General features: G+C 68.2%; 96 protein-coding genes and 2 tRNA genes (1 of these 98 running past the window's edge). 34 read left to right on the top strand and 64 right to left on the bottom strand.

Translation table 11 applies throughout. From position 1 onward, the window contains the following. Positions 1-435, bottom strand: the 5' end (the start) of a protein-coding gene (locus M2351_RS37800) for a Ppx/GppA phosphatase family protein (RefSeq protein WP_264661121.1). 594 nt of this gene lie to the left of the window's left edge; 435 of the gene's 1,029 nt are visible here — the first part of the coding sequence; it begins with the start codon at positions 433-435; the stop codon falls past the left edge of the window. A 187-nt stretch (positions 436-622) separates the two neighbouring features. Between M2351_RS37800 and M2351_RS37795 the strand changes: the two genes are divergently transcribed. Continuing rightward, positions 623-696: transfer RNA gene (locus M2351_RS37795), tRNA-Gln, on the top strand. Between the two features lie 187 nt (positions 697-883). Here the strand turns inward: M2351_RS37795 and M2351_RS37790 are convergent. Then, complete coding sequence (locus M2351_RS37790; RefSeq protein WP_264661120.1) at positions 884-1,618, bottom strand: SDR family NAD(P)-dependent oxidoreductase; 735 nt, start codon at positions 1,616-1,618, stop codon at positions 884-886. A 96-nt stretch (positions 1,619-1,714) separates the two neighbouring features. Between M2351_RS37790 and M2351_RS37785 the strand changes: the two genes are divergently transcribed. Further along, positions 1,715-2,149 (top strand): winged helix-turn-helix transcriptional regulator, encoded by a 435-nt coding sequence (locus tag M2351_RS37785; protein ID WP_264661119.1) that lies wholly within the window; start codon positions 1,715-1,717, stop codon positions 2,147-2,149. Between the two features lie 618 nt (positions 2,150-2,767). Here the strand turns inward: M2351_RS37785 and M2351_RS37780 are convergent. Continuing rightward, the gene (locus tag M2351_RS37780) at positions 2,768-3,052 is read right to left on the bottom strand and encodes a hypothetical protein (RefSeq protein WP_264661118.1); all 285 of its coding nucleotides are present in this window, start codon (positions 3,050-3,052) and stop codon (positions 2,768-2,770) included. A 349-nt stretch (positions 3,053-3,401) separates the two neighbouring features. On the opposite strand from M2351_RS37780, the gene M2351_RS37775 reads away from it, so the two are divergent. The 4 genes from M2351_RS37775 (at position 3,402) to M2351_RS37760 (ending at position 6,990) form a co-directional block, all read left to right on the top strand. Next, positions 3,402-4,067, top strand: a complete 666-nt coding sequence (locus tag M2351_RS37775; protein ID WP_264661117.1) for a LuxR C-terminal-related transcriptional regulator — start codon at positions 3,402-3,404, stop codon at positions 4,065-4,067. A 226-nt stretch (positions 4,068-4,293) separates the two neighbouring features. Next, a complete protein-coding gene (locus M2351_RS37770) occupies positions 4,294-5,001 on the top strand; it encodes an aspartate/glutamate racemase family protein (protein ID WP_264661116.1) in 708 nt (235 codons plus the stop codon). Between the two features lie 323 nt (positions 5,002-5,324). Beyond that, positions 5,325-5,558 (top strand): hypothetical protein, encoded by a 234-nt coding sequence (locus M2351_RS37765; RefSeq protein WP_264661115.1) that lies wholly within the window; start codon positions 5,325-5,327, stop codon positions 5,556-5,558. Next, complete coding sequence (locus M2351_RS37760) at positions 5,551-6,990, top strand: DEAD/DEAH box helicase (protein ID WP_264661114.1); 1,440 nt, start codon at positions 5,551-5,553, stop codon at positions 6,988-6,990. Before M2351_RS37765 ends, M2351_RS37760 begins: the two co-directional genes overlap by 8 nt. Positions 6,991-6,997: 7 nt before the next feature. Here the strand turns inward: M2351_RS37760 and M2351_RS37755 are convergent, their stop codons facing one another. Continuing rightward, on the bottom strand, positions 6,998-7,486 hold the full coding sequence (locus M2351_RS37755) for an acyl-CoA thioesterase (RefSeq protein ID WP_264661113.1): 489 nt from the start codon (positions 7,484-7,486) through the stop codon (positions 6,998-7,000). Positions 7,487-7,723: 237 nt separating this feature from the next. Here M2351_RS37755 and M2351_RS37750 point away from each other — a divergent pair, with 237 nt between their 5' ends. After that, complete coding sequence (locus tag M2351_RS37750) at positions 7,724-7,954, top strand: hypothetical protein (RefSeq protein ID WP_209762169.1); 231 nt, start codon at positions 7,724-7,726, stop codon at positions 7,952-7,954. On the opposite strand, the gene M2351_RS37745 is transcribed toward M2351_RS37750, so the two are convergent. From M2351_RS37745 to M2351_RS37730, 4 genes are all read right to left on the bottom strand, one after another. Further along, the gene (locus M2351_RS37745) at positions 7,924-8,910 is read right to left on the bottom strand and encodes a response regulator transcription factor (RefSeq protein ID WP_264661112.1); all 987 of its coding nucleotides are present in this window, start codon (positions 8,908-8,910) and stop codon (positions 7,924-7,926) included. The two genes, M2351_RS37750 and M2351_RS37745, sit on opposite strands and share 31 nt — an antisense overlap. Positions 8,911-9,141: 231 nt before the next feature. Beyond that, the gene (locus tag M2351_RS37740; RefSeq protein WP_264661111.1) at positions 9,142-9,960 is read right to left on the bottom strand and encodes a response regulator transcription factor; all 819 of its coding nucleotides are present in this window, start codon (positions 9,958-9,960) and stop codon (positions 9,142-9,144) included. Next, positions 9,920-12,751: a response regulator gene (locus tag M2351_RS37735; protein WP_264661110.1), complete on the bottom strand. Its 2,832-nt coding sequence runs from the start codon at positions 12,749-12,751 to the stop codon at positions 9,920-9,922. The genes M2351_RS37740 and M2351_RS37735 overlap by 41 nt, the downstream gene beginning before the upstream one ends. Positions 12,752-13,125: 374 nt before the next feature. Then, entirely contained in the window at positions 13,126-14,052 is a 927-nt protein-coding gene (locus M2351_RS37730) for a LysR family transcriptional regulator (RefSeq protein ID WP_264661109.1), read from the bottom strand. 106 nt (positions 14,053-14,158) lie between these two features. Between M2351_RS37730 and M2351_RS37725 the strand changes: the two genes are divergently transcribed. Continuing rightward, positions 14,159-14,989, top strand: coding sequence for an oxidoreductase (locus tag M2351_RS37725; protein ID WP_264661108.1), 831 nt, complete (start codon positions 14,159-14,161; stop codon positions 14,987-14,989). Positions 14,990-15,039: 50 nt separating this feature from the next. Here the strand turns inward: M2351_RS37725 and M2351_RS37720 are convergent, their stop codons facing one another. Genes M2351_RS37720 through M2351_RS37695 form a run of 6 tightly spaced genes read right to left on the bottom strand, consistent with a single transcriptional unit; the run spans position 15,040 to position 21,697 of the window. Further along, on the bottom strand, positions 15,040-15,837 hold the full coding sequence (locus M2351_RS37720; RefSeq protein WP_264661107.1) for a hypothetical protein: 798 nt from the start codon (positions 15,835-15,837) through the stop codon (positions 15,040-15,042). A gap of 54 nt (positions 15,838-15,891) precedes the next feature. Next, positions 15,892-17,148, bottom strand: coding sequence for an ATP-grasp domain-containing protein (locus tag M2351_RS37715; protein ID WP_264661106.1), 1,257 nt, complete (start codon positions 17,146-17,148; stop codon positions 15,892-15,894). Continuing rightward, entirely contained in the window at positions 17,145-17,921 is a 777-nt protein-coding gene (locus tag M2351_RS37710) for a GNAT family N-acetyltransferase (RefSeq protein ID WP_264661105.1), read from the bottom strand. The genes M2351_RS37715 and M2351_RS37710 overlap by 4 nt, the downstream gene beginning before the upstream one ends. Position 17,922: 1 nt before the next feature. Continuing rightward, positions 17,923-18,954 (bottom strand): ABC transporter substrate binding protein, encoded by a 1,032-nt coding sequence (locus M2351_RS37705; protein WP_264661104.1) that lies wholly within the window; start codon positions 18,952-18,954, stop codon positions 17,923-17,925. Next, complete coding sequence (locus tag M2351_RS37700) at positions 18,951-20,927, bottom strand: MFS transporter (RefSeq protein ID WP_264661103.1); 1,977 nt, start codon at positions 20,925-20,927, stop codon at positions 18,951-18,953. The genes M2351_RS37705 and M2351_RS37700 overlap by 4 nt, the downstream gene beginning before the upstream one ends. Continuing rightward, positions 20,924-21,697 carry a hypothetical protein gene (locus tag M2351_RS37695; RefSeq protein WP_264661102.1) on the bottom strand — a complete coding sequence of 258 codons (774 nt, stop codon included), beginning with the start codon at positions 21,695-21,697 and terminating at the stop codon, positions 20,924-20,926. Before M2351_RS37695 ends, M2351_RS37700 begins: the two co-directional genes overlap by 4 nt. A gap of 401 nt (positions 21,698-22,098) precedes the next feature. Between M2351_RS37695 and M2351_RS37690 the strand changes: the two genes are divergently transcribed. After that, the gene (locus M2351_RS37690; RefSeq protein ID WP_264661101.1) at positions 22,099-23,070 is read left to right on the top strand and encodes a response regulator; all 972 of its coding nucleotides are present in this window, start codon (positions 22,099-22,101) and stop codon (positions 23,068-23,070) included. 109 nt (positions 23,071-23,179) lie between these two features. After that, positions 23,180-24,307, top strand: a complete 1,128-nt coding sequence (locus M2351_RS37685; protein ID WP_264661100.1) for a helix-turn-helix domain-containing protein — start codon at positions 23,180-23,182, stop codon at positions 24,305-24,307. 74 nt (positions 24,308-24,381) lie between these two features. On the opposite strand, the gene M2351_RS37680 is transcribed toward M2351_RS37685, so the two are convergent. The 14 genes from M2351_RS37680 to M2351_RS37615 all read right to left on the bottom strand — a co-directional run bounded on the left by M2351_RS37680 (position 24,382) and on the right by M2351_RS37615 (position 41,431). Further along, complete coding sequence (locus M2351_RS37680) at positions 24,382-25,323, bottom strand: ligand-gated ion channel (RefSeq protein ID WP_264661099.1); 942 nt, start codon at positions 25,321-25,323, stop codon at positions 24,382-24,384. A 43-nt stretch (positions 25,324-25,366) separates the two neighbouring features. Continuing rightward, complete coding sequence (locus tag M2351_RS37675) at positions 25,367-25,951, bottom strand: TIGR00645 family protein (RefSeq protein WP_264661098.1); 585 nt, start codon at positions 25,949-25,951, stop codon at positions 25,367-25,369. A gap of 3 nt (positions 25,952-25,954) precedes the next feature. Then, positions 25,955-26,506, bottom strand: a complete 552-nt coding sequence (locus M2351_RS37670) for a type VI secretion system tube protein Hcp (RefSeq protein ID WP_264661097.1) — start codon at positions 26,504-26,506, stop codon at positions 25,955-25,957. A gap of 3 nt (positions 26,507-26,509) precedes the next feature. Beyond that, on the bottom strand, positions 26,510-27,616 hold the full coding sequence (gene tssA, locus M2351_RS37665) for a type VI secretion system protein TssA (protein WP_264661096.1): 1,107 nt from the start codon (positions 27,614-27,616) through the stop codon (positions 26,510-26,512). A gap of 16 nt (positions 27,617-27,632) precedes the next feature. Then, positions 27,633-31,793, bottom strand: a complete 4,161-nt coding sequence (locus tag M2351_RS37660; RefSeq protein WP_264661095.1) for a type VI secretion system protein — start codon at positions 31,791-31,793, stop codon at positions 27,633-27,635. Between the two features lie 13 nt (positions 31,794-31,806). Next, a complete protein-coding gene (locus M2351_RS37655; RefSeq protein ID WP_264661094.1) occupies positions 31,807-32,682 on the bottom strand; it encodes a DotU family type IV/VI secretion system protein in 876 nt (291 codons plus the stop codon). Positions 32,683-32,698: 16 nt separating this feature from the next. Continuing rightward, on the bottom strand, positions 32,699-34,042 hold the full coding sequence (gene tssK / locus M2351_RS37650) for a type VI secretion system baseplate subunit TssK (RefSeq protein WP_264661093.1): 1,344 nt from the start codon (positions 34,040-34,042) through the stop codon (positions 32,699-32,701). A 42-nt stretch (positions 34,043-34,084) separates the two neighbouring features. Beyond that, a complete protein-coding gene (locus M2351_RS37645; RefSeq protein ID WP_264661092.1) occupies positions 34,085-34,534 on the bottom strand; it encodes a hypothetical protein in 450 nt (149 codons plus the stop codon). After that, the gene (locus tag M2351_RS37640) at positions 34,531-35,286 is read right to left on the bottom strand and encodes an SPOR domain-containing protein (RefSeq protein WP_264661091.1); all 756 of its coding nucleotides are present in this window, start codon (positions 35,284-35,286) and stop codon (positions 34,531-34,533) included. The genes M2351_RS37645 and M2351_RS37640 overlap by 4 nt, the downstream gene beginning before the upstream one ends. 195 nt (positions 35,287-35,481) lie before the next feature. After that, positions 35,482-36,063 carry an SPOR domain-containing protein gene (locus tag M2351_RS37635; RefSeq protein ID WP_264661090.1) on the bottom strand — a complete coding sequence of 194 codons (582 nt, stop codon included), beginning with the start codon at positions 36,061-36,063 and terminating at the stop codon, positions 35,482-35,484. Between the two features lie 10 nt (positions 36,064-36,073). After that, positions 36,074-36,670 (bottom strand): transglycosylase SLT domain-containing protein, encoded by a 597-nt coding sequence (locus M2351_RS37630; RefSeq protein ID WP_264661089.1) that lies wholly within the window; start codon positions 36,668-36,670, stop codon positions 36,074-36,076. Further along, on the bottom strand, positions 36,667-38,718 hold the full coding sequence (locus M2351_RS37625) for a PP2C family protein-serine/threonine phosphatase (RefSeq protein WP_264661088.1): 2,052 nt from the start codon (positions 38,716-38,718) through the stop codon (positions 36,667-36,669). The genes M2351_RS37630 and M2351_RS37625 overlap by 4 nt, the downstream gene beginning before the upstream one ends. Next, positions 38,718-40,658, bottom strand: a complete 1,941-nt coding sequence (locus tag M2351_RS37620) for a hypothetical protein (RefSeq protein WP_264661087.1) — start codon at positions 40,656-40,658, stop codon at positions 38,718-38,720. The genes M2351_RS37625 and M2351_RS37620 overlap by 1 nt, the downstream gene beginning before the upstream one ends. A 2-nt stretch (positions 40,659-40,660) precedes the next feature. Continuing rightward, positions 40,661-41,431, bottom strand: a complete 771-nt coding sequence (locus M2351_RS37615; RefSeq protein ID WP_264661086.1) for a hypothetical protein — start codon at positions 41,429-41,431, stop codon at positions 40,661-40,663. 139 nt (positions 41,432-41,570) lie between these two features. On the opposite strand from M2351_RS37615, the gene M2351_RS37610 reads away from it, so the two are divergent. From M2351_RS37610 to M2351_RS37560, 11 genes are all read left to right on the top strand, one after another. Next, positions 41,571-41,903 (top strand): hypothetical protein, encoded by a 333-nt coding sequence (locus tag M2351_RS37610; RefSeq protein WP_264661085.1) that lies wholly within the window; start codon positions 41,571-41,573, stop codon positions 41,901-41,903. A gap of 126 nt (positions 41,904-42,029) precedes the next feature. Beyond that, positions 42,030-42,665: a hypothetical protein gene (locus M2351_RS37605; RefSeq protein ID WP_264661084.1), complete on the top strand. Its 636-nt coding sequence runs from the start codon at positions 42,030-42,032 to the stop codon at positions 42,663-42,665. Between the two features lie 182 nt (positions 42,666-42,847). Beyond that, positions 42,848-43,396 (top strand): type VI secretion system contractile sheath small subunit, encoded by a 549-nt coding sequence (gene tssB / locus M2351_RS37600; protein WP_264661083.1) that lies wholly within the window; start codon positions 42,848-42,850, stop codon positions 43,394-43,396. Positions 43,397-43,436: 40 nt separating this feature from the next. Further along, positions 43,437-44,906: a type VI secretion system contractile sheath large subunit gene (tssC, locus tag M2351_RS37595; protein ID WP_264661082.1), complete on the top strand. Its 1,470-nt coding sequence runs from the start codon at positions 43,437-43,439 to the stop codon at positions 44,904-44,906. Between the two features lie 89 nt (positions 44,907-44,995). Continuing rightward, complete coding sequence (locus M2351_RS37590) at positions 44,996-45,493, top strand: type VI secretion system tube protein Hcp (RefSeq protein WP_264661081.1); 498 nt, start codon at positions 44,996-44,998, stop codon at positions 45,491-45,493. 121 nt (positions 45,494-45,614) lie between these two features. Next, a complete protein-coding gene (tssE, locus tag M2351_RS37585; RefSeq protein ID WP_264661080.1) occupies positions 45,615-46,088 on the top strand; it encodes a type VI secretion system baseplate subunit TssE in 474 nt (157 codons plus the stop codon). 1 nt (position 46,089) lies between these two features. Further along, on the top strand, positions 46,090-47,886 hold the full coding sequence (gene tssF / locus M2351_RS37580) for a type VI secretion system baseplate subunit TssF (protein ID WP_264661079.1): 1,797 nt from the start codon (positions 46,090-46,092) through the stop codon (positions 47,884-47,886). An 11-nt stretch (positions 47,887-47,897) separates the two neighbouring features. Then, positions 47,898-48,914, top strand: coding sequence for a type VI secretion system baseplate subunit TssG (gene tssG / locus M2351_RS37575; protein WP_264661078.1), 1,017 nt, complete (start codon positions 47,898-47,900; stop codon positions 48,912-48,914). Beyond that, a complete protein-coding gene (tssH, locus tag M2351_RS37570) occupies positions 48,911-51,502 on the top strand; it encodes a type VI secretion system ATPase TssH (protein WP_264661077.1) in 2,592 nt (863 codons plus the stop codon). The genes tssG and tssH overlap by 4 nt, the downstream gene beginning before the upstream one ends. Continuing rightward, entirely contained in the window at positions 51,499-53,598 is a 2,100-nt protein-coding gene (locus M2351_RS37565) for a type VI secretion system Vgr family protein (RefSeq protein WP_264661076.1), read from the top strand. Before tssH ends, M2351_RS37565 begins: the two co-directional genes overlap by 4 nt. Position 53,599: 1 nt before the next feature. Further along, positions 53,600-54,274: a toxin-antitoxin system YwqK family antitoxin gene (locus tag M2351_RS37560; RefSeq protein WP_264661075.1), complete on the top strand. Its 675-nt coding sequence runs from the start codon at positions 53,600-53,602 to the stop codon at positions 54,272-54,274. Between the two features lie 38 nt (positions 54,275-54,312). Here M2351_RS37560 and M2351_RS37555 read toward each other — a convergent pair whose 3' ends face one another. The 4 genes from M2351_RS37555 to M2351_RS37540 all read right to left on the bottom strand — a co-directional run bounded on the left by M2351_RS37555 (position 54,313) and on the right by M2351_RS37540 (position 57,345). After that, positions 54,313-54,705 (bottom strand): DUF4280 domain-containing protein, encoded by a 393-nt coding sequence (locus tag M2351_RS37555; RefSeq protein ID WP_264661074.1) that lies wholly within the window; start codon positions 54,703-54,705, stop codon positions 54,313-54,315. Positions 54,706-54,821: 116 nt separating this feature from the next. Further along, on the bottom strand, positions 54,822-56,033 hold the full coding sequence (locus M2351_RS37550; RefSeq protein ID WP_264661073.1) for a DNA polymerase IV: 1,212 nt from the start codon (positions 56,031-56,033) through the stop codon (positions 54,822-54,824). A 77-nt stretch (positions 56,034-56,110) separates the two neighbouring features. Next, positions 56,111-56,767, bottom strand: coding sequence for a ChrR family anti-sigma-E factor (locus M2351_RS37545; RefSeq protein ID WP_264662417.1), 657 nt, complete (start codon positions 56,765-56,767; stop codon positions 56,111-56,113). A 2-nt stretch (positions 56,768-56,769) separates the two neighbouring features. After that, positions 56,770-57,345, bottom strand: coding sequence for a sigma-70 family RNA polymerase sigma factor (locus tag M2351_RS37540; RefSeq protein WP_264661072.1), 576 nt, complete (start codon positions 57,343-57,345; stop codon positions 56,770-56,772). A gap of 346 nt (positions 57,346-57,691) precedes the next feature. Between M2351_RS37540 and M2351_RS37535 the strand changes: the two genes are divergently transcribed. Continuing rightward, complete coding sequence (locus M2351_RS37535) at positions 57,692-59,143, top strand: sigma-54 interaction domain-containing protein (protein WP_264661071.1); 1,452 nt, start codon at positions 57,692-57,694, stop codon at positions 59,141-59,143. Between the two features lie 45 nt (positions 59,144-59,188). Here the strand turns inward: M2351_RS37535 and pflB are convergent, their stop codons facing one another. The 8 genes from pflB to M2351_RS37495 all read right to left on the bottom strand — a co-directional run bounded on the left by pflB (position 59,189) and on the right by M2351_RS37495 (position 72,220). Next, on the bottom strand, positions 59,189-61,471 hold the full coding sequence (gene pflB, locus M2351_RS37530; protein ID WP_264661070.1) for a formate C-acetyltransferase: 2,283 nt from the start codon (positions 61,469-61,471) through the stop codon (positions 59,189-59,191). Between the two features lie 292 nt (positions 61,472-61,763). After that, on the bottom strand, positions 61,764-62,348 hold the full coding sequence (locus M2351_RS37525) for a PqiC family protein (RefSeq protein WP_406567490.1): 585 nt from the start codon (positions 62,346-62,348) through the stop codon (positions 61,764-61,766). Further along, on the bottom strand, positions 62,345-64,045 hold the full coding sequence (locus tag M2351_RS37520; protein ID WP_264661068.1) for a PqiB family protein: 1,701 nt from the start codon (positions 64,043-64,045) through the stop codon (positions 62,345-62,347). Before M2351_RS37520 ends, M2351_RS37525 begins: the two co-directional genes overlap by 4 nt. Next, the gene (locus M2351_RS37515) at positions 64,038-65,294 is read right to left on the bottom strand and encodes a paraquat-inducible protein A (protein WP_264661067.1); all 1,257 of its coding nucleotides are present in this window, start codon (positions 65,292-65,294) and stop codon (positions 64,038-64,040) included. The genes M2351_RS37520 and M2351_RS37515 overlap by 8 nt, the downstream gene beginning before the upstream one ends. A gap of 176 nt (positions 65,295-65,470) precedes the next feature. Continuing rightward, positions 65,471-66,172: a hypothetical protein gene (locus M2351_RS37510; protein WP_264661066.1), complete on the bottom strand. Its 702-nt coding sequence runs from the start codon at positions 66,170-66,172 to the stop codon at positions 65,471-65,473. 81 nt (positions 66,173-66,253) lie between these two features. Further along, positions 66,254-68,350, bottom strand: a complete 2,097-nt coding sequence (locus M2351_RS37505; RefSeq protein WP_264661065.1) for a tetratricopeptide repeat protein — start codon at positions 68,348-68,350, stop codon at positions 66,254-66,256. 69 nt (positions 68,351-68,419) lie between these two features. Then, on the bottom strand, positions 68,420-70,738 hold the full coding sequence (locus M2351_RS37500; RefSeq protein ID WP_264661064.1) for an NADP-dependent malic enzyme: 2,319 nt from the start codon (positions 70,736-70,738) through the stop codon (positions 68,420-68,422). A gap of 180 nt (positions 70,739-70,918) precedes the next feature. Beyond that, on the bottom strand, positions 70,919-72,220 hold the full coding sequence (locus M2351_RS37495; RefSeq protein ID WP_264661063.1) for a dicarboxylate/amino acid:cation symporter: 1,302 nt from the start codon (positions 72,218-72,220) through the stop codon (positions 70,919-70,921). A gap of 372 nt (positions 72,221-72,592) precedes the next feature. Here M2351_RS37495 and M2351_RS37490 point away from each other — a divergent pair, with 372 nt between their 5' ends. Both M2351_RS37490 and M2351_RS37485 read left to right on the top strand, forming a co-directional pair. Then, positions 72,593-74,314 (top strand): sensor histidine kinase, encoded by a 1,722-nt coding sequence (locus tag M2351_RS37490; RefSeq protein WP_264661062.1) that lies wholly within the window; start codon positions 72,593-72,595, stop codon positions 74,312-74,314. Then, entirely contained in the window at positions 74,311-75,660 is a 1,350-nt protein-coding gene (locus M2351_RS37485; protein WP_264661061.1) for a sigma-54-dependent transcriptional regulator, read from the top strand. The genes M2351_RS37490 and M2351_RS37485 overlap by 4 nt, the downstream gene beginning before the upstream one ends. Positions 75,661-75,688: 28 nt before the next feature. On the opposite strand, the gene M2351_RS37480 is transcribed toward M2351_RS37485, so the two are convergent. The 6 genes from M2351_RS37480 to M2351_RS37455 form a co-directional block, all read right to left on the bottom strand. Next, positions 75,689-77,974: an HWE histidine kinase domain-containing protein gene (locus tag M2351_RS37480; protein ID WP_264661060.1), complete on the bottom strand. Its 2,286-nt coding sequence runs from the start codon at positions 77,972-77,974 to the stop codon at positions 75,689-75,691. A 354-nt stretch (positions 77,975-78,328) separates the two neighbouring features. Beyond that, complete coding sequence (locus M2351_RS37475) at positions 78,329-79,021, bottom strand: DUF2161 domain-containing phosphodiesterase (RefSeq protein WP_264661059.1); 693 nt, start codon at positions 79,019-79,021, stop codon at positions 78,329-78,331. A 79-nt stretch (positions 79,022-79,100) separates the two neighbouring features. Next, positions 79,101-81,254 carry a methylmalonyl-CoA mutase gene (gene scpA, locus M2351_RS37470; protein WP_264661058.1) on the bottom strand — a complete coding sequence of 718 codons (2,154 nt, stop codon included), beginning with the start codon at positions 81,252-81,254 and terminating at the stop codon, positions 79,101-79,103. Between the two features lie 155 nt (positions 81,255-81,409). Then, on the bottom strand, positions 81,410-82,003 hold the full coding sequence (locus tag M2351_RS37465) for a biotin transporter BioY (protein WP_264661057.1): 594 nt from the start codon (positions 82,001-82,003) through the stop codon (positions 81,410-81,412). Between the two features lie 53 nt (positions 82,004-82,056). Next, the gene (locus tag M2351_RS37460) at positions 82,057-84,057 is read right to left on the bottom strand and encodes an acetyl-CoA carboxylase biotin carboxylase subunit (protein WP_264662416.1); all 2,001 of its coding nucleotides are present in this window, start codon (positions 84,055-84,057) and stop codon (positions 82,057-82,059) included. A gap of 21 nt (positions 84,058-84,078) precedes the next feature. Continuing rightward, positions 84,079-85,611: an acyl-CoA carboxylase subunit beta gene (locus M2351_RS37455; RefSeq protein WP_264661056.1), complete on the bottom strand. Its 1,533-nt coding sequence runs from the start codon at positions 85,609-85,611 to the stop codon at positions 84,079-84,081. A 216-nt stretch (positions 85,612-85,827) separates the two neighbouring features. On the opposite strand from M2351_RS37455, the gene M2351_RS37450 reads away from it, so the two are divergent. Further along, the gene (locus tag M2351_RS37450) at positions 85,828-87,276 is read left to right on the top strand and encodes a helix-turn-helix domain-containing protein (protein WP_264661055.1); all 1,449 of its coding nucleotides are present in this window, start codon (positions 85,828-85,830) and stop codon (positions 87,274-87,276) included. A gap of 97 nt (positions 87,277-87,373) precedes the next feature. Here M2351_RS37450 and M2351_RS37445 read toward each other — a convergent pair whose 3' ends face one another. The 7 genes from M2351_RS37445 to M2351_RS37415 form a co-directional block, all read right to left on the bottom strand. After that, the gene (locus M2351_RS37445; RefSeq protein WP_264661054.1) at positions 87,374-88,117 is read right to left on the bottom strand and encodes a TlyA family RNA methyltransferase; all 744 of its coding nucleotides are present in this window, start codon (positions 88,115-88,117) and stop codon (positions 87,374-87,376) included. A gap of 70 nt (positions 88,118-88,187) precedes the next feature. Then, a complete protein-coding gene (locus tag M2351_RS37440) occupies positions 88,188-89,171 on the bottom strand; it encodes a sensor histidine kinase (protein WP_264661053.1) in 984 nt (327 codons plus the stop codon). 261 nt (positions 89,172-89,432) lie between these two features. Further along, the gene (gene dxs, locus M2351_RS37435) at positions 89,433-91,349 is read right to left on the bottom strand and encodes a 1-deoxy-D-xylulose-5-phosphate synthase (RefSeq protein ID WP_264661052.1); all 1,917 of its coding nucleotides are present in this window, start codon (positions 91,347-91,349) and stop codon (positions 89,433-89,435) included. 18 nt (positions 91,350-91,367) lie between these two features. Continuing rightward, the gene (locus M2351_RS37430) at positions 91,368-92,234 is read right to left on the bottom strand and encodes a polyprenyl synthetase family protein (protein WP_264662415.1); all 867 of its coding nucleotides are present in this window, start codon (positions 92,232-92,234) and stop codon (positions 91,368-91,370) included. Between the two features lie 25 nt (positions 92,235-92,259). Then, complete coding sequence (locus M2351_RS37425) at positions 92,260-92,514, bottom strand: exodeoxyribonuclease VII small subunit (RefSeq protein ID WP_264661051.1); 255 nt, start codon at positions 92,512-92,514, stop codon at positions 92,260-92,262. A 137-nt stretch (positions 92,515-92,651) separates the two neighbouring features. Further along, on the bottom strand, positions 92,652-93,581 hold the full coding sequence (locus M2351_RS37420) for a histone deacetylase family protein (RefSeq protein WP_264661050.1): 930 nt from the start codon (positions 93,579-93,581) through the stop codon (positions 92,652-92,654). Positions 93,582-93,734: 153 nt separating this feature from the next. Beyond that, positions 93,735-93,974, bottom strand: coding sequence for a sulfurtransferase TusA family protein (locus M2351_RS37415; RefSeq protein WP_264661049.1), 240 nt, complete (start codon positions 93,972-93,974; stop codon positions 93,735-93,737). 365 nt (positions 93,975-94,339) lie between these two features. Between M2351_RS37415 and M2351_RS37410 the strand changes: the two genes are divergently transcribed. Beyond that, positions 94,340-94,720, top strand: a complete 381-nt coding sequence (locus M2351_RS37410; RefSeq protein ID WP_264661048.1) for an ArsR/SmtB family transcription factor — start codon at positions 94,340-94,342, stop codon at positions 94,718-94,720. A 7-nt stretch (positions 94,721-94,727) separates the two neighbouring features. Here the strand turns inward: M2351_RS37410 and M2351_RS37405 are convergent, their stop codons facing one another. The 5 genes from M2351_RS37405 to petA form a co-directional block, all read right to left on the bottom strand. After that, positions 94,728-95,132 (bottom strand): DUF423 domain-containing protein, encoded by a 405-nt coding sequence (locus M2351_RS37405; protein WP_264661047.1) that lies wholly within the window; start codon positions 95,130-95,132, stop codon positions 94,728-94,730. An 80-nt stretch (positions 95,133-95,212) separates the two neighbouring features. Continuing rightward, positions 95,213-95,764, bottom strand: coding sequence for a DUF924 family protein (locus tag M2351_RS37400; protein ID WP_264661046.1), 552 nt, complete (start codon positions 95,762-95,764; stop codon positions 95,213-95,215). Between the two features lie 89 nt (positions 95,765-95,853). After that, positions 95,854-96,618 (bottom strand): cytochrome c1, encoded by a 765-nt coding sequence (locus tag M2351_RS37395; RefSeq protein WP_264661045.1) that lies wholly within the window; start codon positions 96,616-96,618, stop codon positions 95,854-95,856. Further along, positions 96,618-97,886 (bottom strand): cytochrome b, encoded by a 1,269-nt coding sequence (locus tag M2351_RS37390; RefSeq protein WP_264661044.1) that lies wholly within the window; start codon positions 97,884-97,886, stop codon positions 96,618-96,620. Before M2351_RS37390 ends, M2351_RS37395 begins: the two co-directional genes overlap by 1 nt. A gap of 29 nt (positions 97,887-97,915) precedes the next feature. Beyond that, a complete protein-coding gene (gene petA, locus M2351_RS37385) occupies positions 97,916-98,485 on the bottom strand; it encodes a ubiquinol-cytochrome c reductase iron-sulfur subunit (protein WP_264661043.1) in 570 nt (189 codons plus the stop codon). Between the two features lie 257 nt (positions 98,486-98,742). On the opposite strand from petA, the gene M2351_RS37380 reads away from it, so the two are divergent. Further along, positions 98,743-99,195, top strand: coding sequence for a tRNA (cytidine(34)-2'-O)-methyltransferase (locus M2351_RS37380; RefSeq protein ID WP_264661042.1), 453 nt, complete (start codon positions 98,743-98,745; stop codon positions 99,193-99,195). 18 nt (positions 99,196-99,213) lie between these two features. After that, a complete protein-coding gene (hemF, locus tag M2351_RS37375; protein WP_264661041.1) occupies positions 99,214-100,098 on the top strand; it encodes an oxygen-dependent coproporphyrinogen oxidase in 885 nt (294 codons plus the stop codon). Between the two features lie 21 nt (positions 100,099-100,119). Here the strand turns inward: hemF and M2351_RS37370 are convergent, their stop codons facing one another. Genes M2351_RS37370 through M2351_RS37355 form a run of 4 tightly spaced genes read right to left on the bottom strand, consistent with a single transcriptional unit; the run spans position 100,120 to position 102,994 of the window. Next, positions 100,120-101,364, bottom strand: a complete 1,245-nt coding sequence (locus M2351_RS37370) for a CCA tRNA nucleotidyltransferase (protein WP_264661040.1) — start codon at positions 101,362-101,364, stop codon at positions 100,120-100,122. A 25-nt stretch (positions 101,365-101,389) separates the two neighbouring features. Beyond that, positions 101,390-101,710 carry a DUF6111 family protein gene (locus M2351_RS37365; protein ID WP_264662414.1) on the bottom strand — a complete coding sequence of 107 codons (321 nt, stop codon included), beginning with the start codon at positions 101,708-101,710 and terminating at the stop codon, positions 101,390-101,392. A 22-nt stretch (positions 101,711-101,732) separates the two neighbouring features. Then, complete coding sequence (locus M2351_RS37360) at positions 101,733-102,437, bottom strand: CoA pyrophosphatase (RefSeq protein ID WP_264661039.1); 705 nt, start codon at positions 102,435-102,437, stop codon at positions 101,733-101,735. Further along, complete coding sequence (locus tag M2351_RS37355) at positions 102,434-102,994, bottom strand: DUF1285 domain-containing protein (RefSeq protein ID WP_264661038.1); 561 nt, start codon at positions 102,992-102,994, stop codon at positions 102,434-102,436. Before M2351_RS37355 ends, M2351_RS37360 begins: the two co-directional genes overlap by 4 nt. A gap of 118 nt (positions 102,995-103,112) precedes the next feature. Between M2351_RS37355 and M2351_RS37350 the strand changes: the two genes are divergently transcribed. The 5 genes from M2351_RS37350 (at position 103,113) to M2351_RS37330 (ending at position 110,222) form a co-directional block, all read left to right on the top strand. Further along, positions 103,113-104,141, top strand: coding sequence for an AAA family ATPase (locus M2351_RS37350; RefSeq protein WP_406567489.1), 1,029 nt, complete (start codon positions 103,113-103,115; stop codon positions 104,139-104,141). Positions 104,142-104,181: 40 nt separating this feature from the next. Next, positions 104,182-105,081: a DUF58 domain-containing protein gene (locus M2351_RS37345; RefSeq protein ID WP_264661037.1), complete on the top strand. Its 900-nt coding sequence runs from the start codon at positions 104,182-104,184 to the stop codon at positions 105,079-105,081. Positions 105,082-105,243: 162 nt separating this feature from the next. Next, on the top strand, positions 105,244-107,961 hold the full coding sequence (locus tag M2351_RS37340) for a DUF4159 domain-containing protein (protein ID WP_264661036.1): 2,718 nt from the start codon (positions 105,244-105,246) through the stop codon (positions 107,959-107,961). Then, entirely contained in the window at positions 107,958-110,057 is a 2,100-nt protein-coding gene (locus tag M2351_RS37335; protein ID WP_264661035.1) for a hypothetical protein, read from the top strand. Before M2351_RS37340 ends, M2351_RS37335 begins: the two co-directional genes overlap by 4 nt. 90 nt (positions 110,058-110,147) lie before the next feature. Beyond that, a tRNA-Gln gene (locus M2351_RS37330) sits at positions 110,148-110,222 on the top strand. Between the two features lie 829 nt (positions 110,223-111,051). Here M2351_RS37330 and M2351_RS37325 read toward each other — a convergent pair. Then, the gene (locus M2351_RS37325) at positions 111,052-112,482 is read right to left on the bottom strand and encodes a hypothetical protein (RefSeq protein ID WP_264661034.1); all 1,431 of its coding nucleotides are present in this window, start codon (positions 112,480-112,482) and stop codon (positions 111,052-111,054) included. A gap of 463 nt (positions 112,483-112,945) precedes the next feature. Further along, complete coding sequence (locus tag M2351_RS37320) at positions 112,946-113,458, bottom strand: hypothetical protein (protein WP_264661033.1); 513 nt, start codon at positions 113,456-113,458, stop codon at positions 112,946-112,948. A gap of 359 nt (positions 113,459-113,817) precedes the next feature. Between M2351_RS37320 and M2351_RS37315 the strand changes: the two genes are divergently transcribed. Next, complete coding sequence (locus M2351_RS37315) at positions 113,818-115,017, top strand: IS256 family transposase (protein WP_264654291.1); 1,200 nt, start codon at positions 113,818-113,820, stop codon at positions 115,015-115,017. Positions 115,018-115,343: the final 326 nt, after the last annotated feature.

Raw genomic sequence — 115,343 nt, 5'->3', positions numbered from 1 at the left:
CAGCGACGCGCAACCGGCAAGCGCCAGGCGCCCTTCCTCCTGGCTGGAGATGATCTCGATGGCGATGCCGGTTTCCCGTTCCACCGCGTCGATGAACTCGTTGCAGTTGCGGGCGCGCCGGCAGGCCTCCGTCGCGACGGCGCGGGCGGCGGTGACGCCGCGCCGTTCGATCTTGGACCCGCACACCTTCAGGGCGGCGATGGTGCGTTCCATCGCCAGGTCCGACAGCTGGTCGTGGCGGGTCAGCCCCTCCCCCAGCCGGACGATTCGCGAGAAGGCGTCGATGACGCGAAAACCGCCGGGAGCGGCCCGCGCGATCAGCAGGCGGCAATTGTTGGTGCCGAGGTCGAGGGCCGCGAACACAGGGCGCGAGGGAACCGTCGAACGCAACCGTCCGGTGTCGTTCTGCCGCCCGCTGTGCACCTGTAGGTCCACGAATCCTCCCCGCCACGCTGAAGAGCGGCATCTTAACCCGGTTTCATTCCCGGTTGGAACCCCACGAATGGTAAAGGCCGGCTTGCCGAAGGTGCCGACCGCAAAAAAAGTCTATACAAGCGCGGGACCCTTTGCTAAAAGGGCGGCCCACGACGGGACGCGGCCATGACCGCTCCCGACGACGGTCTGGGGGATCGTCTAGCGGTAGGACAGCGGACTCTGACTCCGCCAGCCTAGGTTCGAATCCTAGTCCCCCAACCAACCTTTCCCAAGCGGCCTACAGCTTCAGCATTTGAACGTACTGCGCGTGCCGGGCGCCGGCCCCGCCACGGTCCACGCTCCCCGTCCTGCGGCGACCATCGAACACCACACGACCGCTGCACGGCGGCGCTTTGAGAGCTTCGACCCCGGTTACCGAAGCCCCCACGTTCAAAAGGCGTTCTATGCCTCAGACTTGAGCAAGCCCTCCGTCGACGAAAACCTCGCCGCCGGTCATGAAGCTGCTGTCGGAGGATGCCAGGAACGCGGCCACCGCCCCCGTCTCGGACGGGTCGCCCATCCGCCCGATGGGCGTCGTGCTGCCGAGCGCATCCAACCCTTCCTCGCCCACCACCTCCAGCGCCAGTTCCGTCTTGGTCGGTCCCGGAGACAGCACATTGACGCGGATGCCCGTGCCGCGCAGGTCCAGCGCCCAACTGCGCGCCAGGTTCCGGACCGCGGCCTTGGTCGCGCTGTAAATGCTGAACTGCGGCGTCCCCATCACTCCCGTGCTCGAACCGGTCAGGATGATCGACGCCCCGTCCCCCATCAGCGGCAGGGCTTTCTGCACCGTGAAGACCAGCCCTTTCACATTGACGTCGAAAATCTGGTCGTAATGCTCGGGCGTGATGTCACCGAGCGGCGCGAACGCCCCGGTCCCGGCGTTGGCGAACAGAATGTCGAGCCCGCCCCGTTCGGCCTTGACGGTGTCGTACAACCGGTCGAGGTCGGACAGATCGGTGACCGAGCCCCTGACGGCCCGCGCCGAGGATCCGAGCTTCGCGACGGCCGCATCGAGCGCCTCTTGCCGCCGCCCGAAGAGGTACACGAACGCTCCTTCGTCGACAAACCGTTTAGCAGCGCCGAATCCGATGCCGCTTCCGCCGCCGGTCACCACCGCCGTCTTGCCCTGTAGCCTGCTCATGTTGCGCTCCTTCAGTGAGGTTGCACAGAGCTGGCGACCTACCCACCTATCGACAAGTATGCACCATTTGGTAAGTGCCCCAAAATGACGCCCGACATGAAGAATGACCGTTCGGACCCGACCCAGCCGTCGGCGCCGGCTCCCCAGCCGGATCCGGGCTGCACCCCGACTTTGCCTGGCTTCACCTGCGGCCTCGATGCGACGTTGCGGATCATCGCCGGGAAGTGGAAGCCGCTGATTCTGTACTTCCTCGCCCAAGGTGGCCCGTATCGTTACGGCGAACTCCGGCGAGCGGTGCGCGACGTCAGCGACAAGATGCTGATCCAGCAGCTGAAGGAACTGGAGGCCGATGGTTTGGTGAAGCGGACCGACTACAAGGAGGTTCCTCCGCGGGTCGACTACAGCCTCACCCCCTTGGGCCGCAGCTTGGCGGAAGCCCTCGTGCCGCTCTGCTCCTGGGGCACAGAGCACATGGCGGAGGTCAGCCGGGTTTTCGCCCAACGGGATGGCTGGACCACCAAAGGACGGTGAACCGCCCCTTCCAGCCCGTTCCCCGGTGATCACGGACTCCCTCGGGAGAGCGCCTTACCTCAAAAGAGGAGCGTGCCTGAAGCAATACCGAAGACGCGCGCCCAGTGTGTCTATCCGGATTTGAGCAGGAAACCATGATCGCACAGCGTTAGCATGGGCACCGGTTCACGGGACAGCGGGGTGTGATGATGCACATAAGAAACCGGGGAAGCGGAATGATCGCTGCTCTGCTGGTTCTCTTTATGATTGCCGCCGCTCTGATTGGCGTAATTTTGGCGTCCTGGGGAAGGGACGCGCCAAGCCATGCATCAATACACGGGAGAGCAACGCGCTCGCTCCTGCTGCCCGTGCTTCCCAGATGGTGACTCGACCGCCGCGAAGCGCCCTCCGGAGTGCCGATTGATCCACCAGAACAGCAGGCGTCCATAGCCGACGCTTGTCCGCGTGCGCAGGCAGAAAGAAGTCCGGCCCGGATCGAAGGAAAATCGGCCCATCGGTTGACGCGGGCCGATCGAGAGCCTCTGCGTCTGGACCTCTGCGTCTGGTCGGCTAGGAGGAAATGACCCGGCACCCACGCCGGGTCATCACCCCCGGTCGCAATCACTCGCGACGGTGGCGTCAGCGCTTGACGCCGTTGCCGTACCGCGAGCAGTCATAGTCATCGGTGCCGGCTTCGGCGCGGCCGCCGTTGGACGTGTTGTAGCGCGGATCGTCGCACTGCCCATTGCGGGCATACTGGTTCGAACCGCCCGAGCCGAACAGCCCGCCGCTTCCGTTGCTCCCACTTCCGCCGAAAATCCCGCCACCGCTGTCGCCGAACAAGCCACCATTGCTGGTTTGGTTGCAGGCCCCCAGCGCAAGCGTGGTTGCCAGCAGCATCGCAGCACCGAACGCGCGTTTCATGAGCGGTATCCTCCATGGAAGGCGTGAATGTGTCCCTTTGACCACCTCAACAACGAAACCATAAGGAGAATTCCCGCTCGGCTTACCGCTGGGCGTCCTCTGAAGCGGATGCGCGGCAGAGCCGCCGACCTGCGAAGCACCGTCGCGTTCGGCCCGGGGAAGCTTATGCTCACCCGCGGGTACGCACCCAAATTTTGGGATGGGGTCCCGTCGCGACCCCGCCTATAGCCCAAAGTACAGGTTTTGCTCGGCTCATATGGTTAATTTTTTACTAACGTTAGGGTTGGCCAGCACACGAATGATCGGGTAGCGTCCGGTCAACGTGATCGCTTTCGAGAGTGACTGAACGATGCACCCTGTTTCCATCTTTCTGATTGACGCCAACAAGTTGTTCCGCGAAGGCATGAAGGCCCTGTTCTCCGACGGGGAGTTCCGCGTCACGAACGAGGCTGCGAACGCGGAAGGAATGCTGTCGGGCGCAGAAGGCGAAGCGCCCCAACTCATCATGCTCGATCCGGCTTCGACGCGGGACACGGTGCAGGCGGTGACGGCGCTGAAGGGCCGGTTTCCGGAAGCGCGCCTGGTTCTGCTCGCCACCGAACTGGACACCACGGAGATGGCCAACGCCATCCAGGCGGGCGCCGATGCCTTCCTGATGAAGGACATCTCGCCGGCAGCGCTCGCCCAGTCGCTGCGCTTGGTGATGATGGGAGAAAAGGTGTTCCCCACCCATCTGGCCGCCCTTCTGATCACGGGCAAGGTGAACGCCAACGCGAACGCGCCGTCCGCGCCGAAGGGCCTGTCGGGGCGCGAGGTGCAGCTCGTGCAGCGTCTCCTCTTGGGCGACAGCAACAAGATGATCGCCATTCACTTGAACATCACCGAGGCGACGGTGAAGGTCCATCTCAAAAGCCTGCTGCGCAAGATCAACGTCTCGAACCGCACCCAGGCGGCGATCTGGGCGCTGGAGAACGGCTTCGGCGGCAAGGTGGAAGGGTCTTTGGAAGTCGCCTGACCCTCGGGACGACGCCCTCCGCACCGGCCGGCCGGAATTGCCGCCGGGACTGTTGTCGAGCGTGATCCTCGTCATGGAGGCCCACATCGGCGGGGCTTGGCCTGCCCCGCCTGCACGAGTTCGCTCTGGCCCTGCGCCGTAGGCGGCGGCATGCTGGCGCCGAACGGTCGGCGATGGCGCAGGATTGCCGTCGAAGCCAAGCAACGCGCGCAATGTGGGAGAGATCATGAAGACGCTCGGTCTGATCGGTGGCATGAGCTGGGAAAGCACCGCGATCTACTATCGCCACCTCAACGAGATCGCGCGCAACCGGCTCGGCGGGCTGCATTCGGCAAAGCTGCTGTTGTGGTCCGTTGATTTCGCCGAGATCGCGGAGCGCCAGCACGCCGGGGATTGGGACGGGGCGGCCACGATCCTGGTCGACGTCGCCCGCCGGCTGGAGGGTGCCGGGGCCGAAGCGCTGGTCATCTGCACCAACACCATGCACAAGCTGGCCGGGGCCGTGGAATTGGCCATCGGCATCCCGCTCGTCCACATCGCCGACGCGACCGCCGGGCGGTTGAAGGCGGCGGGCGCCAAGCGCCCCGCCCTGCTGGCCACCCGCTTCACCATGGAACAGGACTTCTACACCGGGCGTCTGCGCGACCGGCATGGGCTGGATGTTCTGGTTCCGGACGAGGCGGGCCGGGCGCTGGTCCACCGGGTCATCTACGACGAACTCTGCCGCGGCGAGGTGAAGGGGGATTCCAAGGCCGCCTACCTCGCGGAGATCGAGCGCCTTCGCGCGGCCGGCGCCGACAGCGTCATCCTCGGCTGCACCGAGATCACCATGCTGATCGGGGCCGGCGACACCGACCTCCCCGTCTTCGACACCACGCGCATCCACGCCGAAGCGGCCATGGACGTGGCGTTGGGCGACGGCGCGGTTGGCTGAAGGCGATTCACCACAGAGGCACAGAGACACGGAGTTTACCGATCTCCGTGTCTCCGTGCCTCTGTGGTTTTCCTGCGTTCCTTGCGCCCCCGCACGAAACAATATAGGATCGAAGTCATAAACGGGAACGACTCCGCCCATGCGACATCACCGCGTTTCGTGTTTCACAGCGTTTCATTCCGTCGCACGGGGAAATGCGGGTCACCCAGGTCGGCGTACCCACCGCTCTCGCGTGCAGGCGGCGGGATGCGCTACCATATGGAAAGATCCGGGCCGCTCAACCGGCCTGGGCCACTCTTGGACGGACGGCTGGTGACACAGCGATGCAGGTTGACGAGTATCTGGGCTTCCGCAAAGGCGACGAAGTCCTCGACGCGGCGGAACTGACCGCGGGCACGGCGCGGATCAAGGAGATCCACATCGTTCCCGACGACATGGGTCTGGCCGCCATCGCGGTGATGGAGAACGGCGCGGAGCGCTACATCACGCAACTGAAGAAGGTCAGTCGGCGGTCGGCGGAGGACCGGCCCAACAACGTGACCGTGCTGCATGGCTGACGCGCCCGGTGCTGCGGAGGCGTTCGTCCCGCGCGCGCACCAGGTCGAGGCGCGCGACGCGATCCTGACGCGCCGCGCCGCCGGCTGGCCCGGCTTCCTGCTGGGCGACCGCACCGGCCTGGGCAAGACGCTGTCGGTCTGGCTGGCCGTGGCCGCCATGCCGGAGGACGAGGTGCTGGTCGTCGGACCGAAAAGCGCGCTGGCCCATTGGCGCCGGACCATCGCCCGGTCGGGCTGCCGGCCGAAGCGCGTCACGCTCATCAACTACGAGCGGACCAAGTCGCTGCTGAAGCCGGTGCCGGCCAGCAGCAAGCGCTCGACCCGCGCCAAGAACAACGAACTCGCCAAGTTCGGGGAGCCGAAGCGGACCTGGCCCATCGTCGTCTTCGACGAGAGCCACCGCCTGCGCAACCCGCACTCCCAGCAGACCATGGCCTGCCGCACCATCGCCGACGCGGCGGCCTTCACCATCTACATGAGCGCCACCGCCGGGCAGGCGCCGCACGAGCTGGCCTACCTCGGCGCCCTGCTCGGCCGCGCCGCCGGGACGGACACCGCCGACATTGGCGGCTTCCGGAACCTCATGAAGCGGCTCGGCATCGGCAAGGCCAAGGGGCGCTGGAAGAACTGGTCGTGGGAGCCGAACGAGCGGGACTGCCGCCTGATGGCGGACCTGCTCTACCAGGGCCCCAACGCCGCAGGACTGCGCCGCACGCCGGAGGACATCGCCGGCTGGCCGGAGATCGAACGGGCGCTGGAGCCGACCGAGTTCGACCGCGAGGAACGCCGCCTCTACGACGCGACCTGGCGGGAGTTCCGGCGGGAGTTCGGCCTTGCCGGCGGCAGCACGCGCCGGCCCCAGGGCTGGGCCGCCGACCTGCGCTTCCGCCAGAAGGGCTCGCTGCTGCGGGTGCGCGGCACGGCGGATTTCGTGGAGGAATTGCTCGGCAACGGCCACGCCGTCGCCGTGTCGGTCGCCTTCCTGGAAACGGCGGCCCTGCTGGAGGACACGCTGCGCGGCCGGGGCTGGCGCGTCGGGCGGATCACGGGGGAGCAGGACGGCGACGCCAACGAGGCGACGCGTACCGATTTCCAGACCGGCCAACTGGACGTCGTCGTGTTCACCGTGACGGAGTCGATCTCCCTTCATCAGGGGGAGATGCCGGGTGGCGAGGCGCCCCGCGCGCTCGTCGTCCACGACCTGCGCTACTCTGCGATCCAGATGCAGCAGATCGAGGGACGCTGCCACCGCGACGGCCGCAAGGCGACCGTCTGGTACACCTACGCCGAAGACACCGTAGAGGAGCGCGTCGCGGAGGCCGTGGTCGCCCGCATGGCCTCCATGGACGCCATGGCCGGCGACGACACCAGCCTGCTGGATGACATCGGGACGATCCTGCGCGCGTCCCTGGAGGAGCGGTCGGCCGCGTGACGGCTGGTCAACGCTCGCACGCGACGCGGTATTCCTCCATGGACCGGCGCAGGTCCTCCGGCAACGGGACGGACTCGAAGCTGTCCAGCGAGGTGGCCACGACGACCAGCTGGCCGGATAGGCGCACCTTCCCGTCGGCCTCCGCCGTGATGCGCAGCGTGATGGAACTACGGCCGAGCCGCTCGATCACGACGCCCAGCGTCAGCGTCTCGCCCATGCGGCCGGGGATGAGGAAGTCGCACTCCGCGTGCACGATCGGCAGGCCCAGCCGCCGGTCCAGGATCATGCTGGCGTAGTTGTACCCGAGCCCCAGGGTGAACCAGTCCTCGATCACGCCGTTGAACATGTCGAAATAGACCGGGAAATAGACGATCCCGGCCGGGTCGGTGTGGGAGAATCGGATCGGCCTCTGCACCCGGAACGCGCCCTCGGGCAGCAGCGGGTGGCGCGTCGCGTGATCGTTCGCGGAGGGCTTGCCCAGCGGGACGACGGTCATGCGGGAATCCTTTTTTGTTCATCGGGTCGGGCTTTTATATTGCCCTGCAGCACGAACAGTCTATAGCACGAATTGTTGAGAAATCACTTCTTGCCGGAACGGGAGACCGAGCCCAGAGCACGCGCAGCGGTTCCCCGAAGGAAGTCCTTCGGAAGCGCTGCAAGCCGATCGCCGGGTTTTGCGCGTTCCTCATCCGGACGCGATGCGGAAGGGAGCCCTCAGCGGGATGATGCCGGCATGATGAAGGACCCGAAACAGATCGCGCGGGTGGCCCTGCAGTCCGCCCGCGTCAACGTGGAGGTCTACGAGGCCTGCGGCCTGATCACCTCCGACTCCGCCAACGGCCTGCGCTACAAGATCGCGGTGCAGGCGGGGGACGTGAACGGCGACAATTGCCGCTTTCCCGCCTGTGACTGCCCCTGGCCAGATTGCTCGCGTCAGCCCGCCACGCCGACGCTGTCCACATAGCGCTTCATCGCCGCCGCACCGGCCTCCGTCAGCTCGATGAAGACGCGGCGGCCGTCCTTGTCGTCGGCGATGCGGCGCACCAGCCCGCGGTCGTGCAGGTCGGCGATCCGCCGCAGCGCGGTGGTCTGCGCCACGCCCGAGGCGATGCACAGCGACGACACGGAGATGCGCCGCCCCTGGAGGTGGTTGATCATCAGGTCCAGCAGCATGTCCCAGCAGGGGTCCTCGAACAGGCCTTTGGGAAAGAACTTGCCGCGGGCGGCGCGCTTGCGCTGGATGGCCTGAAGGATTGACAGATGATCGCTCGCCGCCTCGGCAACGGCAGACAGGACTGGCGCCAGGACAGGCGCAACCGGGACCGGAACCACCCGCGGGCCCGACGCGAAAGGCATGACGCGGACCGGCACGCTTTCCTCCCGCAGAGTCCGCACCGTTTCGATGAGGGCAAGGCTGTGGCGGTAGGCCTGCTCCAGCGCGTCCGCGTTGAAGCCTTCCGGCGACGTCGGCGCCACGTCGGCGCCGGCATCCTCGCGGGCGGCGAGTGCCCGGCCGAGCGCCCGGTCAAGTTGGACGCCGTCCTCCGGACCGGTGACGACGTCGGCGACCTGCAGGCGCATCGCCCGCACGACCTCGTCGGCCGACGGGTTGCGCGCGACCAGGATGCAGGCGACGCCCCGATGGGTGCGGCGCAGCCGCTCGATCAGAGCCAAGCTGTCGAAGCCGGGCGAACCGCCGTCGACGAAGACGACGCCGATGTCCGGCGTCGCGTCCAGGACACCGAGCGCGGTGATGACGTCCCGCGCTTCCTGCACGCGATGGCCGGCGCGCAGCCCACAATCGCGGATGCGCTCGGCGGCGCCGTGGTCGTTTCCGATGATCAGGATCGAGGGTACGACCGCCGAAAGCCCGGCCGGCGCACCGAATTCCGCCCCCCGCGAAGCCAGAGTCCCCTGCATGCCCCACCCCCTGCCGCTCGTCCGCCGGTGTCGCCCGGCAGCCCGTGGCAGCCCCTGCGCCGTTGCGACGCCCAAGCATCGGGCGCCGCAACGTTGTCTCTTACGCGATAGGCCGCCGAACAATTGTTGGTAGTTTCATAGCATTACTCCGTTCGTTCGCGTATCAACGGCCGTTGATGCTTTCCACGCCACCATTGCGACACAAATCACTTGCGTGCCGGTAATTATCGATCACGGCCTGTCCGTATCGAGGGCATAACCGACCCCACGCACGGTCACGATGGGCGACGGACTGCCGTCCTCCAACCGCATCTTCCGCCGCAGCCGCGTGATCAGCGTGTCCACCGTATGCTCGCTGATCGACCTTGGGTCGCGGTTGCTGATGACGTCCAGAAGATACTCCCGGCTGACCGGGTTGGGGCGCATCGCGGCCAGCGCGGCCAGGATGTTGAACTCACCCGTCGTGAGCGCGAGGTAGGAGCCGTCGGGCCGGAACAGCGCGCGGCGCACAAGGTCGAGCCGCCACCCGCTGAAGACGAGCGGCGCGTCCGCCGGCGCGGACGGTGCCGCGGGCGCGGCTGCCGACGACCGCGCGGCATGGCGCAGCAGGTTCCGGATGCGGATCAGCAGTTCCAGAAGGTCGACCGGCTTGGTCACGTAGTCGCCGCCCTGCGACAGCCCGGCGATGCGGTCGGTCGGGCTGTCGCGGCCGGTCACGAAGATCAGCGGGATCTCCTGCCCCAGCTTCAGCCGCTCGGCCAGCGCCAATCCGTCGCCGTCCGGCAAGTTGATGTCCAGCAAGACAAGGTCCGGGCGCTGGTCGGCCAGCATCCCGGCCACTGCGGCGCAGCTGGAGGCCCGCAGCACGCTCAAGCCCTGTCGCTCCAGGTAGGATGCGATCAGGTCCTGGGTCTCAAGCGCGTCCTCGACCAGAAGGACCGTGCGGCCCGCCAATTCCGCCCCGACGCTCATGGCGGGATACGCTCCCGTGACCTCGCTGTTGGCGGCATCATGGAAGCTCCCCTCCCCCTTCTCCGGTTTCAATCGCACGGAGCACGTCCGCGACGCGGCGCTCCAAAACCAGAATCGCGTCGCTGAATGCCTCATTCTCCCCAGGCCCGCACACCGGCCCCGCCTGAACAAGGGTCAAAGCAGCACGCTCCAGCACACGCGCCTCCTCGCTCAGTTCGGGAAAGCCATAGGTGGCCCCGCTGCCCTTCAGGCGGTGCGCCAACTCCGCCAGCCGTTCCGGCGATGCCGAGCGGTCCGCCAGCGCCGTCCTGGCCTCGCGGCACGCCTGCGCGAAATGCCCCCGCAGCCGCGCCCGGTCGGACGGCGAGAGACTGGCCGGCGCGAAAGCGGCGGGCTGCAGGGCGTCGGTCGGCGCGTGCCGGGCCAGCGCGTCGTGCAGCACGTCCGGATCGACCGGCTTGGACACCACCTCATCCACCCCGGCGTCGAGGTACTGGGCGCAGTCCTCCGGCGAGCTGTTGGCGGTGACCGCGATAATCGGGGTTAGGGCACGGTCGGGATCGGACAGCGCCCGGATGCGGCGGGCGACCTCAACGCCGTCCATCCCCGGCAGCCGCATGTCGAGCAGCACGACGTCGACGGGCGCCTCGAAAAGGCGGGCCAGCGCGTCTTCTCCGGTTTCCACGCAGACGACCCTATGGCGTCCCGGAGCGAGATACTCGCGCATGATCGCCTGGTTCTCCGGCGCATCCTCGACCACAAGGATGTCAAGCAGCCCCGGCTCCGGCAACGGCGCCGTCCGCTCCCGCTCGGGAACCGGCACCGGCCGTGTCTGCACCGTGACCGAAAACACCGATCCGCCGCCGGGCCGGTTGTGCAGGTCCACGGCCCCGCCCATCAGCCCGGCCAGTCGCTTGACGATGGCGAGGCCGAGCCCCGTGCCGTCGCGCCACCCGCCAACGCCGCGCTGGAAGGGTTCGAAGATGATCGCCTTTGCCGCCATGGGCACGCCCGGCCCCGTGTCGGCGACGGTCAGCACCAGCGTCATGCCCCCGAACATCGCGCTTGCTCCGGCCGGACGGGCGGACAGGCTGACCATGACACCGCCTTGCTCCGTGAACTTGACGGCGTTGCTCAGCAGATTGAGGACGATCTGGCGGAACCGCACCGGGTCGATCCAGAACCGGGTGGCCCCGATCCCCGCAACCTCCAGGGTCAGACGCAGCCCCTTCTCCTCGGCGGAGGGCTGCATCAGGGCAACCGCGTCCTCCACCAGTCCGGCGACGTCGGTCGGCTCCGGTTCCAGCTCTGTCCGGCCCGCGTCCAGCCGCGCCAGTTCCAGCACGCTGTCCAGCATGGTCACCAGATGGCGCCCGGCATCGTCGGCCACGCGCAGCCTCTCGTCCAGGCGCTCCGTCGCGCCTTCCCGCCGGATCACCCGCACCATGCCGAGCAGGGCGTTCAGCGGCGTGCGGACCTCGTGGCTGAGGTTGGCGAGGAAGCGCTCCAGCATCGTCGACTTGTCCGACAGCGCCCGCGTGCGTTCGGCGATCTGCCGCTCCAGCCCCTCGTTGAGGGCGGCAAGTTCCTGCGACAGGTCGCGAACGTTGTCGAGCGCCTTGACCACCCGGCGGCCGAGCACCAGCGCGTGCGAGAACATGAACAGCAGTGCGCCGTAGGGCACGAGGTCGATGCTCTGGAACAGGTGCGCGTACATCAGCGCGTCGTGCACCACCGACGCCAGGAAGGCCAGGGCGCCTGCGCCCAGCAGCAGCGCGCCGAAATGCCGCCGCCACGCCGCCGCACCCAGGCACCATGCGAAGTACAGCGCGGAGAGGACCAGCAGCAGGCTGGCCACGTCGCGGAAGCGCGTGAAGAAGGCCGGCTGGGTGAACAGCACCATCAGGACACCGGCAACCGACACACCGAGCATAACCTGGCCCACCCAACGGTGCAGGCATCCGGGAAACAGCGACCGCAGCAGGTGGAAGTAGATCGGGTAGAACATGTAGATCGGCAGGTATTCCAGCCGATAAGCCCAAGCCTCGGACACCTCGGGGAAGAACAGGCGCAGCAGGCCGCTGGTGCAGACCAGCCGCATCGTGCAGGCGAACAGCAGCAGCACCAGATAGACCGCCGCGGCCGACACCCCACGGCGAACGAAGGCAGCGATGAACAGGGCCATCAGCGCCAGCGACATCAGCGCGCCGGCGTTGGTCATCAACTGGCGCTGCCACACCCGGGACAGCTCTCCGTTCCCATCCAGGTGCAGGGTGCGGCCGATGCCGCCTTCGACGTGGAAGTGGTTGGAGATCTCCAGCGCCAGTTCCATCACCCGGCGCCCGCCCGGCAGCGTGGTGAAGCGCGTGGCGGAGACCGGCTCCTCCGTCGCGGCGTCGAGCGCCGGCTTGCCCGCAGCCACCACGACCTGCCCGTCCACCCACAGCCGCGTGGCCGAATAGGCGGCCGGAATTTGCAGCGTCAGCGGTGGCGTTCCGGGCGGCAGCAGAAGTTGCAACCGGAAGGTTGCCGCGCCCTGCCCGTCCATGCGCCCGCCATCGGGGCGTACGACCCCGTTCCAGATCAGGGGAAGCGTGACCGGCACCCAGACCTTGCCATCCGGCAGGGGCAGCCGCTGCCAGCTTTCCTCACCCGCCAAACGGCCCCAGGAGACGAGCCACTCGCCGTCCAGTTCCACCACCCCGTCCTTGCCGGGGTTCCACGACCGCAAGTCGAGGACACCGTGTTCCGCCTTGATGCCATCCCGCTTGATGCCATCCTGGGCGCTGGCTGGATCGGACGACAGAATCAGGACGGCCGCGGCCAGCCAGAACCAAATCAACGACCCAACGACGGCGGGCATCGTCATGCGGCAGATCCGGAGCGGGTATCGACGGGACCGATGCACCGGACCGCATGTCCTTAGGCTGTGGCAGGCACGAGACCAGGGCCGGCACGAACGACTCTTGGTTGTTCGACCGCACCGATCCCTTGTTGGGTAGCGCAAAACGTCAGGCAAGGAAACAGCGACGCTCAGGAACGATTAAAGCATGGTTTCCAATCCAAGTCTCCCGAATTTCATCCTATACGCGAGCGCCCTCGGAACCCGCGGTGTGGTCATAAGTCACAATCAGCCTATGGGCTTCCAATCGTGGGAGCGCCGCTGGATATTTCTCAAGGGCGTCCGCGTTCGATTATGGTCGTATGAGACTGTATTGCAGTGTGCCCCTGGTGACTGGATCATCAGTCGACGGAGACACCGTCCGGCGGCCCGGCCCGCACCGCGTCGATGAAAGCGCGCAGCGTCGGGGCCATCTGGCGCTGCTGCGGGTAGCAGAGGAAGTGCCCGGGAAAGCGCGCGGACCAGGGCTCCAGCAGCGGAACAAGCCGTTCCGACGCGATGTGCTCCCTCACCGCGTCTTCGACGACGAAGCCGATGCCGATCCCTTGCAACGCGGCCCGCAGTGCCATCGGCTTGTCGTCGACGATCAACGGCCCGTTCACCACGACCTCGAACCACGCCCCGTTCTCGAAGAACTCCCAGGCGTAGGGCATGGAGCGTCCCGGCCAACGCCAGCGGATGCAACGGTGCCGGACGAGGTCGCGGGGATGCGTGGGGGCTCCATGAACGGCCAGATAGTCGGGCGACGCCACCGCGAGCTGGCGCATGTCGGCCCCCAGCCGCACCGCCACCATGTCGCGCTCGATCACCTCCCCGATCCGGATCGCCGCGTCGAAGCCGCCGGCCACCACATCGCCCACCGCATCGTCCAGCGTGATGTCCAGGACGATGTCCGGATAGTCCCGCGCAAAGCTGGGAAGGATCGGTTCAATGTACATCTCTGCCGCGGATCGGAAGCTGTGGATCCGGACCGTCCCGGCCGGCCGTTCCCGCTGCTGGCGGGCGTGGCCGATGGCGTCGCCGAGTTGCGCCACGGCCGGGTGCACGCGCTCGAACAGGCGCTCCCCCGCCTCCGTCAGCACGACGCTGCGCGTGGTGCGGTTGAAGAGCCGCACGCCGAGCCGCTCCTCGAAACCGCGGACCATCTGGCTCAAGGCGGATGGCGACACGCCCAGCCGCTCCGCCGCCCGGCTGAAGCTCAGCGTTTCCGCGACCGCCAGGAATGCGCGCAGTTGGTTGTAGTCCGCGCTGGAGAGAAGGGCATCCATCGCTGCAGGATGAAATTTTTAAGCGGAGCTTACAAGCCCTGTCAGTTTTGCACCCATTCTGAACCTGAAGCGTCCGGCGTATCTCCGACTGGAAAGGAGACACCGCATGACGACATGGTTCATCACCGGCATTTCACGGGGACTGGGATACGCGCTGGCCAAGGCGGCGCTGGCGGAGGGCGACACGGTCTACGGCACCGTCCGCAGCGGAACGCCCGATTTCCCGGCGGGCCGCGGCACGCTCCACGTCGCGACTCTCGACGTAGCCGACGGTGACGCGGCGGAAGCGGCGGTCCAGGACGCCTTCGCCCGGATGGGACGCATCGACATCCTCGTCAACAACGCCGGCTATGGCCTGCTCGGCGCGATCGAGAAGGCCAGCGACGCGGAGGTCGCGCGCCTGTTCGCGGTCGACCTGTTCAGCCCCTTCCGCATCATCCGGGCCGCATTGCCTCACCTGCGCACCCAGGGATCGGGACACATCGTCAACATCACGTCCATCGCCGGACGCGCGCCGGGCGTCGGCTCCGGCCTGTATTGCGCGGTGAAATTCGCGCTGGAGGGGCTGTCGGCGAGCCTTGCGCTGGAGGTCGCTCCGCTCGGCATCAAAGTGACGGCGGTGGCGCCGGGATCCTTCCGCACCAACTTCCTGTCGGCTTCCTCGGTTCGCTGGAGCGAGTCCGAGGATCCGGCCTACGCCGCCAGCGTCGGGAGCAGCTCGGCCGCCTTCAACGCCGCGGACGGCCGCCAGCTCGGCGATCCCGACCGCGCCGCACGGGCGATCCTCACGGCCGTGCGGTCGGACAACCCGCCCCTGCACCTCCTCCTCGGGTCGGACGCCTTGCGCCGCGCCCGCACCAAACTCGACGCCGTGATCGCCGAGATGGACGCGTGGAAGGAGCTGACGCTCAGCACCGATTTCCCCGACGGGAAGTAACCGGCCCAGCATGCCCCTCTCCCGAGGCGGGAGAGGGGCACGCTTTCCAGTCAGCGGGTGTTGACCAGCTGGACCACGCCCTTGCAGACCGTGGAGAACTCCTTCATCAGATCCATGATCTGCTTGGCGGTGTAGTCCTCCGGCACCTTGACCGGCAGGCCGGTGCCGCTCTGGTTCGCCCAGGGGTCGAGCTTCTTCTTGAAGAAGTCCGGCTCGGCCTTCAGGTTGTCGATCTTGCGCGCGAAGACCAGCTGCATGGTGATGTCGCGCGCCAGCGTCGGGAACAGCTCGTTGTAGGTTTCCGGAACCGGCTTGGCCTTCACCTTCGCCACACCCGCGGCGGCGCGGGCGAGCGCGCCGTTGATGTTCTTCTCCCAGTTCTTCAGCATCTTCTCTTCAGTCGACTGGTCCTTGGCGGCCTGGTCGAACTTGGTGGTGTACATGCCCACCGACGCCTCAATGGTCGACTCCAGCGCGTCCAGTTCCTTCATCAGGAACTTCAGCGCGCGCTCGTAGGCCGACTTGGCGTCCTTCTCCTCGCGCTTCACGAACTCGTCGTAGATGGCCTTTTCCAGCACGGTGACGTAGGACTTCTTGGCCTTGGCAAAGTCCTTGAAGGCGGCGCCGTAGGCCTTGACCGCGCTCTGGCCGGCCTTGGCGTCCGTGCTGTTGGTGGTGTCGCATTGCTGATAGGCGGTTTCGCACGACTTCAGCGACTTCGACAGGCCGGTGTAGCTGCCGAAGGCGTTGAAGATGCCCTTGCTTTCCTTCGGCTTGTGCTTGCCGGTGATGGCCTCGAATTCCTTCTTGACCTTGTCCCAGCGCTGATCGAAGGCGATGTGCGCCATGGTCCTTGTCCTTTCCTGTGCGGGTGTGATGACGACGGTCGGTGTGTATGGGCCTCAGGACAGACGGGGCTGGAGCATGTCCTCCATCGCCCGGATCGCCGCCCAGTCGCGTTCGAACACGGCCCGGTCGGGGTGGGCGAGGTAGACCTTCGCGAGGATCTGCGTGAGGTCGAGCGTCGGCTCGACCACATCCCCGAGCCGCGGAACCAGCGTATGGCCGCGCACGCTCTCCAGCCGATCGAGCACGCTCAAATCCGGCAACGCCTCCACCCGGCCCGAGCCGAGGACCGGGAGGTAGAGCACCATCGCCTCGGCCTCGAAACGATAGTGGCCGTCCAGCAGCGGGCCGACCGTGGCGGCACCGTCGAAGGCGTCCACGAGCAGATCGACCTGGTCGTGTCCGGTGCCCGCGGCGATTCCGGTGGTCGACCCGGCCGGCCCCATGGCGCGCGCCGCGATCTCCACCAGCGCCGGGCCGCGGCTGGTCATGCGCACCTCGGCGTGCCCAGCGCCGTCGGTGATTTCCAGCGCGTCGAGCACGCGCCGGATGTAGGCCATCAGCGCCTGTGCGGTCACGTCGTCGGGCGGCAGCAGCCGGTAATAGTCGTAGACGAAGGGCGACCCGTTCAGCGTCCGCTTGGCCGAATGCAGGACGTCGCACACGTAATGGCGCCCGCCCCGGCTCACCGTGTTGACGACATACTCCTCACCGTCCAGGTAGGTCTGCACCAGCAGCCGGTCGTTCGCCGTGCCGCAAAAGTCCCGGCTGCCCAGGATGCTGTCCGCCGCCGCCCGCAGCTCGGCCGGGCGGGAGCAGAAATAGACATGGTCGGTGGAGGCGCTGGCCAACGGCTTCGCCACAACCGGCCAGCCGGCCTGCGCGGCCCACTCCGCCGCCTCCGCGGCGCTGCCGGCCATGGTCTGGCGCGCGGTCAGCAGGCCGGCGGCGGCCAGCCGCTCGATCATCATGAACTTGTTGCGCCGCGCCGCGGTCAGCTTCGGGCTGTTGCCCGGCGTGCCCAGCGCCTCGCTCAGCGCGTCGGTCAGTTCGACCGCGGACTCGTTGCCGGGCAGCACGAAGGCCGGGTCCAACGGACGCAGCCTTTCCACCAGGGCGGCAAGGTCGCCGTCGTGGGCAATGTGGCCGGCGAAATCCTCCGACCGATAGCTGCGCAGCAGCGAGGGCGCGAGGTCCGGGCGACTCTGCACCGCGACCACTTGGTACCCACGCGCGCGCAGACGCGGCGCGAGAAGGATTCCGGTCGAGTAGGGATCGACGATGACGGCAGTCTTTTGTAAGGCGGTCTTCACGACACCGCCTCCATGCGGGATTCAGCGGCAACCGCCGCGACCGCCGGCCGCGTGTAGGTCACCAGCGGGACGGGGCCGGAGAGGTCGACAGCGGCGCCGATCCAGCCGGCCTCGATCACCAACCGCTGCTCCTCGACCTCGGGGATGGCGAAGACGCGTTCGCTTCCGGGGATCCAGGCCGGCGGCGGCGCGCCCATGTCACGATGAAGCAGGTAGCGCAGCCGGCCGCTGTGCATGGTCAGCACGCGACGCACGACGAAGCCGCCGGCCAGCAGGTTGGACAGGCTGAGCGGATTGGACAGCGCCACCCGCGAGAACAGCTGTGTCCGCCCCGCCCCTAGAGCGTGGAGCGTGCGCATGGCGACCAGCAGCCGCTGCAACCCGTTGCCCCGAAAGTCGGGATGGATCATGCAGCTCGCCATATGGGCCGTGGCGGTGACGGCCGGTCGCGGCTGCGGCAGGTCCTCCACGAAGGCCGGCATGCCGGGCTGCGGCAGGCCGAGGATGGCGCAGCCGATCAGGCGCCCTTCCGCCTCCAGCCCCAGGATCACGCCGCGCTCGCCCAGGTGGAGCCCGGCGAACTCCGGCGTTTCCGGGAAATAGGCGTCGATGTCCGGCAGTTGGTCGAAGATGAAGCTGCGGAAGGCCTCCAGCGCCGGCAGGTCGTCGGTACCGAGGAAACGCAGCCGGTACGGGATGGAGACCGCCGCGCCGCGGCGGACGCGCAGGACGCCGGCGTGGACCGTCTGGTCGGGGGATAAGGGGACCGTCATGTCAGGCGTCCTGCACGATTTCGGCAATGTTCAGAAGGCGCATCGGCGGGTAGAGGTCGAGCCGCTTGGCCGCCCCGATGCGCAGCAGCAGGGAGAAGCGGTTCAGCGTCTCCACCGCGATGCCGTCGGCGGGCTTGGCACCGGACAGGATCTCCACCGCCTTCAGCCCGGCGAAGCGCCCGACGTTCACGGCCGGGCTGACCAGCCCCATCAGCAGGTTCGCCCGGCGGATCGGCAGCTCGGTCGAGCAGAAGGTGGCGAGCTTCTGGGCCAGCGCCTGCTCCGCCACCAGCGCGTTGTTGTTCGACGCCACCAGCGTGTCCGGCCCGATGTAGACCAGGTCCGCCCCGGCGCGCGCCGCGTCGGCGATCAGATCCGGGATGGCGGCGGGGTTGGGCGCGCCGGCGGCGTCGCGCGGCAGGGCGCTGTCCAGCACCTCCACCCCCTGGCGCTGCGCCTCCTCCTTCAGGTCGCGCACGGCGACGACCATGTTGTCCTCGCCGGGGTTGTAGAGGGCGGCGATCTTCTTCCAGCGCCGGTAGGACAGCATCGTCTTCAGCTGCACCGCCACCGGCGCGATGTGCCGCGTCCCGGTCACTGCGCGTCCCGTGCGGTCGAGCCCGCGGACGATGCGCGAGGCGACCGGGTCGGTGACCGAGGTGAAGACCACGGGAATGTCCGTCAGGTAGCGAGACGGGTCCGGATCGTCGTAGCGCCCGACCGCCGCCAGCGTCAGCGGCGTGAAGACCGTCACGACGAGGTCGGGCTTGGCTGCCCGGATCTCCGGCAGCATCCCGGTCAGGGCCGAGGCCTGGGGAACCTCCCGCACATCCACCGTGGCGGCCAGGCCGCTCGACCCGATGAAGTCGCGGAAGCCCAGCACGTCGCCCACGTCCTTGCGCGGGGTCAGCACCAGGATGCGCGCAGTTTTGCCAGCCGCGATGGGCTTGATGGATTGGGCGAAGCCAGGCGACACGGAGGCCAGCACAGCGCCGGAGGCGCCGGCCAGGACGGAGCGGCGGGACAGGCTCATGCGGGGGTCCTCTGCGGAAGGTCGGCCGGCGGCGGCCGGAAGGCCATGCCGAGAACGAGCTGGACGGCGACGCACAACGCCAAGACGATGCCGATTCCCCTCAGCGCGCCGGCATAGCCGTAGTGGGCCAGGAACAGCCCGGCGAGGAAGGGGGCGACGACGGAGCCCAGCCGCTCGATCAGACGGAACATGCCGATGACCGTTGTCTCGCCGAGGGCGGCGCGCTCCTTCTCGCAAACGTCGGCCAGCATGGCGAGTTGCGGCGCGTTCAGCAGGGCGTGCGCGATGCCCAGCGTCGCCACCCCGCCCAGCGCCGTGGCGAGTGAGCCCGGCAGCGACAGCACATAGGCCGCCGCCGCGGCGAGCAGCCCGCCCGCCACCAGGAAGGCCGCGCGCTGGCCCGACCGGTCCGACAACTTGGCGGCCATCGGCGACACGAAGATCATCAGCAGCCAGTAGAGAAGCAGCACGCGCCCGATCCAGGACTGGCTGACGCCCTGGTCATCCAGCGCCAGCGGCAGCAGGAAGAACAGCAGCGCGGTCAGGCCCAGCTTCGCCGGCACCGCGCTGAACACGGCCAGCCCGACGAAGCGCGGGTTGCGCAGGCACAGCATCGCATCGGCAAAGCGCAGGCCGCGGCCCAGCCGCTCCTTCGGAACCTGCACGCGCGGCAGCACGCGCCACGCCATGAAGGCAGCGAGCAGAGCCAAGCCGGCGGAGATCAGGAAGGTGGTGCGGAAGCCGAGCTGCCCGGCGATGACGCCGCCGATGGCCGGGCCGCAGACACCGGCACTGAGGATGCCGCCGGCGTACATCGCCACGGCCTGGGCGCGCTGCTTCGGGTCGGTAGCGTCGATGACGAAGCCCTGAGCCGAGATGAACACGCTGGCGTAGCCGATGGCGGTCAGGCAGCGCGCGGCGATCAGTTGGACCAGGTCGGTGGCGAGACCGGAGCCGACCAGCCCAGCGAAGGACATCAGCGCGCCGGCCAGGAACACGGCGCGGCGCCCCCGCCGCTCCGACACGCTGCCGGCGATTGGCTGGCTGACCGCCCACAGCAGCATGAACAGCGCGATTGGCGCGCCGATGACCATCTCCATGGTCAGGCCGGGCACCGGCTCGAACAGCGACTTGATGTAGACGGACAGGAAGGTGCGCGTCAGCTCCTCCGCCAGGGAGAAGATGAAGATCGCGAAGCGCAGCTCCACCACCCGCTGCATCATGCCGATCTTCGCCATGACCGGCTCGGTCCCGGACAGGTCGGCGCGGTGGCGGACGCTGTCGAGCGCCCAGTCGATGGCGCGGGCCAACTCGCCGACCTCGTCGCGGTTGCGCAGGTCGACGCGCACGCCGAGATGCCCCTCGCCCACCCGGCGGATCACCGCCGACACGCGGCGCAGGGGGGCGGCGACGGAACTGCCGACGACCAGCAGCAGGATCTCGACGTTCAGCAGGATGGCGACGATCAGCACCGAACCCAGGTCGTAGACGACCTCGTTCAGGGCGGATTGCACGAAGCCGGCGCCCATCCCCACATGCAGCCGCGCAACCGTTACTCCATCGCTTTCCAGTGGCAGCACCGTGTCGATGAAGGACGGCCGGTCGGCCTCCGGAGCGGCCTCCGCCGTCAGGCGCTCGCCCGACCGAGCCCCGTCGACACCGGCGTAGGCCGTGAGGCGCCCACCGATCTCCAGGCCGATGTACTTCACGTCGGGATTGGCGGCCAGCGTGTCGGCCAGCAGCTCGTCCATCCCGACGAGCTTGTCCACGGCGATGCCCAGGTCGATCGCGCGGTCGATCTGAGCCACCACATAGGCGCCGACCACCTCCGCCTTGCGCGCCAGCTCCGGTTCGATCAAGGGGCGGAACAGGCTGTTGAAGTGGGTGGTCTGGACGGCGAGGCTGACGAGCATGAGGACGGACACCACGCCCGTCAGCATCCAGTTCAGGCGCCGGACGAAGGACAGTTTCATCGCACGCTCTCCGCCGGGGATTGGGCCGGGCAGTGGGCAGGGCGGTGGGCGGCCCCGTCCGTTTCCAGTTGCTGCAAGTGAAGGATGCGGTCCGCGAATTGCGGAAGGTCGGGGGCGAAGTCCGCCATCTCCGGCGTGATCTCCGGCGGCTCGCCATGGCCGAGCGCCTTGACGGCCGAGGTCAGCTCCCGCAGCAGACGCTGGATTGGGCGCAGCAGCAGCCAGACCGCGATCATCGTGATCAGCAGCCCGGTGATCAGGTTGATCCCGCTGGACAGCGCCAGTTCCGGAATCGTGCCGCGGATGCCCGCGTGCACCTCGTTCAACGAGTAGGTCAGGCCGATGCCGCCGGCCACGCCGCCGAAGGCGTTGCGGATGCCGAGCAGAAGGGCCTGGGAGTCACCGCTGGTCACCTTGGCGCCACGCTCCGACCGGCCGTCGCGCGCGAAGGCGGCCTTCCAGTCGGCGGGCATCGTCCCGGTCGGCGCGTTGCGGCCGGCCGACGCCAGGATCTCGCCGGCGTCGTTAAAGAGGACGAGGCCGGTGATGCGGTCGTCACGCGACAGCGCACGCTGGATCAGCGCGTCGAGATTGCGCAACGCGTTCAACGACACGCCGAGGCTCACCGCCCCCTCCACCTCTCCCGCCAGCCCGCGCAGGGCCACGGTGAAGCGGGAAGCCACGGTGTCCTCCACCATGCGCTCCATCTTCAGGTAGGACAGCGCCGCGGTCGAAATCAGCGCGAAGCACAGCGCAACCTGCAGCAGCAAGATGATCTTTGTCGTTAGGGTCAGGCGCATTGGTCTGTGGCCGGGATGAGACCAGCACACCTTACGCGCATCCCGGCGGGCACCGGTTCCGAGACGGGTCCAGACTGGACGGGAACCGGCGGACATGGCTCCGCCCCGGCACAACCCCGGAATCAGAATTATGTTCGAATTTCGTTACAACTTTTTCTTTATTTCGCAGCAAAATCGGCGCAACCGACAGCGCTCGATGTCATCGCCGCAATATACACGTATGACTTTCATCATATAGCTGCGAATTTGCCGCAACGCGCACATGGTTATTCGATGCATCTAATTTGGACCATGATTGCATCCACCTCAGTTTGCTTTGTGTGTTAATCCATTTGGATCAGCGAACACGAAATTGGGTGGGGAGGGTTTCGATGCGGATCGAAATGGAGCGACCCTTGGCGTGGCCCGTCCGCCCCGTGCCGACGAGCGCCGACCTCAACGTCACCGGAACCTCCATCCTGATCGCTTGTGCCAACCGCGACCTGGGCGACGGCATGCGCGACGCCTTCGAGCGCAACGGCCACCGCATCCACGTCACGCACAACGCGATCGCGGCGCTCGACACGCTTGAGTCGGACGGCAGCATCGGCATCGTTGCCGTCGAACTCGCCCGCCCCCATTTCGACGGGCTCGCCCTGGTCGAACGGATGCGGCGCAGCGTCGCCCGTTCGCTCCAGTTCGTCATCGTCTCAGGCGAAGCTACGGCGCAGGATGTCGTCCGCGCCATCCACCTCGGCGTCGCGGACTTCGTCAGCGACCCGTCGGACGGCAGCCAACTCCACGGCGCCCTGGCCCGCGCCCTGACCCTCCACCAGGGCGCCGCCAACGACGCGGGAAGCCCTCCGGCGCCCGAGCATCGACGTGTCGACGCGCTGGAGGAGGCTTACCGCCACGGCCTCGCCCTGATCGCAGCGGTCCGGTCGTTGCGCGAGGGGCAGCCGGTGGCCCTGCCGCAGCCGCCCGCTCCCATCCCGCTGGCGGAGGCGGTCAGCCGCCAGGCGAACGCCAAGAGCGGGCTGGACATCCTGCGCGGCCTTCAGCAATCCCGCGTCGCCCGCGACAAGTTCTTTCCCAAGGGCCTGTTCGAGGACCCCTGCTGGGACATGCTGCTGGACCTGATGGCCAACCACCTCCGCGGTCGGCGCATCTCCGTGTCGTCGCTGTGCGTGGCGTCGGGCGTCGCCCAGACCACGGCGCTCCGCCGCATCACGGAGTTGAACGAACGCGGCCTCGTGCGGCGGATCGCCGACGAGCGGGACGGCCGCCGCGTGTTCGTGGAGTTGACCGACGAGGGGATTGCCGCCCTGACCGGCTACGTGGATCACATCCAGTCCCTGGCGTGATTCAACCGCAACCCGCACCAACGGGGACACGTCCCGGATCGACAGCGCTTAACCAAAGCGGCAACCATCTTTGCGGACAGGACTCTGTCCGAAGGACGGCGGAGATCCGATGACCGACCAGAAGTACAAGGACGTGATCGTCCTCTCCTCCCACACCGAAGGGAGCGAACCCGGCACGGCCATGCCCTCCCGCCCTGCGATGCCGAGTGAGGAACTGGACCGCCAGCGCCTTGCCGAAAAGCTTCGTTCGCAGGGCTGGAGCTACCGCCGCATCGCCGAGGAGCTTCAGGTCTCCTACATCCTCGTCTCTCGCTGGTTGGGCGGCGATGGCGTCACGGGCGGTTCCCGGTCGACGCCAGCCACCGCGACCAAGACGGCGACCGTCCCGGCACCACAAACCCCGCCCCCTGCGAAATCCGGCAAGATGTCCAAGGCGGCCAAGGCCGCGGCCGCCGTCGTGGCGGCAGGCGCCGTGGCCGAGGACGACGTCCTGGCGCTCCAGCTCCGCGCCGTCGAACAGTATGTCCGCGAGGTGATTGCCAGCCTGGAGGAGCGGCACGAAACCCTGCTTCAGCGGCAGGATGATCTGATCCAGGCCTTGGACCGCGAACGCACCGCCGCCCGCGCCCGCGAGGAGGAACTCCTCGCCACGCTGGAGGAAGAGCGCCGCCTCTTCCGCGAGGAGATGGAGCGCTTCAAGGAAGAGCTTCGCCAGAATCCGGGCACCAACGCATCGCGCGGGTCGGACGACGACGAGGAAGAGGACGAGGACGACGACGCGCTGGCCGCCTTCAGCTTCGACGACGACTCCTCCAATTCGGACCAGGAGGACGACGAGGACACGGTGGCCGCGAGCGCCTTCTCGTTCGATGACGACGACGAGGATACGTCGTCCGTCGCCGAAAAAGCCTTTTCCTTCGATGATGAGGATGAGTCCACAGAGGAGGAGACCGTCGCCGAAAACGCGTTCTCCTTCGACGATGACGACACGTCCACCGACGAACCCAACAGCGTGGCGGAAAGCGCCTTCTCCTTTGACGACGAAGACGAGACGGAGAAGGACGCCGAAGCGGTCTCGGAAAGCGCCTTCTCGTTCGACGATGACGAGGATGACAAGGCCGAGTCCGACGACGCGCCGAAGGTCACCGAAGACGCCTTCTCCTTCGACGACGACGAACCGGAGCCGGAACCGGAACCGAAGCCCAAGAAGAAGGGCCTGTTCTTCTGGCGCCGCTGACGCCACCCCGACAAAGCAAAAGGCCCATTCCCCGCGGCGGGGAATGGGCCTTTTTCGTGGGCCGGCGACGTGCCTTACCGGACCGTCAGCCAGTAGCAGACGATCGCGTACACCAGCGGGAAAACCACCAGCGACACGCGGTCGAGCGTCAGCGACCGGGCGGCGTTGCGCTCGTAGATCATCAGCGACACCGCACTCTGCATCAGGCTCAGGAAGATCATCGCCATGGACGCCAGGTTGACGCTGTCCGACAGGGTGAAGCCGCTGCTGCGCGGCAGGTCGCCGGAAATCACAAAGTAGCTCGCCACCACCGCGAACAGCGCCCCGATGCCGAGCCCAAAGCGCGGGTCGAGGTCCACCGGCTTCACCATGAAGGCCAGGAAGGCGACCAGCGAGGAAATGAAGATCGTCGAGAAGGTCTTCAGGTAATAGACCGAATCCGGCCGCTCCAGCGTGATCGACTGGGTGTAGCGGGAATAGACGGATTCATGGTTCTTCGGCAGTGTGATGTCGCCGTAGTTCGTCCGGTACAGGTGCTCGCTCACCGACGCCTTCGTCCCGCCCAGCGCGTAGCCGGACACCGACACGTCGGGATCGACGGTGCTGTTCTCCGTGTCCGGAACGTAGACGATCTTGTCGGACGTCTGGTCGCTGTCCTCGATCTGAAGCCGGATGGTCTGGCGGTCGAGCGGAAAGTGCGTCACGTCCCAGGGCTGGTTCAGCGTGGCCTGGACGCGCACCTGGCCGTAGTTGGTGTCCTTCAGCTTGCGAACCGGCGTGGGCGTCTTGGAGTCGACCTTGCCGTTCATCAGCTCGAAGGTGTCGAGCGGGTTGACGCTGTCGTCGTCCCAGCGGAACCAGACGTAGAAGTCGACGCTCACCTGGTTCTCGCGCAGGTTCACCCCGGTGATCTGGTTGACGTAGGTGCCCACCGTCACCTTCACCGGCTCCGCCGCCGCAAGCGTTGGAAGCCCGGCCACAAGCGCCACCAGGAACGCCAGCACGATCCGCATCATTCGAAAATCCCTTCCCTTTCCCCGGTGCCCGCGAGCGTTCCGCTCAGTGCGCGTGCGCTTTCTTGACCAGCACGTCCATGGTCGCCAGCAGCACGCCGGAGATCACGAAGGCGATGTGGATGCCGATCAGCCAAGCCAGGTCGCGGTCGGACATGTCCTTGACGTGCATGAAGGTCTTCAGGATCTGGATGGAGGAGATTGCGACGATGGAGGCGATCAGCTTCACCTTCAGGCCGCTGAAGTCCAGCTTGCCCATCCATTCCGGACGGTCGGCGTGGCCGTGCACGTCGATCTTCGAGACGAAGTTCTCGTAGCCGCTGAAGATCACCATCAGCACGAGGTTGCCGACCATCGTCAGGTCGACCAGCCCGAGCACGACCAGGATGATGTCGCCCTCGTCGCCGCTCAGCAGGTGCGGCAGCGCGTGCCACAGTTCCTGCGCGAAGCGCCAGCCGATCATGGCGAGTGCAGCGACCAGCCCGACGTAGAGCGGGGCCAGCAGCCAGCGGCTCTGGAACATCAGGGTTTCCAGGAAATGCTCGGCCTTGCGGGCCGCCCGCCAGCCATCATTGGTGGGGACCACTATGTCCGTCGCGTCGGCCGCGGCCGAAATGTTCGTCTGTGTCATGGATTAGCTCGCCATTGTGATGTCGCCGCGGATCTGCCCGATCTTCCGGCCGTCGACGTATTGGACGAAGGTCATGCTCAGCTCGTCGAAGGCCAGCGCGATGGTTTCGTCGCTGCCGTCCGAGATGCTCAGGTCGTATTGGGTGATCTGCGTCTTCTTCAGTGTGATGGTCAGGTACGGTTGCAGGAAGTCGTTGCCCGACGCGCCGCCCTGGAGGTCCGGAACCGCCAGGAAGAAGTAGAGCGTTGCCGTAACCTCCTTCACTGGGTCGGTGAAGGCCGCCTGCATCAGCTTCGGCGAGGCGATGTCGAGCCGCCGCGTCAGCTTCAGGCTATCCACGCCGAGGTTGCGCTTGTCGACCGGCTCCGCGGCTTCGCCGTACAGTGTGCGGACATACTTGACCGGATCGTCGTCCTGGCTGTCCCCGTATTCGAAGCCGCCGACCTCGCGCTTGCCGGAGACCATTTCGAAGGTCTCGCAAACGATCATGTCCTTGTAGTTGGTGAACAGGCTGTCACCCTTGATGCCCGGATAGTCCAGCAGGATGCAGGGCATGGCTCAGCGCTCCTCAAGGCGAAGCAGGGAGAAGATTCGGCCGACCTCGCCGCTGTCGCCCAGCAGCTCCGCGTACAGCTCCGGCAGCGACAGGGAGCCCCAGCCGGCAGCCCGCCGCACGAGGTAGGAGGTCGGGCTGTGCGGCTCCTCCCGCGCCAGGAAGTCGGCGATCTGGTGCAGCATGGCGTAGGCCTCCTGCCGCGTGCGCGGTCCGCCGGGCCGCGCGAAGGCCGAATGCGACGTCGTCCCTTCCACCGGAACATCCTCTTGTTCCACGTCCTCGGCCGCGGCAGCCCCGTCCGGGTCGATGCCGCGCTTGCCCAAGGCCTCGCGGTGGAACTGCATCAGGCTTTCCAGCGCGCGCAGCAGGTTGGTGAAGCCGGGCGCCGAGCGGCCGGCGACGCCGTCCAGCTCCGACACCAGGGCGCGCACGGCCATGACCGCGTCGCGCAGGTGGCCGTACTGGGTCTGGTAGAAGTCGGGAGAGGTGCGATCCTGGTCGGCGGCGATCTGCTCGACCGTCACCTCGCCGTCGGACACGGCGGCCTGATAGGCGCGGTGGTCGCGCGAGGCCAGCTTGTGCAGGCGTTGCGCGTTCTGCCAGTCCTGGAAGCGGAAGGTCTCGCGGCCGCGTTGCTCCGGCATGGTGATTTGCGTCGCCATAAGGTCACGCGCCAGCCGGTCGTCGAGCCAGACCAGCGGCGACAGCCGCGGCTCCACGTCGTCGTCCTCGATGCGGGGGTAGAGGCCGTCCCAGAAATTCTCGACCAGCCCGTGGACCAGCAGCAACCCCGGCGCCAGCCCGGCCAGCCCGTGCAGTTGGCCGAGCCCCTGAACCATCCAGGCCGCGACCTGAAGGTCCTTGGTCCGCGTCTCCAGCAGTTCCGTCGCCAGCTGGACGAGTCCCTTCCAGTCGGCCTTCTTGACGGCGGTCTGCCAGATGCCCTGGTCAAGCTCGTCGTCCATCCGACGCGCCTCGTTCAGCGCGTCGAACTCCGGGCCGTGGCGCAGGTCCTCGCCGGCGGGGTCGTCGCCGGGGATGGGTTGCAGCAGCGCGTCGATGTCGATCAGCGCGGCGGCGGGTCGGTGGGTGAGCAACGTGTCGGTCATGGTCTCGCCACCGGGGTCAATAGGTGCGCAGGGCGGCCGGCCGCGGCATCGGCGCATCCGCGGCCGGCCGCGGCATCGGCGCATCCGCGGCCGGGGCGCCCAGGTCGAAGAAGGCGCGGTCGGCCGGGGCCACCCCGCCGGACTGGCCCGGCCAGTTGGCGAGGCTCGGCCGGCGCGGCACGCCAACGGGGGCGAGCGGCGGGGCCTGGACCGGCAGCGCCGGAACGGCCACCTTTTCCTCCCGCGTCGGCTTGCCGTCGACGCTGACGGTGCGCTTCACGGTGAGCGCCATGAACACTCGGACGTTGGGCTTCTGGACCGCCACCTGGGCCGCAGCCGCCGGGACCAGGGCCGTCGGTGTGGTGGCCTTCTCACCCGCCTTCTCGGTCTGCGCCGTCGCCTCAAACATCAGCAGAGGCTCGTCGCCGCTGCCCGGCCGGCGGTCGCGCTGGGCGGCGGCGTGCTGGCGGGCCAGCGCGAACAGCGACCACGGCCCCTCAAAGTCGTAGCGCAGGGACGGGCCGTCCACCGACGCGCCGACCCCGACCCCCGCGGTCGGCAGCACCGTGCCATCCTTGGCCCAGCGCAGCGTCACAGAGAGCTTGTCGCCCGGGTACCAGCGCACCGGCTTGCGCGGCGGCATGCTGGAGACCGCGCCGTTGGGCGTGGACAGCCGCCACTCGATGATGTCGCTGCCGCCGGCCTCGCGGTCGCGGTTGACGCGGAAGGCCGGGTCGATGGACAGGCCGCCGCTCTGGTCCGTGGTGATGGCCGCGGTCAGCAGAGGCCGGGCCTGGGCCATGGTCTCCACGAAGCGCAGCGCGTCGCGCCCCGTCGCGCCGAAGCGCTCGCCGCGGCGCAGGCCATTCAGCAGGAACTCGCCCTGCGCCTCGAACCGGTCGTAGAAGACACGCACCGCCGCCGGGTCGGCCGCGTCGGCGTTCAGCGCGGTCGCGAAGGGGAAGCGGTTCGCCAGCGTCTCGTTGAACTGCCCGGCCAACTCCACATAGGCGTCGTAGACGCGGGCGTCGGCGGCAAGGCGGCAGCGGTTGGCGATCCACTGCTTCAGTTCGACCAGACGCCCCTGGAAGAAGTCGCCCGAGGGCCCGTCGATGCCGCCCAGCCCCTGGCAGCCGTTGGCGTCGATGGCGGCGGACTCCACCGTCACGAATTTTTCCAACTGGGACAGCGAGCTGTTGGGCCGGCCGCCGTCGTACTTGTCCAGCTCCGCGATGATGCGCGACCACTTCGCGGCGACGCCCGTTCCCTTGTTGGCGCCCATCACCGGGCGCTCCAGGATCTCCACCACCGGGGCGGCGATGTCGTGGGCGAGCGTCGCGACCTCCTGCCGCGCGTTGCCGAGGTAGAGCGCCAGCCCGCCGGGGTTCGCCTGCCCGAACAGCGTGTAGGGCACCAGCGGGCCGTCCACCCAAACGTCCAGCGCGTGGGAGTCGGGCTTGTAGAGCTGATCGCCCTCCAGCAGCCGGTCGGCCTGCGCCAGCACCGCGTTGGCCTGCCGCGCAACGATGTCGCGGATGGTGTCGGCCGAGGCGCCGAGCCCGATCTGGCGGAAGGACTGCATGGTCTCGGCCAGCACCGGGAAGGCCACGCGCAGGGCGCGCGCCGATTCCCGCAACTGTGCCAGCCCGCCGGCCCGGTCCACGCCGTTGCCGGCCGGGCTGCCGACCAGCGCGCGGGCCAGGATCTGCTCCACCGCGCGGCGAAGCTGGTGCTGCGCCGCCGCCTTCATGGAAGCGCGCAGCACCGCCGGGGCCTGCGGCAGGTCCTTGGCGTCGAACAGCAGGTAGTCCTCGACCAGCGGCGGGATGGTGTCGAGCGCCGCCCGGTCCCAACCGCCGGCGCCGGACGTGATCGGCGCAACGGCGCCACCATCGGCAGTGCGCGCGAAGCGGCGGCCCATCCACACCGACAGGGTCCGACGCAGCTGCTCCGCGGCCGGGGCGAGGCGGGCGCCACCGTTCGGTGCCTGCACCAGCAGTCGGCCGATCACCGAATCCAGGGTCCGCGAGCCCACCCCGGCCTCGTCATAGCGGCGCTGCGCCAAGTCCATCACGTCGGCGCGCAGGTTGGGGCCGAGCAGATCGGACTTCTCAAGCTGGCCGAGCAGCGTGTCGAACTCCGGCGGCAGCACGGGGCCGTTGGCACCGACCCAGGCCCCGCGCTCGGCGCTCAAGCCGCGGGAGGCGTCCTCCAGGCTCGACAGCACCTCCGTGTAAGAGGCGGCAGCATCGGCACCGATGCGCGCGCCACCGGCCAGCAGCTCAAGCTCGTTGGCGGCGACCGACAGGCGAGCCGCGGCAAGCCCGCCGATGGCGAGGTCGCGCAGGTAGGCGTCGGCGAACTGGCGGAAGCGGCGGTTCACCTCGGCGCGATAGCCGGCGAGGTCGATCGGCCGCTGCGCCCCCGGCCCGGGTGCGGGAATGCCGCTGCCATTCGAAGGCTGGTCGAAGCCCCAGCCGCGCATCCGCGCCGTGAAGCCGCGCGCGACGCCGGAACCGAGCGCGAACTCCAGCAGCTCGTCCAGCGGCATGTTCGGGTCGCGGGCGTCGACGTTGTTGTAGGCGCGAGCCAGCCCCTCCGCAATGCCGACCTCGCCCGCGAAGGCGCGCAGCCGCTCGAACTCGCTGACGCCCACCGGGCCGGTGCCGGCGTCGCGCGTCAGGCGGCGCAGCCGGTCCTCCGCCACGTCGCGCACCGTGGACAGCGCCAGGCGACGGTAGCCGACCGCCAGCGCGCCGGACACCCCGCCCGGCACGCCGCTGATCCAGGAAGCCGGCAACGGGTTGAAGCTCCAGTCCACGGACAGCGTGGAGACGCCCTGCACGAAACGCGCGGCGGGGTCGCTGTAAGCTGCGGTCAGCGGCGATCCGGCCTCGACCGCCGGACGCTGGTCGGCCAGTTGCTGGAGGCTGCCGGGAATGTCCGCCAGGATCGGCACCAGCCGATCCGACAGGGTGGAGGCGCGCTGCACCCCCATCCACAGCAGGAGCAGCGCCGTCGCCGCGGCAAGCCCGGTGCCCACCGGCCAGGCATACCGGCGCCACGCCCGCGAGGCGGCCAGCGCACGCGTCGCTTTGGGCAGCCCGGCTTCGGGGAAGATCTTGCGGTTCAGCAGGTCGCGGCCGAACAGGGCCGGCGCGTCCGGGTCGGGGCGGCCGGTGAAGTAGAGGCCGCGGACGTAGAGCGTTTCCTGGTAGGCGGTGCGCTTGAAGGCGGTGCCGAGCATGGCCCGCAGCGCGGCCTCGGTCCCGGTCAGCCGCTCGGTCAGCGCGAACAGCGGGCCGCCGTCCGGCGCGGCGGAGGCGCCGAACACCTCCAGCTCCACGGCCAGCATGCCGTCGGCCACCGTCTGCATCGCCTCACCAACGAAGTCGGGAGAGAAAGCGGTCTCAAGCGCGTAGGGGCTGGACCAGCCCAGCATGCCGCCGGTCATCGCGTCGGGAAGCACATCCGCCAGCGTGTCAAAGCCGGGGACCGCCTCACAGCCTGTGACGACAACATAGACCGGCAGGGCGAAGCCCAGCGTGCGCTGGATTTCCCACAGCCGCGCGTACAGCTCCGTCCCGCGCGCAGTGGCGCGGCGAACGTCGTCCAGCTCGGCCAGCGGAACGGTCAGGATCAGCCCGTCGGCCGGCAGCATCGGCCGGCGCCGGCCCAGCTGGTCGAGCACGCCGCCCCAGGCGGCGCGCGGGTCGTCCACGTCGATGACCACCGCCCGGTCGTAGAAGCGCCAGGAGAAGCCGGCGTGACGGTCGGCCACCACCGGCGGCCGGACCTCCTCTGCGCAGCCCAGCAGGCCGGCGTCGTCGGAGGCGACCACGCCCGTGCGCAGATACCAGGGCACCAGATAGACGTTGCGCGACAGCGTCTCGCGGTAGGCGGCGAGGCCGGCGCGGAACAGGCGCCGGATGTCGCGCATGGTGACGTCCGGCAGAGCCGGTACCGGCACCGACGGCGACGCGCCCTCCTCCGCCACGGCGTCCGGCGGCGGCAGGGCCGCGGGTTCGGCCGGGGCCGGAGCGGACGCGGCGGCGCGCCCACGCATCAGGATCACCGCCATGACGACGATGATCAGGACGACGAGGACCAGCAACCCGGCGAAGAACCACAGCTGGTGGCCAGCGATGCCGGAGAGGACGGATGCGAGGATGTCCATGGCCGTCCCCTCCTCAGCGCGTCACGCGGAGCGATGCTTGCAGCACCGCATCCGCCGCGCTCGACAGCTGGGCGGTGGACATCCACCACAGCGCCTGCCCCAGAACCAGCCACACCCCGGCGATCGCCCCCAGCACGACCGGCCAGCGCGGCCCGCGCGCCAGCGTGCGCGCCTTGCTGTCGGTCAGCGTGTGGGCGTAGGCGGCGGGGATCAGCGTCCGTCCGGCCGGCAGCAGGCCCGCACCCAACTCCGACTCCCGCCCCGCGATGAACTCGAACAGCCGGGCGCTGTAGTTGCGCAGCGTGGATTCGCCGCCCGGCACCCGGTACCGCCCCTTGAAGCCCATGCCGAGAACGCAGAGATAGACCGCGGCCAACTGCACCAGCCGGCGGTCGTTGCTGGCCAGCAGGGCCTCCATCCGGTCGAACACCCGCTCGCCGGCCAGCCGCGTGCGGAACAGCGCCTGCTCCAGCAGGACGCCGCGCCAGATCTCCCGCCCGGTCCACTCCACGTCGTGGATGAACAGGTCGTCGGCCAGCGCCGCCATGGCGTATTGCGCCTCGCGGTGTTGGCTAATCATCAGGTCCGTGGCGGTCCGCCCGACCTGGACCGCCTGTGCCTCCAAGAAGTCCTGAAGGCGGCGGATGACGATCTCCGCGTCGGGTTCCAGCGCCAGTGAAGGAACACCGATGGCAGACGGCCCGGCGCCAAGCGCCGGCAGCGCCAGCACGTCTTCCGTCAGGAAAGCCGGCAAGGCCTCGGCCGGCTCCGCGCCACCCTCAGGCTTGCGCGCGGGTTTGGCGCGGCCGTTCTCGATCGCGGCGCGGTGCTGCTGGAGTTCCCGCGCGAAGGCGAGGAAATGGTCGACCAGGTCTCGGCGGTGGAGCATGCGGTCAGGTCCTTCCTCAGGCGGTCACGAACAGCGTGATCTCGACGGGGCGGAAGCGGCTGCCCAGCGAGTCCGGGTTCCAGATTTCCAGCCGCTCGCCGGGGGCGATGTAGCGGGGATCGACCTTCACCTCGAAGGGCACCACCCCACGCGGGGCGGCCACCCCGCCCTCCCCGCTGTCGTCCAGCGCGATGCGGTCGGCGCCTTTCACGCGCAGGCCGGACAGCGCCTCCAGCTTCGACCGCGAGGCGACGATGCAGTTCTCCATCCAGGCCGCGACCTCGCTGACCGACGCAGCGGCCGGGCCACGCACACCGACGACGAGCCGGCCCTTCAGCCAAGCCTCCTCCATGGGCAGCCCGAACATGCCGTCCTCGAAGGTGAAGGGGATGCGGGCGACGCCTTCCTTCACGCGGTCGATCATGCGCAGGATGAAGTCGCGCACCTCGCCGAAGCTGGCCATCGGGTCGTCGTGGTCGTAGCGCGACAGCTTGGCCGGCACCGCGCCGCTGGCGAAGGCCGACAGGTGGCCGGCGAGCGTGCAGAGCGACAGGTAGACGTCGAAGGGGTGGCAAACGCCGACGCCCAGCTGCGCCTCCAGCGGCGGCAGGCCGGTGACGAGGCTGCGGATCTCCACGCGCGCCGCCTCCGCCAGCTCCGTCGTCGCGTTGCCGCTGCCGACGCCGGAGCGTTCGGCCAGGAACAGCGCCTTCTCGCGCACGCGCCGCACCACCTCCGCCCCCAGCCGGCCGAGCGAGGAGTTGGCGGTGACGGCCAGCGCCGGCGGCACGAAGTCGGTCAGCACGAAGGCGTCGTTGCGGAAGGTCGCCTGCGCGATGGGCATGGACACGAACTTCTGCGGCGGCTTCTGGTTCGGCCCGGTGGTGGCGAACAGGGCCAGCCGCGGGCGCAGGCGGGCGATCTGCACCTCCTCCCCGCCGTGCAGGTCGGGCACCGGCGCGCCCTCCACCGAGACGTAGCGCGGCGTTTCGCCCGGACCCGGCGCGCGGTCGCCGCGCGCGGTCGGCACGATCAGGTAAATGGTGATCTGCGTCTGCCCGACCGGGTCGGCGTAGGCGGAGATGTCCACCTCCAGCGGCTCGTCCGCACCGGCGTGATAGTCCACGACCAAGCCATCGGGCATGACCGCCTCCAGCTCCCGCACCTGGACGAGGCCGGAGACGAGCTGCACGCGGTCGACCTGAAGGTGCGAGACGCCCCAGTGGAAGGGCCGCGCGTGGCGCAGGTGGTAGGTCAGCTGCCGCTCGTGCCGCAGGGCCTGCTGCTGGAAATGCTGGGGCGCCAGCAGCATGCCGTCGTGCCACGCGATCGCGTCGGGAATGTCGCGCGCGTCGGTCATGCGGTCCTCGTTTCGGTGCGGTGGCAGGCGGTGGTGCTTGCGTCAGGGAGCCAGTTCGACATCTTTGTCCCCGGCGGTGAGGGTCAGCGTTCGGATGTCGGGCACGCGCAGGCGGTGCGGCCCGGGTGTGGCGTAGTTGGCGAAGACCAGGATGGCCCAGGCGGGTTCCTGGTCCGGCAGTTCGGCCTGGAGCTTCTGGCCGGGCACCAGCTCCCAGCTCGTCACGCCGACCGTGGTCGGGTGGTCGCGCAAGGTCTGCTCCCGCTGGCCGAACCAGTCGGCGGCGGTCAGGGCGGCCAGCTTTTCCACCAGCGCCTTGTCGCGCACGGCCACCATGTCGATGGCGACCGGCGTGGTGTCGTTGGCGGCCGGCGCCACGGTGACCGACACCGTGTCCAGCCGGGCCGCGGGCTTGTCCGCGCAAGCGGTCGCCAGCAGGGCCAGGGAAAGCGCGGCGGCGCCGCGCAGGCGTGGGGGGATGAACGGCATCATGGCGCGGGACGCGCTCCCGGTTCGGCAAGGGTGACGACGGTTCCGGAGACGCCGGCCGAGCGCGACAGCGCGTCGAGCGCCGCGGAAGCCTCGTCGGCGGCGGCATAGCGGCCGCTGCGCACGGCGTAGGCGGCGGACTGGCCGGACTCTGGCGCGTAATCGACAGTGGCCGACACGCCGCGCTGGGCGGCAGCGGCGGCAAAGGACTCCGCGTTGAAGGAGGTGGCGAAGCGCCCAAGTTCGACCGCGTAGACCCGCGGCGGCGGGGCGGCCGTGACCCGGCTGGTGCCGTCGCCGTAGACCGTGTCCTTCAGCGAGCCTTCCACCGAGTCCTCGACCCCGTAGGCGAACTTCTCCTTGGCGTGGAAGCTCGCGCGGTCGATGCTTCGCGCCACTTGGCTGCTCATCCACTTCGGCAGGAAGCGGCGGGCCGCCGCGCCGGCGCCCTTGGCCACGGGATCGACGAACATGGCGTTGCCCTCGCGGACCACGTCGCCGGCCTCGTCGGCGGTTTCGACGATGGCGCGGTTCGCTTCGTAATTGTTCTTCAGGCGCTGGCGGGCCGCGGTGGCAAGGTCGCCGCCGGCTGCGGCTTGCGATGGCGCGGATGCGGCGGACGCCACGGACGGGCCGGCGCCCGCCATTGTGTAGGTGGCAAGCAGGAAGCCCGAGAACACGGCAACCACGACGAGCGCGAAGAGGCTGCCGGCCAGAGCCGCCACCTGCCATCGCCCGAGCGTGATCGTCATCATCGCGAAGCCCCTGAGATGCATCGGTCCGTCCCGCCGGATGGGCGGAGTTCCAGCGTGATTGAAGCATCCCGCGCGCGGATCTTTGCGCCTTGTCTGGTTCGTTCTGGCGCAGTTCGGGAGGGGCGGCCCGGACAACCCCTCCGGTGCCGTGAAAGCCTGCAACTCCGCCGGGTTAATCCGTTGGTCCGATCTGGATCATTCGCCGCCGGCTGGCTTCGCCGGAGCCACGGGTGAAGTTGGGGGCAAGGCCAGCTCTTCGACGACCACGCCATTGAGGCCGGCAATACGGTCGTACTCGACCAAGCGTGCCTCTGCCTGCCAGCGGTCGGCGAAGGCGCCGGCCCGCACCCGCCGCCAGGTCTGCCCGGCGGCGTCCACCGTCTCCACAATCTCCACGGGCAGCTTGCGCTCGGCCAGCGCCGCAGCGAACTGCTGGGCGTTCTCGGCGGAGCGGAACACGCCCAGTTCGACGGCAAAGCGCGCTTCGCCCTTGGCGGGCATGGCAATCGGTCGCACAGGAACGGGGGGAGGTCCCGGTGGGGGTGGGGGTGCGTCCGCCTTGTTCGGTTCGGCGGCCTTTCCATCCTTGGCCGGTGCGGCCGGAGAAGGCTCCTCCTTTGCCGGAGAGCCCTTGGCGGACGGCGCGCCATCCTTGCCGGCTTCGGCGGTCTTCGCGTCTGCCGCTCCCGGCAGTCCGCCCCCGGCCAGCAGGTACCCTCCCCCAAACGCGAGGCCGAGCAGCAGCACGGCCACCACGACGATCAGGACCTTCTTCATCGCCGCGCCCTCACGACGGCTTCCCGCCGCACAGGCGTTGCATGTCCGGCGTCGGGCGCTGGTAGCCGAGCCGGACGCGCCGGTCGAGGACCTGGCAGAGGTAGGTGTCCTGCGCCGCAGGGTCGCTGGCGTGGTAGCGGCGCACCGCCTCCGTCCAGGAGCCATGGCGGTCGTACAGTTCCCGCAGGAAGCGGGCGGCGTAGGTGACGTTGATGGCGGGGTCGAGGATGTCCTCGTCCGCGGCGAAGGACCCGGCGTGCCAGCGCGTGTAGATCTGCATGCAGCCCACGGCCACGTCGGCGCGCAGCGTTCCGACCTCGTCGTGCATCAGTCGCAGCGCCTCCGACCGCGTGGCGGGGAAGCGCGGCATGCCGGAGACGTTCAGCGCCCAGGGCCAGGGCATGCCGGCGCGGCCCGATTCCACGACGCTCATGGCGTGCAGGATGCCGCGGGGGATGCCGTACATCGCCTCGCTGTTGCGGAAATGCCGGGTGCACTGGAACAGCGCCGGCCCACCCGGCGGTTGAGCGGCCATTTGCGCCGATGCACTGCCGCCCCACAACGCCAACAATGCCAGGGCCGCCGCCATCGCGCCACGCCCGATCATGCCCGCACCCGCAGCGCAACGCAGAGCCGGTCCTGCGGCATCGGCGCGCCGCCCGCGTGCTCGGCCAGCGCCGCCGACACCGCCGCCGCGACTCTGTGCGCCGACAGGTCGTCGAGGTTGCCCAGCGTGTCCGTCATGCGCGCGCGCCCGAACCCCACGCCAAACCGGTTGGCGCCGTCCAGCAAGCCGCCGTTGCACAGCACCAGCGTGCTCGGCACGGGCAGTTCCAGCGCGGTCTCTGTCACCGCCATCCCCGCGTCGAGGCCAAGCGGCGGGTTGGCCTCGACCGGCAGGTCCACCACGTCGCCGAAGCGGCGCACGATGAAGGGCTCCGGCATGCCCGCCGCAGCGAAGACCAGCCGGCGGGAGCGCGGGGCCACGACTCCCATGGCAAGCCCGATGGCGCGTCCCGCGGCGTTGTCGGCGGCGAGCAGGCGGTTGGCTCCGCTCAGGCAGGCCGCCGGGCCCTGCCCCGCCTCAGCCAGCGTGCGCACCGCGGCGCGCGCCGTCACCGTCATGAAGCCGGCGGCGAGCCCGCCCCCCGACACTTGCCCAAGCAGCACGACCAGCGTCCCGTCGGCGGTCTGGAAGAAGTCGTAGAAGCTGCCGTCGAACTCCGCCGCCGGGCGCATCAGTCCCGCGGCCTCCAGGTCCGGAAGGTTCGGCAGGTCGGCCGGCAGCATGGCGGCCTGCATGCGCCGGGCGATCTCGAATTGCTTCTGGAGTTCCAGCAACTCCGTCCGGGTGTTCAGAGCGGCTTGGAGCTGCCGGACCATGCCGTCGAGTTCGGCGTGCTGGTCGCGCACGCGCTCCGCCATCACCTCGAAGGCGACGGCCAGCGCGCCGGGGTCGTCGGCGCGGTCGCCGCCCGGCCGTTCCGCCGCCGCGGCCTCGATCCGCGCGAGGTCGGCCAGCAACTCCCTCTGCCCCTGCTCCGGCAGGGTCTCGGCCAGGCGGAGCATCTGCTTGCGGATGAAAGCCTGCTGACGCAGCCAGTGGCGGGCGCGCCGCTCCTGCGCGTCGCGCAGCGCGCGGCTGCGGTCGCGGAACACCTCCACCGTACGGGCGAGTTGCCCGGCCTCGTCGTGCCGCTCCGCCCCCAGCACCGCCACGCTGGTGTCCCCGGCGGCCAGCGCCGACAGGGCGGACATGGAGGCGTAGACCGGGTTGAAGGTCCGCCGGAAGAACCAGTCGAGCCCCAGCGTCCCGGCCGCCAGGACCGTCAGCACCACCAGGATCGTCGTGGTGTCGAGCAGGCTGTCGGCCATGGCGACCAGCGTCGTCTCACGCGCGGTCACCAGGAACAGCGTCGTCCCGCCCTCCGCCCCCGCGCCGGCCACCTTGGGCAGGCGCAGGCTGCGGATGTCGTAGGCGCGCTCCGCGATGGTCGCGCGGGCGGACTCCGCACCGTCCGTGCGCAGGGCCGGGCGCACGTCGTTCCAGGCCAGCGGGCCAGCGTGCCCGTACAGCTTTCCATCGGCGTCCGTGAGGTAGGCGGAACCGCCATGCACGTCGGCCAGGGTTTCCAGGCTGTCCGTCAGCGGCCGGACCGCAACCACCACCCGGTCGGCGGGGCGCTGTGCGCCGAAAGGCTGCGCCAGGAGAAGCTGCGCGGTGCCGCCGGACAGCACCAGACCGTCATGAACGTAGTTCTGCGTCAGCACCTGCCCGATGCGCCGCTCGTCGATCAGCCGCGCTGCGTCTCCCGCAGGCACGCCGAGCAGGGTCTGCCCGGCGCCGTTCAGCAGGGCGACGGAGGTCAGTTCCAGCGCGCGCAGCCGCTCGGCCGCCGCGGTCGCGTCGCCGCGCTCCAGCGCCGTGGTCAGGCGCGGGTCGCCGACGGCCGCCTTGGTCGCCGCGGCGGTCTGGTCGAGCAGCCCTTCCCACAGGCGCTGCACCAGCCGCGCCTCCTCCTCCGCGTGGCGGGAGGACACCACCTCCGTCCGCAGCAGCGAAAAGCCGGCCGCGGTGGCCAGCATCGCGAGGACCGCGCCGACAGCCACCGCCGTCATCCGCTGCCGCAGTCCGTTTATCACCAGCACCGACATCACAGCGCCTCCCCGGACGCGGCAACCGCGCGTCGGCGCGGCAGCGCGCAACGCCACGCGGTCACCGCCAGCGGCGGCAGGACAGCGATGCCGGCCAAAAGGCCGAGCGCCGACACCGCCACGGGCAGCAGCGCGCTTCCCGCCCCCATCCAGACCACGACCGCACCGCCCAGCAGGGTCAGCGCGGCGCGCGCGGCGACGAGGGCGCCGGCCTCCCCGGTCGCGGCCTGCCCGGCGTGCGCGATCCCCAACGCGGCGGCGACCACGACCGCGGTCATTGTCCCTGGCTCCACCGGACCGAAGGCCAAAACCAGACCGGCCACCGCCGTTCCGCCCAGCGCCGCCAGCGTGGCACCAGCGCCGCGCGGCGCCATGGCCGCCAGGACGATGGCGGCCAGCCAAGCCGGCATGGCGTGCAGCCAGACCAGCTCTGCGCTGTGCCGGAGATCCGGCGCCTCGCCGACGCTGGGCAGGCCGAGGCACAGGAGCGCCAGGACCGTCACCAGCCACAAGGCCCAACCCTTGGGGCGCGCCGTGACCGCCGACCACCAGCGATCCGGGGCCAGCAGGCTGCGCAGCGTGACCCGCGGCAGCGCCGGTCCGCTCCGCCCCTCCAGTCGCAGGGCGACGGTCGCCCCGACCAGCGTCGCCAACGCGGCGGCGACCATCCCGATCTCCAGGACCGCCCCGCCGGCGCACAGCACCGACAGGCCAGCGCCGGCGACGAGGCCGGCGGCGGCCGACACGGTCTGGCCGGCGCGCAGGGAGTCTCCGGCCGCGCGCACGGACCGGACGGACAGGACCGCCGCCAGTCCGCCGACCCCCGCGACGGCGACCAGCAGCACAGGCGTTCCCGCCGACAAACGCGACAGCGCCCAAACGAGCGCAGCCCACAGCAGATAGGCCAAGACCGCCACCGGCGCCGCGCGGCGGCCGAGCGCGTGGGCGACCGGCACTGCCAACGCCGTTCCCACCCCGGCGCCGAGCATCGCCAGCCCCAGGGGGAGGCGCTGCGCCGCGACCGCGGTCACGACGGCGAGCACGACGCCCGCCGCGAACAGGGCAACGTGGGGCAGCGGATCGCTGCCGCCGGGCGACAGCGCGGCCAGCCGGTCGGGGGCGAAGGCACCCAGCCGTTCCACGCGCGCGATCAGCGGGGCGACTTGGCCCGCCGCCGCCTTGTTGAAGCTGAGGTCGCGCACCTCCGTCAGGTAGCTGCGCACCCGCGCGAACCGGTCGTTGACGGTGATCACGACACGGTTCATCTCGGCCAGCAGCCTGCCGATCAGGCTCTGCTCGACCGGCGGTGCGATGCGGTCGTAGGCGGACCGCGCGAGGTTCGATTCCAGTGCTGCGACCAGACGCAGCGGCGCGACCACCAGGGAATGCAGCATGGCGCGCAGCAGCAGTCCGCCCATGGCGAGCGCGATGCTGATCGCCACGGCAAAGTCGATCAAGATGCGCTGGGCGTTGGCCGGCTGCGAGACGGCGCTGCGGCCCAGCAACACTTCCCCGGCCGCCGAAACACCATTGCGCACCGGGAAGCGCTGCACCTTGAGCCCCAGGGCGGACCAATCTGTCTCGGCCGGGGTCAGGCGTATCGACAGTTCCGGCCGCGCGGCGTTGGACTTCTGAAACAGCGGCCGGCCGCCACCGTCCACCACCAGGATCAGGTCGATTTCCGGGAACACGGCGGCGGCCTCGCCCAGGTAATCCTCCATCCCCGCCATGCGGTCGAGCGGCAGGCCGAGCGCCAGCGCCTTCTCCAGGTCGTGGGCGATGCCCAGGCCGACGATCTCCGCGCGCGATGCCGCCCCGCGGTCGGCCAGACCGGCAGCCGCGATCAGCGCCGCCGCCAGCGTGGCGAGCCAGGGCACCACGACCACCATGACCAGCAGCGGCATGAAACGCCGCATCGGGCGGAGCGCCTTCGGATCCATGCTCAGGCCCTCCCGGCGCCGGCGGGCGCGTCGTCGATGCGGGCGGCCTCCGCCTCCGCAGCGCGCAGACCGGAGAGCACGGCCGACAGCGGCTGTGCCAGAGATTGTTGGGGCACCGCGGACACGTCCGCCTGCAGCAGCCGGTTCTCCGCCGCGTAGACCTCCGTCCGCTTGCGGATGAAGCGGCAAGTGTCGGACAGCAGCAGGCGCGTGCCCATGACCGCAAGACCGGCGATGGCAATCAGGAAGACCACGGTGACGCTCGCCGTCTCGCGGAGCGCGGCCAGAACCTCCACCCGCGCGTCCTGCTGCGGGGCGTGGCCCAGCACGGCGCCGCTCGGCTTGCCGACGGCGTCCACCACCGGCACGCCGACCAGCACGCCGTCGCGGTCGGCGAGGTCCCAGGATTCCGCCGGAATGGCACCGTCGCCGGCCAGCCAGGAGGCCGGGGCCGGCGCGCCGACCGCGCTCTGGTCCGTGCCGAACAGCACCGTCCCGCGCTGGTCGACGACGTAGAGGCGCACGCCTCCACTGCCGGAAGACACCAGCTCGATCAGCCGTTGCAGGTCATTCTGATAGGCCAGCGGAAAGCCGATGGCCGCGCGTTCCGCCGCCGTCGCGGCGACACGGCCCGCCAAGGCTGTCACGCGCGCGGCGATTTCCGCGGTGTGCGCTTCCGCCACCGCATTGTGGAAGGCGAACAGCGTAAACACCTGCCCTCCGACGGCACACAGCCACAACACCAGCGCCAGGCGCCCGAAACCGTAGAGCATCGCCAGCCTCCCGATTCCGGCTATAACGGCTTTCACACCGGCAGGCCCCGGTAGATTGGGCCATGTTGGTTCGATCCGCTTTTGTGGCGGCCGGCCGCCTCGGGGTATCCCCGCAAGCCGCACCAGAGAAAGGGAAGGAATGAGCGCCAAGCGCCAGCCGACCAAGCCGGACGCCCGCCTGCACGCCGTGCTGGCGCGGCTGAAGAGCGACGCGCCGGGCGAACGGCTGGCGGCGCTCGCGGCATTGGAGCGGATGCTCCCGGCCGGGTCCTCCCTGCACGAGGTCATCCAGGTCGGGCTGTTCTACACCGACCGCGGCACCGTCGCCCCGTCGCTGGTGGAGGAGGTGGACCGGCTGCGTGGCGCGCTGCTCGACGCGGAGCGGCGGGAGGACCGGCTGCGCCGCCGCACCGACGCGGTGGAGGCCGCGGCCCGCGACGTGGTGCAGGAGGCGAAGCGCCGAAAGGGGTAACCGCTTCGCTCCGCAACGGACGCAGTTGCAGGGGCCTGCCTCCGGATGTGGACCAACAATCGATACCGCCGGACGGCCGCTTTCGCCCACGGTGCGCTGCGAAACGCCGTGCCGACCGGAGGCCCTTTGCCCACCATCACCGCGCCTTGCCAGCACTCCCTCCTGTCCGCCGTGGAATCCGCCGCGGCGACGCGGGGCATGACCGTTCCCGCCCTTATCCGCGCCTGCCTGACGGTGATCGGGCCGGAGGCGCTGGCGCCACTCCCCGATCCGGGCAGCCCCGAAACAGTCGACGTGTCCCACCGCACGGTGACGCTGAAGAGCGGGCGCCAGCGCCGCGTGCGCGTCGTTCCGAAGTTGCGCGTGCGCTTTGAGGCGCCGCTCGACGCCGCAACGGTGCGCAAGGCCGCCTGGGTCGCCGCGACGGTCGGCAGCATCGACGGCGCGCGGCTGATCACGGCCGGCGAGCTGAACGCCGTAGAATCGGAGATGAGCCGCTGCCGCCTGCGGCTGGAACAACTGACCGCGGCGCTGGAGACGCTGGCCTTCCGGCCGCTGCGCCAGCCCATCCGCAAGCCCTGGCAGGCGACCTACGTGCTGGGCTTCACCCACGAGTGGGGCCTGGACCCGCAGGCGGTGAACAGCCGCTTCCGCACGCTGGCCCCGATCTTCCATCCCGACACCGGCCTGCTGTCCAGCGCCGAGCGGATGGGGCAGTTGCTGGAGGCCCGCAACTTCCTGCTCCAGCACCTGCGGGACTGACGGTCAACGAATCCAGATCGATGCTTCGCGGTTCCAGCAATCCCTCCGAAACGGAGGTGTTCCACCGCGATGTCGTCCAATTGGGGTCCATCTCGGCTGGCCTCGCGACGAGTGCCATTCGAATGATGACGAAGCTCTTCAGTCGGCGCGCGACGCGCACAACCATGTGAGGTGGTCAGATCATGAGCGAGAGCACTCAGAAGAAGTTGGAGCGCGTCCGCCCGCCGCGGGTCAAGCTCACCTACGAAGTCCACACCGGCGGCGCCATCGAGATGAAGGAACTGCCGTTCCTGGTCGGCGTGCTCGCCGACCTCAGCGGCAAGCCCGAGAAGCCCCTTCCCAAGCTGAAGGAGCGCAAGTTCGTCGAGATCGACCGCGACAACTTCAACGACGTGATGGCCGCCACGGCCCCGCGCCTCGCCTTCCAGGTCGACAACAAGCTGCAGGAAGACGGCGGAAAGCTGAACATCCTGCTGAACATGCAGCACATCGACGATTTCCAGCCGGTGGAAGTGCTGAAGCAGGTGCCGACGCTGTCGCGCCTGTTCGAGGCCCGGCAGAAGCTGTCCGACCTCCTCACCAAGCTCGACGGCAACGACGAGCTGAACGGCCTGCTCAACGACGTCATCACCAGCACCGAGCAGCAGGACGAGCTGAAGAAGCTTCTCGGCCCGACGGATGGCGGCCCGACGGACGGCGCCGCGGGCGAGCCCGCCGGCGAGCCGGCCTGATCCCCCGCCCCCTACTGAACCGCATTCACGGAGCGAACAGGTGAGCACGGAAACGTCCGTTGAGAGCGCCGCCAATCTGTCCCTGCTCGACCGCATGATGGTCGAAGGCAAGATGGCGCGCGACGAGGGCCAGCGTCCCTATGCCCGCGACCTTCTGACCGAATTCGTCGACCAGGTGCTCGCCGAAACCGGCGACGCGTCGGCCATCGACGTGGTCGAGGCGATCAACCAGCGCATCGCCCAGATCGACGAGCTGATCAGCGTCCAGCTGAACGAGATCATGCATCATGAGGACTTTCAGAAGCTGGAAGCCTCCTGGCGCGGCCTTCATTACCTCGTGTCCAACACGGAGACCTCGACGACGCTGAAGCTGCGCGTCCTGAACGTCTCCCGCAAGGACCTGCAGAAGGACCTGGACAGCGCGGTCGAGTTCGACCAGAGCGCCCTGTTCAAGATGGTCTACGAGGCCGAATACGGCACGCTGGGCGGCACGCCCTACAGCTGCCTGATCGGTGACTACGAGTTCGGCCGCCACCCGCAGGACATCTCCCTGCTGGAGAAAGTCTCCAACGTCGCTGCCGCCGCGCACGCGCCGTTCATCGCCGCGGCTGCCCCGGCGCTGTTCGACATGGCGAGCTTCGCCGAGCTGGGCGCCCCGCGCGATCTCGCGAAGATCTTCGAGACCGCCGATATGGTGAAGTGGCGTTCGTTCCGCGCGTCGGAAGACTCGCGCTTCGTCGCGCTGGCCATGCCGCACGTCCTGATGCGCCTGCCCTACGGCCCGAACACCGTGCCGGTCGAGGGCGTGAACTTCGTCGAGGACACCGACGGCCGCGACCATTCCAAGTACCTGTGGGGCAACGCCGCCTGGGCGCTGGGTGCCCGCATCACCGACTCCTTCGCCAAGTACGGCTGGACGGCGGCGATCCGCGGCGTCGAGGGCGGCGGCAAGGTCGAGGGCCTGCCGAGCCACACCTTCAAGACCGATGAGGGCGACGTCGCGCTGAAGTGCCCGACCGAGATCGCCATCACCGACCGCCGCGAGAAGGAGCTGAACGACCTCGGCTTCATTTCGCTGGTGCACTGCAAGAACACCGACTACGCGGCCTTCTTCGGCGGCCAGACGGCGAACAAGCCGAAGGTCTACAACACCAACGAGGCCAACGCGAACGCCCGCATCTCGGCGATGCTGCCGTATATGCTCGTCTCGTCGCGCTTCGCCCATTACCTGAAGGTGATGCTGCGCGACAAGATCGGCTCGTTCCAGACGCGCGGCACGATCGACAATTACCTGAACACCTGGATCTCCAACTACGTCCTCCTGGACGACGACGCCGGCCAGGCGATGAAGGCCCGCTTCCCGCTCCGCGAAGCCCGCATCGACGTCTACGACGTTCCGGGCCGGCCGGGCGTGTTCCGCGCCAACGTCTTCCTGCGCCCGCATTTCCAGCTGGAAGAGCTGTCGGCGTCGATCCGCATGGTCGCCGAACTGCCGGCACCGGAAGCCTAAGTCGTCAAAGGGTCCTCCAGGCGGATGCCCGGAGGACCCAACCGATCCCAACACAGACGCACGCGTCCCATCGTCCGGAGTGAACCCTCATGTCTATGGTTATTCTTGAGATTCCCAAGATCGAAGGCGAATGCCAGGTCGAGAATTACCAGAAGATGATCCTGTGCGAGTCCCTGTCGCACGACATGAACGTGGAAATGGAGGTGAGCACCAACGCTCGCCGCACCGTCCACACGCCGAAGGTCGAGAACATCGCCCTGGAGCGCAAGTGGGACCTCGCCTCGCCCAAGCTGATCAGCCGCCTGTTGCGCGCCCAGAGCGATGAGGTCTGGAAGATCCACTGCCTGAAGCCGCTGAGCGACGACAACTTCCAGTGGGTCGAGTTCCTCACCCTGGAGCTGACGAGCCCGATGCTCTCCAAGCATTCGCTGAGCGTCAGCGAAGGCGACACGACCGAGTCGATCGAAATCAACGCGACGGAGATCAATTGGGTCTACAAGCTCCAGGACGAGAAGAACAAGAAGACCGGCGGTTCGATGGGCGTGTCCTTCAACCTGCTGACCGGCCGCGTGAAGGAAAGCGCCTAAGCGTGCAGAGGTCCCCTCTCCCCTCCGGGGAGAGGGTTAGGGTGAGGGGGTTGCGCTTGGGCCGAACGCACCAACCCGCAGGCCCCTCTCCTCATCAAGCCAACCAGCCGGAATTTTGGTCGTGAGCCAACCCAGGACGATGACCGGCGGGCGCAGCCTGCTCTTCGAACGGCTGATCGACTTCGAGCCGGACCAGCCGAGCGCCGACGAGACGTCCATGACCACGCTGTCGATGGCCGACCTGAAGGCCTCGATCCAGCGCGAGATCGTCCGGCTGCTTGACAGCCGCAGCGCCGGCGAACGCCGACCGGGCCTCGGCGGCACCGTGCTGGACTACGGCATCGGCAACATCGCGCATCTGGACGCCGCCTCCTTCACCGACCAGCGCCGGGTGGAGCAGATGGTGCGCCAAGCCATCATCGATTTCGAACCGCGGCTGAAACGCCCGCGGGTGTCCGTATCGCCCGGCACCGGGCGGGGCACGCTGGTGACCAGCATCTCCGGCGACGTGGTCGCGGGCAGCGTCACCGAGCAGTTGGTGTTCGATGTGGGCCTCGGCGCCACGCGCACGCCGTCCGACACGCAGGCGAGCTGAGATGCGGCGCGAGGATCTCCTCGACCATTACGAACGCGAGCTTCTGTACGTCCGCCGCGCCGGCGAGGCCTTCGCGCGCAGCTACCCCAAGATCGCCCGACGCCTCGCGCTCGGACCCGACCAGGCGGCCGACCCGAACGTCGAGCGGCTGATCGAATCCTTCGCCTTCCTGTCCGGCCGTTTGCAGCTGAACCTGGAGCGCGAGTTCCCGCGCTTCTCCGAGGCGCTGCTGAGCGTCCTGCACCCGCAGTTGGTGGCGCCGATCCCCGCGATGGGCATCGCCCGCATGGATCCCGCCCAGGGGGAGGGCCGGCTGACCGGCGGCTTCACCGTGCCGCGCGGCACGGCCCTGCACGCGATTGCGGAGGGCAACACACGCTGCCGCTTCCGCACCGCCTACGACGTGACGCTATGGCCGCTGGCGCTGACCGATGCCGCCGTGGAGCCGACCGACCGTTACGATTTCATTGACGGCTCCAAGGCGGCCTCCGTCCTGCGGCTTCGGCTGGAGACGCGCAACGAGTCCTTCGAGAACCTGCCGATCGAAAAGCTGCGGCTGTTCATCGACGGCGAGACGATCCTGACCTCGGCCCTGCACGAGCTGTTCCTGTGCGGCGTGGTGGAACTGGCCTTCCTGATGCCCGGCAAGCCGCCCGTCCGCCTGCGCGGGGAGGATCTGATCGCCCCCGTCGGCTTCGGCGCCGACGAGACAGTGCTGCCGCACCCCAAGCACGCGCAGCCGGCCTATGGCCTGTTGCAGGAGTATTTCGAGTTCCCGCAGAAGTTCGACTTCTACGACCTGACCATGCCCAAGGGGAGGCTGTCGGGGGAGGTCGTGGACGTGCTGATCGTGGTGTCGCGCCCGTTGCCGAACCGGCTGACCCTGCGCAAGGAGACCTTCGCACTCGGCTGCACGCCCATCGTCAACCTGTTCACCCGCACCGCGGAGCCGATCCGGCTGAACCACCGGCGCACCTCCTACCGCGTCGTCGCCGACGCAATGCGCGAGCGGACCACCGAGATCCATTCGGTCCTGGAGGTCAGCGGCCTGCGCGACGAGGACGGGATGCACCACCGCTACGTCCCGCTCTTCTCCCACCAGCACGCCTCGGCGGAGGTCGAGCCGCGCGGCTTCTGGCTCGCGGCGCGCGAGCCGACCCAGCGGGAGGACGTGCCGGGCACCGACGTCTATCTCAGCCTGCACCACCTGGACCTCAACCCGACCGACCCGGCCGACGAGACGCTGCTGGTGCGCACGCTCTGCACCAACCGCGCGCTGGCGGAGCAGGTGCCGGCCGGTGCCGTGCTGATGATCGAGGAAGCCGCCCCCATCGCCACCATCAGGTGCCTGCACAAGCCGACCTCCGGACGGCCGGCGCCGGCCGGCGGCTCCTCGGCGTGGAAGCTGATCTCCCACCTGTCGGTCAACCACCTCAGCCTGACCGACGACGCGGAGGGGCTGCGCGCCCTGCAATCGATCCTGATGCTGCACGCGCCGGAGGACCCCAGCGCCCAGCACCAGCTGCGCGGCATCCAGGGCATCTCCTCCCGCCCGGTCCTGCACCGCATCGGCCAGGACGCCTGGCGCGGCTTCGTGCGCGGGCTGGAGGTGACGGTGGACCTGGACGAGCGACACTTCGTCGGGTCTTCGCCATTGGTCTTCGGCGGCGTGCTCAGCCGCTTCCTCGGCCTTTACATCAACGTCAACGCGTTCGCCCAGCTGCGGCTGCGCTCCGTGCAGCGGGAAGGAGTCTGGAAGGCATGGTCGCGCCTCGCCGGCAGTCAACCAGTGCTCTGACGCCCCGGTCTTTGATAGACCGTTTGGAGGCGGAGCCCTGGGGGTTCGACCTCCTCCAGGCCATCGCGCTGCTGGAACGCGCCTGCCCCGACCGCGCCGCGCTCGGCACCGGGATCGACCCGGAGCAGGAGGCCGTGCGGATCGAGCACGACCCCAGCCTCGCCTTCCCGCCCAGCGACGTGGTCGAGGCCCGGCGCCGGCCGGAGGGCGGCGGGGTGGTGCGCACGCCCGTGATGGGTGTGGCGGGCTTTGCCGGTCCCCTGCCCTACGTTGCGACGGAGATGCTGCTGGAGCGCAGCGCCAAGCGCGACACGGCGGGCAAGGCCTTCTACGACATCTTCAACCACCGCCTGATGTCGATCTTCTACCGGACCCGCCAGGGCAGCCTGCCGCTGCTGGAGCGTGATCCAGAGCAGACGCTGATGGCCCGCGTGCTGCGCGCGCTGGCCGGCATCGGCACGCCGGGCCTGGAGAACCGCCTCCCCGGCACGCCCGACCGCATGCTGCTGGCCTTCTCCGGCATCCTCGCCAACCGGCGGCGCTCGTCGGCGGGGCTGGAGGCGATCCTGGGATCGGTGTTCGGCGTGCGGGTGACGGTGCGCAGCTTCGTGGGGCGCTGGCTGCCGCTGGGCGAGGACAGCCAGACCCGCCTGGGCGCGCAGAACAATAGCCTCGGCCGCACGGTCGTGCTGGGCCGCCGCGTCTGGGACCAGCAAAGCTGCTTCGCCATCGAGCTGACGCTGAACAGCCTGGAACGCTACCGCGAGTTCCTGCCCGATGGGCGCCATCACCAGACGCTGTGCGCGCTCGCCCGTTTCCACGCCGGCGACGGCATGGACTTCCGCATCGTGCTGACGCTGGAAGCGCCCAAGGTGCCGCCGACGCGCCTGTCGACCAAGCCGCGGGAAGGCAGTCTGCTCGGCTGGACCTCCTGGCTGCGCGCGCCCGGTCGCCCGAGCCAAAGCGACGGCCGCCTGACTCTCGAACCAGCACCCCCGTCCACATCTTCGCAGGGAGCCTTCCCGTGACCGCCGACATCAAGTCCCTGATCGGAAAGCTCGACCGCGACGGCCGCAAGGTGCTGGAGCGCTCCGCCGCGCTGTGCGTCTCGCAGACCCACTACGACGTGGAGGTGGAGCATGTCCTGCTGGCGCTGCTGCGCCTGAAGGACGGCACGGTGGCCGGCATCCTGCGCCACTACGACGTGGACGCCGGCCGGCTGGAGACGGAGCTGAACGCCGCGCTGGAGAAGATCCGCCGCGGTAACAGCCGCACCCCGGCCTTCTCCCCCCGCGTGCCGGAGCTGCTGGAGACGGCGCTGCTGATTTCCGTTACCCACCTGGACAGCCCGCAGATCCTGCTGCCGGCGATCCTCTGGGCTGCCGTTGCCGGCGATTCCGTGCGCGCGGTGGTGACCGAATCCGCACCGTCGCTGCTCGCCTTGCCGCGCGAGCGCACCGCCTCCGACCTGCCGGAACTGGTTCGCGCCCTGAAAGACAACGGCCCCGCGAAGACCACGCCCGAGGCCGCGCCGTCGCCCTCCGTATCGGAGGGGCGGGCCATGCTGGACCAGTACAGCACCGATCTCACCGCTCAGGCCAGGGCGGGGAAGATCGACCCGGTGATCGGCCGCGACCGCGAGATCCGGCAGGTCATCGACGTGATGATGCGCCGCCGCCAGAACAACCCGATCCTGGTCGGCGACCCCGGCGTCGGCAAGACGGCTATTGTCGAGGGGCTGGCGCTGCGCATCGCGGAAGGCGACGTGCCGCCGCCGCTGCAAGGGGTGGTCATCCGCACGCTCGACCTTGGCCTGCTCCAGGCCGGCGCCGGGGTGAAGGGCGAGTTTGAGAACCGGCTGAAGTCGATCATCAAGGAGGTCTCCGCCTCCCCCGTGCCGACGGTCGTCTTCATCGACGAGGCGCACGCGCTGATCGGCGCCGGCGGGGCGGCCGGCCAGGGCGACGCCGCCAACCTGCTGAAGCCCGCCCTGGCCCGTGGCGAGTTCCGCACCATCGCCGCCACCACCTGGGCCGAGTACAAGAAATATTTCGAGAAGGACCCGGCGCTCGCCCGCCGCTTCCAGCCCGTCTCGGTGCCCGAACCCGACGAGACGGCCGCCGCCGCCATGCTGCGCGGCCTCGTCCGCCGTTTCGAGGAGCATCACGGCGTGCGCGTGCTCGACGACGGCATCGCCGCCGCGGTGAAGCTGTCGGCTCGCTACATCCCCGCGCGCCAGCTGCCCGACAAGGCGATCAGCGTGCTCGACACCGCCTGCGCCCGCGTCGCCATCGCCCGCAGCTCCAAGCCGGAAGCCATCGAGGCGCTGGAGCGCGAGGACGCCGTGCTCGCCCGCGAGGCGGAGCGGCTGGAGGCGGAAACCGGCGGCACCCACGCCCCGCGCCTGTCGCAGATCTCGGAACGCCGCGGCGCCATCGCCGTGGAGAAGACCGCGCTCGACGAGCGCTGGCGGCGGGAACGCGACCTCGTGGAAGCGGTGGACGCCGCGCTGAAGGCCGGCCACGCGTTCGAGGCCGCCGCCGCGACCGAGAAGCTGAAGGCCGTCCAGGGCGACGGCGCGCTGGTCCCGCACCGCGTGGACGGCGCCGTGGTCGCCGCCGTGGTGTCGAACTGGACCGGCATCCCCGTCGGCTCCATGTCCAAGGACGACCTGGAGGTGGTTGCCAACCTGGAGGACCGCATGGCCGCCCGCGTCGTCGGCCAGCCGCAGGCGCTCCAGGCCATCGCGCGCTCCGTCCGCGGCTACCGCGCTGGCCTGGGCGAGCCCAACCGCCCCATCGGCGTCTTCCTGCTGAGCGGCCCGAGCGGCGTCGGCAAGACCGAGACCGCGCTGGCCCTGGCCGAACTGCTGAACGGCGGGGAGGACAGCCTGATCACCATCAACATGTCCGAATACCAGGAGGCGCACGCGGTCGCGACCCTGCGTGGCGCCCCGCCGGGCTATGTCGGCTACGGCAGCGGCGGCGTGCTGACCGAGGCGGTGCGGCGGCGCCCGCACTCCATCATCCTGATGGACGAGGTGGAGAAGGCCCACCCCGACGTGCTGGACATGTTCTACCAGGTCTTCGACAAGGGCGTGCTGGAGGATGGCGAGGGCGTGGAGGTCGACTTCCGCAACACGCTGATCCTGCTGACCAGCAACCTTGGCGACACGGAACTGTTCGAGCTTGGCCGCGACACGCTGGACGCCGGCCATATCCGCGAGGCCTGCGAGGAGGGGCTGGCGGCCATTTCCGACGTGCTGCGCCGCCGCTTCCGCCCGGCCTTCCTCGGCCGCCTGACGGTCGTGCCCTATTATCCGCTGAGTGAGGCGCAGATCCGCCGCATCGCGACCATGAAGCTCGGCAAGCTGCAACGCCGCACCGCCGGCAACCGCGGCGCCGAGTTGGCCGTGACCGACGCCGCCGTGGAGGCGCTGGTGCAGCGGGCGCTGAACTCCGACGCCGGGGCGCGCATGATCGACACGCTGCTGTCGGAGTTCGTGGTACCGGAAGTCGCGATCCGCATCCTGGACCGGGTCGCCGCCGGCGAGCCCGTGGGGCGCATCACCGTGGACCACGACGCGACCGGCCGCTTCGCCGTGGCCGTCGCATGACGAATCGCTTTACCCAGGACAAGCAGTACCTGTCGATCTCCACCCCGCTGGGGCCGGACGCGCTGGCGCTGCGCACCATCGTGGGGGAGGAGCGGCTGTCGTCGCTGTTCACCTACCGCGTCACGATGATCTCGTCCGACGAGGACGTCGCCTTCGACACGCTGGTCGGCAAGCCGGTGACCGTCACCATCACGCTAGGCGATCGGGAGACGAAGCGCCACGTCAACGCCGTGGTCGGCCGCATCGAGCTGACCCACGTGGACGACCGCAGCCTCGTCGCGCACTATGAGGCGGAGCTGCACCCCTGGCTGTGGATGCTGACCCATTCCGGCGACTGCCGCATCTTCCAGGAAAAGACCGTCCCGGAGATCGTCGAGGCGGTCTGCAAGGGCGCCGGCTTCACCGACCTGAAGACCTCGCTGACCGGCAGCTACACCGCCCGCGAATATTGCGTGCAGTACCGGGAAACCGACTACAACTTCATCGCCCGGTTGCTGGAAGAGGAAGGCATCTTCTATTACTTCACGCACGAGGATGGGAAGCACACGCTGGTGCTGGGCGACAGCGCCAGCGCCTTCGCCAAGAGCAGCCTGCTCGACGCCCTGGAATACCGCGCCGGCGACACGCACGAGGACGACGACAGCATCCTGACGGGGCTGAGCGTGGAGCGCCGCGTCACGCCCAAGAGCTTCGGCATCGACGGCTACAATTTCGAGACGCCCTCCACCGACCTCTACGCCACAGCCGACGGCGCGTCCGGGAACGGCACGATCAGCGACGGCATGCTCGGCTACAAGACCTCCGCGGACGGCGAGGCGGTGGCCAAGCTGCGCCAGCAGGCGCTGGCTTTCCCCGGCGCGCGGGTGCGCGGCGGCGGGGTCTGCCGCTCGCTGGAGGCCGGCACGCGCATCACCGTGTCCGGCCACCGCAAGAGCGACCTGAACGCCGAATACGTCCTTCTGTCGGTGCGCATCGACGGGTCGAGCGGCCACTTCAACGCCCATTTCACCGGCTTCGCGCCCGACCTGCCCTTCCGCCCCCTGAACACCGCGACCAAGCCGCGCATCCACTCCACCCAGACCGCCATCGTCGTCGGCAAAAGCGGCGAGGAGATCTGGGTCGACAAGTACGGCCGCATCAAGGTGCAGTTCCACTGGGACCGGCTGGGCAAGAAAGACGAGAAAAGCTCCTGCTGGGTGCGCGTCGCCCAGAACTGGGCCGGCAAGAACTACGGCATCATGTTCCTGCCCCGCGTCGGGCAGGAGGTGGTGGTCACCTTCATCGACGGCGACCCCGACCGGCCGCTGGTCACCGGCTCCGTCTACAACGCGGAACAGACGGTGCCCTACGCTCTGCCCGACAACTCGACGCGCAGCACCATCAAGACCCAGACCTCCAAGAACGGCACCGGCAAGTTCAACGAGATCCGCTTCGAGGACAAGGCCGACAACGAGGAGATCTACGTCCACGCGCAGAAGGACATGAACGTCGAGGTGCTGAACGACGTCACCCGCACCATCAAGCACGACGAGACGGAAACGGTCGAGAACGACAGCACCATCACGGTCAATCACGACCGCAAGCTGACCGTGAAGAACGACCACAGCATCACGGTGTCCGAAGGCAACGAGACCCACGCCGTCTCTAAGGGCACGCGGGCCGTGTCGGTCAAGGGCGACGAGACGCACACCAACAACGCCAACTTCGAGCACACCGCGGATGGCGACTACAAGCTGACGGTAAAGGGCAACCTGACCATCGACGTCACCGGCGACATCGTCATCAAGGGCAAGTCGGTCAAAATCTCCTCCACCTCCGCCGACATCGGCATCAAGGCATCGACCGCCCTGGCCGCGGAGTCCGGCACCGCGATGATGCTGAAGTCTGGCACCGACGCGACGCTGAAGGCCGGTTCGGCGCTGACCATCCAATCGGGCATGGGCGCCGCCATCAAGGCCGGCATGGGGCTGGACCTGAAGGCAACCATGGGCCTGACCGCCGAGGGCCTGACTGCTACCGTAAAGGGTCAGACCACAGGCGAGGTCAGCGCCAGCGCGATGCTGACGCTGAAGGGCGGCCTCGTGAAGGTGAACTGAGATGGCCGACGCGGACAGTGCAGCGGCGCCGGCCCCCGTCCCGGTGGATGAGCGCGACGAGGCCGGCCGCCTGCTGCGCTCCGGCGAACTGCGCGACGGCCGGTTCCACGGCATTTTCACCGCCTACGGACCGGCCGGCCTGCCGCTCCTGCGCGCCCGGATGCGCGCCGACCTTATGCACGGGGAGGTGCGCCACTACGACGACAAGGGCGCCCTGGTGCAGGTGGCGGAGTTCGCCGACGGGGTCCAGCACGGCGTGGCGACCTTCTACGCCAACACCCGGCCAAGCTGCCGCATGACCTACCGCGCCGGGTTGCTCGACGGCCCGTCGGCCTTCTTCAACGACAACGGCACCGTCGCCGCCGTCTTCCAGTACAAAGCCGGCAAGCGCGAGGGGGAAGCGCAGTTCTACAGCCCGCAGGGCCGGCTGGTCCGCCGCGAGACCTACGCCGCCGACCAGCTGAACGGCCCTGCGCTGGGCTTCTTCGAGGACGGCGCGGTCAGCGAGCGCTCCGCCTTCCTTGATGGCCTGCAAGAGGGGGAGTTGTGCCGCTACTTCCCCTCCGGCGCGCTGATGCAGCGCGGCGTCTACCGCAAGGGCCTGCTGGTGGAACCGCTGCGCACCTATTCCGAAGGCGGCAAGGAGATCGGCGTGGTCCTGCCGCCGAAGGGGTGAGCGAAATCCCCTCGCCCGCCCCCGGCAGGAGAGGGAGGTTATGGCGTCTGCACGGTGAACTGGCCGGGCAGCGTGATCGAGATCACGCCGCCCCAATTGCACATCAGCTTGCAGCTGGAGGTCAGCGCCGGCATGTTGCCGACGAGCACAGTCGGGGCGCCGGGCACCCAGGGCGCCACGGTGCAGGGAACGCAGGGCTGCGGCTTGATCACGCCCGGCGGCGGCACCGGGATCATCGACGCGACCGTGGGGTTCGCCGGGCTGGTGCAGACGCCGAAGGGCAGGATGTTCACCATGGGCTTGTTGTCCATGATGTTCGCCATGGGCGGCCCGCCGGCCATCGTCCGGTTGACCGGCAGCACCATCAGCGCGGAGGGCGCCGCCCCGAAGCTGCAGGTCATCATCGCGCCCATGCAAACCGCTTGGCTCATGCCGCACCTTCCGTTGCCGCCCTGGAGTTTCCCGCGGCAGGTTGGCCGGCCCACAGCCGCGGGGCAACAGGGCCTTGGGCCGGGATGAAGCGATCTCGCTCCATTCCGGTCGCGGTTCAGGCGTCCCCCGCCATCCCATCGAACAGCCCCGGTTCCGGCTCGGTCTCCGGGTCGAGCAGGTCGGTGCAGCCGATGCCGATCAGGCGGATCAGCCGGCCGTCGGCCTCGGCGTCGAGCATCTCGCAGCCGGTCTGCCAGATCAGGTCGGCGGTGCGGGCCGGCGGGTCGACGCGGCGGGACCGGGTCAGCAGTTGGAAGTCGGCGGTCTTCAGCTTCAGCACGACGCTCCGTCCCTGCAAGCCGGCGGCGTTGAGGCGGCGTTCCACCGTCTCGGCCAGGGGGCGCAGCGCGTCCTTCAGCGCCGCGCGGTCGGCGGTGTCCCAGTCGAAGGTCGTCTCGGCGGAAATGCTCTTGCTGACCGATTCCGGCTCGATGCGGCGGTCGTCCTGGCCGCGGGCGAAGCGGTAGAGCAGCCGGCCCATCTTGCCGTGGCGGCGGACGAGGTCGATCTCCGCCCAGCCGCGCAGGTCGCCCACCGTGCGGATGCCCTCCGACTGGAGCTTGCGCTGGAGCACCGGCCCGACGCCCCATAGGATCGACACCGGCTTCGGCGCCAGGAAGTCCAGCGCCTGCCCCCGACCCACCACGGAGAATCCCCGCGGCTTCTCCAGGTCCGACGCGATCTTGGCGAACAGCTTGTTGTAGCTGAGGCCGACCGAGGCGGTGATGCCCAGCTGCTGTTCGAAGCGCCGGACCAGTTCCACCAGCGCTTGGGCCGGGCTGATGCTCAGCCGCTCCTCCACGCCGGACAGGTCCAGGAAGGCTTCGTCGATGGACAGCGGCTCGACCAGCGGGGTGAAGGTCCGCATCAGCTCCCGCGCCTGCCAGCCGACCGTCTTGTACTTCGCCATGTCCGGCGGCAGCACGACCGCGTCCGGACAGGCTTCCAGCGCCTGCCAGATCGGCATGGCGGAGCGCACCCCGGCCATCCGCGCGACGTAGCAGCAGGCGGCCACCACGCCGCGCCGGTCGCCGCCGATGATCAGCGGGCGGCTGACCAGCTCCGGCCGGTCGCGCTTCTCCACCGTGGCGTAGAAGGCGTCGCAGTCGATGTGGCCAATGGCGAGGTCGTGCAGCTCATCGTGCCGGACGATGCGCCGGCTGCCGCACTTCGGGCAGCGCGGCTCCGCCCCGCGCAGGGCAGCGGCGCAGTCGCGGCACAGGGCCTTCCGAGTGGGGGTGATGGGATTTTCCGGAAACGCGCGCATGCGGTCATTCTAGCAGCCCGCACCGCGTTCCGGCGAAAAACGTTCCGGGCTTGTTCCGTTTTTGCCTCAGAAGCGGCTTAGAAGCGGAATCCCCGGTTCAGCAGCCAGCCGAGCGCGCCGGTGAAGACCAGCGGATTGTCCTGCACCAGCAGGCACAGGCACTCCCCGTCGCGGTCAGCGACGGCGTGGTGCGGCGTCTCCGGATCGTAGGACGCCACGTCGCCGACCCGGTAGCGCCCGAACTCGTCGGAAAAGGCGCCCGTCAGGACCAGCAGCATCTCGTGGTCGGTGTGCCGGTGCGCGGGCACGCTGGCGCCCGCCGCCATGCGGAGCAGGCAGGCCGACGCCGTCCCGACCCCGAGCGACCAGCCGGACAGGTGGATGCCTGGCACGATGCGCACCCAGTCCACGCCGTCCAGCGAGCCGCCCAGGGCCCGATGCAGCGGTCCCGGCAGGACCCCGTTGGGCGCCTTCGCTGGCTCGGGCGGGGGCTGGGGCGGGGCCGCCGGAGCGTTGGCTATCGTCGCGAGCACCGCGTCCAGCAGGCTGTCGGACACCGGCTCGGCCGCCACCTCCTCCAGCAGCACGCCGCCGCAGGCTTCCAGCTCCGCCACCTGTCGGCGGCAGTCGGCGCAGTAGGCGAGGTGCGAGGCGACCAGCAACGCCTGCACCTCGCGCAGGCTGCCGGCGGCGTAGTCGAACAGCAGTTCGGGGCCGGGGTGGTGCGCGGGCATGGTCACGCCCCCTCCCCGAATGCCCGCCGCAACCGGACGAGCGCCAAGCGCAGGCGTGTCTTCACCGTGCCCAACGGAATGCCCTGCTCGACGGAAATCTCGGAATGCACCTTGTCTTCGTAATAGGCCAGCCGCAAGACCTCCGCCTGCTCCGGCGGCAGGTCGCCGATCACCGCACGCAGGCGCGACGCCTCCTGCGCGGCCTGGACCTGATGGTCGGGCGGCGGCGCCCCGTCACCGTCCAGCATGGGATCGTCCGGGTGGAGTTCGGGGCGGCGTTCCTGCCGGATGCGGTCGATCCGGCGGTTTCGGGCGATGGTGTAGATCCAGGTGGCGGCGCTGGCCAATTCCGGGTCGTAGGTGTCCGCCCGTTGCCACACCGTCAGCATGACGTCCTGAACCAGTTCCTCCGCCGCGCCGTCGTCGGCACCGAGTTTGCGGGCATAGCCCTTGACCCGCGGCGCGAAGTGCTGGAACAGCGCGCGGAAGGCCTGTTGGTCGCGCCCCCGCGCGACGGCGAGCAGCAGGTGCTCAAGGGACGGCACGGTCGGGTCGTTGGAATCGGCCTGAAGCGACATGCCACCACGAAGCTCGGAAGTCTGCGGACTGGTTGGAGCAAAGGCGGCCACACTACAACAGTCGGGCCGCGGAACCACAGGAGAAACGACGTGGTATGCGTCTCGCCGCAGCATCGACAGGACTCCGATGTCGGGGCGGCGCCCGGCAACTTGAAATCGTAAGCTATTGTTCATCGATCCGACGTTAATGAGAAGGGAAAATCGTTCGGACGCTCAACGATCTTTCCCGAAGGCCGTGGAACGTCTGGACTCCGCGCACCGAAACCCCCACCTGTGGCATGGTCTGCCGGCGCCACGGCTCCAGCCCCGGGCCGGCGATCGGCCAGCGTTCAAAAGGAAGAAAGGCATGAGCCTCGACCCGAACTTCGAGCATCTGCGGGCCCGGGCGGTGGAATCGCTGTTCCAGCATTTCGCGGACGCCTGCGTCGGGCTGATCGTCGTCGACAAGGACGCGCGGATCGCCTGGATCGGAGATCGCTACCTGGAATTGCTCGGCTACCCCAAGGAGCCCCTCGGCAAGCCGGTGGAGGAGGTCATCCCCAACAGCCAGATGCGGCATGTGGTGGAGAGCGGGCAGCCGATGCTGATCGACCTGATGGACATCGGCAAGCGCACCATCGTCGTGACCCGCCTTCCCTTGCGCGACGACGGCGGAACCCTGATCGGCGCCATCGGCCTCGCCCTGTTCGACCGGGCGGAGCATCTGCGTCCGCTGATGTCCAAGTACCAGCGCCTCCAAGAAGAGCTGACCCGCACCCGGCAGGAACTGGCGAACGAGCGCCGCGCCAAATACTCGCTGTCGCAGATGATCGGCAACAGCGAGGCCATGCGCGAGGTGAAGCGTCTTGCCCGCCGTGCCGCCCAGATGGACAGCACCGTGCTGCTGCTGGGCGAGACCGGCACCGGCAAGGAGCTGCTCGCCCACGGCATCCATGCGGCGAGCCCGCGCGCCAACGCCCCCTTCGTCGGCGTGAACGTGGCGGCCATACCGGAGAACCTGCTGGAAGCGGAGCTGTTCGGCGTCGCGCCCGGCGCCTACACCGGGGCCGACCGGCGGCTGCGCGAGGGCAAGTTCCAGCTGGCCAACGGCGGCACGCTGTTCCTGGACGAGATCGGCGACATGCCGCTGCCGCTCCAGGCCAAGCTTCTGCGCGTCCTCCAGGAGCGGGAATTCGAGGCGGTCGGCTCCAACAAGGTGGTGCGGGTCGACCTGCGCATCATCGCGGCGACCAGCCGCGACCTCGACGCGCTGGTAAGGGACAAGCAATTCCGCGCCGACCTCTATTATCGATTGAACGTGGTGCCGATCACCCTGCCGCCGCTCCGCGACCGGACGGAGGACATCGCCAGCATCGCCGACCGCATCCTGGACGACCTGACGCTGACCTCCGCGTCTCCTTCCCGCGATCTGGCGGCCGAAGCGATCGCCGCGCTGAAGGCTTACGATTGGCCCGGCAACGTGCGGGAGCTGCGCAACGTGCTGGAGCGGGTGTCGGCCATGACCGACGACGTCACCCTGACGCCCGCGCACATCGCCGCCGCCCTGCCCCGCAGCGCCCCGGCACAGCGGGACACGACGGAGGAAGTGCCGGCGTCCCTGCTCCGCTCCGTCGGCGGCAGCCCGCGCGCCTTGACCGACGTGCTGAAGGACACGGAACGCGCCGCCATTATCGGGGCACTCGCCCGCACCGGCGGCGTGAAGGCCCAGGCCGCAAAGCTGCTGGGCATCTCCCGCGCCTCTCTCTACGAGCGGATGCAAGCCCTGGGAATCCGCGAGGATATGCAGGGATCGGCGTGAAGAAATCCCCTCTCCCCGGAGGGGAGAGGGGATGCTCGCACACCTTCAATGCGCGCTGTGGAAGGTGCGGCTGATGACGTCGAGCTGCTGCTCGCGGGTCAGCTTGATGAAGTTGACGGCGTAGCCGGACACCCGGATGGTCAGCTGCGGGTACAGCTCCGGATGGTCCATGGCGTGCAACAGCGTCTCGCGGTCGAACACGTTGACGTTGATGTGGTGCCCGCCCTGCCCGAAGTAGCCGTCGAGCAGACCGACCAGGTTGTCCACCCGCTCGCCCTCCGTCCGGCCGAGCGCGCCGGGCACGATGGTGAAGGTGTAGCTGATGCCGTCCTGCGCGTGGGCATACGGCAGCTTGGCCACCGACGCCATGGAGGCCATGGCGCCCTTCCTGTCCCGGCCGTGCATCGGGTTGGCCCCCGGCGCGAACGGCTCGCCCGCCTTGCGCCCGTCCGGCGTGTTGCCCGTCTTCTTGCCGTACACCACGTTGCTGGTGATCGTCAGCACCGACTGCGTCGGCGTGGCGTCGCGGTAGGCCTTCTGCTTGCGCAGCATGGCCATGAACGCCTCCACCGCCCAGCGCGCGATGCCGTCCACCCGCTCGTCGTTGTTGCCGAAGGCCGGGTACTCGCCCTCGATCACGAAGTCGGTCGCCAGCCCGCGTTCGTCGCGCACCACCTTCACCGTGGCGTGCTTGATGGCCGACAGGCTGTCCGCGACCACCGACAGCCCGGCGATGCCGCAGGCCATGGTGCGCAGGATGTCGCGGTCGTGCAGGGCCATCTCCAGCCGCTCGTACATGTACTTGTCGTGCATGTAGTGGATGGCGTTCAGCGCGTTCATGTAGACCCGCGCCAACCACTCCATCATCGGCTGGAAGCGGGCCATCACCTCGTCGTAGTCGAGCACGTCGCCGGTGATCGGCGCGGTGGCCGGGCCGACCTGCTCGCCCGACAGCTCGTCGCGGCCGCCGTTGATGGCGTAGAGCAGGGTCTTGGCGAGGTTGGCGCGGGCGCCGAAGAACTGCATCTGCTTGCCGATGCGCATGGCCGACACACAGCAGGCGATGCCGTAGTCGTCGCCCCAGTACGGGCGCATCAGGTCGTCGCTCTCGTACTGGACGGAGCAGGTCTTGATCGAGGTCTCCGCGCAGAAGGCCTTGAAGCCCTCCGGCAGCTTCTCCGACCACAGGACGGTCAGGTTGGGCTCCGGCGCCGGGCCGAGGTTGTTCAGCGTGTTGAGGATGCGGAAGCTGTTCTTGGTGACCAGGGTGCGGCCGTCCAGAGCCATGCCGCCGACGCATTCCGTCACCCAGGTCGGGTCGCCGGAGAAGAGCTGGTCGTATTCCGGCGTGCGCAGGAAGCGCACGAGGCGCAGCTTCATGACCAACTGGTCGATCAGCTCCTGCGCGCCAGCTTCATCCAGGCGCCCTTCGCGCAGATCACGCTCAATGTAGACATCGAGGAAGCTGGACGTGCGGCCCAGCGACATGGCGGCCCCGTTGGCCTCCTTCACCGCCGCCAGATAGGCGAGGTAGGTCCATTGCACCGCTTCCTGCGCAGTGGCGGCCGGGCGGGTCACGTCGAAGCCGTAGGACTTGGCCATCGCGACCAGTTCCTTCAACGCCCGGATCTGCTCCGAAATTTCCTCGCGCAGGCGCAGGATCCCCTCGTCCAGCTGGTCGAGTTCCAGGCTCTTCAGCTGAGCCTTCTTGTCCTCGATGAGGACGGTCGCGCCATAGAGCGCCAGCCGGCGGTAGTCGCCGATGATGCGGCCGCGCCCGTAGGCGTCGGGCAGGCCGGTGATGACGCCCGACTTGCGGCAGCGCAGGACCTCGTCGGTGTAGACGTCGAAGACGCCGTCGTTGTGCGTCTTGCGCAGGTTGGGAAACACCTCGTCCAGCTTCGGCGACGGGGTGAAGCCGTAGGCTTCCAGCCCGGTCTTGACCATGCGGTGCCCGCCGAAGGGCATGATGGCGCGCTTCAGCGGCTTGTCGGTCTGCAGGCCGACGATGACCTCAAGGCTCTGGTCGATGTAGCCGGGGGCGTGGCTGGTGATGGAGGACACAAGCTCCGTATCGGCGTCCAGGACGCCGCCCTTCGCCGCGCGCTCGGCAGCCAGAAGTTCCCGGACCTTGTCCCAGAGCGCCGCCGTGCGAGCGCTCGCGGGGGCGAGGAAGGCGCCGTCGCCCTCGTAGGAGGCCACGTTCTTCACCAGGAAGTCGCGCACATTCACCTCGGTCCGCCAGACGCCGGGCGCGAAGCCCCGCCAGGGCTCCAAGGCCGCCGCTTCGGTCGCAAAGGATTTCTGGTCAATCATCAAGGTGTCCATGACGCGCCTCTTCTTCGGTCGGCAGCCGGCCCGTTCCCCCAAACGGGCCGGTCGCGGCGCCCGATGCCAAACCAAGCATCGAACTTTCCCGTCCAGTAAGCGCGAAATCACCCCACGACCTCATTGATTCCGATCAAGCGAGTCGCGCTAAACACGCAACGCACCGTTCAAATCATTGCGGGCATCCCGTCGAATGAAGACACAATTGTGACGCGGCGCAGCATTTCACCGCGCCGCACTCAATTGACCGAAAATTGCAAGTTTCGCTTATTAGGACGTGCAAACGACCTGACTAACGCAACGCAGCTGCGATGTCAGCGGCGAGTCGGGTGAGCGTGCGGCTGAGCGCGTCGGCCACGGCGCCGGGATCGCCCGGTGTCGCGACGGCCTCATTCACCACAGTGCGGCCCATCCGCTTCAGGCGTTCGCCGTTCCGGTCGAAGATGCGCCAACGCGCCTCCAGCACGGCCGGACCGTCCTCCGACGCGTCGAAGCGGTCGAGCGCCACCTCCACCGCCTGGGTCAGCGGCACGTCGCGGGTCTGCGGCAGGGAGACGACCTCCATCTCCGGCAGCGCCGCCTCCAGGTCCTTCTCCAGGGCGCGGGTCACCATTTCGTCCAGCGGGCCGCCCCAGCGATCGAACTCCTTGACCACGAGCCGGCTGCCGGCCGCCCGCATCACGATTTCCGGCCGGTCGAGGTATCCGGGGAGATCGACGGTGTCGACCCCCACCACCCGCCGCGTCTGCGCGGCCGCCGCGGTGGGCGCTGGCGCTGCCGCCATCGGCTCCGCGCTGAGATGGTAGAAGCGGCTGGGCTCGGTGCTGCAGGCGGCCAGCAGGCCGGCCAGAACAATGAGGGGGATCAAGCGTGTCATCCGCGTTTGCCTCGGATCAGGGCTTCGGGGTGGCGTTCGAGATAGTCGGTCAGGCCGCGGATCGAACGGGCCGTGGCGGTCAGTTCGCGGACGAGGCCTTGCAGGTCGTAGGCGACCGGCTTGGTCGAGGCGACCACCTCGCCCGTTGTGCTCAGCGTCTTCTGCGCCTGCTCCACCAGCTTGCTCGTGTTCTCCGCCACCTCGCGCAGGGCGCGGATGGTCGGGGCCCCTTCGTTGCCGAGCGCCTGGGTGGTCTTCTCCAGTTCGCCCAGCGAGCGGCTAAGCGAGCCCAGCGACTGCGCCACCTCCGGCGACCCGAGCAGCGCGCCGGCCTTCTGGATGGTGGAGCGCAGGTCGCTCACCGTTTCCGCGATGGGCGCGCGCGCCAGCTCCTCCATCAGGTCGGTGGCGGTCTTGGTCGCGGTGTCGAACACGTTGCGTCGAGAGGGCAGCTCCGGATAGGGGCCGCCGGATTCCAGCGTGGCCTTCGGCGCCTCGGGGAAGAAATCCAGGGTCACGATCAGCTCCCCGGTCAGCAGGTTTCCGGTGCTCAGCTGCGCGCGCAGCCCCTGCTCGACCATCACCCGCATAGCGGCGTAGGAGGATTCGGCGTCGGTCGGGGCTCCCTGTCCGGTGTCGAGCCGCTCCGGCTCCAGGTTCATCGTCACGGGGATGCGCGCGGCCCCGGTCTGCGGATCAACGTCCAGGCGGATGTCAGTCACCTCGCCGATCTTGATGCCGCGGAACTCCACCGACGAGCCGGGGTGGAGGCCGCGGACCGAGCCGTCGAAATGGACCAGGAAGGGAATGCGCCGGGTGTAGCGCGCCTCGTTGGCGGCGTTGCGGTTCTCGTAGAGCGGGAAGTTCGTGCCCTCGTCGGCCGCCTTTCCGTCGTCCTGCGGGCCGCCCAGTCCCGGCGTCTCGAACGACAAGCCGCCGGTCGCCAGCGCCTGCAGGGATTCGACCGACACCGTCGGACCACCCGCCCCGACCGACACCGACACACCGCTGGCGTTCCAGAAGCGCGTGTTCGGCCGCACGATGCTGTCGTAGGGCGCGTGGATGAAGACCGGCAGGGTCAAGGCCTGCCAATCCTTGGTGAACTCGTAGCCGACCACCTCGCCCACCTGGATGCCGCGGTAGTAGATCGGCGACCCCGGCCCGAGCCCGCCCAGCCGGTCGGCGTTCAGGGAAAATCGCCGGCCGGGCGAGCTGGAGCGGATCAGCGGCGGCTCCTCCAGCCCGCGGAACTCCGACACACGGTCGCCCTGCCCCGGATCGATACCGATGTAGGCGCCGGACACCAGAGTCCCCAGGCCCGACACGCCGCCGAAGCCCAGCCGCGGCCGGACCACCCAGAAGCGTGTGCCCTGGTTCAGGTACCCGGTCGCCCCCTTCACCATGCGCACGGTCACGACGACGCTGCTCAGGTCCGGAGACACCTCCACCCCCTGCACCGTCCCGACGTCCACGTCGCGGTAGCGCACCTTGGTCTTGCCGGGGTCCAGCCCCTCCGCCGTGTCGAAGGTGATGGTGATGGACGGGCCACGTTCGCTGAGCGTCCTCCAGGCCAGCCAGCCGCCGATCAGCGCGGCGACCAGCGGCACCAGCCAGACCAGCGGCAGGCCGCGCCGGCGGCGGATCACCGGGGTGGGGGGCTCGCGCGGCGGCTCAGGTATCGGACGTTGGTCATCCATGCGCCGCCTCCTGACCCTGCGCATCCCGATGGGGCGCGTCCCAGATCAGACGCGGGTCGAAGGACTCCGACGCCAGCATGGTGATGACGACGACGGAGGCGAAGGCGATCGAGCCCAGCTCCGCCTCGACATTGGCGATGGTGCCGAGCTGGACCAGCGCGGCGAGCAGCGAGATCATGAAGATGTCCACCATTGACCAGCGCCCGACACCTTCGATCAGGCGGTAAAGCCGCGTCCGATCCCGTTGCCGGTGTGTGGAGCCGCGCTGGACCGAAACGAGAAGGTAGATAAGGCCGACGAGCTTCAGCACCGGCACCGTGATGCTGGCGAAGAAGACGAGCAAAGCGACCGGCCACATCTCCGCCTTGATCAGCGCCTCGACGCCGGACAGGATGGTGTCAGGCTGCCCCGCCCCGAAATAGATGACCGTCATGATGGGCAACAGGTTGGCCGGCACGTAGAGCACGGCCGCGGAGACGACCAGTGCCCAGCTGCGCCTTACACTTCCGGGCTTGCGCCGGTGCAGGCCGGCGCCGCAGCGGGGGCAGTCGCCCTCGCTCCCCGCGACCACCTGTTTGCAGTCGTGGCAGGCGGTCAACTGCTCCCGCGGGATGTGGGCGGCCTGGGACACGCGGGTCTGCGGCGCCACCCGCTCCCACACATGGAAGGCGCTGAGCGACGCTTCGCCCCACACCTGGACCAGGATGAAGCCGACCAGCGCCGCCAGCGACGGCCCGGGTTCCAGCGTCGCCAAATCCGACAGCTTCACATAGGCGACGATCAGCCCGAGCAGGAACACCTCGGCCATCGCCCAACGCCGCAAGCGCGACACCATGCGGTAGGCCCAGGCCGCGTGGCGGTACGGGCCCCGGCCGCGGGCGAGCGGCAGCACGACGTAGAGCGTCCCCAGCAGTTCCGCCGTCGGCGCCAGGAACAGCACGAAGAAGACCAGCGCCGCCAGTCCCTCATACCCACCCATCCACAGCGCCGCCGACCCGCTGAGCAGGGTCGCCGACTGCGACCGGCCTTCCAGTTCAAAGGTCAGGATTGGGAACAGGTTGGCGACGATGAACAGGATCAGGGCGGCGATGGTCAGCGCCGCCGCATGCTCCAGGCTGCCGGAACGGAACTGGCGAAGCACGCTGCCGCAGCGGGTGCATTCCGCCCTGTGGCCGGGGCTGGGCGGCGGCAAGGCGTGTGGAGCCCCGCAGTCCGGGCACAGGATGAGTGGGTGGTCGGAAACGGTCATAGCGTTGACTTAACGTTTTCCGACCGGAAAGGTTCGCCTCCGCGGCGCGCCCGGACGGGGCGCACCCTTGGCCCGCGGCGCACCCGGAGGGGGCGCACCTTTGGAGTCAGTCGAACCTTCGAAACTGTGTTTGCCCGTTTACCTCCCAGGCGCGGGGACCGGCGCCGCTCGATTCGTCAGACGAACAGGTTGAAGCTGCCCATCAGCTTCTGGGTACCGGACTGGCCCGTCGGAATCGAGTTCAGGCTGGACATAGCGGAGTTCAGCCCGTCCAGCATCGCCTGCTGGCCGGTGGACAGGCTGTAAGCGCTCTGCCCCTTCAGCGGAGCCTTCGCCACAGTGTCGTAGTCCTGGGTGTAGGAGCCCATGCTGAGCTGGATCGCGTAGTTCTTCGTGTCCTTGGGCGACTGGTCCTTCTCGCGCGTGATGCGCAGCGTGTAGTCGCCCTTGTCGAGCGAGTAGTCGCCCTGCATCATGCTTTTGAAGTTGTCGTATTCCTTGCCGGCGTTCTTGTTGCTGTCGGCGACGACGGTGCCGAGCTTCGACATGACCTGGACGCGGGTGCCCTCGTCGCCGATCTGGCCGAGCGTGACCTCGCCCTTCGTGGTGACGCGGAACTTGTAGAAATCGACCGGATCGTTGGCGCCGAGCGCCCCGACTACGTTCAGCCGCGTGACGTTCTTGGCGAGTACGCCCATGTCGGTGGCGGCGCCGATGGTGTTGGACGCGGACTTGCGGACGTCCTTGCGGAATTCCTGCACGTTGGCCGCGGCGGCGGCTTGCGCCTCCTGCTGGGCCTTCACGCGATCGACAGCGGCGGTGATGGACTTGTTAAGGTCCGACACCATCTGGTTGACGCCAGACATTGCGTCCGACATGGCACCCACTCCCTCAACCGACATTCGGAGAGTTATACGCAGGTACCCTACCCCTTCCTGCGTTAACTGGCGATTAATTTTTTACCCGAAATTGCGGGGATCACCGTGGGCCATCGCGGCCAGCGCCCGCGCCATCCGGGCCGGGACGTCGCCGAGCGCCTCATCCGCGCCGGGCTGGTACAACCGCTGGGTCGGGAACCAGGGACGCACCCCGGTGCCCAGCTGCGTCCAGTCGTGCCGCCCGACACGCCACACCGGGACGCCGAGCGCCCCCGCCAGTTCGCCCACCGACATGGCAGGGGACAGGACGAGGTCAAGGTTTGCGATGAGCGCCGCCGTACCGTCGAAGTCGTCCTTCAGGTCCAGATCGTCCCAACGATGGATCGGCCGGCCGAAGCGGGCTTCGGCCTCCGCCAGTTCGGCCGCGCAGTCGCCGTATTGCAGGTTCACGACGTGCAGGCTGGGCAGCGCGAACAGGGGCTCCCACGCCCCCAGCGCCGTGTAGGCGGTGCGCCGTTCTTCCGTCATCACTTGGCTGCGCCAGCCGATGCCGATCCGAAGGCCGGGCCCAAGCGCCGCCAGCCGGCACCTCCACCGCTCCACCAGGGCGGGGTCGGGGATGAGCCAAGCCGCCCGGGCGGGAAAGTCGGCCAGCGTGGCGCGGAACCAGCGCGCCAGGGAGCCGATGGGCGCCTGAAGGTCGCAGCCGGCCGCGTCGTCCGCCGGGCCGCGCACGGTTGCCATGGGGAAAGAGCGGGCGAACAAGGGGACCATCCGCCGGTCGACCTCGACCACCACCGCGGCGGCCCGACGGACGGCTTCCGGGATCAACGAGGCGAAGAGGATGGTGTCGCCCACCCCCTGCTCCCCCCGGACCAGCAGGCGCTTGCCGGCCAGATCGTCCCCGCACCACTCCGGAAGCGGCGGCGGCGGGCGCATCGCGCCGACCTGACCGGCGGCGAAGCGCCAGTCGTAATCCGCCCACCCACCCGCCAGATCGCCGCGCTCCAGTCGCAGCAGCGCGCGGTCGAACCGCGCCAGCGCCAAACCGGGCTGCAACGCCAGGGCACGGTCGTACAGCCCTTCAGCGTGGGCTGCGCACCCTTCCTGCTGAACGGCGAGGCCGAGATTGCTCAGCGCCTCCGCATAGGCGGGATCGAGCGCCAGCGCGCGGCGGAACCAGCGCGCCGCGTTCCGGTGGCGCCCCCGGCCTTGCAGGGCGTGCCCAAGGTTGTTGTTCGCCGCCGGCTGCCCCGGCACCACCCGCAAGGCACGGCGATGGCAGGCGATGGCGTCGTCGAAGCGGTTCCGGTCGCGCAGCCCGTTGCCGAGGTTGGACCAAGCCTCCGCCTGCACGGGCTCCAGCACCACCGCCTGTCGCCACGCCGCGATTGCGTCGCCGCCGCGCCCAAGGGCGTTCAGCGCGATGCCCAGGTTGTTCCAGGCCGCGGCGGAGTCCCAGCGCCGGGCGAGCGCCGCGCGATGGCAGGCCACGGCCTCATCCATGCGCCCCTGCGCCGCCCTGAGCGCGCCGAGGTTGTCGCAGGCCTCAGCAAAGTCGGGATTCAGCGCAAGGGCAGCCTCGAAGCAGCGGGCCGCGTCGCCGTCCCGGTTCAGGTCGCGCAGCACCAGACCGAAATCGTTGAGCAGGACCGGGTTCCGCGCGTCGAGCCGCAGAGCCTCCGCATAGGCCTCCGCCGCATCGGCGAGGCGTCCTTCACTGTGCAGCGCGCTGGCCAGCGCACGGATCGCGGGAGCGAAGCCGGGGCGCAGCCGATACGCGTCCGCAAAATGGCCGATCGCCTCGCCATGGCGCCCAAGCGCCACGAGGACGAGGCCCAAGTTGTGGTGCGCTTCCGGATAGTCGGCCCGCAGGGCGAGCGCACGGCGCTGGCTCGCCTCCGCCTCCGCATTGCGGCCGAGGGCGGCCAGCGCGAGGCCGAGGTTTCCATGGTACTCGGCGACTGTACCGTTGACGCGGATGGCCTCCGCGATCAGCGACTCAGCCTCGCCCGGCCGGCCGCGCTGGTGCGCCAGCACGCCCAGAAGGTGGCGTGCGGCGTGACGGCTGGGATCGGCCTGGAGGATGCGGCGGTAGAGCGCGTCCGCCGCGTCAAGGTCGCCAGCCCGGTGATGCCGCAGAGCGGCGGAGAGGAGGTCGTCTTGTGTCCTGGACATCCTCTCCCCCGCGAGGAGTGTCGGGTTTCGCAGCGCTCCACCCGACCTACGACGATACAGGCTCCTCGATCAGCCCTCACCCTCCTGGGCGGCCGGCGGGCGCGGGGCGCCGTTGACCGGGGCGGCGAGCTGGGCGTCCACGACGGCCACCGCCGTCAGGTTGACCAGGCCGCGCGTGGTCACCGACGGGGTCGCGATGTGCACGGGACGCGCGACGCCCAGCAGCATCGGCCCGACATTCTGCGCGTCGGCCAGGATCTTCAGCATGTTGAAGGCGATGTTGGCGGCGTCCAGCGTCGGCATCACCAGCAGGTTTGCCTCGCCCTTCAGCTTGCTGTCCGGCAGCAGCCCCTTGCGCAGAGCCTCCGACAGGGCCGCGTCAGCGTGCATCTCGCCGTCGATCTCCAGCTCCGGCATTTCCGCGGAGACCAGCTCGTAGGCGGTCCGCATCTTGCGGGCCGACGGCGTGTCGGCCGTGCCGAAGTTGGAGTGGGAGAGCAGAGCCACCTTCGGCTCGATGCCGAAGCGCTTCACTTCATCCGCCGCCAGCCGGGCGATCTCCGCCACCTGCTCGGCGGTCGGGTCGCTGTTGACGTAGGTGTCGCAGATGAAGTGCGTGCCCTTCTGCGAGATCAGGCCGTTCATCGCCGCGGCGACCTTCACGCCCTTGCGCAGGCCGATCACGCCCAGGACATGCGCGAAATGGTCGCCGTAGCGGCCCGAGGTGCCGCAGACCATCGCGTCGGCCTCGCCCCGGCGGACCATCAGCGCGCCGAAGACCGTCGGCTGCGTGCGGACGATGTTCAGCGCGTTGGCCGGCGACACGCCACGGCGGCCCATCAGCTGCCGGTAGACTTCGGCGTAGTTGTGGTAGCGCAGGTCGCGGATGACCTCGATCACCTCCACGTCCTTGCCCGGGCGGATGCGCAGGCCCATCTCGGCGATCGTCCGCTCGATGACGTCGAGCCGGCCGAGCAGGACCGGCTGGGCGATGCCGTCGTCAACCACCACCTGGGCGCAACGCAGGACGCGCGGGTCCTCGCCCTCGGCGTAGACGACGCGCTTGGGCGCGCTCTTGGCCTTGCTGATCACCGGCTTCATGACGAGACCGGAGCGGAAGACGTACTGCCCCAGCTGGTCGCGGTAGGCGCGGAAGTCGGCGATCGGGCGCGTTGCCACGCCGCTGTCCATCGCCGCCTTGGCCACCGCCGACGATACCTCGATGACGAGACGCGGGTCGAAGGGCTTGGGCAGGATGTAGTCCGGGCCGAAGCGCAGGTTCTCGCCCACATAAGCCGCGGCCACCACGTCCGACGGCTCCGCCTGCGCCAGGTTCGCCATGGCGTGGGTGGCGGCGATCTTCATCTCCTCGTTCACCGTCGTGGCGCCGACGTCCAGGGCACCGCGGAAGATGAAGGGGAAGCAGAGGACGTTGTTGACCTGGTTGGGGAAGTCCGACCGGCCGGTGGCGATGATCGCGTCGGGTCGGGCTTGCCGGGCAAGATCCGGCATGATCTCCGGCTCCGGGTTGGCGAGCGCCAGGATCAGCGGCTTGTCGCCCATGCGGGCCAGCATCTCCGGCTTCAGCACCTTGGCGCCGGACAGGCCGAGGAAGATGTCCGCCCCGTCGATGACGTCGTTCAGGACGCGCGCGTCGGTTTCCTGCGCGTAGGCGTCCTTATACGGGTTCATCTCCTCGTTGCGGCCCTTGTGGACGACGCCAATGCGGTCCACCAGCCAGACATTCTCGCGCTTCACGCCCAGGCTGACCATCAGGTCCAGGCAGGCGATGCCCGCGGCCCCGCCGCCGGTGGAGACCACCTTGACGGTGGAGATGTCCTTGCCGACCAGCTTCAGGCCGTTCAGGACGGCCGCACCCACCACGATGGCGGTGCCGTGCTGGTCGTCGTGGAAGACCGGGATCTTCATCCGCTCGCGGCAGCGGCGCTCCACCTCGAAACAGGCGGGGGCGGCGATGTCTTCCAGGTTGATGGCGCCGAAGGTCGGCTCCAGCCGGACGATGGTGTCGACCAGCGCGTCGACGTCCTTCTCGTTCAACTCCAGGTCGAAGCAATCGATGCCGGCGAACTTCTTGAAGAGGACGGCCTTGCCCTCCATGACCGGCTTGGCGGCCATCGGGCCGATGTCGCCCAGTCCCAGCACCGCGGTGCCGTTGGTGACCACCGCCACGAGGTTGGCGCGCGAGGTCAGTTCCGCCGCCTGGCTCGGGTCATTCGCGATGGCTGTGGAGGCCGCGGCCACGCCCGGTGAATAGGCGAGCGCCAAGTCACGCTGGTTCGCCATGGGCTTTGTGGCAACGATCGCCAGTTTACCGGGCTTCGGGTTCCGGTGGTACTCAAGCGCCATGGCGTCGAAGTCGCCGGACATACGTCCTCTCCCCTTTAACCTGATTCAAGTTAATTTGTTCGATTACCCTAACCTGCCCTCCGGCTTATACCCGAATTGTCCGGGCACCGGAATGGGGAAAGGGGCAACTCATGGTGAGTCGCCCCCTTCTTTTCCGCAAGATCCTGTCGCTGTCCTGTCAGGACAGGATCATCGTCCGCATCAGATGCGGGCCAGCGCCGGCTCCTTGAAGTGCTGCTGGTACTCCGCGACCGCCTTGGACTCGTCGAACTCACCTTCCATCTTGGCAACAACCACAGTGGCCACTCCGTTGCCGATCAGGTTGGTGATGGCGCGCGCTTCCGACATGAAGCGGTCGACGCCGAGCAGCAGGGCCAGCCCTTCGATGGGCAGGTGGCCGGTCGCCGACAGGGTGGCGGCCAGGGTCACGAAGCCGCCGCCGGTCACCGCCGCCGCACCCTTCGAGGTCAGCATCAGCAGGCCGAGGATGGTCAGCTGCTGCCAGATCGTCAGGTCGATGTTGAAGGCCTGGGCGATAAAGATCGCGGCCATCGACAGGTAGATGGAGGTGCCGTCCAGGTTGAAGGAGTAGCCGGTCGGGATGACCAGCCCGACCACGTGCTTGGAGCAGCCGAACTTCTGCATCTTCTCCATCATGCGCGGCAGCACGGACTCCGACGAGGAGGTGCCGAGCACAATCAGCAGCTCGTCCTTGATGTAGCGCAGGAAGGTCAGCAGGTTGAACTTGTACAGGCGGGCGATGGTGCCCAGCACCAGGAAGACGAACAGCGCCATCGTGACATAGACGCCCGCCATCAGCTGGCCGAGTGAGGTCAGGGAGGAGACGCCGTACTTGCCGATGGTGAAGGACATGGCGCCGAAGGCACCCAGCGGGGCGACGCGCATCAGGATGCCGATCACGCCGAACAGGGCATGCGACACCTTCTCGAACACGTCCTCGACCAGCTTGCCCTTCTGCCCCATGGCCGACAGCGCGACGCCGAAGATCACCGCGAAGAACAGGATCTGCAGCATGTCGCCCTTGACGAAGGCGCCGACCACGTTCTCCGGGACGATGTTGACGAGGAAGTCCACCGTGGTGTGGTGCTGCGCCTCGGTCGCGTACTTGGCGACCGCGTCGGCCTTCAGCGAACCGACCTGGATGTTCATGCCGGCGCCGGGCTTCAGCAGGTTGACGACCAGCAGGCCGAGGCCGAGCGCGAAGGTGGTGACGATCTCGAAATACAGGATCGCCTTGCCGCCGACCTTGCCGACCTTCTTCATGTCGCCGATCGAGGAGATGCCCGTGACCACCGTCAGGAAGACGATCGGGCCGATGACCATCTTGATCATCTTGATGAAGACATCGCCCAGCGGCTTCATCTGCACCGCGATGTCCGGATAGAGGTGGCCAAGGATGATGCCGATGGTGATGGCCGTCAGCACCTGGACCGTCAGGTTCGTGTATAAGGGTTTCTTTGTCGCTTGCCCGTGAGCGTGCATATCGTCGTCTCCTCGGTGGCGTTCCTGGAATTGGGCGTCCGCTCTTGTGCGAGGTCGGCGGTCGGCCCGGTCATACCCCCCTGTCAGCAAGACGTGTGCCAACGACCGACCCGAGGATTCGCAGCGCTCTTACGACATGCGTGCGCGAAAAACCGCACGACAGGGCGGAAATGGATGTGCGAAAATCCGCACACGAATTTCCCTTGGGCGACCGTATGTTGCGGCGCAGCACGAGTGACTTGACCGTTGCTTAGGATCCGTCCCATCGACCGGACATTTTCGAACGCGACAGGGAGCGGGAACGCCCCGACGCCGGTTTCCCGGCCTTTCGCTGGACTGGTCGCCGCGCTCACCGCGCATCCCCGCCGCCTCTTGCTGCTGGCCTTCGTCGCCGGGATGCCGCTCGCCGCCGCGTTGGCGGCCGGCTGGACCGCGTCCGTGGCGCACCAAGCCCTGCAGGAGCAGGGGCGCGCCCGCCTGGCCCTCTACGAAGCCAACCTGCGGGCGGAGCTGGAGCGGCACGCCGCCGTGCCCATGGTGATCGCCCGCGACGCGGAGGTGGCGGCCCTGCTCGCGGCGCCGACGCCCGACCGCGTGGACCGCATGAACCGCAAGCTGGAGGGCTTCGCGCAGACGCTGGGCGCGTTGGCCCTCTACATCATGAACCCCGACGGAACCACCATCGCGGCCAGCAACTGGAACAGCGCGGCCAGCTTCGTCGGGCAGAACTTCGCCTACCGTCCCTATTTCCGCCTGGCGATGGAGCGGGGCGAGGGGCATCACTTCGCGCTCGGTACCACCTCCTTCGTGCCGGGCTACTACACGGCCCAGCGGGTGAGTGCGGAAAACCGCACAGGGGAAACGCCGCTCGGCGTCGTCGTCCTGAAGGTCGGGTTCCAAACGCTGGAGGAAGCTTGGTCGCACGGCGGGGAGAAGGTTCTGGTCACCGACCGCGACGGCGTGGTCTTTATCACCAACGTCCCAACCTGGCGCTACAACGCCCTGCCTCAGCGGCTGCCGGTCACCCTGCCGACCACGCCCGATCCGCCGACGGAAGGCGTGCCCACCCTGCCCTGGGGCTTCGGCGGCGGGGCGGACCGCATCGCGCTGCGGGAGGACGGGGTCGAGATGCGGTATCTGCACCTGTCGGCGGCCGTACCGGGCGGCGATTGGACCATCCACGCGCTGACCAGCCTGGAGCCCGCCAGCACGCGCGCCCAGCAAGCCGGCCTGCTGGCAGCCGCGGTGGTGGCGTTGGCGGCACTCGCCGGCTACGCGCTGGCCCAACGGCGCGTCGTGCTGATGGAGCGGCTGTCTTTCCAGGAGGAGGCCCGCGCCGAACTGGAACGGCGCGTCGCCGACGCCACCGCCGAGCTGCGCGCCGCGGAGAACGAACTGACCCAGGCGGCCAAGCTGGCGGCGCTGGGCCAGATGTCGGCGGGCATCGCGCACGAGATCAACCAGCCGCTTGCCGCGATCCGCAGCTTCGCCGACAACGCCGTGGTCCTGCTCGACCGCGACCGGCGGGACGCGGTGCGCGACAACCTCGCGGAGATCGCCGACCTCACCGACCGCATGGCCGCCATCACGCGGCAGCTGAAGGGCTTCGCGCGGCGCGCCTCCGGCACGCTCGGCCCCGTCTCGGCGCAGGCGGCGGTCGGGCAGGCGCTGGCGCTGCTGGAATCGCGGCTGCGCCGCGACGCCGTGCAGGTGGACGCCAACCTGCCGGCCGATCCCGTCTGGGTCATGGGCGAGGATGTGCGGCTCCAGCAGGTGCTGGTCAACCTGATCGGCAACGCCGCGGACGCCATGCGCACCGTCCCCCACCGCGCCATCACCGTCACGCTGGCGCCGGAGGGGGATGAGACGGTATTGAGCGTCCGCGACGTCGGCACCGGCATCGCCGAGGCCGACCTGCCCCGCCTGTTCGTTCCCTTCTTCACCACGAAGGAGGCGGGGGACGGGCTTGGCCTCGGCCTGTCGATCAGCCACGGCATCGTCGAGGATTTCGGCGGAAACCTGACCGCGGCCAACCATCCGGACGGCGGCGCCGTCTTCACCATCCGCCTCAAGCGAACGGAGTCCCCCGCATGACCAGCGCCGGCAGCGTCCTCTTCGTGGATGACGAGCGCGCCGTCCGCCTCGCCGGCCAGCAGGCGCTGGAGTTGGCCGACTTCGAGGTCACCGCCTGCGACGGGGCGGAGCGCGCGTTGCGGCTGCTCGGCCGCGACTGGCCCGGCTGTCTCGTCACCGACGTGCGCATGCCGCAGATCGACGGGCTGGAGCTGATGGAGCGCGCCCTGGCGCTGGATCCGGAGCTGCCGGTCATCCTGATCACCGGCCACGGTGACGTGCCCATGGCGGTGGAGGCCATGCGGCGCGGCGCCTACGACTTCCTGGAAAAGCCCTTTCCGTCCGACCGTCTGGTGGAGGTGGCGCGGCGCGCGGTGGAGAAGCGGCGGCTGGTGTTGGAGAACCGGCGCCTGCGCGACCAGCTGGCCGGCGCCCACGGCGGCGATGCCTATCCCATCATTGGCCGCACGCCGGGCATCGAGCGGCTGCGCGCGACCATCGCCGCGGTGGCCGACACCGACGCCGACGTGCTGGTGCTGGGCGAGACCGGCACGGGCAAGGAGCTGGTCGCCCGCGCGCTCCACGCCGGCAGCGCGCGGCGCAAGCACCCCTTCGTGGCGCTGAACTGCGGCGCCATGCCGGAATCCATCATCGAGAGCGAGCTGTTCGGCCACGAGGCCGGCGCCTTCACGGGTGCTGCCAAGCGCCGCGTCGGCCGCATCGAGCACGCCAGCCGCGGCACCCTGTTCCTGGACGAGATCGAGAGCATGCCGCTGTCGCTCCAGGTCAAGCTGCTGCGCGTGATCCAGGAGCGGGTGGTGGAGCCGCTGGGCTCCAACGACCAGACCGCCGTGGACCTGCGCGTCGTCGCCGCGACCAAGGTGGATTTGCGGCAGGCGTCCAGCGCCGGCAGCTTCCGCGAGGACCTCTACTATCGCCTGAACGTGGTCGTGGTGACGATCCCGCCGTTGCGTGAGCGCCGGGACGACATCCCCCTGCTGTTCCAGCACTTCGTCCTTCAGGCGGCCGCCCGCTACAACCGCGACCCGCGCGCGCCGACCCCGGCGCAGACCCAGCGCCTGATGGCCCACGACTGGCCCGGCAATGTCCGCGAGCTGCGCAACGCCGCCGACCGCTTCGTGCTGGGCCTCGACGACACCCTGTCCGCGTCGGGCGCCCCCTCCGGCTCCGGCGGCCTGTCGCTGGCGGAGCAGGTGGACCTGTTCGAGAAAAGCCTGATCGAAAGCGAGCTGGCCCGCCACAAGGGCAGCGTGAAGGCCACCATCGAGGCGCTGAACGTCGCGCGCAAGACCTTCTACGACAAGCTGAAGAAGTACGGCCTGAGCCGCGAGGATTTCGTGGAATAGGCCGGGCGGCCCTTTCCGCTGTCGCCCTCTACCCCATCGCGGTACCCGGCCGCCGCTCCAGCAGATCGACCAACGTCCGCGTTACCTGATCGGCGCCAACCGGCTTGCGCAGAACGGGCGCGCGGCGCAGGCGCTCGTTCGGTGCGTCCAGGCTGCCGTAGCCCGTGCAGAACAGGAAGGGCACGCCCATGCCGTCCAGCACTTCCGCCACGGGGAAGGACAGTTGGCCGAACAGGTTGACGTCCAGGACGGCAACGTCCGGACGATCGGCGCGTGCCCGGTCGATGGCGTCCTGCACCCGGCCGACGGGGCCGATCACCTGAAAGCCCTTGTCCTGGAGCAGGTGCGACAGGGCGATCGCGGTCAGCGCCTCGTCCTCCACCACCAGCACGCGGGCGCCGCCGGCCGCCCGTTTCGGCTCATCGTTCGCCGGCGTCGGAGCCGCGGCGCCCGGATCGTGGATGCCGCTGGTCACGTAGCATTCGGAGGCGATGGTCATGCGCCAGCGCAGGCCGGACTCGTCCCAGTCGTGGCGCAGGTCGCCGTGCAGCTGTCCCGTCACGGTCTGCTCGATGATGAAACTGCCGAAACCGAAGCGGGTCGGCGGGCTGACGGGCGGCCCGCCGCTTTCGTCCCAGCGCAGGACCAGCTGGCCGGTCGTCCGGTTCACCGACCAGGACACCGCGACGCACCCCTCCGGAACCGACAGCGCACCATATTTCGCGGCGTTGGTGGACAGTTCGTGCAACACGATCGACACCGCCTGCGCCGCTTCCGCCACGATGGACACGGGCGGTCCGGTCATCGTCGTCCGGTGGCCCGCCGAAAAGGCCTCCAGTCCGAACCGCACCATGGTAGCGAGATCGGCGCCCGACCAGCGCGTTTCGGAGAGGAGCGTGTGGGCCCGCGCGATGGCCGAAACCCGTCCTTGCACGGCCCCGGCAAAGGTGGCGGGGTCCTCGGCGCGGCTCAGCTGCACGATGGATTGGACGACAGCCAACGCGTTCTTCGCGCGGTGATCGACCTCACGCATCAGCAGGCGCATCCGTTTTTCCGCCTCCTGCCGATCAGTCTGGTCGGCGGCCATGCTGACGGCCAATCGACGCCCGCGCTCGTCCCGGCCGATGGGTGCGGAGCGGAACGACCAGAGGCGACGTTGCCCGTCCGCGGTGAGGATGGCGAACTCCCCTTCGTCGATCGGGCGGTCGAGCGCGTAGAGACGGTCGATGTCGAAGGCCGATGCTTCCCGCCCGCTCTCCACGGCGCGTTCCAGCCATTGGTCGATGGTGGCGACCTCCTGCCGCGCGTAGCCCGTCATATCCGCCAAGGACCGGCTGATGTGCACGATCTCGCCGTCCTCCGCGTGCACGATGACGGGAAAGGGCGCGCCATCCACCACCCGCCTCAGCCGTGCCTCGCTTTCCGCCAGGGCCGCCGTGCGGGTCCGGATCAGGTCGGCGGCGTCACGCAGGGCCCCGGCCACGGCGTCCATCTCGGCCACGCCCATCGGCCGGACCGGCACGTCCTGCCCCGCGCCAAGCGCCTGGGCCGCGCCGGACAACTGCATGATCGGACCCGTCAGGCGGCGGCCGAGCAGAAAAGCCACGCCGACGCCGCACAGGACCAGCACCAGGCCGCCACCGGCAAAGAGTTGCAGCGATTGATGGGATTGGGAGGCCAGCAACGACTCCGGTACGCCGACGCCGACCAGCCAGCCCGATATGGGCGACCGGCTGTAGGCCTGAACCGAAGCTATTCCTTCAAGGTCCTTCGTGTGGTGCACGCCGTCCGGCGCGTCCTTGATCGCGTTCCAGCGCTCCTCGTCCACGCGGGTGCCGACGAACTGTTCGGCGCTCCGCGACCGCGCGATGATAACGCCGTCGCGATCGACAATGCCGGCGATCCAGCCCGTCGGCATGCGGTCCGGCGACATGATGCTCTGCAACCGCTCCAGCGAAATCGTCAGGCTGAGGAGATAGACGACTTCGTCATCCCGGATCACCGGAACCACGACGATCAGCAAGGGCGTCTTCGCCACGGCCCCGGTCAGCAGCCCGGAGACCTGAACCTGCCGTGTTTCGAGCACGCGGCGGTCGACGTCGAACTGCGGATTCCTGGGAAGCGCCGTTCCCCAGGGCACGCGCGTGTTCAGCAGCTGCTGGCTCGACAGGTCGCGGACAAGGATATTGGTGCCGAGCAGGTCGCGCACCTGGACCGCACGCCCATAGAAGTGGGCAAAATCGCCGCTCGTCAGGCTCTCGCTCGTGGCCAGAACCTCGGCCGACGCGACGATGCGGGACACTTCACGGTCCACGTCTTCCGATAGAAGACGGGCGCGGTCGCTCACCTGTCTGGAGGTCTGTTCCGTTTCCGCAATTCCGTTCCGCAAGAACAACGCGGTCGACAGCAGCACGAGGGGCAGAACGCAGGCAGCCGTAAGCAGAACAAGCCAAGTGCGAACACGATACGAGCGCGACGATAAGCCAGGGCTTTGCGGTTCCGGTGCGGCTTTCACTGCGGCGGGATTCCCGTATGGGAGTATCAGGGCGGCCCGTTTTATCAGCGCCGCAACCCAGAAGGAAATCCTTTTACCATAAAACGGACACTATTGAGATGGATCAGCCAAGAACCTACTTCGTATACTTACTTTTTTGGGATTAGGTGGGGGTCATTCGGCGGCGAGGCCATGGGCGAAGCAGTCCAGTCCGTTCCGGCCGGCGTCGGTCAGCCCATAGGTGCCCTTCACCACCCGCTCGAACCACCCGTAGACGTTGCGCTGAAGGATGACCGACACGTCCTTCGGTGCCCCGGCGGCCCGCAGCGCCTTCAGCGTCATCGGACCGTCCTGGAGCAGGCGCGCGCACCGCAATGCATCCTGACGGTAAGCGGTCACAATGGGCACGCGGGTCGACCCGCCACGGTTGGGGTCCCCCTTGCGCCGTGCATGCTCGCCGAGCAGGCGAAGCGTGCGCTTCTTGTCCTTGCGCGGGCTGTAGGGCACGGGATCGAGCAGCACCTCCACCTGATGCCCCTCCGCCCGGCCGATGTCCACGATCAGCAGGCCGACGCCCAGGCGCCGGCACAGCTTGCGGACTCCGCTGTCGTATGGCGACGCGCCGGTGGCCTTGCGGCCCGGCTGGGGCACGGCGAGGTAGACGGTGTCGGTGAGGCTCAGCCGGTCAACCCCCTGGAGCAGCAGGTCCAGGGTGAAGCGCTTCTTCAGTTCGACGATCAGCGGCGGCTCCCCGCCGCGCATGGCGACGAGGTCGCAGCCGTGAATCTCGGCTTTGACGTCATAGCCCTGGACTTCCAGGAAAGCTTTGACGGGGGCGTAGAGGTCGGTTTCGGCGGTGATGGGCACGGCGAGGGCGGGATGTGGAAGATGTTGCGCCCACCCTAACCCTCCCCCACGCCGTGGGGGAGGGAAATCCGCATGACGGTCAGGCCGCGGCCTTCTGCTTGCGCAGGATGGCCAGGATGTCCGACGCCGCCTTCGGGATGTTGGTGCCGGGGCCGTAGATGGCGGCGGCGCCCGCCTGGTACAGGTAGTCGTAGTCCTGCGGCGGTATCACGCCGCCGCACACCACCAGGATGTCGCCGGCACCCTGCTTGCGCAGCTCGCTGACCAGTTGAGGCACCAGCGTCTTGTGGCCGGCGGCCTGCGACGACACGCCGATGACGTGCACGTCGTTCTCGACCGCTTGGCGGGCAGCCTCCTCCGGGGTCTGGAACAGCGGCCCGATGTCGACGTCGAAGCCGATGTCGGCGAAGCTGGTCGCGATGACCTTGGCGCCGCGGTCGTGCCCGTCCTGGCCCATCTTGACGACGAGGATGCGCGGCCGGCGGCCTTCCTCGGCGGCGAAGGCGGACACCTCCTCCTGGATTTTCCGGAAGCCTTCGTCGCCCTCGTAAGCCGCGCCGTAAACGCCGGAGACGGAGCGGATGACCGCCACGTGGCGGGTGAAGGCCTTCTCCAGCGCGTCGGAGATCTCGCCGACCGTGGCGCGGGCGCGGGTCGCCTCGACCGACAGGGCCAGCAGGTTGCCGGACTTCTCGGCCGCGGCCTTGGTCAGTGCCTCCAGCGCTGCGCGGCACTTGGCTTCGTCACGGCTGGCGCGGACCTGATTCAGGCGGGCGATCTGGGATTCGCGGACGGCGGTGTTGTCGATGTCCAGCACGTCGACCATCTCCGGGTTCTCCGGACGGTACTTGTTGACGCCGACGATCACCTCCTCGCCGCGGTCGACGGCGGCCTGGCGGCGGGCGGCGGCCTCCTCGATCAGCAGCTTGGGCATGCCTCCCTCCACCGCCTTGGTCATGCCGCCCATCTCCTCGACCTTGTTGATCAGCTCAAGGGCAGCGTTGGCGAGGCTGTGGGTCAGGTGCTCGATGTAGAAGGAGCCGCCGAGCGGGTCGACCACGTTGGTCACCCCCGACTCCTCGGCGATGATCAGCTGCGTGTTGCGGGCGATGCGCGCGGAGAACTTCGTCGGCAGGCCCAACGCCTCGTCGAAGGCGTTGGTGTGCAGCGACTGTGTGCCGCCCAGCACCGCGGCCATCGCCTCGATGGTGGTGCGGATGACGTTGTTGTAGGGGTCCTGCTCGGTCAAGCTGACGCCCGACGTCTGGCAGTGGGTGCGCAGGGCCAGCGAGCGCGCGTCCTTCGGGTCGAACTTCTGCTTCATCAGGGTCGACCACAGCAGGCGCGCGGCGCGCAGCTTGGCGATCTCCATGAAGAAGTTCATGCCGATGGAGAAGAAGAAGGACAGGCGCGGCGCGAACTTGTCGACGGGCAGGCCCTTCGACATGGCGGCGCGAACGTATTCCAGGCCGTCGGCGATGGTGAAGGCCAGTTCCTGCACCGCGGTCGCCCCGGCCTCCTGCATGTGGTAGCCGGAGATCGAGATCGAGTTGAACTTCGGCATGTTGTGCGCCGTGTACTCGATGATGTCCGCAATGATCCGCATCGAGGGCTCGGGCGGATAGATGTAGGTGTTGCGGACCATGAACTCCTTGAGGATGTCGTTCTGGATGGTGCCGCTGATCTTGTCCTGGCTGACTCCCTGCTCCTCCGCCGCCACGATGTATCCGGCAAGGATCGGCAGAACCGCGCCGTTCATCGTCATCGACACCGACATCTTGTCGAGCGGGATGCCGTCGAAGAGGATCTTCATGTCCTCGACGCTGTCGATCGCCACGCCGGCCTTGCCGACGTCGCCGACGACGCGCGGGTGGTCGCTGTCATAGCCGCGGTGGGTGGCGAGGTCGAACGCGACCGACAGGCCCATCTGGCCGGCCTTCAGGTTCGCCTTGTAGAAGGCGTTCGATTCCTCCGCGGTGGAGAAGCCGGCGTACTGGCGGATGGTCCAGGGCTTCACCGCGTACATCGTCGCGCGGGGCCCGCGCGTGAAAGGCGGGAAGCCCGGCAGGTTGTCCAGCTCCAGCCCTTCCAGGTCCGTGGCCGTGTAGAGCGCCTTGACGTCGAGACCTTCCGGCGTCTGCCAGACCAGATCGTCCAGTTTCCCGTTGGAACCGATGTCCTTGCCCGCCAGCGCCTGCCAGTCGGCCAGGGTCTTCTTCGGGAAATCGCTCATGGGACGCCTCCTCGACACGGCTGAGTTCAATATTTTACGTGAAAGACTGCAAAGCACTTAACCCCCACCCCGACCCTCCCCCGCTGGGCGGGGGAGGGAGATGGGGCGCCCCCTGTCCTCTCCCCCGCCCAGCGGGGGAGAGGACAGGGGGGTAATTACACCCGCGATCGGCGCGTGACGACCGTCCAGGCGGCCTGCATGATCGCGGCGCCCAGCGCGGTCTTCAGCACCGTGGCGGCCAGGAACGGGGTCAGGCCGACCGCAATCGCCTTCTCAGCCCCGAACAGCACCGCCAGCCACGCGACACCCGGCACGAACAGCAGGGCGTGGCCCAGCGCCAGGGCGGCGACCGCCTTGGCCGGGCTGCGGTCCCAGCCACGCTCCGCCAGCCAGCCGGTGACACCGGCGGCCAGGACGAAGCCCAGCAGGTAGCCGGCCGTCGGGCCCGCCATGTAGGCCGGGCCGGCGCCCGCACCGGCAAAGACCGGCAGGCCGGCAAGGCCTTCCAGCAGGTACAGCAGCACCGTCGCCGTGGCAAGACGGCTGCCGTAGGCCATGCCGAGCAGGATGACGACCATGCTCTGCATCGTCATCGGCACCGGCCAGAAGGGCACCTGCACCTTGGCCGAGACGGCCAGCAGCGCGCTGCCGAGCACCGCCGCCGCCGCCGCGGTGACCAGGCCGCCCTTCGGGGCGACCGTGTCCAGCAACGAGGTGGCACGCTGCGAAAGCGTGGTTCCGTAAGCCATCGTGCGTTCCCTTTTCCCTATGTGTCTCGTTCTTGGTCCGGAACCCGCGTGGCTTACGCGAACTCCAGGATTTTCTGGTCGACGGCCAGGCTGGATCCCGCCGTCGCGTGCACCTTGGACACCACGCCATCCTGCGCCGCACGCAGGATGTTTTCCATCTTCATGGCCTCCACGACGGCCAGCACTTCGCCGGCCTTGACCTCCTGCCCTTCGGACACGGCGACCGAGACGAGCAGGCCCGGCATCGGCGACAGCAGGAACTTGGACATGTCCGGCGGCGCCTTCACCGGCATCAGCGCGTCGTACTGCGCCGCCTTCGGCGTCAGCACCTTCACGACCGCCTGCGAACCGGCGTGGAACAGGCGGTAGCCGACGCCCACGCGGTCCACCTGCAGGCAGACATGCTCGCCGTTGACCGTGCCGCGGAACAGCGGCTCGCCCAGCTGCCAGTCGCTCCACACCGTGTGGTGCTTGCCGGCGATGTCGACGGTGTAGCCGATGCGCTGCGGGCTGCCGTCGCAGGGGTGCAGGTGCACCGGGTGCTGGGTGTCGTCGATGACCACGACCCAGTCGTCGCGCACCTTGACCTTGTTGCCCGCCATCTTGCCGCTGATCAGGATGTCGCGGTCGTTCAGGCTGCGGTGGATGACCGCGGCCACGGCGATCAGGACCGCCGGGTCTTCCGGCGGCAGATCGGAGGCGTGGAAGCCGTTCGGGTATTCCTCGGCGATGAAATTGGTGGTCAGCCGGCCGTCCACGAAGCGCTGGTTCGCCATCAGCGAGGCCAGGAACGGGATGTTGTGGCTGACGCCGCGGATGTAATACTGGTCAAGCGCCTCGCGCATGCGGGCGATGGCCGCGTCGCGCGTCGAACCCCAGCTGCACAGCTTGGCGATCATGGGGTCGTAGAACATGGAGATCTCGCCGCCCTCATACACGCCGGTGTCGACGCGGACGTGCGGGTCCTCCGACGGCGGACGGTAGTGGGTCAGGCGGCCGGTGGAGGGCAGGAAGTTGCGGAACGGATCCTCGGCGTAGACGCGCGCCTCGATGGCCCAGCCGTGCAGGCGAACGTCTTCTTGGCGGATCGTCAGCTTCTCGCCCGCCGCGACGCGGATCATCAGCTCGACGAGGTCGAAACCGGTGATCAGCTCGGTAACCGGATGCTCCACCTGGAGACGGGTGTTCATCTCCAGGAAGTAGAAGTTGCGCTCCGCGTCCACGATGAACTCGACCGTGCCGGCGGACTTGTAGTCCACGGCGCGGGCCAGGGCCACGGCCTGCTCGCCCATCGCCTTGCGGGTGGCGGCGTCGAGAAACGGCGACGGCGCCTCCTCGATCACCTTCTGGTGGCGGCGCTGGATCGAGCATTCGCGCTCGCCCAGATACAGGGCCGTGCCCTGCCCGTCGGCCAGCACCTGGATCTCGATGTGGCGCGGCTGCTGGATGTACTTCTCGACGAAGACACGGTCGTCGGCGAAGGAGGAGCGCGCCTCGTTCTGGGCGGAGCGGAAGCCTTCGCGGGCCTCCTCGTCGTTCCAGGCCACGCGCATGCCCTTGCCGCCGCCGCCGGCCGAGGCCTTGATCATCACCGGATAGCCGATGTCGCGGGCGATGGTCACCGCCTCGCTGTCGTCGGCGATGACGCCCAGATAGCCCGGCACCGTGCTGACGCCGGCGGCCTTGGCGAGCTTCTTCGACTCGATCTTGTCGCCCATGGCCTGGATGGCGTGGGCGTCCGGGCCGATGAAAGCGATTCCGGCGGCGGCGAGCGCCTCCTGGAACTCACGCTTCTCCGACAGGAAGCCGTAGCCGGGATGGACGGCTTGGGCGCCGGTCTTCTTGCAGGCGTCGACGATGCGGTCGATCAGCAGATAGCTCTGCGCCGACGGGGCGGCACCGATGTGGACGGCCTCGTCGGCCATCTCCACATGCAGGGCGTTCTTGTCGGCGTCCGAATAGACGGCGACCGTCTTGATGCCCAGGCGGCGCGCGGTGCGGATGACGCGGCAGGCGATCTCGCCGCGGTTCGCGATCAGGATCTTGGAGAACATGGTCGTCATGGCGCGGCGCCTTCAGAGCGGGATGTTGTCGTGCTTGCGCCAGGGATTCTGGAGCTGCTTGTTCTTCAGCATGGACAGCGCCTTGATGACGCGGCGGCGCGTGCCGTGCGGCATGATGACGTCGTCGATGTAGCCGCGCGACGCCGCCACGAACGGGTTGGCGAACTTCTGCCGGTACTCCTCGGTGCGCGCCTCGATCTTGACGCTGTCGCCGATGTCGCCACGGAAGATGATTTCCACCGCACCCTTCGGACCCATCACCGCGATCTCCGCCGTCGGCCAGGCGTAGTTGATGTCGCCGCGCAGGTGCTTGGACGACATCACGTCGTAGGCGCCGCCGTAGGCCTTGCGGGTGATGACGGTGATCTTCGGCACGGTCGCCTCGGCGTAGGCGAACAGCAGCTTGGCGCCGTGCTTGATGATGCCGTTGTATTCCTGGCTGGTGCCGGGCATGAAGCCGGGCACGTCCACCAGCGTCAGGATCGGGATCTCGAAGGCGTCGCAGAAGCGCACGAAGCGCGCGGCCTTCTTGGAGCTGTCGATGTCCAGGCAGCCGGCCAGCACCATCGGCTGGTTGGCGACGATGCCCACCGTGGAGCCGTTCATCCGGCCGAAGCCGATGATGATGTTCTTGGCGTAGTCGGGCTGAAGCTCGAAGAAGTCGCCCTCGTCGACCGTCTTCAGGATCAGCTCCTTCATGTCGTAGGGCTTGTTCGGGTTCTCCGGCACCAGCGTGTCGAGCGAGAAGTCGTCGCGGTCGATCGGGTCGGCGCAGGGGCGCTCCGGCGCCTTTTCACGGTTGGAGGCCGGCAGGAAGTCGATGAAGCGACGCAGCTGGAGCAGCGCCTCCACGTCGTTCTCGAAGGCCATGTCGGCGACGCCGGACTTGCTGGAGTGCGTGACCGCACCGCCCAGTTCCTCCGCCGTGACGACCTCGTGCGTGACGGTCTTCACCACGTCCGGCCCGGTCACGAACATGTAGGAGCTGTCCTTCACCATGAAGATGAAGTCGGTCATGGCCGGGGAGTACACCGCACCGCCCGCGCAGGGCCCCATGATCAGGGAAATCTGCGGGATCACGCCGGACGCATTGACGTTGCGCTGGAACACCTCCGCATAGCCGCCGAGCGACGCCACGCCCTCCTGGATGCGGGCGCCGCCCGAATCGTTCAAGCCGATCACCGGCGCCCCGACCTTCATGGCCTGGTCCATGATCTTGCAGATCTTCTCCGCGTGCGCTTCCGACAGGGAGCCGCCGAAGACCGTGAAATCCTGGCTGAAGACGAAGACCAGCCGGCCGTTGACCGTGCCGTGGCCGGTCACCACGCCATCGCCCGGCACCTTCTGGTCCTCCATGCCGAAGTCGTTGCAGCGGTGCTGGACGAACATGTCGAATTCCTCGAACGAGCCTTCGTCGAGGAACAGTTCGATGCGTTCGCGCGCGGTCAGCTTGCCCTTGGCGTGCTGGGACGCGATGCGCTTTTCACCGCCGCCCAGCCGCGCACCAGCGCGCATGGACTCCAACTTGGCCAGAATTTCTTGCATCAGGCGTTTCCCACTTTGGCGTTCGGCGGGGGATGCGGAGTTTGCGTTGTGTGTCCCGCGCCGGAATGGCTGGATTATTCACAAGATTTGCAATAGGGCAATTGGCCGTCGGGGAAAAATGTGCGAAGTTGCGAACATCTTTGCAAACACAGGGCATGGTTTGCGACGGTTGCGAATATGCGCTTCGGTATAACCCGCGGGTGGTAAAACGGTTCAATGCAAAAGCTCTATCTCGGCTACAAGCTGCGCCGCCTGCGGGAGCAGCGTGGCCTCACCCAGGCCGCGCTCGCGAAGACGCTGGACCTTTCACCCAGCTACCTGAACCAGCTGGAAAACAACCAGCGCCCGCTGACCCTGCCGGTGCTGCTGAAGATCTCCGCCGTGTTCGAGGTGGACCTTTCGAACTTCGTGGAGGATGAGGACAGCCGGCTCGTCGCCGACCTGCGCGAGGCGTTGGCCGACCCGCTGTTCGCCGGTGCCCCGCTGACCAACGCGGAACTGCGCAGCGCCGTCGGGTCCAGCCCCGAACTGGCGCGCCGCGTCCTCAGCCTCCATCAGGCATACCAGAAGCTGCACGAGCGGGTGCAGTCGCTGGCCGACAGCCTGTCGAACCAGGAACAGGGCGACGCCTTCGCCGGCCCGCAGTTTCCCTATGAAGAAGTTCGCGATTACTTTCACTATTGCAACAACTACATCGGCCCGCTGGACGAGGCGGCGGAGCAGCTGTGGAACCAGGAGAAGATTCACAACGGCGCCCTGCTGAACGAATTGGCCGCCCTGCTGAAGCGCCGCCACGACGTGCGCGTGAAGATCGTGGCCGACGACGGCGACACGGCGATGCGCAGCTATGATGAGACGACCGGCACGCTGCGCCTGTCCGCCCTGCTGAACGGGCCGAGCCGCGCCTTCCACATGGCCCACCAGATCGCCCTGCTGGGATTCGGCGACACCATCGAAGAGCTGGTCGCGCAGGCGAAATTCTCCAGCGAGGACGCCAAGTCGATCTGCCGGGTCGGGCTTGCGAACTACTTCGCAGGCGCGCTGGTCCTGCCCTACCGCGCCTTCGCCGCCCAGGCGCGCGCGCTGCGCCACGACGTGGAGCAGTTGCAAAGCCGCTTCGGCGCCAGCTTCGAGCAGGTCTGCCACCGCCTGTCCACCATGCAGCGGCCGGGCGCGCGCGGCCTGCCCTTCTACTTCGTGCGGGTGGACATGGCCGGCAACATCACCAAGCGCCACTCCGCCACCCGCTTCCACTTCGCGCGCTTCGGCGGCGCCTGCCCACTGTGGAACGTGCACGAGGCCTTCGCCCAGCCTGGCAAGATCCTGGTGCAGTTCGCCACCATGCCCGACCGCACCACCTACATCGGCATCGCCCGCACCGTGACCAAGCGCGGCGGCGCCTACCTGAAGCCGTCGCGCCAGTTCGCCGTCGGCCTGGGCTGCGAGGCGACCTACGCCAACGAGATCGTCTACGCCGCGGGCATCGACACGTCGAACGAGGCCGCCGCCGTGCCGATCGGCGTGAACTGCCGAATCTGCGAGCGCACCGACTGCCAGCAGCGCGCCTTCCCGCCCATCGGCAGCCAACTGTCGGTGGACGAACACCACCGCAGCTTCGTGCCATACCTGTTCACGCAAGCCGGCCGGGTCGAGGAGAAAGCTTAAATGGATCCGTAGGTTGGGTGCAGCGCCAGCGGAACCCAACACACTCCGCATGGCAACGTTGTTGGGTTTCGCTGGCGCTGCACCCAACCTACGATTCTCAAGTCCTGTTCTTCACCGCCCCGATCAGGAATTCCTTGTTGCCCTCCGGGCCGGTGATCGGGCTTTCGGTGATATCCAGGACGCGCCAGCCCGGCAACCCGTCGAGCCACGCGCGGATGCGGTCGCAGACCTCCTGGTGCAGTTCGGGCTCGCGCACCACGCCGCCCTTGCCGACTCGGCCCTTGCCGACCTCGAACTGCGGCTTGATCAGCGCAACGAGTCGCCCACCCGGCACTGTCAACTCCAGCGCGGCGGGCAGCACGATCTCCAGCCCGATAAAGCTGGCGTCGCAGACCACGAGGTCGATGGGGTCGGGGATTTCGGCCGTGGTCAGGTGGCGGGCGTTGGTCTTTTCCAGAACGACGACGCGCGGGTCGTTGCGCAGCTTCCAGGCCAGCTGTCCGTGCCCGACGTCCACCGCGTAGACCTTGGCGGCCCCGCGCGTCAGCAGCACGTCGGTGAAGCCGCCGGTCGAGGCACCGATGTCGACGGCGGTCAGCCCGGTCGGGTCGATCCCGAACGTGTCCAGCCCCTTCACCAGCTTCAGCCCGCCGCGCGACACCCAGGGATGGTCCTGCCCCTTCACGGACAGCGGCGCGTCCTCGGCGATTTGGTCGCCGGCCTTATCGATGCGCCGGGTGTCCGAATAGACCAGCCCGGCGAGGATCAGCGCCTGCGCCTTGGCCCGGCTTTCGGCCAGCCCGCGCTCCACCAGCGCCACATCCACCCGCACCCGCGCCATCACGATCCCTCCCGGTTACAACGGGATGATCCATGGCGCAGGAAACGCCATTCGGCAAGAGGTGAAGGAATCAGAACGGCAGATCGATGATGAAGCGGGTGCCGGGGTCGTTCGGTTCGACGCGCAGCTTGCCCTTCAACTGGCCGGCGAAGGCCCGCGCCACCTTCATGCCGAGCGAGTCCGCGCGCGCCACCTCGAAGCCGGGGGGTAACCCGCGCCCATGATCGCCGATGACGAGGCGCCGCCCACCTTCCGGCAACGGCAGCAGACTGATCTCCACGATCCCCGGCCCACCGGGCGCATAGGCGTACTTGATCGCGTTGCTGACGAGTTCGTTGACGATCAGCGCCAGCGGAATCACCGAATCGACCGGCAGCATCGCGTCTTCCACGGCGACGACCACATGCCGGTTCGCGCCTCCGGCGGCGAAATTCGCCTCCATCTCGGACGCGGTGTCGCGCAGATAGGACCCGAAGTCGACGAGGCTGCCGCGTGTGGCGCCGTGGATGCGCTGGTGCGCCTGGGTCACGGTCCCGATCCGCGCACAAGCCTCCTGAAAGGCCCGGCGCATCTCCGGTTCCTTGGCCGACAGGGTCTGCAGCGTCAGCAGGCTGGACACGAGCTGCAGCGTGTTCTTGACCCGGTGGCTGACCTCGCGCACCTGCTGGTCGACCGAGTCCGGCGAATCGATCACGACGGGCCGCAGCGCCATCATGACGGCACGACCGCCTGCCGCGCCTTCAACGCGCAGCGGCGTCACGTCCATGTCCCAGGAATGGCGGTCCACGCCCGTGACGCGCAGATGGCGGGACTGGCCGGTCCGGGCGACGTCGCGCACCGCTTCCGGATCGGCGCTGGGGAACAGGCCCGCCAGAAGTTCGTCTTCGGTCTGGCCCGCGTTGGCGCCCAAAGCCCTCATGGCGGCGTTGGCGACGCTGCAGCGGAGACCACCCTCGAACACCGCGGTGGGAGCGGGGGAATTCTCGATGATGTCCCGCAGCAGATCCGGATTACCGTCCAGGCCGCCCTGCGACGGCCCGTTCGCCGGACGCACCCCGTTCTCCTCGGGAACGCGACCCGCGCCCGCAGCGAACACCTGAGGCATCTTACGCAACACCAGACCCCGCGAAATTCGTTAATTTTCTATTGTTTTCGAATTGTAAGACAGAGGATACGGCCGCACCAGTGAAAGAACCCTGCCGTGCACTATACAAATGGGGGTAGGCCCTTTGTACAGGGTGCGGGCGCCCGCCACCGCTCGGGTGACGGACGCCCGCTTCATGCCCTCTGCCGAACCTCTGCTGGATGGCCGCCTTCAGGCCCGAACGGCGGCGGCCTCGATGCCCAACGCCTGAAGCACGGTGGCGACGATGTGGCGGGCGTTGAGGCCGGCCTCTTCGTACTGCTTGGCCGGGCTGTCGTGGTCCTGGAAGCGGTCCGGCAGCACCATCGGGCGGATCTTCAGCCCGTTGTCGAGCAACCCCTTGGTCGCCAGGAATTGCAGCACGAAGCTGCCGAACCCGCCGACCGAGCCCTCCTCGATGGTGATCAGCACCTCATGCTCCAGCGCCAGCCGGCGCACCAAATCCTCGTCCAGCGGCTTGGCGAAGCGCGCGTCGGCCACCGTCGTCGACAGCCCCCGCGCGCCCAGCTCGGCAGCCGCCTTCATCGCCTCGGCCAGACGAGTCCCGTAGCTCAGGATGGCGACCTTGCTGCCTTCCTGAATCACCCGCCCCTTGCCGATCGGCAGCACCGTGCCGCGCTCCGGCAGTTCGAGCCCAACGCCCTCACCACGCGGGTAGCGCAGCGCCGAAGCGCGGTCCTCGATGGTCGCGGCCGTCGCCACCATGTGCATCAGCTCCAACTCATCCGCCGCCGCCATCATCACGATGTCCGGCAGGCAGCCGAGGTAGGCCACGTCGAACGCGCCGGCGTGCGTCGCCCCGTCCGCCCCGACCAGCCCGGCGCGGTCGAGCGCGAAGCGCACCGGCAGGTGCTGCAACACCACGTCGTGCACCACTTGGTCGTAGGCGCGCTGCAGGAAGGTGGAGTAGATGGCGCAGAACGGCTTGAAGCCCTCCGCCGCCAAGCCGGCGGCGAAGGTGACCGCGTGCTGCTCGGCGATGCCGACATCAAAGCAGCGGCTGGGGAAGCGCTGGCCGAACAGGTCCAGCCCGGTGCCCGACGGCATCGCGGCGGTGATGGCCAGCACCGCCGGGTCGACTTCCGCCTCCTTGATCAGGGCGTTGGCGAAGACGCGGGTGTAGCTGGGGGCGTTGGACTTCGGCTTGGACTGGGTGCCGGTGATAACGTCGAACTTGGCGACGGCGTGCAGCTTGTCGGCAGAGGCCTCCGCCGGGCCGTAGCCCTTGCCCTTCTTGGTGACGACGTGGATGAGGACCGGCTTGTCGTCCTCCGCGTCGCGCACGTTCTGCAGCACCGGCAGCAGGTGGTCCAGGTTGTGGCCGTCGATCGGGCCGATGTAGTAGAAGCCCATCTCCTCGAACAGCGTGCCGCCCGTCACCATGCCGCGGGCGTATTCCTCCGCCCGGCGCGCGGCCGTGCGCAGGGGGCGCGGCAGCTGTTCGGCGATGTCCTTCGCCAGATGGCGGAGCGACAGATACGGCTTCGACGAGATCAGGCGCGACAGGTAGGCGCTCATCGCGCCGACCGGCGGCGCGATGGACATGTCGTTGTCGTTCAGGATGACGATCAGCTTGCTGTTCGCCGAACCCGCGTTGTTCATGGCCTCGTAGGCCATGCCGGCGCTCATCGCACCATCGCCGATCACGGCGACGACGTGGTTCTTGCGGCCAAGCTGGTCGCGGGCCACCGCCATGCCCAGCCCCGCCGAGATGGAGGTGGAGCTGTGGCCGGCGCCGAACGGGTCGTATTCGCTTTCCGACCGCTTCGTGAAGCCCGACAGCCCCTCGCCCATGCGCAGGGTGCGGATGCGGTCACGGCGCCCGGTGACGATCTTGTGCGGGTAGCACTGGTGCCCAACGTCCCAGATCAGGCGATCGTCGGGCGTGTTGAACACGTAGTGGAGCGCCACGGTCAGTTCCACGACGCCGAGCCCGGCCCCCAGATGCCCGCCGGTCACCGAAACCGCGCTGATGGTTTCCGTGCGCAGTTCGTCGGCGAACTGGCGAAGCTGCTCGGGCTGGAGGGCGCGCAGGTCTGCGGGGGTGTGGACGAGGTCGAGTAGCGGCGTCTTGGTGGTCGGGGTCACGTTCTGCACGTCCTCCGTTCAGGACCGGCGCGCGACGACGAAGTCGGCGACCGCCTTCAGAATATCGGCACGCCCCTCGAAGATCTCCAGGTGTGCCACGGCTTGGGCCGCCAGCATGGCGGCCTGGGCGCGGGCGCGGTCGCGCCCGAGGATCGACACGAAGGTCGCCTTGCCAGCTTCCGCGTCGCGGCCGACGGACTTGCCGGTCTCGGCCTCCGTCCCTTCGACGTCCAGCAGGTCGTCGACGATCTGGAAGGCCAGCCCGAGGTCGTGCGCGTAGGCGCGCAGCGCCTGCCGCTGCGGCGGTGGGGCCTTGCCCAGGATGCCGCCGGCCTCGCAGGAGAAGGCAATCATGTCGCCGGTCTTCATCCGCTGCAGGCGCGTGGTCGTGCCAAGGTCGAAGGTCTCATGCTCGGCAATCAGGTCGAGCATCTGCCCGCCGACCATGCCGTGCGGCCCCGCGGCCTTGGCGAGCGCGGCGACGAGTTGGCAGCGCACGTTCGGATCCTCGTGCGTCGCCGGGTCGGCCAGCACCTCGAAGGCGTAGGTCAGGAGCCCGTCGCCGGCCAGGATCGCCGTCGCTTCGTCGAACTGGCGGTGGGCTGTCGGGCGGCCGCGGCGCAGGTCGGAATTGTCCATGGCCGGCAGGTCGTCGTGGACCAGCGAGTAGGAATGCACGAACTCCACCGCCGCGGCGACGCGCAGCGCGCAATCCGGGTTGACCCCGAACAGCGCCGCCGACTGGCAGACCAGGAAGGGACGCAGCCGCTTGCCGCCGTTCAGGCAGCCGTAGCGCATCGCCTCCAGAACCCGCGATTCGGGAAGGTCGGTGGTGGGAATCAGGTGGGAAATGGCCCGTTCCACATCCTCGGCCATGGTGGCCATGGCGGTTTTCAAGTCGGTCTGCACGTCAGTCGATCCTGGCGGGTTCGGTGGCGAGGGAGCCGTCGGCGGCGACGGTGATGCGGTCGATTTTCGCCTGCGCTTCCCGCAGCTTCGCTTCGCAATGGCGCTTCAGCGCCGTGCCGCGCTCGTAGGAGGAGATCGCGTCGTCCAGCTTGCCGCGCCCTTCCTCGAGCTGCCGCACGATGCGTTCCAACTCGGCGAGCGCGTCCTCGAAGCTGAGGGCTGCGATGTCGGGGGGAATGTTTGCGTGGTCAGCCATGATCAATCCGAAAGGGGTCCCGCGGAGGGCCGAAACCCGAAGTTATGACCCGTTCCCCAAATGCGCAAGGCCCGCCGCGGGCGTAGAACGCGCCAAGACGGGCCTAGCCGGATGGAAATGCCAAGAGCACGCCGTTTTCAACAATACATCAGTTCGCGCACATGGGCCGCGCAGGCCGACGCCAGCGCACGGAGATTGTATCCGCCTTCCAACACCGACACGATTCGGGCCCCGCAATGGGTGCGCGCCATGTCGCCCAGCTTGCGCGTCGCCCAGGTGAAGTCGTCGTCGGTCAGGTGCAGGCTGGCCAGCGGATCGCGCGAATGGGCGTCGAATCCGGCCGAAATCATCAGCAGGTCGGGTTTAAAATGGTCGATGGCCGGCAGGATGATGTGCGTCATCGCGTGCCGGAATTCCGGCGAGCCGGCCATCGCCGGCAGCGGGGCGTTGACGCAGTTGCCGTACTCCCCCTGCTCCGCCGCGTCGCCGGTGCCTGGGTAGAGCGGCGACTGGTGGGTCGAGCAGTAGAGCATATCCGGGTCGCGCTGGAAGATGTCCTGCGTGCCGTTGCCGTGGTGGACGTCGAAGTCGACGACGGCCACCCGTTGCAGCCCGTGCGCCGCGCGGGCGTGGTAGGCGCCGACCGCGACGTTGTTGAACAGGCAGAAGCCCATCGCCTTCTCGTATTCGGCGTGGTGCCCCGGCGGCCGGACGGCGCAGAAGGCGTTGCGGGAGTGGCCGGTGGCCACCACGTCCACCGCGGCGACCACGGCGCCCGCAGCGCGCAGCGCGGCCTCCCCCGATCCGGGCGACAGGACCGTGTCGGCGTCGACGCCCGCGTGGTCGTGCTCCGGCACCATGGCCAGGACGCGCTCCACATGCTCCTTCGGGTGCGCGCGGGCGATCTGCTCGATGGTGGCGCGCGGCGCGTCCTGCCGGTCGAGCATATAGAATTCTTCGGTTTCGAGCGCGGCCAGCACGGCGCGCAGGCGGTCGGCGCACTCCGGATGGCCCAGCCCTGTGTCGTGTTCCAGGCAGGCGGCGTGGGTGAACAGGGTGGTGAACATGCTTTTTCTGTCTTTTTCGTTCGTGTTCGAGGCATTTCCCGCCTCTATTGTTCCTGCTTCGCTAATGAAAGTACAGGCTGATTCCGGGGCTTATCGTCACATCCCCCCTTGGACGCGGAGCACCACCTCTGCGCGCCCGGCGGGATCGACAGATCAGGCGGCTCGCTCGATTACGAAGCGATAGACCCCGCCCTCCTCCGTGCTGGCGACAAGGCGATTTCCCGTCGCTTCGCAGAAGGCCGCGAAATCCTTGGGCGCGCTCGGGTCGGTGGCCTCGACGGTAAGGGTTCCGCCCGCCGGAACGGACTTGAGCGCCTTGCGCGCGCGGAGCACCGGCAGCGGGCACTGAAGACCCTTGGCATCCAGTTGGTGGGAACCGCCCTGGTCGGTCATCGATCACTGTCTCCTTGCCATGGCCGGCCGCGACGTTTCCTTGGACTCGGCACCGGCTGTCTTTCCAACGATTCTAAGGCGGCATCGCGACGGGCTCAATCGGCAAGGCGCGCGGCCCGCCGCGAAAACAGCCGCAACCCGGGCCGATAGAACATTCCGCGCGCCGGGAACAGAGTTGCGCCTACGGGACATCCACGGGTAGACAGCGCCGCCCACCGTTCAATATGATTGAACACGAATGATTCAGGCCGGCCGTTGGGCGCATCGAACAAGCGCTGACGGACGCCGATGCGCATTCGCGCATGGGATAACCATGGGCAATCCGGTTGAACGCAGGCCTGGACTCCGACAGCGACGGTAGCTTTATGAACACGGTCGATCTTCTAAGCAACGCGCGCCGCGCCAGCACGCTGCTGAAGGCCATGAGCAACGAGCGTCGGCTGCTCATCCTCTGCTACTTGGCGGAGGGGGAGAAGTCGGTGGGCGAGTTGGAGGATCTGGTCGATCTCAGCCAGTCGGCGTTGTCGCAGCATCTCGCCCGGCTGCGCCGCGACAAGCTGGTGCGCACCCGGCGATCCGCTCAGAACATCTATTATTCGTTGAACGGGCACGAGGCCCAGACCGTCATGGCGACTCTGCACGGCCTGTACTGCGCCCCGTCAGCCCGCAACCAGGACGAGGCCGCCGCGGCGGAGCCGGACGCCCCAACGGAATCGACCGCCGAAGAATCCGCGCCCGCATCCTGATGCTCCGTCAGCGGTCCTCGAAGAAGCGGCCGCCGAACACGAGCGCCGCCAGCGCCACCACGACCCACCCCAGCATGAAGGCGGTGCCGCCGAGCGGCGCCGTCATGGCGATGGCAAGCGGTCCGGAGAGGGCCAGCGCGTAGAGCGTTCCGCTGAACAACAGGATTCCCGTGACGAACAGCCAGCCGGCCGCCCGAAGCGCAAGACGGGCGGGCCCGCCGGCACGGCGTGCCAGGACGACCAGCCCGACCAGGGCAAGAGCGTGCCACATCTGGTACTGGCCGGCGAGTCGGAACAGGTCCTGGGCGCGCGGGTCGCCGGCGAGGCCATGGCTGGCGTAAGCGCCCGCCCCAACCGCGATCGCACCGTTCAGCGCCGCGAAGGCCACCCAGATCCGCTCCACCACACCCATGAACCGTTCCTCCGAGGCTGCCCTGCGGACCGGACCATAGCGGAGCGCGCCGTGTTGGACGAGCGCATTCGGGGCGGCGTTCAGAAAGCCGAGCCCGGCTCCTTCAGGAACTCCGTCTCCTCCGCCGTGCTGTCGCGGCCGAGAGTCGCGTTGCGGTGCGGAAAGCGCCCGAACCGTTCGATGATCGCGCGGTGCCGTTCGGCGTAATCGACCACCTCCGCCTCACCGATGCGCTCGCGGAACAGGGTGCAGGACAGGCGCTGGCAGTCCGGGTCCTCCTGGTGCTCGAAGGGCAGGTAGAGGAAGGTCCGCTCGTCCCCGTTGCACTCCAGGTCGAAGCCGTTCTCTACGGCGTGGCGCGCCACCGCCAGCGCCTTGGCGTCGGTGGCGAAAGCGCGCGGCGAACCGCGGAAGGCGTTGCGCGGCACCTGGTCCAGCAGGACGCAGAGCGCCAGGCAACCGTCCACGTCGTCCATCCAATGGTCGAGCTTGCCCGCGGCCGCGGCCTCGTGATGGGGCAGCAGCGTGTCGCTCACCGCGCGGTCGAAACTGGCCGACGGCTTGAACCAATAGGGCTTCATCGCCTCGTCGAACCAGAAATCGACGATCTCGTCGATCAGCTTGTCCACCATATCCGCCTCCCCCAAAAAGGCTGCCCACAAAAGAACAGGGCGCCCGGGGGCGCCCTGTCCAGTCGAAAATCACTCACCGAACCACGGGGTCAGTGCACCGTGCTCCAGAGCTTGCGCTTGGTGGCGTACATCAAGCCGGCCAGCACGATCAGGAACATGATCACCTTCACGCCCATCTGCTTGCGCGCATCAAGGTGCGGCTCCGCCACGAAGGTCAGGAAGGTGGCGACGTCCTTGGCTTCCTGGTCGACCGTGGCCTTGGTGCCGTCGGCGTAGGAGACGCCGTCCGGCTGCAGGATGTTGGGCATGCCCACCTGATGGCCCGGGAAGACCTTGTTGTAGTTCATGCCCGGCATCAAGGTCACGCCTTCCGGTGGGGTGTCCTCGAAGCCCGTCAGGAAGGCGTAGAGGTAGTCCTCGCCGCCCTTGCGGGCCTTGGCGATCAGCGACAGGTCCGGCGGCAGGGCGCCGTTGTTGGCGGCACGCGCGGCGTTGTCGTTGGGGAACGGCGACGGGAAGCGGTCGGCCGGGGTGCCCGGACGCATGAACATCTCGCCCGCGTCGTTCGGGCCGGCCTGGACCTCATAGCCGGCGGCCAGCGCCTTCAGCTCGTCGTCCTTGAAGCCGATGCCGGCCAGCGTGCGGATCGGGACCAGCCGCATGGAGTGGCAGGCCGAGCAAACTTCCTTGTAGATCTGGAAGCCGCGCTGCGCCGACGCCTTGTCGATGGTGCCGAAGACGCCGCTGTGCGGCCAGCTCTGCTCGGGGATGTGCACCCCTTCCGAGGCCTGCGCCGCGCCGGCCAGGCCCAGGGCGAGAGCCGCGGAGAGAATGGCAGACTTCAGAGCGCGCATTAGGCCTTCTCCATCGGCTTGGCGTGGGCGCCGGCGGCAACGCGGCCGCCGCCCTTCAGAACGGGTTCGCAGATGCTGGCCGGCAGCGGCAGCGGGCGCTCCAGCTTGCCCAGCAGCGGCAGCAGAACCAGGAAGTGGAAGAAGTAGTAGGCGGTGCCGATGCGGGCGATCATCAGCCAGACGCCTTCGGCCGGCATGGCGCCGGCGTAGCCGAGCACCAGGGCGTCGACGGCCAGGATCCAGAAGAACTGGCGGTAGATCGGACGGAACTTGCAGCTGCGGACCTTGGAGGTGTCGAGCCACGGCAGGATCACCAGCACGGCGATGGCGCCGAACATGGCCAGAACGCCGCCCAGCTTGTCCGGGATCGCGCGCAGGATCGCGTAGAAGGGCAGGAAGTACCATTCCGGAACGATGTGCGCCGGGGTGACCAGCGGGTTCGCCGGGATGTAGTTGTCCGGGTGGCCGAGGTAGTTCGGCGCGAAGAACACGAAGGCCGCGTAGACGATCAGGAAGACGACGACCGCGAAGCCGTCCTTGACCGTGACGTACGGGTTGAACGGCACGGTGTCCTGCGGGCCCTTCGGGTCGATGCCCAGCGGGTTGTTGGAGCCGGAGACGTGCAGCGCGGCGGTGTGCAGGATGACCAGCGCGAACAGCACGAACGGCAGCAGGAAGTGCAGCGCGAAGAAGCGGTTCAGCGTCGGGTTGTCGACCGAGAAGCCGCCCCACAGCCAGGTGACGATCGGGTCGCCGACGATCGGGAAGGCCGAGAAGAGGTTCGTGATGACGGTGGCGCCCCAGAAGCTCATCTGGCCCCACGGCAGCACGTAGCCCATGAAGGCCGTGGCCATCATCGCCAGCAGGATGAGGACGCCGAGGATCCACAGGATTTCGCGCGGGGCCTTGTAGGAGCCGTAGTAGAGGCCGCGGAACATGTGGATGTAGACGGCGATGAAGAACATCGACGCGCCGTTGGCGTGGACGTAGCGCAGCAGCCAGCCGTAGTTGACGTCGCGCATGATGCGCTCGACCGAGTCGAAGGCGATGTGCGTGTTGGCGGCGTACTGCATGGCCAGCACGAGGCCGGTCGCGATCATGACCACCAGCATGATGCCGGCAATCGCACCGAACGCCCACAGGTAGTTGACGTTCCGGGGCATCGGGTACTGGTTGTACTCATGATCCAGCATCGTGAAGATCGGCAGGCGGCTGTCGATCCACTTCACGACGGGGTTCTTGAACTGCGGGGCGTGAGCCTGAGCCATCTTGGGGTCTCCCGAACCTTTAGGGCCGCTTAGCCGAGCCGGATCGCGGTATCGCTCGTGAAAGCGTACTGCGGAACGACGAGGTTGGCCGGGGCCGGACCCTTGCGGATGCGCCCAGCGGTGTCGTAGTGCGAGCCGTGGCAGGGGCAGAACCAGCCGTCGTAGTCGCCGCGCGGGTCGGTCGGCTTCTGTCCCAGCGGCACGCAGCCGAGGTGCGTGCAGATGCCGATGACGATCAGCCATTCCGGCTTCTTCACACGGGCGTCGTCGGCAACCGGGTCACGCAGCTCGCCCAGGTTGACCTTCTTGGCCTCGTCGATTTCCTTGGCGTTGCGGTGGCGCACGAAGACCGGCTTGCCGCGCCAGGTCACGGTGATCGCCTGACCTTCGGCGACCGGGGCCAAATCCACGTCGATCGAGGCGAGCGCCAGGGTGTCGGCCGCCGGGTTCATGCTGTCGATGAACGGCCAGACGGCGGCGGCGGCACCAACGGCACCCACGGCTCCGGTGGCGAGGTAGAGGAAGTCACGGCGGGAAGTCCCCTCGCCGCCGGGGGCCGCATGGGCACCCGTCCCGGGCGGATGCGTGGTCTGAGCCATAAGCGTGTTTCTCCTCAAGGCATACCCGGCGCGCCGAAGCGCCCGTTGAGACGTCAAACAATCATTAGCACGACTGAACGGGCGTGTCCGCCCGTTGGGTGAGCGTAGGCGCGCCACGTCTGCCGGGGTGGGTGGCCCCGGTTGCATGGGGTGCGGTATACAGTCGCGGCATAGCCTTGAAAAGGCTTAGTCGTTGGACAACTTGTCGCGCCCCCTGGCGCAATATTAGAATACCCTGAATCTCAAAAGGCTTCGCCATGCGTCTCGTCCTCTTTGAACCCGACATCCCGCAGAACACGGGTACGTTGATGCGACTCGCGGCTGGGCTGGGCGTTTCCCTCGACCTCATCGAGCCCTGCGGGTTCCTCCTGGACGACCGCAAGCTGCGGCGCGCCGGCATGGACTACATCGACCAACTCGACTGGACACGGCACAACTCCTGGGCCTCATACCAATCCGGCGCCCACGAGGGCCGGCTGGTCCTGCTGACCACGCGCGGCGCCATACCCTACACCGACTTTGCCTTCGCCCCGGACGACCGCATCATGGTCGGGCGCGAGAGCGCCGGCGTGCCGGACGAGGTCCACGACGCGGCGGACGCCCGCCTCGTCATACCATTGAAGCCGCCCGCACGCTCGCTGAACGTTGCGCTCAGCGCGGCCATGGTGTTGGGTGAGGCCCTGCGACAGACCGCCTCACTTGCTCGATGAAGGTTGGAGACAGCTTCGATGACCGCCCCCGCTCCGCACACGGTGCCCACCGAGGACCAGATGGCCCGCGCGACCGCGTGGTTCACCGAGCTGCGCGACCGCATCTGCGCCGAATTCGAGCGGATCGAGGACGAGCTGACCGGCACCCACGCCGACCTGCCCCCCGGCCGGTTCGAGCGCAAGCCCTGGAACCGCCCGGATCATGGCGGCGGTGAAGGCGGTGGCGGCGTCATGTCGGTGATGAAAGGACGTGTGTTCGAGAAGGTGGGCGTCAACGTCTCCACCGTGCACGGCACCTTCAGCCCGGAATTCCGCAACAACATCCCCGGCGCGGCCGGCGACGGGCGGTTCTGGGCGTCCGGCATCAGCCTGGTTGCCCACATGCGTTCCCCCCTGGTGCCGGCCACGCACATGAACACGCGGCACATCGTGACCAGCATCGGCTGGTTCGGCGGCGGCGCCGACCTGACCCCGATGATCCCGGACGAGCGGGAAACCGCCGACTTCCACACCGCGCTGCGCGCGGCCTGCGACCGGCACGACCCGGCCTATTACGCGCGCTACAAGGAGTGGTGCGACCGCTACTTCTTCCTGCCGCACCGGGGCGAGGCGCGCGGCGTCGGTGGCATCTTCTTCGACAACCTCGATTCGGGCGACTGGGAGGCCGACTTCGCCTTCACCCGCGACGTTGGGCTGGCCTTCCTGGAGGTCTACCCGGCGCTGGTCCGCCGCCGCATGAACGAGCCCTGGACGCCCGAACAGCGCGACCACCAGTTGATCCGCCGCGGGCGCTACGTGGAGTTCAACCTTCTGTACGACCGCGGAACGACCTTCGGCCTGAAGACCGGCGGCAACACCGAAGCCATCCTGATGAGCATGCCGCCCGAGGTGAAATGGCCCTGACGGGCCGGTGTTGGGTTTCGCTTACGCTTCACTCAACCTACGCGTGGCCTCCGCCAGACACTCCTCCCGCCCTGGCCGGAAGTCCTCGGCGATCCACCAGGCTTCCACCTCCTTCAGCAGCTTGCCCAGGGTAGGGCCGCGCTCCATGCCCAGGGCCAGCAGGTCGCGGCCGGCGATGGGGAGCTTCAGGGACGGCAAGTCCTCGGCCGTAGCGAGGGCGTCCTTGACCGCGTCCAGCGCCATCGGGCCGGGCGTATCCACGGCCGCCAGCAGCACGAGGTCCCGGTACAACTCCGCACCGCCGATCCGGTAGAGCGCCTGCCGGCGCTTGACCCGGCCGTCGGCCGGCGAGACGGGCATGGGCGGCTCGACCAGGGCGGCGAGACGGTCGCGGTCGGCGTTGGACAGGCGCAGCGCCTCCGACACCCGGAGCGCGCCCGCGTGGTCGGTCGCCAGCACGGCGGCGAAGCGGCGGACCGCCTCGGGCGGCTCGCCCAGGTCATGCTCCAGCCGGACGAGACAATCCAGCCGTGTGGTTTCCGTCGCCTCCGGCAGCAGATGGTCCATGATCCCGTGGTCGATCATCAGCCGCCACGCCGACGCCGGGTCGGGCGCTGCCAGCAGGCGGGACAGCTCGCCCCGCACCCGCTCTCCGGACAGGGTCGGAAGGCGCGGCGCCATCTCCGTGCAGGCGGCCAGCGCGTCCGCATCCGGCGCGCCGCGGCCGTAATGGGCGTGGAAGCGGAAGAAGCGCAGCAGGCGAAGCACGTCCTCCTCGATGCGCTGGCGCGGGTCGCCGACGAAGCGCACCCGTCCCGCGGCCATGTCCGCCAGCCCGCCGAACGGGTCGTGGATGCACCCCTCCGCCGTGCAGCTCAGCGCATTCATGGTCAGGTCGCGCCGGGCGGCGTCCTCCCGCCAATCGTCGGTGAACTCGACGCGGGCGTGCCGGCCGTCGGTCTCCACGTCGCGGCGCAGGGTGGTGATCTCGTAATGCGCCTTGCCGACCACCGCGGTGATGGTGCCGTGTTCGATGCCCGTGGGAATGGCCAGGATGCCGGCGGCCTTCAGCAGTTCGATCACCCGCTGCGGCGGGGCGTGGGTGGCGATGTCGATGTCCTTGACCTTGCGGCCGAGCCACGCGTCGCGCACGCAGCCGCCGACGAAGCGCGCGTCCGCACCCCCGGCGTCCAGCGCGGCGAACACGGCGCGCGTCTCGGGGGCGGTCATCCAGGGCTGCGGGGCGAGGCGGGCGACGACGGTCATGGCCGGAAGCTAGCCCGCCGCACGGCTATTTTCCAGCGGGCGCGTTCCCGACAGGCCCGCCCCCGACCGCCCCACCCTGGCTGCCCTCCACCACCCGGCCGTTCTCCAGGTGGGCGGGGGTGTAGGCGCTGTGCGGCGGCGCGCCGCTGGTGACGGCGATGACGCCCAGCGTCAGGCCCATCAGCCCGGCCCCGGCCAGCAGGAGCCAGGGCCAGGGCGCCGTCACCCACCAGGGCGCGCGGGTGTGCGTTTCCTCCGCGCGGGCGCGGCGGCGTTCGATCACGACGATGTAGAGGATGTATCCGGCCGTCGGCAGCACCAGCGGCACCACGACCGTCAGGAACATGCGCAGCACCGCTCACCGCCTGTCAGGTCTCTCCGGTCACGGCGTCATCGCCCGCCAACGCTTCGCCAACCCCGCCAGCGGACGGCTCCTCCCCCAGCGTGTCGTCGCGCAGGACGTCGCGCAGGTTCACCAGCATGCCCGCGGTCGCCCCCCAGATGAAGCGTTGCTGGTAGGGAAACACATAGAAGTGCCGTTGCGCTCCCTGGAACTCCCGGCTGTGGCGCTGTGGGTTGGACGGGTCGAGGATGAAGTCCAGCGGCACCTCGAACACCTCCGCGACCTCGGTCGGGTCGGGGGTCAGTTGGAAGGGCGGCTGCACCAGCCCGACCACCGGAGTCACGCGGAAACCGGTGCGCGTCACGTAGGTGTCCAGCCGCCCGATGATCTCGATGCGGTCGCGGCCGAGCCCGATCTCCTCCTCCGTCTCGCGCAACGCGGTGTCCTCCGGCGTCGCGTCGAAATGCTCCATGCGGCCGCCGGGGAAGCTGATCTGGCCGGCGTGGGCCGTCAGGTGCGCCGTGCGCTGGGTGAAGATGAGCGTCACGCCTTCGGGCCGGTCGACCAGCGGCACGAGCACCGCCGCCGCCCGCAGCTTGCTGTCGGGCAAAGGGCCGTAGCCGGGATTCAGATCGTGGTCGCCGCGCACCTTCGCTTGGCGCAGGACGGCCGCCGAACCGCTTGGCGCAGGGTCGCCCGGAAAGCGCCTGCGCAGGTCGTCCAACGTCAATCGCCAGGCAGCTTGCCCAGCGTGAAGAAGACTTGATTGCTCCATACCCCCACCTCGGCCTCGCCATCATCCTGGCCGCTGACGACGGCGCGGTCCACCATTTCGTAGTAGACCGAACGCGAAATCCGCGCTTCCAGTCCGCTTCTTATCGCAATGTAGGGAGCGGGCTCCCCACTTTCAGGATGATGGACGACCCTGATCGGATGATCCGGCCCCGCCTCCACCCATTCGTCTAAATTTGTACGAAACGACAGGACCTGCTGTCCCCCTTCATCTCTTATGGACATTTCCGCCGCGACGAAGGGCGCGTCGTCCACAACTATGCGCCCGCGCTCAACAGGTGTGACAAGCCAAAAGTCTCCCGCGTCATCCCGCCGCAGAACGGTGGCGAACAGCTTCGTCAGCTCGATCCGCCGGATCGGGTCGCCCTCGTGGAACCACGTCCCGTCCCGCGCGATGCGGATGTCGAATGACTGGTCCTTCGGGGTGATGGGAAGCTTTCCGCTCTTCTGTTCATCCGCGCGCTTGTCAATCGCGCTGTCGTTACCGACCTTCATCGAATGCCTGTCCATGGTGGAGGCCGAAGGGATCGGCCTCTGGATTTCGCCGCGCAACCTAATTTCGCCATACTCGTCACATAGGTCCGGTTCTCCGGAATAAAATGGGAGCAGAGACGTGAGCGCCACCGACGCCGCCAACCATGCGCCGATTCCCGTGTCCGAGAACCCGCACCAGCTGATGGCGGAGATCGAAGCGCTCGGCGGACGGCTGGCGCATGTGCGCGACCGCATCGGCCGCATCATCTTCGGCCAGCAGGACGTCATCGACCTGACGCTGATTACCCTGCTGGCTGGCGGCCACGTCCTGCTGATCGGCGTGCCGGGCCTTGCCAAGACCCGCCTCGTGGAGACGCTGGGCACCGTGCTTGGCCTTGCCGAGAAGCGCATCCAATGCACGCCCGACCTGATGCCGGCTGACATCCTGGGGTCCGAGGTGCTGGAGGAGAACGAGCACGGCCGCCGCTCCTTCCGCTTCCTTCCCGGCCCGGTGTTCAGCCAGCTGCTGATGGCGGACGAGATCAACCGCGCCAGCCCGCGCACGCAGTCCGCCCTCCTCCAGGCGATGCAGGAGCACCGCGTGTCGGTCGCCGGCCAGTACCACCCCCTGCCCGAACCGTTCCACGTGCTCGCCACGCAGAACCCGCTGGAGCAGGAAGGCACCTACCCGCTGCCGGAAGCCCAGCTCGACCGCTTCCTGATGCAGATCGACGTGGTCTATCCGGACCGCGACGCGGAACGGCGGATGATGATCGCCACCACCGGCGCGCTCGACGAGAAGGCGGTGACGGTGCTCAGCCCCGCCGACCTCCAGGTCGCCCAGCGGCTGGTCCGCCGCGTGCCGGTCGGCGAAGGCGTGGTGGAGGGCATCCTCGACCTCGTCCGCCGCGGCCGTCCAGAAACCACCGACGTGCCGGAGGTGCAGCGCCACGTTGCCTGGGGCCCCGGCCCGCGCGCCAGCCAGGCGCTGATGCTGGCCGCCCGCGCCCGCGCGGTGCTGGACGGCCGCCTGTCGCCGTCGCTGGACGACGTGGTGTCGCTCGCCAAGCCGGTGTTGCGCCACCGCATGGCGCTGAACTTCGCCGCGCGGGCGGACGGCATCACGCTGGACGACGTCATCAACCGCCTCTGCGCTCCCCTGTCATGACGAAGGACGGCATGAGGACGCCCGGCATGAGGAGCCACTGATGGCCGCCCCCACCCTCGGCGCCAACACGCTCCGCGCGCAGCAGCGGGCAGAGGGGCTGGCCGCCACGCTGCCGCCCCTGCTGGTCGCGGCGGAGCGCGTGGCCGCCACCGTCGCCCAAGGCGTGCACGGCCGGCGGCGCGTGGGGCTGGGGGAGACCTTCTGGCAGTTCCGCCGCTACCAGCCCGGCGACTCCCCGCAGATGATCGACTGGCGGCAGTCCGGCAAGACGCAGCCCGTCTTCGTCCGCGAGAACGAGTGGGAGGCCGCCCAGACCGTCTGGCTGTGGCGCGACCGCTCCCCCTCCATGGACTACCGCTCCGACAAGGAGCTGCCGACCAAGCGCGACCGCGCCGACCTGCTGACCCTCGCCACCGCCGTGCTTCTGGTGCGCGGCGGCGAGCGGGTCGGCCTGCTGAACTCCGGCGTCCGGCCGGACCACGGCAAGTTCGCGCTGAACCGCATGGCCGGCCTGATGACCGACCCGCGGACCGCTCATGACCCGGACGGCCTGCCGAAGCCGGAACCGCTGCCCCGCCACGCCCAGGTCGTGCTGGTCGGCGACCTGCTGTCGCCGCTGCCGGAGATCCACGCGTGCGTGTCCGCCCTGACCGGGCGCGGCGTGCGGGGCCACATGCTCCAGGTCCTGGATCCCGCCGAGGAAACCCTGCCCTATGACGGCCGGGTCGAGTTCGAAGGCTTCGAGGGCGAGGAGGAACTGCTCGTCCCGCGCGTCGAGGCGATCCGCCAGACCTACCTGGAACGCCTGCGCGCCCAACAGGACGGCCTTGCTGCACTAGCCCGCGCCGCCGGCTGGACCTTCGCCGTACACCGCACCGACCGCCCGCCGCAGTCCGCATTGCTGGGCCTGTGGGGCGCCTTGGCGCGGGAGGCGGTGTAGGTGCGGGAGCGCGATGCCCCCTCCCGAACCCTCCCCCTCTTCGAGGTGGAGGGGACTGCCGCCGCTCCGCCCAAAATTCCCTCTCCCGCGAAGCGGGGGAGGGTTAGGGAGGGGGCCGCAAGTCCTCTCTCCCATCACCTTTCACAAACACCGTAGACGCCGATGCTGGGTTTGGGACCGATCGCCTTCGCCGCCCCGTGGGTGCTTGCCGCACTGGCCGTTCTGCCGGTCCTGTGGTGGCTGCTGCGGGTGACGCCGCCCGCCCCGCGGGTGGTGCGCTTCCCGGCCATCCGGCTGCTGCGCGACCTGAGCGCGCGGGAGGAGACTCCCGCCCGCACGCCGCTGTGGCTGCTGATTCTGCGGCTGGCCGTGGCGGCGCTGGTCATCCTGGCGCTCGCCGGGCCGTTGCTGAACCCGCGGGCCGCCCTGCCCGGCGGCGGGCCATTGCTTCTGGTGGTGGACAACGGCTGGGCCTCGGGGCGCGACTGGCCGAACCGCCGCCGCGCCATGGAGGAGCTGGTCGGCCAAGCCAGCCGGCAGAACCGCCAAATCATTGTTCTGGCCACCGCCGCGCCCGCCAGCGGCGAGAAGATCCAGGCCTCCCCGCCCCTGCCCGCGACCGAGGCGCGCCGCCTGATCCAGGCGCTGGAACCGCTGCCCTGGCCGACCGACCGCACCGCGGCGCTGGAGGTCGTGCGCGGGCTGGCCGCCAAGGGGGCCGCGCACACGGTCTGGCTGAGCGACGGCATCGGCGACAAGTCCGCCCGCGCGCTCGCCGAAACCCTTCAGCGCATGGGTTCCGTCGAGGTGCTGGATGACAGCGCCGGCAAGCCGCCGCACCTGCTGCTGCCCCCTTCGCCGGAGGGCACCGGCCTGACGGCCCGCGTGGTGCGCGCCGACGCCAGCCGGCCGGAGCCGGTGACCGTGCGCCTGTCCGGCGCCGACGGGCGCCTGCTGACCCGCCAGAGCGTCGCCTTCGAGCCCGGTCAGCTCACCCGCGACGTGCGGCTGGATGTTCCGACCGAGCTGCGCAACGACGCGGCCAGCCTCCGCGTGGAGAGCGACACGACCGCCGGGGCCACAGTCCTGCTGGACGAGCGCTGGCGCCGGCGTCCGGTCGGGCTTGCGTCCGGACGGCCGGACGGCGAGAACCAGCCGCTGCTGTCCGACCTGCACTATCTGGAACGGGCGCTCGCCCCCTACAACGAGGTGCGCAAGGGTGAACCGACCGAGCTGCTGAAGCGCGACCTCGCCGTGCTCGTGCTGTCCGACATCGGCGCGCTCACCGGGCACGAGGCGCAGGCCATCGAGGACTGGATCAAGAAGGGTGGCGTCCTGCTGCGCTTCGCCGGCCCTCGGCTGGCGCAGAACCCCGACGGACTCGTCCCCGTCCGGCTGCGCGCCGGCGACCGCGCGCTGGGCGGCGCGCTGTCCTGGTCGGAGCCGGCGAAGCTCCAGCCCTTCGACGGCAAGAGCCCCTTCGTCGGGCTGACCATCCCCGAGGACGTTACCGTCTCCCGCCAGGTGCTGGCGGAGCCGGCGCTGGACCTCGCCGACCGCACCTGGGCGCGGCTGCAGGACGGCACGCCGCTGGTCACGTCGGAAAAGCGCGGAGACGGCTACATCGTGCTCGTCCACACCACCGCCAGCCCCGACTGGTCCAACCTGCCCATGTCCGGCCTGTTCGTGAACATGCTGCGCCGCCTCGTCACGCTCAGCGGCGGAGTCGCCGGCGGCGCGCACGGCGGCACGCTGGAGCCGCTGGAGGTGCTGGACGGCTACGGCCGGCTGGTGCCACCGCCCGCCACCGCCTTCCCGATCGCCGGCGACGCCGGGGCCGACGTGATCGGCCCGCGCCACCCGCCTGGCTTTTACGGCACCGACGACGCGCGCCGCGCGCTGAACCTGACCGCCGGCCTGACGAAGATCGAACCGCTGGGCGCGCTTCCCAACGGCATCGCCCGCGCCGGCTATGGGGAGCGCGGCGAGGTGCCGCTGAAGCCAAGCCTGCTCGGCATCGCCCTGGCGCTGGCCATGGTCGACCTGCTGATCGCGCTGGCGCTCCGCGGCCTGCTCGGCCGCTGGACGACGCGCAAGCGCGCGGGCGCCGCCACGGCCGCCGCACTGCTTCTCGCCCTCGCCTCGGCCCCCATGAAGCCGGCGGAGGCTGCCGACGACATGCAGGCGACCAAGGTGACGGCGGAGACCTACCTCGCCTACGTCCGCACCGGCGACGGCACGTTGGACGACACCTCCCGCGCCGGGCTGGAAGGGCTGGTGGACGTGCTGAACCGGCGCACGGCGGTGGAGACCGCCGGAGCGGTGGGCGTCGATCCGGAAACGGACGAGTTGGCCTTCTTCCCCCTGCTCTACTGGCCGGTGTCCCCCGGCCAGCGTGGCCTGTCCGACCAAGCCCGCGCCCGCATCAACGAGTATCTGCGCACCGGCGGCACCATCCTGTTCGACACGCGGGACCAGTCGGCCGGCGCGCTCGGCGGCAACGCGTCGCTCCAGATGATCGTGGCCGGGCTGGACGTCCCGCCGCTGACGCCGGTGCCGCCCGACCATGTGCTGACCAAGTCCTTCTACCTGCTGAACGACTTCCCCGGTCGCTACAACGGCGGGGAGCTGTGGATCGAGGCGCGCGAGGGCCGCACCAACGACGGCGTGTCGCCCATCCTGATCGGCGGCAACGACTGGGCCGCCGCCTGGGCGGTGAACCGCAACGGCCAGCCGATGTACGCCGTCGTCCCCGGCGGCGAGCGGCAGCGGGAGATGGCCTTCCGCTTCGGCGTAAACCTCGTCATGTACGCCCTGACCGGCAACTACAAGGCCGACCAGGTGCATGTGCCCGCCATCCTTGAAAGGCTCGGCCAGTGAACCTTCTCGACGGAACCACCATCGCGCTGGCCCCGCTGCTGCCCTGGGCGGTGCTGGCGCCGCTGTTCGTGGTGGCGGTCGCCGTGGTGCTGCTGGCGGTGTTCCGGCGCGCCCGTGGCGCGTGGCTGCGCGCCCTGGCGGTGGTCGTGCTGGCCCTGGCGCTCATCAACCCGTCGCTGGTCCACGAGAACCGGGAGCCGATCAAGGACGTGGCCGTCGTGGTGCTCGACACCTCGCCCAGCCAGAACATCGGCGACCGCAAGGCCCGCGCCGAGAGCGAGCTGCAAAACCTGACCGAGCGGCTGAAGGCCTTCGACGACCTGGAGGTCCGCGTGGTGCGCGCGGGCGACGGCGCGTCCGGCGCTGCGGCGATCAACGAGACGCACCTGTTCGATGCCCTGAACCGCGCCATGGCCGACGTGCCGCGCCGACGCATGGCCGGGGCCGTGCTGATCACCGACGGGCAGGTCCACGACATCCCGGAGAACGTCGCCAAGCTGGCGGAGATCGGCCCGATCCACACGCTGTTGACCGGCAACCGGGACGAGGGCGACCGGCGGCTCGCCATCGTGCAGGCGCCGACCTACGGCCTGGTCGGCAAGCCGGTGGAGCTGACCATCCGCATCGACGACATGCCGGGCCGCCAGTCGCAGGACGCGGCGGTGACCCTGCGCCAGGACGGCGGCGCCCCGCGCACCATCCGCGTGCCGGTGGGCCGCGACTTCCACATGGACTTCCCCGTCACCCACGGCGGCCAGAACGTGCTGGAGATGGAGGTGGAGGCCGCCAAGCAGGAACTGACGCTCGCCAACAACCGCACGGCGGTGGTGGTGAACGGCGTGCGCGACCGGCTGCGCGTCCTGCTCGTCTCCGGCGAGCCGCACGCCGGGGAACGGACGTGGCGCAACCTGCTGAAGGCCGACCCGTCGGTCGACCTCGTCCACTTCACCATCCTGCGCCCGCCGGAAAAGCAGGACGGCACGCCGATCCGCGAGCTGTCGCTGATCGCCTTCCCGATCCGCGAACTGTTCGAGATCAAGCTGGACGAGTTCGACCTGATCATCTTCGACCGCTACCGGCGGCGCGGCGTGCTGCCGCAGATGTATCTGGAGAACATTGCCGAATACGTGCAGAAGGGCGGCGCCCTGCTGGAGGCGTCCGGCCAGGGCTATTCCACGCCGCTGTCGCTGTTCCGCACGCCACTCGGCCAAGTGATGCCGGCGGAGCCGACCGGGCAGACCATCGACCGCCCCTTCAAGCCCACGGTGACCGAGGTCGGCCGCCGCCACCCCGTGACCGCCGGCCTTCCCGGCGACAACCCCAACGGCGACCCGTCCTGGGGCCGGTGGTTCCACCAGGTCGACGTCACGCCGAACAACGGTTCCGTCGTCATGAACGGCGCTGACAACCGGCCCCTGCTGATCCTGGACCGCGTCGGCAAGGGCCGCGTGGCGCAGCTCGCGTCCGACCAGATGTGGCTGTGGAGCCGCGGCTTCGAGGGCGGCGGACCGCAGGCCGAACTGCTGCGCCGCCTGGCCCACTGGCTGATGAAAGAGCCGGAGCTGGAGGAAAACGACCTCCGCGCCCGCGTGGACGGCAACAAGATCACGGTGGAGCGCCGCTCGCTGGAGCCCGACCCGCGCAGCGTCACCCTGACCACCCCGTCGGACGAGACCCGCACGCTGGAGATGACCGACGACAAGACCGGCCGCGCCGTCGCCACGGTGGTCGCGGCCGAGCCCGGCATCTACCGCGTCAGCGACGGCGACCGCACGGCGCTGGCCGTCGTCGGCGCCGTGAACCCGCCGGAACTGGCCGACGTCCGCTCCACCGGCGACAAGCTGGCCCCGGTCGCCAAGGACACGGGCGGCGGCATCCACTGGATCTCCGACACCGAAAGCGGCGCCCGCCCCGGCATCGACGTCCGCCGCACCCGCCCCGACCGCGCCCAGACGGGAGACGGCTGGATCGGCCTGCGCGCCAACGGCGACTTCGTCGTCACGGGCGTGTCCGACGTGCCACTGCTGCCGATCGGCGCCGTGCTCGCCCTGGCGCTCGGCGCCCTGCTGATGGCGTGGCGGCGGGAAGGTCGATAAGCCTCACAAAAAGGGTCAAAGAGACTGTTGCAAAGGGGCCGTCTTTCCGATTATGGTGCGGCCCCTTCCGGCGCTCAGGCGCCGATCGGTTGGGGCGTCGCCAAGCGGTAAGGCAGCGGTTTTTGGTACCGCCATTCCCAGGTTCGAATCCTGGCGCCCCAGCCACCTTCCTATTTTCCAATCATATCAATAAGTTACCGCGAATTCTCGGCAACCAATGGTACACGGCGATGGTACATGCCGCTGTAGCACGTCGCCCTGTTGGAATTGGCTCGGCAAGGCTCTGGCCGCCCTCGCCCGTAACAGACTCGCTGAATGGCCTCTGGGGTCGTCGGCTACATGGGTAGCAGCCCTACCCCTAGACCGAATCCAGCGGTCTCCTAATGGCCCGCGCTGAACGGATGTTAAACCAAGTGCCTAAGCGGGGCCTGGGAAATCGGCCATTTGCCGACCTGAAACGCTGCAATCCCGTGGCCCGGCCGACCCAACCTTCAGTACAGCATAAGGCTGCCCAGCGTTGGGAACCAGCACAGAGGCGGAATAACGAATAAACTGAACTTTAGCTGACGAGTCTCCGTTATAACGAGCAAAGTCGGGAGGATCTGACCATTTGTAGCCCAGGAATCTTGCCGAGATTTACCATTTTGGGCCAGCTACATACGGGAACATCCATCCGACTCGGGTCGCTAGCGGGCTGTCAAGGACCATGCCAGGGCAGAGTGCCCGCTCGCCGCCCTTCCGAACAGGCGATTTCAAAAGTGCTGGTAAAGGGCCGATGTTGTTGTTTCGGCCCTTCACTGATAAGAGACTTAGCAAGTGCTATCCAAGCAATACGGCTTCGGCACTCATCAGATCAGGCAATGTAAACTTGCGGGCCAAAAATTTCCTTGGCACGATAAAGCTGCTTATTCGTCATGGTCCCGGATGAGTTATGGACGGTACTTTAAAGACTAGATTGGGTCTTCAGATTGCACTTGATAGTGGAGACCTCAACCTATTCGCTTGCATCTGCTTCACCGACCTTTACCTCCTGCTGCGGCACAGGCGGGAATTTAACTACACCACCGACGCCTTCCAGTATCGACTTGCGGCACGCTTCGGCGAACTCTTCATCTTCATTTTCCAACAGGTACTTCGCTATAGGGAACAGATCAGGCGTTCTCACCAGTGCGGTTTTAATTTGCGCAGATGCCTTGTGCACTTTTTCGGTAAAGAAATCCCCACGTTCAGAGACTGGCATGAGGCGGTAAGCATTACCAAATAGAACCCCGACAGCCATGTCCTCAATCCCTTCTTTTGCAAAGTCCTCTGAAATATTTCTTTGAAGCTGAGAATGCTTATCGATATTGATTTGCTTGTTGTCCTTACCCTCAACCTCACCGATAAAACGGCCCTCCTTGCTGGCGAAGACTGCATCAAATTCACTGTCTTCATCCTTGAAGGATTGCGCATCGAAACCCATGGCGGCAAGGGCACGGCGTATGGCCACTTCCAGGCCCTTACCCTTCTCATACAGCAAATGTCGAAGGTTACCTACTTCAACGAGTTCATCTCTCAGCACCTGCCTTTTGGTAGCAAGGTCATCTATTTCGACAGTTATTTTTGCAATAGAACTCTCTATGTCGCTTTCTTGGGCGAGCCGGTACGATATTTCCTGAGCCCAGGCGGGCTCGGGAGTAGTTTCCGCGTCTTTCCTCGACTTCCTATCTATATCCAACAAAGCGTCACGAAACTTATAAGCAAGTCGTTTTCCATCTTCGTTCCAATACCAATCTTCGTCCTTCTCGTTATAGTCGCTAAGCTCATCCACGTCCCAATTGATATCTGGCATCATGTATACCGTGCCAGCGCCGCGCAGCATCGCACCGACAACAGCATTCGCAGATTTAGTAAGCACCATCGGCTTTACCTTCGAATGCTTAAAGTAGCATTCGTATGAAGAATAAGCCTCGAACTCCTTCCAATAAATAGACACAGGTTCAGCAGCAGACGACAATATCATAGAAGATCCGCTTGCAAACGTCAACTCATCAAACTTCAAAGGTATAAATGCAGTCGAGTCAATTTGATCGACAATGTTTGTACCTCTGCTGTTTTTTCCAGTCCCCGACCACTCCATTCTGCCAGTATAGTAATATCTCTCGTTTTTCTCAGTCATGAAAATAACTACTGTCTTCCCATGCTCGTACGCCGCTGACAGCTGTTTTCTCCAATGGTTTTTACTTTCAACAACATTCGCCGAATCTTTGCTGCTGATTAGCGGCTTTCCATTATATTCTTCGGGCGCTGAGAAATGCGCCATATCAGCCCGGAACGCTACGATGTCCGCGTCGAGAAGAGATCGATAGTCGGTAATGCCAATGCACTCAAGCCCCTCGACATCGGGCAAATCCAGGCCAACCGCGAAAATGGTCTTTTTCGCCATAAAATCCCCCAAGCCAGTACCTATCCAAGGTTGACCTGTAACGGGTGTTTGGTCAACCGCCTTTGGTGCGCGGCCAAGCGGGATGATAGATCTGCGGTTTGATGCCGCTACCAAAGGAGAATGCTATAAATTGCAACCCGGGGATAGTTCAAGACCGTAAGAGCGCGGATCAAAACCTCACCTCTGTGGTCCCAAGCTATTGATTTTGCTCGGTCCAAAAGAGGTTTTGATCGGCACTCTAAGCGGAACCCCCTCTTCCATACGGAACCTCCTGTTCGGCGCGGACCAATAGGCCCTCGGAGTCCCAAACTTCCCTGATGGAACCAAAGCCGCCCGGCCCTTTCGAGCAAACCAATTCAAAAATGTCGGTAAAGGGCCAATGTTGTTGGTATTGTTCCGGCCCCTCACAGTGACGCACCAACCTACGTTTACAGAAATTTGGTTCGTAAGTTATAAGGACACATCAAGCCGCCATAGACATTTCACATTCTCCGCTCATTCGCGCCCTAGCTACAGACACTCCATTAACCGTATATCCTGACAACGACGCTATTTCCGTATTCGGAAGGTACCCATGGTTGCCAATAAGGTATTTTAGGCGATCCTTCTTTCTTTCAATCATATTTACCGCATTGGTGATTCCATCGTAATCAAGGCACCAACGGATATTTTCCAGAAATTCTTCATAGAAGACGGGGAACACGGTCGTGGTGTTGCTATCGCCAATCGAAGCCTTACCTATGCCCGGCAGAACATTGTGTCCGTATTCTGCATAAAAAACATTGTCCGGAACTAAGGCCCTCCGCTGCGTACCGCCGTAAGATACGGTCTCCAGAAATCCGTGGTGGTCCAGCAAGGCCCTCAGAGTAGCGTTAGCAATACCCCAGCGTCCCGCCATTTCACTAACAGTAATCCCCTTCCTATTGCGCCAGAGGGGTTCATTGCGAAGCTTAGAAACTGTAGGAACATAACCCATTATTGCAGTCCGAAATTGTTGTTGATCAAACAGGCCAGCCCATTTCCCAAAGCAAGCAGAAGCTGCCTGTTCGCCGGGCAGCGTCCTAAGGGGGCTTGGTTGGCAAGCCTCTCCTCGGGGTGGTGGTATTGAATTCACATTTTTATGCTCGTTCTACCAATCGTGACTGTACTATAATCCTACAGCCTACTTATGCGGGGATCGCGTCCCACCGCGTGGTGTCTGAGGCGTGAGGCTGGCCCGCCGGAGCGCTCCCCCATAGCTGGCGCAGGCGGGCCGGCCGTTCGGGAGCGGCGGTCACCGTGTTCTTCGGCTAAGTTGAGGTTGCTTAACGACCATCAACCAAGACGGAGACCACGATGACCGAGGACAGGATCGCTCTTCAGGAGCTGATTGGGAAGAGCGCCGATGCCGACTTTCTGCGCGAGATGGTCGGCTTCGCCGCCCAGCGCCTGATGGAGCTGGAGGTGGAGAGCCTGTGCGGCGCCGGGTATGGCGAACGCAGCGAGGACCGCCAGACCAAGCGCAACGGCTACCGGGAGCGGACCTGGGAGACGCGCGCCGGGGCCATCGACCTGCGCATCCCCAAGCTGCGGCGCGGCTCCTACTTCCCGGCCTTCCTGGAGCCGCGCCGCACCGCGGAGAAGGCGCTAATCGCGGTGATTCAGGAGGCCTACGTGCAGGGCATCTCGACGCGCAACGTCGATGATCTGGTCAAGGCGATGGGCATGACCGGCATCTCCAAGAGCCAGGTCAGCCGCCTGTGCCAGGACATCGACGAGCGCGTGCAGGCGTTCCTGAACCGGCCGCTGGAAGGCGACTGGCCCTTTGTGTGGCTGGATGCGACCTACGTGAAAGTGCGCCAGGACGGCCGCATCGTCTCGCTCGCCGCCATACTGGCCATCGGCGTCAACAGCGATGGCCGGCGCGAGGTGCTGGGGCTCGGCCTCGGGCTGTCGGAAGCCGAGACCTTCTGGACCGATTTCCTGCGCACCCTCACCCGCCGGGGCCTACGCGGCGTAAAGCTGGTGATCGCCGATGCGCATCTCGGGCTGAAGGCCGCCGCTTCCAAGGTGCTGGGCGCCACACTTCAACGCTGTCGTGTTCATTGCATGAGGAATCTCCTCGCCTGCGTCGGCAAGGCGCACCAGACGATGGTCGCGGCCACCATTCGCACCGCCTTTGCCCAGGAGACCGCTGAGGCGGCGCATGAGCAGTGGCGCCGGGTGGCCGACAGCCTGCGGCCGCGCTTTTCCAAGCTGGCGGCGCTGATGGACGAGGCGGAGTTCGACGTGCTGGCCTACATGAAGTACCCCAAGGACCTGCGCACCAAATTGCACAGCACGAATCCTCTGGAGCGGCTGAATGGCGAGATCAAGCGGCGCACCAACGTCGTCGGCATCTTCCCTGGCGAAGGGGCGGTTGTGCGCCTCGTCGGCGCCTTGCTGCTGGAGCAGCATGATGAATGGGCGGTGGCCCGGCGCTACATGACCATGGAAAGCCTGGCCGAGCTGTGCCACCCTCACACCCCTGATCCGCTGTCCATCGCAGCGGAGTAGACCGGCGGCCTCAACCCGCCGAAGAGCACAGAGGCCCCCTCAGACACCACGCCTCGGGGCACGATCTATGCGGGCGAGGGTTTGGGCTGTCGTCGCTCCGAAACGTGTACGCGGCCGGTCCCGCGCAATGTCGCTTCGTGTGAAATGAACCCGTCATAGCGGCTGTTACTGTAGCCATGACGATGCCCCCCACAGATGCCTGGACCTTGCTGCGGGACCGCTTCCTTCAGGCCCAGGAAGCCCTGAAGGCGGCAAAGGAAAGGGCCGCTGCAAGGAGGAGTGCCGCAGCCGAGGCCCGCTTACAGGCCCAAGAGTCCCAAGATGCC

This window comes from Azospirillum canadense, assembly GCF_025961225.1.
Taxonomy (GTDB): Bacteria; Pseudomonadota; Alphaproteobacteria; order Azospirillales; family Azospirillaceae; genus Azospirillum; species Azospirillum canadense.
The sequence above is the reverse complement of the archived record's forward strand: the minus strand, read 5'-3'. Positions and strand labels throughout refer to the sequence as shown.

Excerpts from the sequence above, each read along its gene's own strand:
- M2351_RS37750 (WP_209762169.1), top strand. The coding sequence starts at position 7,724 with ATGATGAAGGACCCGAAACAGATCGCGCGGGTGGCCCTGCAGTCCGCC.
- M2351_RS37700 (WP_264661103.1), bottom strand. The coding sequence starts at position 20,927 with ATGAAACTGTCCTTCGTCCGGCGCCTGAACTGGATGCTGACGGGCGTG.
- M2351_RS37505 (WP_264661065.1), bottom strand. The coding sequence starts at position 68,350 with ATGTCCAGGACACAAGACGACCTCCTCTCCGCCGCTCTGCGGCATCAC.
- M2351_RS37745 (WP_264661112.1), bottom strand. The coding sequence starts at position 8,910 with ATGCAGGGGACTCTGGCTTCGCGGGGGGCGGAATTCGGTGCGCCGGCC.
- M2351_RS37670 (WP_264661097.1), bottom strand. The coding sequence starts at position 26,506 with ATGCCCTGCATCCTGCTGGACTATCCGGGCATCAAGGGTGACAGCCTG.
- petA (WP_264661043.1), bottom strand. The coding sequence starts at position 98,485 with ATGGCTCAGACCACGCATCCGCCCGGGACGGGTGCCCATGCGGCCCCC.
- M2351_RS37400 (WP_264661046.1), bottom strand. The coding sequence starts at position 95,764 with ATGGTGGACAAGCTGATCGACGAGATCGTCGATTTCTGGTTCGACGAG.
- M2351_RS37790 (WP_264661120.1), bottom strand. The coding sequence starts at position 1,618 with ATGAGCAGGCTACAGGGCAAGACGGCGGTGGTGACCGGCGGCGGAAGC.
- tssB (WP_264661083.1), top strand. The coding sequence starts at position 42,848 with ATGAGCGAGAGCACTCAGAAGAAGTTGGAGCGCGTCCGCCCGCCGCGG.
- M2351_RS37510 (WP_264661066.1), bottom strand. The coding sequence starts at position 66,172 with ATGTCGGACGCAATGTCTGGCGTCAACCAGATGGTGTCGGACCTTAAC.
- M2351_RS37720 (WP_264661107.1), bottom strand. The coding sequence starts at position 15,837 with ATGGCGCACATCGCCTTCGATCAGCGCTGGGACAAGGTCAAGAAGGAA.
- M2351_RS37690 (WP_264661101.1), top strand. The coding sequence starts at position 22,099 with ATGCGGATCGAAATGGAGCGACCCTTGGCGTGGCCCGTCCGCCCCGTG.
- M2351_RS37395 (WP_264661045.1), bottom strand. The coding sequence starts at position 96,618 with ATGCGCGCTCTGAAGTCTGCCATTCTCTCCGCGGCTCTCGCCCTGGGC.
- M2351_RS37675 (WP_264661098.1), bottom strand. The coding sequence starts at position 25,951 with ATGACACAGACGAACATTTCGGCCGCGGCCGACGCGACGGACATAGTG.
- M2351_RS37760 (WP_264661114.1), top strand. The coding sequence starts at position 5,551 with ATGGCTGACGCGCCCGGTGCTGCGGAGGCGTTCGTCCCGCGCGCGCAC.
- M2351_RS37735 (WP_264661110.1), bottom strand. The coding sequence starts at position 12,751 with ATGACGATGCCCGCCGTCGTTGGGTCGTTGATTTGGTTCTGGCTGGCC.
- M2351_RS37325 (WP_264661034.1), bottom strand. The coding sequence starts at position 112,482 with ATGGCGAAAAAGACCATTTTCGCGGTTGGCCTGGATTTGCCCGATGTC.
- M2351_RS37550 (WP_264661073.1), bottom strand. The coding sequence starts at position 56,033 with ATGCGCGCGTTTCCGGAAAATCCCATCACCCCCACTCGGAAGGCCCTG.
- M2351_RS37685 (WP_264661100.1), top strand. The coding sequence starts at position 23,180 with ATGACCGACCAGAAGTACAAGGACGTGATCGTCCTCTCCTCCCACACC.
- M2351_RS37725 (WP_264661108.1), top strand. The coding sequence starts at position 14,159 with ATGACGACATGGTTCATCACCGGCATTTCACGGGGACTGGGATACGCG.
- M2351_RS37405 (WP_264661047.1), bottom strand. The coding sequence starts at position 95,132 with ATGGGTGTGGTGGAGCGGATCTGGGTGGCCTTCGCGGCGCTGAACGGT.
- M2351_RS37365 (WP_264662414.1), bottom strand. The coding sequence starts at position 101,710 with ATGTTCCTGACGGTCGTGGTGCCGCTGGTGCTGCCGACGGCCGGATAC.
- M2351_RS37445 (WP_264661054.1), bottom strand. The coding sequence starts at position 88,117 with ATGGCGCGGGTGCGGGTGGATGTGGCGCTGGTGGAGCGCGGGCTGGCC.
- M2351_RS37555 (WP_264661074.1), bottom strand. The coding sequence starts at position 54,705 with ATGAGCCAAGCGGTTTGCATGGGCGCGATGATGACCTGCAGCTTCGGG.
- M2351_RS37525 (WP_406567490.1), bottom strand. The coding sequence starts at position 62,348 with ATGACACGCTTGATCCCCCTCATTGTTCTGGCCGGCCTGCTGGCCGCC.
- M2351_RS37640 (WP_264661091.1), bottom strand. The coding sequence starts at position 35,286 with ATGATGACGATCACGCTCGGGCGATGGCAGGTGGCGGCTCTGGCCGGC.
- M2351_RS37770 (WP_264661116.1), top strand. The coding sequence starts at position 4,294 with ATGAAGACGCTCGGTCTGATCGGTGGCATGAGCTGGGAAAGCACCGCG.
- M2351_RS37465 (WP_264661057.1), bottom strand. The coding sequence starts at position 82,003 with ATGGCTTACGGAACCACGCTTTCGCAGCGTGCCACCTCGTTGCTGGAC.
- M2351_RS37355 (WP_264661038.1), bottom strand. The coding sequence starts at position 102,994 with ATGAAGGTCGGTAACGACAGCGCGATTGACAAGCGCGCGGATGAACAG.
- M2351_RS37625 (WP_264661088.1), bottom strand. The coding sequence starts at position 38,718 with ATGTCGGTGCTGGTGATAAACGGACTGCGGCAGCGGATGACGGCGGTG.
- tssF (WP_264661079.1), top strand. The coding sequence starts at position 46,090 with ATGCGGCGCGAGGATCTCCTCGACCATTACGAACGCGAGCTTCTGTAC.
- hemF (WP_264661041.1), top strand. The coding sequence starts at position 99,214 with ATGACCGCCCCCGCTCCGCACACGGTGCCCACCGAGGACCAGATGGCC.
- M2351_RS37320 (WP_264661033.1), bottom strand. The coding sequence starts at position 113,458 with ATGGGTTATGTTCCTACAGTTTCTAAGCTTCGCAATGAACCCCTCTGG.
- pflB (WP_264661070.1), bottom strand. The coding sequence starts at position 61,471 with ATGGACACCTTGATGATTGACCAGAAATCCTTTGCGACCGAAGCGGCG.
- M2351_RS37340 (WP_264661036.1), top strand. The coding sequence starts at position 105,244 with ATGCTGGGTTTGGGACCGATCGCCTTCGCCGCCCCGTGGGTGCTTGCC.
- M2351_RS37705 (WP_264661104.1), bottom strand. The coding sequence starts at position 18,954 with ATGAGCCTGTCCCGCCGCTCCGTCCTGGCCGGCGCCTCCGGCGCTGTG.
- M2351_RS37610 (WP_264661085.1), top strand. The coding sequence starts at position 41,571 with ATGAGCGCCAAGCGCCAGCCGACCAAGCCGGACGCCCGCCTGCACGCC.
- M2351_RS37710 (WP_264661105.1), bottom strand. The coding sequence starts at position 17,921 with ATGACGGTCCCCTTATCCCCCGACCAGACGGTCCACGCCGGCGTCCTG.
- M2351_RS37455 (WP_264661056.1), bottom strand. The coding sequence starts at position 85,611 with ATGCAAGAAATTCTGGCCAAGTTGGAGTCCATGCGCGCTGGTGCGCGG.
- M2351_RS37540 (WP_264661072.1), bottom strand. The coding sequence starts at position 57,345 with ATGTCGCTTCAGGCCGATTCCAACGACCCGACCGTGCCGTCCCTTGAG.
- M2351_RS37645 (WP_264661092.1), bottom strand. The coding sequence starts at position 34,534 with ATGATGCCGTTCATCCCCCCACGCCTGCGCGGCGCCGCCGCGCTTTCC.
- M2351_RS37560 (WP_264661075.1), top strand. The coding sequence starts at position 53,600 with ATGGCCGACGCGGACAGTGCAGCGGCGCCGGCCCCCGTCCCGGTGGAT.
- M2351_RS37415 (WP_264661049.1), bottom strand. The coding sequence starts at position 93,974 with ATGACCGACCAGGGCGGTTCCCACCAACTGGATGCCAAGGGTCTTCAG.
- M2351_RS37390 (WP_264661044.1), bottom strand. The coding sequence starts at position 97,886 with ATGGCTCAGGCTCACGCCCCGCAGTTCAAGAACCCCGTCGTGAAGTGG.
- tssK (WP_264661093.1), bottom strand. The coding sequence starts at position 34,042 with ATGACCGACGCGCGCGACATTCCCGACGCGATCGCGTGGCACGACGGC.
- M2351_RS37565 (WP_264661076.1), top strand. The coding sequence starts at position 51,499 with ATGACGAATCGCTTTACCCAGGACAAGCAGTACCTGTCGATCTCCACC.
- M2351_RS37370 (WP_264661040.1), bottom strand. The coding sequence starts at position 101,364 with ATGACCGTCGTCGCCCGCCTCGCCCCGCAGCCCTGGATGACCGCCCCC.
- M2351_RS37345 (WP_264661037.1), top strand. The coding sequence starts at position 104,182 with ATGGCCGCCCCCACCCTCGGCGCCAACACGCTCCGCGCGCAGCAGCGG.
- M2351_RS37425 (WP_264661051.1), bottom strand. The coding sequence starts at position 92,514 with ATGGCTGACCACGCAAACATTCCCCCCGACATCGCAGCCCTCAGCTTC.
- M2351_RS37460 (WP_264662416.1), bottom strand. The coding sequence starts at position 84,057 with ATGTTCTCCAAGATCCTGATCGCGAACCGCGGCGAGATCGCCTGCCGC.
- M2351_RS37535 (WP_264661071.1), top strand. The coding sequence starts at position 57,692 with ATGAGCCTCGACCCGAACTTCGAGCATCTGCGGGCCCGGGCGGTGGAA.
- M2351_RS37775 (WP_264661117.1), top strand. The coding sequence starts at position 3,402 with ATGCACCCTGTTTCCATCTTTCTGATTGACGCCAACAAGTTGTTCCGC.
- M2351_RS37515 (WP_264661067.1), bottom strand. The coding sequence starts at position 65,294 with ATGACCGTTTCCGACCACCCACTCATCCTGTGCCCGGACTGCGGGGCT.
- M2351_RS37420 (WP_264661050.1), bottom strand. The coding sequence starts at position 93,581 with ATGTTCACCACCCTGTTCACCCACGCCGCCTGCCTGGAACACGACACA.
- M2351_RS37380 (WP_264661042.1), top strand. The coding sequence starts at position 98,743 with ATGCGTCTCGTCCTCTTTGAACCCGACATCCCGCAGAACACGGGTACG.
- M2351_RS37655 (WP_264661094.1), bottom strand. The coding sequence starts at position 32,682 with ATGCTCCACCGCCGAGACCTGGTCGACCATTTCCTCGCCTTCGCGCGG.
- M2351_RS37485 (WP_264661061.1), top strand. The coding sequence starts at position 74,311 with ATGACCAGCGCCGGCAGCGTCCTCTTCGTGGATGACGAGCGCGCCGTC.
- M2351_RS37495 (WP_264661063.1), bottom strand. The coding sequence starts at position 72,220 with ATGCACGCTCACGGGCAAGCGACAAAGAAACCCTTATACACGAACCTG.
- M2351_RS37615 (WP_264661086.1), bottom strand. The coding sequence starts at position 41,431 with ATGCTCTACGGTTTCGGGCGCCTGGCGCTGGTGTTGTGGCTGTGTGCC.
- M2351_RS37785 (WP_264661119.1), top strand. The coding sequence starts at position 1,715 with ATGAAGAATGACCGTTCGGACCCGACCCAGCCGTCGGCGCCGGCTCCC.
- M2351_RS37630 (WP_264661089.1), bottom strand. The coding sequence starts at position 36,670 with ATGATCGGGCGTGGCGCGATGGCGGCGGCCCTGGCATTGTTGGCGTTG.
- M2351_RS37635 (WP_264661090.1), bottom strand. The coding sequence starts at position 36,063 with ATGAAGAAGGTCCTGATCGTCGTGGTGGCCGTGCTGCTGCTCGGCCTC.
- M2351_RS37450 (WP_264661055.1), top strand. The coding sequence starts at position 85,828 with ATGCAAAAGCTCTATCTCGGCTACAAGCTGCGCCGCCTGCGGGAGCAG.
- tssA (WP_264661096.1), bottom strand. The coding sequence starts at position 27,616 with ATGACCGACACGTTGCTCACCCACCGACCCGCCGCCGCGCTGATCGAC.
- M2351_RS37590 (WP_264661081.1), top strand. The coding sequence starts at position 44,996 with ATGTCTATGGTTATTCTTGAGATTCCCAAGATCGAAGGCGAATGCCAG.
- M2351_RS37755 (WP_264661113.1), bottom strand. The coding sequence starts at position 7,486 with ATGACCGTCGTCCCGCTGGGCAAGCCCTCCGCGAACGATCACGCGACG.
- M2351_RS37430 (WP_264662415.1), bottom strand. The coding sequence starts at position 92,234 with ATGGCCACCATGGCCGAGGATGTGGAACGGGCCATTTCCCACCTGATT.
- M2351_RS37680 (WP_264661099.1), bottom strand. The coding sequence starts at position 25,323 with ATGATGCGGATCGTGCTGGCGTTCCTGGTGGCGCTTGTGGCCGGGCTT.
- M2351_RS37620 (WP_264661087.1), bottom strand. The coding sequence starts at position 40,658 with ATGGATCCGAAGGCGCTCCGCCCGATGCGGCGTTTCATGCCGCTGCTG.
- M2351_RS37730 (WP_264661109.1), bottom strand. The coding sequence starts at position 14,052 with ATGGATGCCCTTCTCTCCAGCGCGGACTACAACCAACTGCGCGCATTC.
- M2351_RS37410 (WP_264661048.1), top strand. The coding sequence starts at position 94,340 with ATGAACACGGTCGATCTTCTAAGCAACGCGCGCCGCGCCAGCACGCTG.
- M2351_RS37520 (WP_264661068.1), bottom strand. The coding sequence starts at position 64,045 with ATGGATGACCAACGTCCGATACCTGAGCCGCCGCGCGAGCCCCCCACC.
- M2351_RS37765 (WP_264661115.1), top strand. The coding sequence starts at position 5,325 with ATGCAGGTTGACGAGTATCTGGGCTTCCGCAAAGGCGACGAAGTCCTC.
- M2351_RS37500 (WP_264661064.1), bottom strand. The coding sequence starts at position 70,738 with ATGTCCGGCGACTTCGACGCCATGGCGCTTGAGTACCACCGGAACCCG.
- M2351_RS37545 (WP_264662417.1), bottom strand. The coding sequence starts at position 56,767 with ATGCCCGCGCACCACCCCGGCCCCGAACTGCTGTTCGACTACGCCGCC.
- M2351_RS37780 (WP_264661118.1), bottom strand. The coding sequence starts at position 3,052 with ATGAAACGCGCGTTCGGTGCTGCGATGCTGCTGGCAACCACGCTTGCG.
- M2351_RS37315 (WP_264654291.1), top strand. The coding sequence starts at position 113,818 with ATGACCGAGGACAGGATCGCTCTTCAGGAGCTGATTGGGAAGAGCGCC.
- M2351_RS37660 (WP_264661095.1), bottom strand. The coding sequence starts at position 31,793 with ATGGACATCCTCGCATCCGTCCTCTCCGGCATCGCTGGCCACCAGCTG.
- scpA (WP_264661058.1), bottom strand. The coding sequence starts at position 81,254 with ATGAGCGATTTCCCGAAGAAGACCCTGGCCGACTGGCAGGCGCTGGCG.